The following is a 110179-nucleotide window of genomic DNA, read 5'->3' as shown; positions in this document are numbered from 1 at the left end:
GGTGCAGCACTTCGGCGAGCGCGCCCGAGGTGGTGACGGCGTCCGGCGCGCCGGCGTCGCAGATCGCCTTGGTCAGCGAGCGCTCGTAGTCGACGCCGTTGACGAAGCTGCCCGACGTGCAGAGGTAGGCGACGACCTCGGGCTCGACGTGCAGCACGTCCCGGGTGGCGCTGGCCAGGTGGTGGCTGTCGCTGACCAGGCGGGCCATCTCCATGCTGACCGGCACGGGCTCGTACGGCGTGCGGGCGAGGTGGAGGGACACCTCCATCGGCACCCAGCGCCAGAGCTCGCGCTCCAGCGCGAGGTCGAAGGGGGCGATGACACCGATGCCCCGCTGGGCCAGCGGGCCGTCGAACGCCAGGAAGTCGAAATCCAAGGCTCAGCCTCCGGAATACGTCTGTGCTTGACAGTCCGGTGCTCCGGGGGTCGTTCCTCGGATTGTTGACAATCATACGAGTGACTTTTACCGTGTCAACGTGATCGCCTCGGAACACCGGGAACGCCCCGTCCTGGCAGTGCTCTGCGGCGAGTCCCGCCCACCGGACATGCGTGCTGTCGAATCCGGGGCGGTCGTGCGTTACACGGACGCGGCGGGCCTCGCCGAAGCGCTGTCCGGAGCGGATGCCCTCTTCGTCTACGACTTCCTGTCGACGGCCGTGCCCCAAGCGTGGCACGCAGCCGACCGGCTGCGCTGGCTGCACATCGCCAGCGCGGGCGTCGACCCCGTGCTGTTCCCCGGGCTGCGCGAGAGCGACGTAGTCCTGACGAACTCGCGGGGTGTCTTCGACGACGCCATCGCGGAGTACGTGCTGGGCGTGGTCCTCGCCTTCGCGAAGGACTTCGCGCGCTCGCACGACCTGCAGCGCGAAGGCCGCTGGCAGCACCGCGAGACCGAGCGGATCGCCGGGCGTGAGGTGCTGGTCGTCGGCACCGGGCCGATCGGCCGGGCCATCGCGCGGCTGCTGCGCGCGGCCGGGATGCGGGTCAGCGGGACCGGCCGCCGGGAGCGCATCGGGGACCCGGACTTCGGCGTCGTGCACGAGTCCGCGCGGCTCACCGAGGTCCTGCCGCACGCGGACTACGTCGTCGCCGTCGCGCCGCTGACCGAGCACACGAAAGGCATGTTCGACGCGCGGGCGTTCGCCGCGATGAAGCCGTCGGCGCGGTTCGTCAACGTCGGCCGGGGCGAGCTCGTGGTGACCTCGGACCTGATAAAAGCGCTGGAAAGCAACGCCATCGCCGGCGCCGCGCTCGACGTCTTCGACACCGAGCCGCTGCCCGCCGAAAGCCCGCTGTGGACGCTGCCCGACGTGCTGATCTCGCCGCACATGTCCGGTGACTTCATCGGCTGGCGGGACACGCTGGTCGAGGTGTTCACCGAAAACTTCCGCCGCTGGCGCGCTGGGGAGCCGCTGCGCAATGTCGTCGACAAGACGCTCGGCTACGTGCCGTCGGGGAACCAGGGAGCCGGATGAACGACAGGATGCTGACCGCCAGCGAGCTCGTCGCCGCCTACGCGACCGGTGAGCTTTCGCCGGTCGAGGCGACGCAGAACGCGTTGCAGGCGATCGAAGCACGGGACGGCGAGTGCAACGCCTACTGCCTCGTCGACGCCGACCGCGCGCTGGAGCAGGCCAAGGCGTCCGAGGCCCGCTGGCGGGACGGCAACCCGATCGGCTGGCTCGACGGCGTGCCGTCGTCGATCAAGGACATGTTCCTCACCCAGGGCTGGCCGACCGTGCGGGGCTCGAAGAGCATCGACCCGGACCAGCCGTGGGAGGTCGACAGCCCGGTCGCCGCGCGGATGCGCGAGGCCGGCCTGGTGCTGCTGGGCAAGACGACCACGCCGGAGATCGGCTGGAAGGGCGTCACGGACAGCCCGCTGTGCGGCATCACGCGCAACCCGGCCGACCCGGCGAAGACGGCGGGTGGGTCGAGCGGTGGCAGCGCCGCGGCCGTCGCGGCCGGGATGGGTGAGCTGTCGGTCGGCACCGACGGCGGTGGCTCGGTGCGGATCCCGGCGTCGTTCTGCGGGATCGTCGGGCTGAAGCCGACCCACGGCCGGATCCCGCTGTACCCGGCGAGCCCGTTCGGGCCGCTCTCGCACGCCGGCCCGATGGCGCGCTCGGTGGACGACACCGCGCTGCTGCTGGACGTGCTTTCGCTGCCCGACCACCGCGACCCGGCCGCGCTGGCGCCGCCGGTGGCGTCGTTCCGCGAGGCCGTCCGGCGGGACGTGCGCGGCCTGATCGCCGCGTTCTCGCCGACGCTCGGCTACGTCGACGTCGACCCGGAGGTGGCCGCGATCGTCGCCGAAGCGGTCCGGGCGCTGGGGGACGCCGGCCTGCACGTCGAGCAGACCGACCCCGGGTTCGCCGATCCGAAGCCGGCGTTCGACGTCCTGTGGTCGTCGGGGGCGGCGAAGCTGCTGGACTCCTTCCCGCCGGGCTCGGAGCAGCGGACCGACCCCGGCCTGCGCCGGGTCTGGGAGCTCGGCAGGAAGTGGACGGCGGGCGACTACCTCGACGCGACGGCCGAGCGGGCCGCGCTGGGCATCCGGATGGGCGAGTTCCACACGCGCTACGACGTGCTGATCACGCCGACCCTGCCGATCGCCGCGTTCGAGGCAGGTCACGACGTGCCGCCGGGCAGCGGGCTGAGCGAGTGGCCGGAGTGGACGCCGTTCACCTACCCCTTCAACATGACCCAGCAGCCGGCGATCAGCGTGCCGGCCGGGCGGACGTCGGCGGGGCTGCCGGTCGGCCTGCAGATCGTCGGGCCGCGGCACTCGGACGACCTGGTGCTGGCCGTGGCGAAGCTGCTGGAGGAAGTGCGGCCCTGGGCGCCCGCCTGAGGCACACGTGAGGGTGAAACCCCGGCCCGTGGGGCGGAAGCTGTGCCACTGTCGGCCGGGTGAACGCTGAAGGCTGGCGGTACGAACGAGCCATCCCGACCGTCGACGTCACCGGGGCGCCGGCCCAGGTGGTCGTCGGCTTGGTCGAACAGGGCGGCAGGCTGGCCGCCGCGCTGCGGGTGGACGGCGGCCCGGCGGCGCTGGTCCCGCTGGAGACCGGCGGTGAGCTGCTCAAGGCCCTGCGCGAGACGCTGGAGAGCTGGTGGCGCCTCGACGGTCACCGCGACCTGACGCCGGAGCCCCGACCGTCAGCCGACGCCGAGCTCGCCTAGGCGGCGCCGCCCGGTTTCGGTGATGCGCAGCGCGCGGCCGCGTGGCCGTCGGCGGAGCCAGCCGGTGCCGAGGAGTGCCGTCAGCAGCGCGGTTCCCAGCGCTCCCGCGAGGTGGACGGTGCCGTGTGACCAGTCCAGGCACGCGCGAACCGCCGGCCCCGCGCCGGGCAGCTCGCCGATGCCCAGCGCCGCGAGCACCGGGTGGTCGAAGGTGCGCACCGCGCTCGTCTCGCCCGGGGCCAGGTCGCCGACGACGCCGTCCTCGCGCAACACCACGGCCAGGTCGACGCCGAGTTGCCCGGCCAGGTGGCCGTAGCAAACGCGGGCGCGCAGCAGCGGTCCCGCGGGCGGGTCGGGCTGGAACCGGTCCGGCAGGCGGGGTGGGGCGAGTGCCGCCAGCGCCTCCACGAGCTGGGCCACCGCCGGGCCGGCGAGCCGGTGCAGCCGCTGCCGGCCCGCGTCCGTCACCTCGATGAGGTCCGCTTCGCCCAGCCGGCGCAGGTGGGAACTCGCGGTGGAGGGCGCGATCCCGGCGACCGCCGCCAGCGCCCGTGCGGTGTGCTCGCCGCCGTCCATCAGCTGCAACAGCATCGCGGCCCGGGCCGGCTCGCCGATGGCTTGGGCGACCGTCGCGATGTCGGGCTCGCCGGGCATGGTGCGAGCGTAGCCGGGGAACAGTTCGCTCCGGATCGAACTGTTCCTGTGCCACCCTGCGGCCGTGATCGATCGCTACTTCGAGGACTACGTCCCCGGGGTCACCTACGACTGCGGAAGCGTCGAGGTGACCGACGCCGAAATCCTGGACTTCGCCCGGCGGTACGACCCGCAGGATTTCCACGTCGACGCGGCCGCGGCGGCGGACGGCCCGTTCGGCGGCCTGATCGCCAGCGGCTGGCACACCGCGAGCCTGATGATGCGGCTCTACGCCGAGCACTACCTGTCCGCGGCGTCCAGCCTGGGCAGTCCGGGCGTCGACGAGCTGCGCTGGCCGCGTCCGGTGCGGCCCGGCGCCGTGCTGCGGCTGCGAGCCACGGTGACCGAGGCGCGCCGCTCTCGCACGAAGCCCGACCGGGGTGTGGTGCGGACGCGGGTCGAGTTCGTCGACGGCGGTGACGACGTCGTGTTCAGCGCGAGCGTCCTGAACCTCATCCGGGTGCGCCCTGCCGGACCAGGCCGCGCACCTGCGGGTTGAGCAGCACGATCGCCGTGGCGCCGACGATCAGGGCCGCGCCGCCGAGGAGCGTGGCCGACCGGCCGGCGTGCTCGGCGAGCGGGCCCGCCGCGATCTGGCCGAGCGGCATCGCGACGAACGAGCCGAGCATGTCGTAGGAGTAGACGCGGGCGAGCCGGTCCGGCGGGATGTTCTCCTGCAGCGACACGTCCCAGGCGACGGCGAACTGCTCGATCGCGATCCCGGAAAGGAACATGGCGACCAGCAGCGGCAGCAGGTACGGCGTCTCGCCGAGCGCCAGCATCGGCAGGGCGTCGACCATGATGAAGGCGACGCCGATCGCGAGCATCCGCCGCGGCTGCCAACGGGCGGCGACGATGCCGCCGAGCAGCGCGCCGGCGGTCTGCACGGCCAGCGCGAGCCCCCAGCCGGTGCGGCCGAAGGTGTCGTCGGCGACCAGCGGGCCGACCACCAGCAGCGCGCCCGCGTTCACCGCGTTGACCACCATGAACTGCAACACCACGAGCCACACCCAGGACCGGGCGCGGAACTCCCGCCAGCCTTCGGCGAGCTCGGTGAACGGCCGGCGCCGGCCCGGCGCCCGTTCGCCCTGCGGCAGCCGGATCCGGCGGTAGGCCAGCGCGGCGGCGAGGAACAGCAGGGCGTTGCCGCCGAGCGCCCAGCCGGAGCCGGCGAAGGCGACGAGCACGCCGGCGAGCGCGGCCCCGGCGATGCGGCCGACGTTCGACAGCAGCCGGACCAGCGCGTTCGCCGGAGCGAGCAGCGCGGCGGGCACGGTCAACGGCGTGAGCGAGGCGGCCGCGGGCAGGGAGATGGCCGAGACGGCGCCGTTGATCAGGCTGAGCCCGGCCAGCAGCGGAACGGACGCGAAACCGCCGAGGACACTCGCGGCGATGACGGCCTGCGTGAGGGCGGCGGCGGTTTCGGTGCCCTGCAGGATGACCGACCGCGGCAGCCGGTCGGCCAGCATCCCGCCGAAGAGCACGAGCAGCACGTTGGCCAGCGACCGCGCCCCGACGACGAGCCCGAGGTCCACGGCTGACCCGGTCAGGTCGACAACGGCGAAGGCGAGCGCGAAGGGCGCGACGGCGTTCCCGAAGTCGGCGAGGGTCCGGCCGGTGACCAGGGCGCGGAACCGGGTTTCCCGCAGGGGTGCGGTGAGCGAGGTGGGCATGGGAGCGGCTCCGGTGGGGAATCGGGAGACGGGCGTGGCGGTTGGGTGCGGTCGCGGGGTGAGCCGGTCAGGTCCGGAGGCACTCACCCGTGCTCGTCCGCCGCCAGCTCGAACAGCGCCACGCTCGCGCTGACCCGCACCGTTCCCGGGGTCCGCGGCGGCCGGGCTGCCGCGTGCAGTTCCTCGCTCAACGCCGTCGCCTTCTTCAGCAAGCGCGCCCACAACTCCGGGTCCACCCACAGCTCCGCGTCCGTCAGCGACGCCGGGCGGCGGTCCGCTCGTGAATCCGCGCGGCGCAGGAGCTCGTTCGCGATCGCCTTCGTCAGGAGTTTCTCCTCGTCCGGCGCGCGGGTCGTCAGGCGCTGGCCCGACTCGGGCTGGTGGCGGTAGCGCTTGGCGCGGCCGCCGCGGATGTGGACCTCCTCCGCCACCTCCAGCAGGCCCGCGTCGTGCAGGCGGCGGATGTGGTAGCTGACGTTCGCCTGCGTTTCGCCGAGCTCTCGGGCCGCCTCCGCCGCGCTCAACGCCGTGCCGGTCAGCAACGACAGGATGCGCAGGCGCAGCGGGTGGGCCAGGACTCGGAGGTGGTCGTGGGGCATGGACCCAGTCAACCACAACTGTCAAAGAGTTATTTGGGGGTCAGAGCGAGAAGCGCGTGCCGTCCCCCGGGAGCGACGCGCCGGCGGCCAGCACGGCGGCGTGCTCGGGTGACGCCGGGTCGAGCACCGGGTTCGTGTTGTTCAGGTGCGTGTACGCCCAGCGCCGCCCCGCCACCCGGAGCAGGCTCGCCGTGATCGGCAGGTGGCCCATCGCGAGCTGGTCCGGTCCGCCGACGCCGGCCATCTCGTCCGGCGCGTGGAACGTCCCGTCCAGCAACACGAGCGAGGCGTCCGCCACGAACTCGTCGAACCCCGGCGGCCAGCTCCGCAGGCACGGCGCGTACACCAGCACCCCGCCCGTCGCCGGGTCCGAGATGCGGTAGGCGACCACCCAGGGCCCGCCGGAGCCGGAAGCGTACTTCGGCCGTTTGTCGCTCACCGGCAGCGCCTCGACCCGCAGCCCCGGGATGTCCACATCGGACGAATACGTCCAGCCGCCGTAGCCGTCCAGCACCGCGAGGAACGGCGTCAGCGCCGACAACACGGCCGGCGGCGCCCACACCGGGAGCCCGCCCGACTCGCGCAGCATCAGCAGGCCCAGCGAATGATCGAGCTCGGCGTCCGTCAGCAGCACCCCGCGCAGCGGGATCTCGCGCGGCCCCGGTCCGGCCCGCAGCTCCGGTGTGGCGAGGAGCTGGGCCCGGATGTCCGGCGAGCAGTTCAGCAGGTACCAGCCGTCGCCGTCCGCGCTGATCGCCACGCAGTCCTGCGTGCGCGGCGGCAGGTCCGCGGTGCACAGGCGGCACGCGCAGTTCCACTGTGGACACCCGCCGCCCGCCGCGGTGCCGAGCAGGATCACCTTCACCGGCGCATGACCAGGTCGGCGACCGGCGGGCGTGAAAGGACCAGGTCGACCACGCCACGCTCCGGCGACCGCGAGCACACCGGGTCCGTGGCCGCGGCGTCGCCGGTGAGCAGGAACGCCTGGCAGCGGCAGCCGCCGAAGTCGAGCCCGCGGCGGTCGCACGTGCGGCACGGCTCGCTCATCCACTCCTCGCCGCGGTAGGCGTTGAACGACGACGACCGGTACCAGATTTCGGCCAGTGGCGTGTCCCGGACCGAAGACAGCGAAAGCGTCGAGATCGCCGACGCCGCCGGGCAGGGCAGCACCGTCCCGTCCGGCGCCACGGTCAGCTGCCGCGCGCCCCAGCCGTACATGCACGGCTTCGGGTACGGCTCGTGGTAGTCCGCGACGACGTAGACGATCTCCATCGTCCCCCGCAGCCGTGCCACCGCCGCGCGCACCACCGGCTCGGCGGCCGCCAGCTGGCCTGCCGTCGGCATCAGCGCGTCCCGGTTGCGCAACGCCCAGCCGTAGTACTGCGTGTTCGCCAGCTCCAGCCGGTCCGCGCCCATCCGCTCGGCCAGCTCGATGATCCCGGCCAGCTGGTCGTGGTTCTGCCGGTGCAGCACGACGTTCAGCGACAGCGGCAGCCCGGCCTCCTTCACCAGGGAAGCCGCGGCGAGCTTCCGGTCGTGGGCCTTCGCCCCGGCCAGCAGGTCGGCCCGCTCCCGGGTCGCGCCCTGCGCCGACAGCTGGACGTGGGCCAGCCCCCGCGAAACGAGGTCGTCGAGCCGCGAAGCCGTCAGGCCGAGGCCCGAAGTGACCAGGTTGACGTAGCAGCCGAGCCGATGAGCGTGCTCGACCAGTGCGGGCAGGTCCGGCCGCAGCAACGGCTCGCCGCCGGACATGTGCACCTGCAGCACACCCAGTTCCCGCGCCTGCGACAGCACCGACAACCAGTCCTCTGTGGACAGCTCGGCGGCGCGGGCGGTCAGCTCCACCGGGTTCGAGCAGTACGGGCAGTGCAGCGGACAGCGGTGGGTCAGCTCGGCCAGCAGGCCGAGCGGCGGGCTCACGTCCATGCGACGACCCGCCGTTCGCCCAGCCGGGCCAGCACGGAAAGGACGTCTTCGGCGACCACACCGGAGTAGCGCCGGGAAAGCGCCGTCGTGATGTCGGTGACGGACCGGGCGCCGTCGCAGAGCTCCAGGACCGCGGCCGCGGTGGCGTTCGGCACCAGGACGCCCTCGGGGAACAGCAGCACGTGCGTCTCCCGGACGTGGTCGAAGGACAGCCGCACGCCGCGGCGCAGCTGCGGGACGGACTCGGCGGTGATCACGCGGCCGCCCGTTCGATCGCGTCCAGCATCGACCACAGCACGTCGCACTTGAACGCCAGCGCGGCGATCGCGCGGTCCTGCTGTTCACGCGTGACGCAGTGGCGGACCACGATGTCGAGGGTGTCCTTGCCCTCGCCGGAGACCTTGTCGATGCGGTTGGTGAAGTAGGCGAGGTCCGCCGGGGCGATCCACGAGTAGTGCGCGAGCATGTCCGCCACCCGCTGCTGCATCAGGTGCCCGGCGAACATCTCGGTCAGTCCCGACGCGACGGCCTCCCACCACGGTTTCGTCCGCGCGAAGCTCACGTAGGCGTCGACGGCGAACCGGACACCGGGAACGACGTGCCGCTCGTCGAGCACCTCGTCGCGGTCGAGGCCGACCGCCGTGCAGAGGCGCAGCCAGCGTTCGGTCCCGCCGGTGCCGGCGCTCTCGCCGTCGTGGTAGACGATCCGGTCGAGCCACTGGCGGCGGATCTCCGGCACCGGGCAGTTGCTGATGATCGCCGCGTCCTTCTGCGGCAGCACGCACTGGTAGTACCAGCGGTTCGCCGCCCAGATCCGCAGCGCGCGCTCGTCGAGCTCGCCCGCGTGCAGCCGGCGGTGGAACGGGTGCGTTCCCCAGTACCGGCCGGAAAGACCGCGCAGGGCCTCGATGAATGCGCTTTCCGGGAGTGGCTCGACCGGCATCCGTCAGTCCGCCATGCGGGCCGCGTAGGCGGTGACCTCCATCGGGGTTTCGTACTCGACGAAGTCCGGGGTCGTCCATTCCTCGGTCATGGCCTGCTCCTCTTCTCCGGGGCTGATCGTCGCCACCCTAGGAGCCGGAAGAGCCGCCTGACCAGGATTGTCGCCGCGCTTTCGGAAAGTTTCCTTCCGATGGGGGAGCATGCGTGCCGATGAGCGGGCTACCTTACCGCAGCTTCGAGTTCCACCAGTGCCGTGTCGAGGTGTGTCAGGATCCGCTGCAGGTGCGGGACGCTCCGGCGGCAGCCGGTGACGCCGAAGTCGAGGTTGTCGCCGTTGCTCGTCAGCGTGATGTTCACGGCTTGGCCGTCGAGCAGCACCGACGCCGGGTAGATGCCGTCGAGCTGGGCGCCGTTCCAGTACATCTGCTTGCGCGGGCCGGGGACGTTCGAGATCACCAGGTTGAACGGCGGCCGCGTGTTCTTGACGACGCCCGGGATCGGCGAGACGCCGAGCTGGGCGACGTTCACCGCCGAGAGCAGCAGCGTCTGCAACGGCGTCAGCTCCGAGAACAGCCGCTTGCCGTTGCGCATCGACTGGTGGATCGTGACGAGCCGCTTGCCCGCGTCCGGCAGGTCGGTGGCCAGGTTGCACAGCAGCGCGCCGATGTTGTTGCCCGCCGCCTCGCCGGGATCGTTCTGGCGGCGCAGCGAAACCGGCACCATCGCGATCAGCGGCGCGTCCGGCAGCGCGCGCTGCTCGATGAGGTAGTCCCGCAGCGCGCCCGAGCACATCGCGAGCACGACGTCGTTGCGCGACACACCGGCCGCGGTCGCCACCTGCCGGACGCGGTCCAGGGACCACGACTGCGCCGCGAACCGGCGCGCGCCGCCGATCGGCACGTTGAGCATCGTCTTCGGCGCCTGGCCCGGCAGGGTGATGGTGTGCTCGCCGAACGCCTCCCGCGCGACCTTCATCGCGGCCGGCGCCAGGCTCGCCAGCTGGTTGGCCGTCTTCCGGGCCGTCCCGAGTAGCGACCGCGGGCGCTTCTCGCGCTCTTCGCCGGGCTTGCGCCGGGTGCCCCACCACGGCGGGCAGTCCAGGTCGGCCGGGTCGTCCGACAGCGTGCCCTGCAGCTGGCGCAAGGCCGAGACGCCGTCCATCAGCGCGTGGTGGACCTTGGTGTAGACGGCGAACCGGCCGTCGGCCAGCCCTTCGATCAGGTGGGTTTCCCAGAGCGGGCGGTGCCGGTCGAGCAGGGTGCTGTGCCAGCGGCCGGTCAGCTCCAGCAGCTCGCGGATGCGCCCCGGCTGCGGCAGCGCCGAGTGCCGGAAGTGGTAGTCGAGCTCGAGGTCGGCGTCGGTCGACCAGGCGACGTGCCCGACGGTGTTGACCGGCCGGCCGGGGCGGCGCCGGAACACCGTGCGCATGTTGTCCGATTCGAGCAGGCTCTTCCGGACGTCACGGAGGTAGTCGTCGCCGGCACCGTCGGGTTTCTTGAACAGCTGCAGACCGCCCACGTGCATCGGATGCTCGCGCGTTTCGACGAGGAGGAACATCGAATCGGTCACGGGCATCATCGCCATGGGACATCACCTCTCGAGCTCGGCACGCCGACTCTACGCGCTCGGTGGCCGTCGGTGGATCACGTTCTACATTGGCGAGTATGACCGGCCGCGGCGCAGGGGAAACGTCATTGCCACCGATGGCCGAGTGCGTCGTGATCGGCGGTGGTGTCATCGGCGTCAGCTGCGCGTTCCGGCTGGCCGAGGCCGGCGTCGACGTCCTGCTGCTCGAGCGCGGCGGCCTCGGCGAAGGCTCGACGGCGAAGGCGGCGGGCGGCATCCGGTCGTCGTTCACCAGCCGCGTCAACGTCGAGCTCGGCTTGCGCGGGCTGGCCGGGTACAGCGCTTTCTCCCGCGACTTCGACACCGAGATCGACTTCCGCCGCGACGGCTACCTCTACCTCGTCACCGACCCGGCCGACGTGCCCGCCTTCGAACGCTGCGCCGAGCTCCAGCGGGAGCACGGCGTCCGCAGCCACCTGCTCGACCCGGCCGAAGTGAACAAGGTGCTCCCGCTGGTGGCGACCGACGGGGTCGTGGCCGCGCTCTGGTCGCCGGACGACGCCAAGGCGACGCCGGACGCGGTCGTCCAGGGCTACGCGAAAGCGGCCCGCGCGCTCGGCGCGAAGCTGCGCACCGGTGTCGAGGTCACCGGGATCGAGCGCGACGGCGACACGCTGACCGGCGTCGTGACGACGGCGGGGTTCGTCCGGACCGGCGCGGTCGTGTGCGCGGCGGGCGCGTGGTCGGGCCGGATCGGCGAGCTGGCCGGGCTGGACCTGCCGGTGCGCCCGTACCGGCGGCAGGTCGTGTTCACCGGGCCGGTGCCCGGGCTGCCGGAAGCGGTTCCGCTCACCATCGAGATGCCGTCGGCCTTCTACTTCCACCGCGAAGGGCCGGGCCTGGCGATGTCGTTCTCCGAAGACGAAGGCTTCCCGGGCTTCGACACGCGGTACGAGCCGGGCGAGTGGCTGCCGCGGCTGGCCGAGCTGGCGGGGCGCCGGCTCCCCGCCGTGCTCGACGCCGGTATCCGGACCGCGTGGGCCGGGCTGTACGAAATGACGCCGGACCGCAACCAGATCATCGGGGAAAGCGTCCTGCTGTCGCGGTTCATCTACGCGACCGGCTTCTCGGGCCACGGCTTCCAGATGGGCCCGGCCACCGGCGAGCTGGTCCGTGACCTCTACCTGGGTCGACGGCCGGCGGTGGACATCACCGAGCTCGACGTCCGGCGGTTCGCCGGAGGCGCCACGAGTGCGGAACACAACATCGTCTAGGGGCCGATTGCCAGATCGTTGAACGATCTGGCAGTATCCGGCCCGTGGCTGTGAGTGGTGCTCGGGAGCTGGTGGACGCGCTGGAAGCGCTCGGAACGGAGATCGTCTTCGGCCTCCCGGGGGTGCACAACCTGCCACTGTGGGAGGCACTCGGTGAAACCCGCATCAAGCTCGTCGGCGTCCGCCACGAACAGACCGCGGGGTACGCCGCCGACGGCTACGCCCGCGCCACCGGCAAGCTCGGCGTCGCGCTGGTCACCACCGGCCCGGGCGCGGCGAACACGCTCGGCGCGGTCGGCGAGGCCATGGCGTCCGCGGCCCCGGTGCTGGTCATCGCCACCGACATCCCCTCGACGCTGCGGCGGCCCGGCGTCGTCCGCGGCGTGCTGCACGAGACGTCCGACCAGCAGGCGATGTTCGCCCCGGTGACCAAGGGCGGCTTCACCGTGCGCGCGCCCGACCAGATCGGCACCACCGTGCACCGCGCCGCCCGGCTCGCGCAGCTGCCGCAGAGCGGCCCGGTCTACCTCGGCGTGCCCACCGACTACCTGCGCGAACAGGTGCCGCACCGGCGTCCGCCCGCGCCGCACCGCAAGCCCGACGTCGACGTCCCCGACCTCGCGCGCGCCGAGGCGATGCTGTCCGACGCGAACCACCCGCTGATCTGGGCCGGCGGCGGCGCGTTGCGCTCGGGCGCGGGTGACGCGATCGGGGCGCTCGCCGAGAAGCTCGCCGCGCCGGTGATCACCACGTTCGCCGCCCGCGGGCTGCTCCCGCTCGACCACCCGTGCCTGGCGCCGAACCCGGTGCACACCCCGGAGGTCGGCGAGCTGTGGGACGAGGCCGACGTCGTGCTGGCCATCGGCACCGACTTCGACGGCCTGATGACGCAGAACTGGCGGATGCCGAAGCCGCCGAAGCTGATCGCGGTCAACGTCGACGCCGACGACGCCGCCAAGAACTACCAGCCTGACCTGACGCTGGTCGGGGACGCGCGCTCGATCGTCGAGCGGCTGCTGCCGAAGCAGCGGGACGGGCTCGACGACATCACGCTGCGGCTGGCCGGCATCGGCCGCCGCGTGCGCCAGCGGATCCGCGACGAGGAACCGCAGGCCTACGACTTCCTGTCCACTTTGGACGAGGTGCTGCCGACGGACGCGGTGCTGGTCTCGGACATGTGCGTGGCCGGCTACTGGGTCGGCGGCTTCCACCGGGTGCGGGCGCCGCGCAAGCTCGCCTACCCGATGGGCTGGGGCACCCTCGGCTACGGCTTCCCGGCCTCGCTCGGCGCGGCCGCCGCCGGCACCGGGCGCGCCATCTGCATCACCGGTGACGGCGGGTTCCTCTACAACTGCGGCGACCTGGCCACGCTCGCCCAGGAGCAGCTGCCGGTCACCGTCGTCCTGGTCGACGACGGCGGCTACGGGATGCTCCGCTACGACCAGGACCGCGAGGGCCTGCCGCACCGCGGCGTCGACTGGGACAGCCCGGACTTCGTCGGACTGGCCCGGTCGTTCGGGGTGCACGCCGATCGCGTCTCCGGCTTCGGGCGGGCGTTCCGGCGGCTGCTCGGCGAGTTCGTCGAGTCCGACGAGCCGAACGTGCTGGTGGTGAAGGCCAAGCTGAAGCCGCCGCTGAACACCTCGCCGCGGTGGTACCGGACATGAGGATCGGCGTCGACATCGGCGGCACCTTCACCGATCTCTGCGCGGTGGACGAGACCGGGATCGTCGCCGTCGGCAAGGTCCTGACCACGCACGACGAGCCGGCCCGTGCGGTCGAGGAGGGCTTGGCGGCCCTGCTGCCGGACCTCTCGGCCGTCGAACAGGTCGTGCACGGGACGACGCTGGTCACGAACGCGCTCATCGAGCGGACGGGCTCGCGGACGGCGCTGCTGGCCACCGCGGGCTTCCGCGACGTCCTGGAGATGCGCCGCGAGCACCGGTACGAGCTCTACGACCTGCAGCTGGAGCTGCCCGCGCCGCTCGTCCCGCGGCACCTGCGGTTCGACGTCCCGGAGCGGATCCTCGCCGACGGGTCCGTCCACACCGGACTCGACGAGTCCTTCACCGCCCGGCTCGGCCGGGAGCTGGCGACGCGCGGGATCGAGGCCGTCGCGGTCTGCTTACTGCACGCCTTCACCAATCCCGCGCACGAGCGCCGGGTGGGCGAGATCCTCGCCGAGGTCGCGCCCTCGCTCCGGGTGGCGCTGTCCTCGGACGTGGTCCCCGAAATCCGCGAATTCGAGCGGACGTCGACGACGGTGGCCAACGTCTACGTCCAGGACCTCACCGAACGCTACCTGCGCGACCTCGAACAGCGGCTGCGCCGGCTGGGGATCACCCGCGCACCGCACATCATGCTGTCCAGCGGCGGTCTGGCCACAGTGGACACCGCCGCGCGCCACCCGATCCGGATCCTGGAATCCGGCCCGGCCGGTGGCGCGCTGGCGGCCGCGGAGCTGGGCCCGCCGGATCTGCTGGCCTTCGACATGGGCGGCACCACGGCGAAGCTGTGCCTGATCGCCGGCGGCGCACCGCTGGTGACGCACCAGTTCGAAGTGGACCGCAAGTACCGGCTGCTGCCGGGGTCCGGGCTGCCGGTGCAGGTGCCGGTCACGGACATGATCGAGATCGGCGTCGGCGGCGGTTCGATCGCCCGGATCGACGCGCTCGGCCTGCTGACCGTCGGACCCGACTCGGCCGGGTCCGAGCCCGGCCCGGTCTGTTACGCGCGCGGCGGCACCGAGCCCACGGTGACCGACGCCGACCTGGTGCTCGGCTACCTCGACCCGGGCTACTTCCTCGGCGGCGAGATGCGCCTGGACGCCGAGGCCGCGAAGGCGGCGATCGCCGGGAAGATCGCCGCGCCGCTGGGCGTGAGCGTCGAAGAAGCCGCGTGGGGCATCCACACGAGCGTCAACGAGGACATGGCCAACGCCGCCCGCGTGCACGCCGTCGAGCGCGGGCACGACCCGGCAAAGCTGCCGATGTACACCTTCGGCGGGGCGGGTCCGGTGCACGGCGTCGGCGTCGCGCGAGCACTCGGGGCGCCTTCGGTCGTCGCGCCGCCCGCCGCCGGGGTGCTGAGCGCGGCCGGGTTCCTCACCGCGCCGCTGGCGTTCGACTTCGTGCGCTCAGCTCGCTCGGCCGTGCACGACCTCACCTGGGAACAGGTCAACGCGCTGTTCGCCGAGCTGGAGGCCGAGGGCGAAGCGCTGCTGGCGAAGTCCGGAGTGGACGAGGTGACGCACCAGCGCATCGCCGAGATGCGCTACGCCGGGCAGGGCTACGAGATCCGTGTTCCGGTCCACGACGGACCCTGGCCGGGAACGTTGATCGACGAGTTCACCCGCACCTACCGCGCGCTCTATCAGCGCAGTGGGCCCGAGGTCGGTGTCGAGGTGCTGAACTGGCGGGTCGTCTCGAGCGGGCCGAAACCGGCGGTGACACTGCGGTTGACCTCGGCTTCTTCCGGGGAGCCGCGCAAGGGCACCCGTCGTGCCTGGTTCCCGTCGACTGGTGGATTTGTCGACACGGCCGTGTTCGACCGGTACCGGCTCGAACCCGGTGCGCGAGTCGACGGACCGGCCATCGTGGAGGAACGCGAGTCCACTGTGGTCGTCCCGCCGGGCGCGCACTGTGTCGTCCGGGATGACGGCGCGCTGGAGGTGACGGTGTGAGTGTCGACCCGATCCTGGCCGGGCTGTTCGGCAACCGCCTGCACTCCATCCTCGCCGAGCAGCAGAACGCGCTGGTCAACACGGCCTTCTCCGCGGTCGTGCGCGAGTCGCTCGACCTCGCCTGCGCGGTGTTCGATTCGCGCGGCGAGATGATCGGCCAGTCCGTCGGCGGCACGCCGGGGCACATCAACGCGATGGCGACCGGCATGCACCACTTCGTCGCGGCGTACCCGCCGGAGACGCTCGAACCCGGGGACGTGCTGCTCACCAACGACCCCTGGCAGACCGCGGGCCAGATCAACGACATCACGGTGGCGACCCCGGTGTTCCGCGGCGGCCGGCTGGTCGCGTGGTTCGCGTCCTGCTGCCACGCGCCGGACATCGGCGGGCGGCTGGTCTCCGCCGAAGCCCACGAGGTCTTCGAGGAGGGCCTGCGCCTGCCGATCCTGAAGTTCCTCCGCGCGGGCGAGGTCAACACCGACCTGGAGCGGCTGATCCGGGCGAACGTCCGGACGCCGGAAGAGACCATCGGCGACCTGTACGCGCAGGTCACCGGCAACGAGGTCGGCGCGGCGAGCCTGCTGCGGCTGCTGGACGAACTCGGCCTCGACAGCCTCGACGACGTCGCCGCCGAGATCATGGACCGCTCGGAGCGGGCGTTGCGCGACGCGCTGCGGGAGCTGCCCGACGGCACGTACACCAACGAGATCGCCACCGACGGCTTCGAGGACGAAGAGATCGTCCTGCGCGTTGCAGCCACTGTGGACGGTGACGAGATCCACCTCGACTTCGCGGGTTCCTCGCCGCAGAGCCGCCGGGGGATCAACGTCGTGCTGAACTACACAAGGGCGTACGCCTCGTTCGCGGTCAAGGCGGCGATCTCGCCGGAGGTGCCGCACAACGCCGGGTCTTTCCGGCCGGTGCACGTCACCGCGCCCGAGGGCTCGGTGCTGAACTGCCTGCCGCCGGCCCCGGTCGCCTCCCGGCACCTGATCGGCCACTTCCTGCCGTCACTGCTGATCGGCGCGCTGCCGGGCACGGCGATCGCGCCGAGCGCGGACGCGCTGTGGATGACCATCTGGCGCGGGCCCGGGTTCATGCTCAACGTCTTCCAGACCGGTGGCACCGGCGCGCGGCCCGGCAAGGACGGCCTGTCCACCACGGGGTTCCCGAGCGGCCTGCGCTCGACGCCGACCGAGGTCATCGAGACGATGGCGCCGCTGGTCCAGCACACGCGCGAGCTGCGCGTCGACTCCGGCGGCGCGGGCCGGTTCCGCGGCGGACTCGGACAGGTGACCACGATGGGCGCACCCGGCGTGCCTTCGTGGAGCGTCAACGGCAATGTCGACCGGGTGCGCGCCGCCGCGTCCGGCGTGGACGGTGGCAGGCCCGGCGCGCCGGGCCGGTTCGGCCTCCACGACGGGCCGGACCTGCCCGCCAAGAGTCGGGTGACGCCGCCCGCGGAGTCCGTCGTGGACGTCACGCTGCCGGGCGGCGGCGGGTACGGGCCGCCGCACGAGCGGCCGGTGGCGGCGGTGTTCACCGACGTCGTCGAGGGCTACGTCTCGGTGGCGGCGGCACGCGAGGTGTACGGCGTCGAAGTGCGGTACCTCGGGGACGCGGACGCGCTCGTCCGGCTCCCCGAGGACTACGCGGTGGACGAAGAGCAGACAGCACGACTGAGAGCAGGGCAGTGAGCATGGGTCGGTTGGCCGGCAAGGTTGCGGTGGTCTTCGGCGGCGCGCGGGGCATCGGCCTCGCCACCGTGAAGGAGTTCCTCGCCGAGGGTGCGACGGTCTTCGCTTCCGACATCCGCGAGCCCGCGGATGCGGTCGACGGCTACCGCCACTCCATAGTGGACGCCACCGACGAGGCCGCGGTGGCCGCGTTCGTCGACGGTGTCGTCGCCGAGGCCGGCCGGATCGACGTGCTGTTCAACAACGTCGGCATCCACCTCGGGAAGTCCCTCGTGGACACCACGCTGGCGGAGTTCGACCACATCTTCGCGCTCAACGTGCGGGCCGCCTTCCTCGGCACCCGCGCGGTGCTGCCGCACATGATCGCGCAGAAGGCGGGCAGCATCGTCACGACGTCGTCCAACGGCGGCGTGATGGGCCGCCCCGGCGACCCGGTGTACAACGCCACCAAGCACGCGCTGGTCGGGCTGACGAAGTCGATCGCCGTCGCGCACGCGCACCAGGGCATCCGGGCCAACACGGTCAACCCGGGCGCGATCGACACCGACATGCTGCGCAGCACGCTCAACTCGCCGGAGGAGTTCGAGACCAAGCAGCACCAGCTGGTCGCGAGCACGCCCGCCGCGCGCGTCGGCGAGGCGTGGGAGGTCGCGAAGGCCGTGGTCTTCCTGGCCAGTGACGAGTCGAGGTTCGTCAACGGCGTCGTGCTGCCGATCGACGGCGCGAAGGCCGCGGGGGCGATGCCGGGCAACCGGTACAGCCTCGATTTCGAGCTCGGCGTCAGGTAGCGCCGTGACCGTCGATGCCTCGGGGCTGGAGAGCGCGCGGCACCTGCTCGAGCGCAGCGGCACGGCCGAGCGGGTCGCCGCGATCCTGCGCCAGTACATCACCGACGGCGTCTTCGCCCCCGGCGAACGGCTGTCCGAACCGGCGATCAGCGCGGCGCTCGGCGTCTCGCGCAACACGCTGCGCGAATCGTTCCAGCTGCTGGCCCACGAGCGGCTGGCCGTGCACGAGCTGAACCGCGGCGTGTTCGTGCGCGAGCTGACCACAGAGGACATCGAGGACCTCTACGTCGTCCGCCGCGCCACCGAGTGCGGTGCCCTGCGGCGCGCGGCCGAGCTGTCCACTGTGGATCTTTCGCCGGTGGAGCGGGCGCTGGCGGACGGCCGGCAGGCGGCCGAAGCCGAGGACTGGCCGTCGGTCGGCACCGCCAGCATCCACTTCCACCAGGCGCTCGCCGACCTGGCGGGCAGCGAGCGCCTCTCCGCGACGATGCGCCAGGTGCTCGCCGAGACGCGGCTGTTCTTCGTGCTCAACGAGAACACGCGCGCGTTCTACGAGCCGTTCCTCGACTGTCACGAGCAGATCCTGCGCGACCTGCGCCGCGGCCGGTTCGACGCGGCGGAGGCCGCGCTGGACCGCTACCTGCGTGACGCCGAGGTCCGGCTGCTCGAACTCAGTGCACCGGGAACACGACGGTCAGGCGGTACGGCCGGCGGATCGTGACGGGGTGGTAGCGCCCGGCGGCGTCGGCGACCCAGCTCTGGTGGGCGATGGTGCCGAAGAGGGAACACGTGCGGTAGCCGGCGGCGGCCGGACCATCGGCGCGCGCCGGGGTGGCCGGTACCGAGGCGAGCAGCACGGCGGCCACGGCGGCGGTGGTCGTCGCACGTCGGAAGCTCACCACCCCACTCAACCCCGCGGGAACCGCCGACCGGAAAGGATTCGAATCGGTTCAAATCGACCGTTCCGCCTGCTACCTTCGCTTGGGTGTTCAAGCTGCGGGTCGATGCCGAGACGGTGGCCAGGACACGGTTTTCCCCGTCACTGGCGGCGGAGTCCCTCGCCTGGCTGAAGCTCGCCGCCGACGCGGGCAGGCACCCGGTGTTCGGCGATCCCGGCCCGCTCGCCCGCGGTGCGCTCGCCCACCCCGACGTCGCCCTGCTCCTGGACCTGCTGCCGCGCCCCGGCGAGGTCTACACGCCGGACCTGCTCACCCCGCAGCCGGGCACGGCCACCCGGCCGCGTGAGCTGCTCGACGAGCAGATCGCGCGGATCGAGGCGACCACGCAGGACGAGGTCGAGGCCCAGGTGCTCGCCCACACGCAGGTCCACTGGACCAGGCCCGTGCCGGTGACCGCCCGCCGCAGCGTCGAGTCGGGGTCGATGCCCCGGCGGCTGGCCAACGGCCTCGCCCGGTTCTGGCGCGACGCGCTCGCCGAGGACTGGGCCGGCCTGCAGACGGTCCTCGACCGGGACATCACCCACCGCGCGCAGTACATCGCCCGCCACGGCGTCGGCGGGGTGCTCGACAGCCTGCACCCGTCCATCGGCTGGGCCGGTGACGCGATCACGGTCGTCAAGCCGTTCGACGGCGAGGCCGATGTCTCCGGCCGGGAGCTGGTCCTGGCCCCCGGCGTGCTCAGCTGGCCGGTCATCAGCATCCAGATCGACATCCCCGGCCAGGTCGTCCTCTGCTACCCGGCCCAGGGCGTCGGCACCGGCACCGGCCACCGGCCGGGCCGGATCGCACCGGTCGTCGGCGCGGCCCGGGCGGCGCTGCTGGCCGACCTCGAGTCCGCGCGGTCGACCTCGGAGCTGGCCGCCCGGACCGGGTACAGCGCGGGGACGGTGTCGTACCACCTGAGCGCGTTGCACCGGGCGGGCCTGGTCAGCAAGGTCAGGGACGGCCGGTACGTGCTCTACCGGCGGACCGCCCAGGCCGTCGTGCTCCTCGAGTCCGGGTAGAAAGGGGACCGAACCGCCTGACGAGGAGCCGCCGATGCCCCCTGCTGTCCGCCCGCTCGACGGGATCAAGGTCGTCGACCTCTCGCGCATCCTCGCCGGGCCGTACTGCACCCAGTACCTCGGCGAGATGGGTGCGGACGTGGTCAAGGTCGAGCCGCCGGGCCACGGCGACGACACCCGCGGCTGGGGGCCGCCGTTCGTCGGCGACGAGGCCGTCTACTACCTCGCGGCGAACCGGAACAAGCGCGGGATCGTGCTCGACCTCAAGAGCGACCGCGGCCGTGATGCCCTCCGGCGGCTGGTCGCCGGGGCCGACGTGCTCGTCGAGAACTTCCGCCCGGGGACGCTGGAGAAGTGGGGCATCGGCTACGAGGAGCTGTCCGCGCTGAACCCGCGGCTGATCCACGTGTCGATCACCGGGTTCGGGCAGACCGGCCCGTACCGCGACCGCGCCGGGTACGACCTGGTGGCGCAGGCCATGGGCGGCGTGATGTCGCTGACCGGCGAGCCGGACGGCGCGCCGGCGAAGGTCGGGCTGCCGGTGGCCGACCTGAACGCGGGGACGTGGGCGATCATCGGCGTGCTGATGGCGTTGCAGGCCCGGCACACGACCGGCCGCGGCCAGTACCTCGACGTGTCCCTTTTGGACAGTCAGCTGGCCTGGCACGTGTACGCCGCGGGCGCGGTGTTCCACGACGCGCCCCGCCCGCGCCGGATGGGCTCGGCGCACCCGAGCATCGTCCCGTACCAGGGCTACCACGTCGCCGACGGCTGGCTGGTCATCGCGGTCGGCAGCGAGAAGCTGTGGCAGGCGTTCTGCGGGGTGCTGGGCCTGGACATCGCGGCCGACCCGCGGTTCTCCTCGAACGCCCTGCGCGCTGCGCACCGGGACGAGCTGAACGCGCTGCTGGAACCGGTGCTCCTGACCCGCTCGGCGGCGGAGTGGATGAAGGCGTTCGACGCGGCGGGCATCCCGGCGGCGCCGGTCAACGAGGTCGACGACGTCTACGCGGACCCGTGGGTCCAGGCGCGCGAGCAGGTGGTCCGGCTGCCGCACCCGACGCTGGGGACGTACGTGGGCACGGGCTTCCCGGTGAAGGCGTCGGACACCCCGGCGCGGCCGACGTCCGCCCCGCCGACCCTGGGCCAGCACACCGCGGAGGTGCTCGCCGAGCTGGGTTACTCGCCGGCGGAGATCGCGGAGTACCTGGACTGACCGGCCGGTTTCCCGAGGCGAACTGTGCACGATGGAGTGGTCGCTTTCGGCGCTTCGCCCTGGTAGGGATGGGGGCAGGAGCGAGGAGGACCGATGTCAGCACAGCACGCCCTGTGGCACCCGTTCGCCGACATGGGCGCGGTCGACAGCGACCGGATGGTCATCACCCGAGGCGAGGGCTCGTACGTCTGGGACGAAGCGGGCCGCAGGTACTTCGACGCGACGGCGTCGCTCTGGTACGCGAACTTCGGCCACGGCCGTCCGGAGATCACCGAAGCCGTCTCCCGCCAGCTGGGGGCGCTCGACTCGTGGAACCTGTTCGGCTACAACGCGAACCGCCCGGCGATCGAGCTGGCGGACCGCGTGGCGGCCCTGGCACCGGAGCCGGGGTCGAAGGTGTTCTTCGGTTCCGGCGGCGGCGACGTCATCGACACGGCGGTGAAGCTGGCCCGGGCGTACTTCGTGCAGACGGGCCGTCCGGAGAAGGTCCACGTGATCGGCCGCGCGCAGGGATACCACGGAACGCACGGCTTCGGCACGGCGGTCGGCGGCATCCCGGCGAACGCGGCGGGCGTCGGCCCGCAGCCGCCGGAGTTCTCGCACGTCCCGTACGACGACGCGGCCGCGCTGGAGGCGGAGATCCAGCGGGTGGGCGCCGCCCGCGTCGCGGCGTTCTTCTGCGAACCGGTGATCGGAGCGGGCGGCGTGCTGCTGCCGCCGGAGGGCTACCTCGAGGAGGTGGCGGCGATCTGCCGCCGGCACGAGGTGCTGTTCGTGGCGGACTGCGTGATCGCGGCCTGGGGCCGGCTGGGGACGTGGTTCGGGATCGACCGGTGGCCGGTCAAGCCGGACCTGATCACGACGGCGAAGGGCATCACGGGCGGAACGATCCCGCTGGGAGCGCTGGTGGTGGCACCGGAGGTGGCGGCGCCGTTCTTCACGGGCAAGCCGGGAGCCCCGATCTTCCGCCACGGACCGACGTACGCGGGCCACCCGGTGGCCTGCGCGGCGGGGCTGGCAACGTTGGACATCTACGAGCGCGAAGGCTTGATCCCGCGGGGCCGCGAGCTGGAGAAACCCCTGGCGGACGCGGTATCGGGGGTCAGCGGGCACGAGTTGGTGGCGGAGGTCCGTGCGGGCGTGGGCTTCTTGGCGGCGGTGGAGCTGAAGGCGGAGGTGGTGGACGCGGACCCGGGAGCCCCGGTGAAGCTGCAGCGGGCGTGCCGCGACGAGGGCGTGATCGTCCGGAACCTGGGCCGGGGCGTGGCGGTTTCGCCGCCATTGGTGGCGGCGGAACCGGAGCTGGACCTCCTGGCGGCGGCCCTGCCGAAGGCTTTGGACCGCTTGGCGGCGCAGGTCTGAGCTCGCGCCGGTGGCGCTGGCGTGATTGCGCCCGGGACTCGTGATCGAGCCCGGATCTCGCGTGATCGAAGCCGGAATTCGCGTGACCGGGCCCCGATCTCACCTGCCGGGCCGGCGGCGGCCCCCAGTCCGCCGCCGGCCCGGCAGGCTCGGCTCAAGAAACGCAGAACTCGTTCCCCTCCGGGTCGGCCATCGTCACCCAGCTGTGCGGCCCCTGCCGCCCCCGCCACAGGAACTCCGCCCCGCGCGCCTTCAGCTTCTCGACTGTTGTCTCGACGTTGTCCGCGCCCACCCACACATCCACGTGGACGCGGTTCTTCACCGTCTTCGCCTCCGGTACTTCCTGGAAGAGGATCCGCCGCGGTGGCCCGTCCGGTGGCGAGTCCGGGTGGCGGATCCCCGCCCCGGTGCGCCACACCAGCGACCCCCGGTAGGTGCGGGTCTCCTCCTCCTTGGCATACCCCTTCGCGATCATCTCGCGGACGAAGCCCTCGTCCGTCGGCTCCACGGACCAGCCGAGCGTCTCGGCCCACCAGTCGGCGAGCACGTGCGGGTCGGCCGCATCCACCACTACCTGGAAGTCATACGCCATACCGGCACATTAACGACCGAGTCCGACATTTTCCGGAGCATCGGGTCCTCGGGCACGACCGTGAAGCGCCACTTGTCCACGCCGCCGCCCATGATCTCGGCGTACCGGCGGGCGCCGTCGGCGTTGGCGAAGCGGACCTGCTGGCCGTTCGTCAGGTGGGTGATCTTGACCGCCACTACTACCTCCCGAAGTTGGTGGGCCGGCCCTCGGAGCTTCCCCCTCCGGGACCGGCAGGCACAGTAGAACACATGTTCGACCGACCGCGCCAGTCTCTCCCCCAACTAGGGGACCGAAGAAAGAAACCGCAGGTCAGAGCGGTCGGATCATGGCGACACGCGGCCAGGTGTCGAGACCACGGGCGGCTTCGGCGCGGCGGATCGAGCGCAATCCGGCGCCGATTTCCGCGTCCGGGATCACCCGGAACCGCAGCCGCTCGTAGTACGGCGCGTTCCACGGCACGGATTCGAACGTCGTCAGCGTCAACGCCGGCAGCCCGCGCCCGGCCGCCCACTCCGCCAGGGTCTCGATCAGCGCGCGGCCGATGCCTCGCCGCGCGTGGGACGGCCGGACCGAGACCTGCTCGATGTGCGCGCACCCGTCGACGACGTCCGCGACGAGGTAGCCCACCGGCCGGTCTTCGGCGTCGACGCTCACCCACGCGCGCCCGGCCGACTGGTACGCCGCCAGTTCCGCCACCGATCCCGGGTCGTCGTCGGCGATCGCGGCCATGCCGACCTCGCGGAACAGCGCGCCGGCCTCGACTTCGACGTCGACGAGCGCGGGCAGGTCCTCGGGGTGCGCGAGCCGGATCACCCAGGCAGTTCTACGCGCCCGCGCGGGTTTCTCACAGCGAATAAGACGAGATCGCCCGCTGGATGCGGACCGCGTACTCCTGCAGCGCGGTGATGGCCGCCTGCCGGGCCTCTTCGGTGATCCGGGCGGCCGGGCCGGCCAGGCTCAGCACCGTGGGCCGCCTGCCGATCGTCTGCACCGGCACCGAACACGCCCAGACGCCTTCGTCGAGCTCGCCGGAGCTGACCGCGTACCGGTTCTCCAGCGCCCACTTCAGCTCGTCGCGCACCGCGGCGCCGCGCTCTTCGACGATCGCCGCCCAGCGCCGTTCCCGCTCGATCTCCGGCAGCAGCGCGAGCAGCATCTTGCCGGACGCGCCCACCCCGAGCGGCAGCGAATGCCCCGGCTCGAACGTGAACCGCATGGCGCGGTCGCACTCGACGCGGTCCGCGCACACCGCGGCGTCGCCGAACCGCTGGAACAGCATCACCGTCTCGCCGAGCTCCCGCGCGGCTTCCTCCATCGACGGCCGCGCCAGCCGGACCATGTCGTTCGCCAGCTGCGCGGCCCGCGCCAGCGGCATCACCTGGCTGGTCAGGTGGTAGTGGCCGGCGCGGCCCTCCTCGAGCAGCTGCAGCTCCTTGAGGAGGGCCACGTACCGGTACGTCGTCGCCACCGGGGTGCCGATCGTCGCGGCCAGCTCGGCGACGCTCGCCTCCCACCGGCGCTCCGAAAAGGCCAGCAGCAGCTGGAGAACCTTGCGGGAACTGCTGGCTCCCGGGGTGCGGCGCGGTGAAGTGGTGGCGGAACCGTCGGCGGTGCTGACGGCAGGCGTCATCGTAGCCCTCTCGGTGAGACAAAAACTACCTTCGCTATCACACGGGGTGAATAAATTAGCACGTAGTGTGAAAGGAAGGCCAGCAATAGGCCCGGAAAAAGGCCATCACCGCCGCACCGAGGTCACATCGTGAGAAACTCGCCCGGTTTCGTCACCACCGGTGACTCGACGTAGAGCCCGCGGTACTCGTCCTGGATCCCGGAGTTGTGCACCTGCAGCGCGAGCGGGCCGACGCGCCCCGCGGTCTTGTCGGTGAACCGCAGCACTTCGACGCCCTTGCAGGTGATCGCCGTGCCGGTGAGCGGGCAGCAGGCCATCCGCGCGACCCCGGTGGCGGCGTCGCCGATCAGCTCGCACTGGGCCCACTTCTTGATGTCGATCGTGGTGTGCGGCAGCTGCTGGAACAGTTTCCCGCCGCCGTTGTTGTGCCCCGGCCGGTAGTCCCAGTGCCCGCCGTTCGGCGGCTGGAACTGGATCGCGCTCAGCGCGTCGCGGATCGGATCGGTGGTGCCCCAGATCAGCACGGTCGGTTTGTGGTTGCCCTTGACCTGCCGCACGCTGAATATCCACCGAAACGTGCCGACCTGCTGTTTGTTGTAGTACAACCAGCCGCGCGCGGTGCCATTGCCGTGGATGACGCCGTTCTTCGCCGACCAGAGCCCGTCTTTCGACGAGGTCCACCCGCCGAGGCCGGTGCCGTCGAACATCGGCACCAGATTCGGGTCACCGTAGGGGTTGTCCGCGGCCGACGCGGTGGGGGCCATGGCCGAGGCCACGACGATCCCCGCGGCCAGCACAGCGAAGAGCTTCCGGAACATCCTGCCGTCCTCTCGTGAACGCGAACTGCGGTCGAGGGTTTCGGACGGCGAACTGCACGCTACGAGCGTTGCCGGTGAGCCGTCAACCGCGGTCCCGGTCACCGGTGAGGAACGGGGCCAGCAAGCCGGGGACGGCCCGGTCGGCGAGCGCCAGCCCGTCGGCCTCGCCGACGTCGGGCACCGCGTACTTCCCCTTGCCCGCGGCCACCGGCGCGATCAGCGTGACCAGCCCGGCCCGGCGCTGGAAGTACGAGCGCTCCACGACGATCCCGGTCATCCCGTCGCAGCGGACCGCCGCCGTGCCGCGGTCCAGCGACCCCGACCGCGTCACGAGGTAGCGGCCGGTGAGCGCGTGACCGAGGCCGCGGTAGCGGTCCCAGCCGACGAGCGCGGCGAACGGCACCAGCAGGAGCGCGACCTGCCACGGCCAGTCCGGCAGCGCGCCGAGCCACGCCAGGCCGTAGAGCGCCGCGGCGAACAGCAGCACGCTGAAGACGGCCCGGGACAGCCGCCGGTACAGCGCCCGGCGCGGGTGGCGCACCAGCGGCGTCGCCACCGGGTCCTCGCCCAGCACGTCGGCGACGACTTCGTGCGCACGTGCCAGCGGCGCCGGCGGCAGCAGCAGGCTGCCGCCCTTGTCGGCGCTCTTGCCCTCCCGCAGGCCGGCGGCGATGGCGACGCAGCGGGCGCCGCCGGCCAGCCGCAGCGGCAGCGGCTCGCGGATTTCGGCGCCGCGCAGGCGGTCCTCCTCGATCGACACCGACCGGGTGGTGATCAGCCCGCGCCGGATGTGCAGCGTCCCGGCGGGCTCGCGGGTGAGCCGGAAGTTCCAGAACGACAGCACGTACCCGCCGACCGACAGCAGCGCGACGAGCACCAGCAGCCCGACGGCCGCGAGCACCAGGCTCACCCACACCGGGGTGTCGGCGAAGTGCCCGACGACCGCCTGGACCAGCGAGAACTGGATCGGGTCGAAGTGCAGCTCGTGCGCGAAGTGGTAGACCGTGCCGACGGCGGCACCGACCACGGCCAGCCCGGACAGCGTGAACGGCGCGTACCGCAGCCACCGCTTGTCGACCGCGGCGATCAGCTGCTCCTGAGGCGCGGCGGTGGCTTCCTCAGGGGCGGCGGCCTCGGCCTTGCGGTGCAGCAGCAGCGTCCGCAGCCGCTGGGCCTCGGCGATGGTGACGGCGTCCAGGACGAGTTCGTCCTTGCCCGGCCCCTTCCCATGCGAGTGGCGTCCGGTGCCGATCCGCGCGGCGGCCAGCGAGAAGAGCCGGTGCTTCGGCTCGGAGGTGACGTCCACCGTGCGGATCCGGTCGCGCGGAACGGCCCGGTGCTTCCGCGAAAGCAGCCCCGTGCGCCACTCGACCTGCGACTCGGTGATCCGGTAGCGCGAGGTGAGCACGTGCGAGACACCGGTGAACACGGCGATCGCGGTGAACACGAGGCCGACCCACTGCCACGGTTCGCCGTGGCCGAACAGCAGCGCGCCGGCCAGCACCGGCAGCGACTTCACCAGGTCCAGCACGGGCCGGATGAGCAGCATCCGCCGGTCGAGGTGGTGCCACGGCGCGTCCTGCGTGCCCTCGGCGGGCGGCGTGACGGCGGGTTCGGTGCTCTCCGCGGCTTCGGTGGGGGTCACGTCGCGTCCCCGCGGACGGCCTGGGTCGTCTTCGTGAGCTCGTCGGCCAGTACGAGCGCGCGGTCGTGCGCCAGGCCCGAGATGCGCAGCGGGCCGGCCGCGGACGCCGTCGTGACGGTGATCTTCGCCAGCCCGAACAGCTGCTCGAACGGGTCGCGCTCGATGTCGACGGTCTGGATCCGCGAAACCGGCGCGATCCGCCACTCCTGCTTCAGCCAGCCGGACTGCGTGTAGACGGCCTCCTCGGTGACCTCCCAGCGGTGCACGCGGTAGCGCCACTGGGGCATCACGATCAGGTGCAGCGGGCCGAGCACGCAGGAGAGCACCAGCGTCACGGTCAGGAACTCCGGCGCGTCGTCGCTGGTCACCACGATGAGCGTCTGGACGCCGATCAGGATGATCCACAGGATCGAGGCGGTCACCGTCCAGTAGCCGATGGCCCGGCGGCTGACCCGGTGCGCCGGCGGCCGCAGCCGCAGCGCCGTGTTCGTGGTGTGTTCGCTCACCGCTCAAGCGTGCCCGATCAGGGCCTTGCGTGCCCACGACACTTGTCGCGAAGGCGATCCGAACCGGCCTCGAACGCGTGGCGTTACGATCGGCGACACCGTCGGCGGAATGGAATCCCACCCGGGGTGTGTTGTGCTTGACGGATTGGTGTAGCGGAGACCAGGAGGACCCGGTGGGATTCGATCCCGACGACCTGTACGAGGTGGACTCGGACGTCCCCGACCTGACCGGAGCGGTGCTGCTGCACCACTTCGAGGGGTTCATGGACGCGGGCTCGGCGGGCCGTCTGCTGGCCGAGCACCTGCTGGGCGGCGAGCACCGGGTGATCGCCCGCTTCGACGTCGACCGGCTCATCGACTACCGCTCGCGGCGGCCGACGATGACCTACGCGGTCGACCACTGGGAGGACTACGACGCGCCCGAACTGGTCGTGCACCTGCTGCACGACACCGACGGCACGCCGTTCCTGCTGCTGTCCGGCCCGGAGCCGGACCACGACTGGGAGCGGTTCTCCGCGGCGGTCCGCAACCTCGTCGAGCGCTGGGGCGTCCGGCTGACCGCGGGCTTCCACGGCATCCCGATGGGCGCGCCGCACACCCGCCCGCTCGGCGTCACCGCGCACGCGACCCGCAAGGACCTGGTCGGCGACAACCAGCCGCTGCCGAACCGGCTGCAGGTCCCGGGCAGCCTGGCCGCGCTGCTGGAGTACCGCTTCGGCGAGTGGGGCCACGACGCGATGGGCTTCGCGGCGCACGTGCCGCACTACCTCGCGCAGTCGACGTACCCGGCGGCTTCGCTGATCGTGCTCGACGCGCTGAGCCGCGCGACCGGGCTGAGCCTGCCGGAGGGCGAGCTGCGCACGGCCGCCGACCTGGCCGACGCCGAGATCAACCGCCAGGTCGCCGAGTCCGACGAGATCGCCGACGTCGTCCGCGCCCTGGAGCGGCAGTACGACACGTTCATCGAGGCCTCCGACCGCGGCAGCCTGCTGGCGGAGTCGGTCGAGCACATGCCGACGGCGGAGGAACTCGGTTCCCAGTTCGAGCGGTTCCTGGCCGAGCAGAACGGCGGCGACGGCACCGAGCGCTGATGACGCGCTACGACGAGATCGGCATCGGCTACGCGGCGGGGCGGCGGACCGACCCGCGCTGGCTGGCGCCCGTGCTCGCCGCGCTGGGGCCGGCGGCTTCGGTGCTGGACGTCGGCTCGGGGACGGGGTCGTACGAGCCGCCGTCGCGGCGGGTGGTCGCGGTCGAGCCGTCGGTGGCGATGATCCGGCAACGCCCGCCCGGGGCCGCGCCGGTCGTGCGGGCGGTCGCCGAGGCGCTGCCGTTCGCCTCGGGCGCGTTCGACGCCGCGCTGGCGGTGTTGACCGTGCACCACTGGCCCGACTGGCGCGCCGGCCTCGACGAGCTGCGCCGCGTGGCGGGCCGCCGGGTGGTGCTGGCGTACGACACGGCCCGGCACAGCGACTTCTGGTTCGTGCGGGAGTACGTGCCGGAGGTGGCGTCCCTCGAGCGGTCGAGGCCTTCGGCGCCGGAGATCGCGGAGCACCTGGGTGCGGTGTCGGTGGTGCCGCTGCCGGTGCCGTGGGACTTCACGGACGGCGTGTTCCCGGCGTACTGGCGCCGCCCGGAGGCGTACCTCGACCCGGCGGTCCGGCGATCGTGTTCGGCACTGGCGCAGACGTCGCCGGAGGCGGTTACGCGGGGGATCGCGCGGCTGCGGGCGGACTTGGAGTCGGGACGCTGGCAGGCGGACCACGCGGAGCTGCTGGACCTGCCGGAGTGGGACGCGGGGTTCCGGCTGATCGTGGCGTAGGGCTCACCACTCGCTGCGCGCGAGCTTCCCGACGCCTTCCGCCGTGTCGCGGAACCCGGCCTCGCCCAGGACCGCCCGCAGCCGCGCGTTGAACTCCTCGATCGCCGGGCCGACCCGGACCAAAGCCTCTTCGCCGGCCGCCGTCAGCCGCAGCGCCACCGCCCGGTGTTCGTGCGGGCCGGTATGTGCGGGCCGACCAGGCACAGCTGACCCCAGCCAGCTCCCCACCCTCCCTGGGGGGCGTGCCCAAGTCCAGTCTATCGGTGCCCACCGACGGAAAGCCCGGAACATCCGCGAGCCGGCGGAGCTGTTCACAGCGAGTCCGGCATGTGGAGGAATCGCCGCAGCGGAAGAACCGCCCCGGCGGCTCGAGCACCGCGGCCGCCGGAAGCCGGCGGCGGCAACAGTCGCGAACCGGCTGCAACGACGGCCGTGCGACTCACCCGTCGCCGCCTTCACTGGACCTCTTCATGAGCTGGTACAGCGGCATCGCAGCAGCGCACACAGGTCTGGTGGGTCAGACTCCTCGGCGCCCGCCTGACCGAGTTCGGCGACGGCGCGGCCACCCTCGAACTGGACATCCGCGAAGAACTCCACCAGCAGAACGGTTACGTCCACGGCGGCGTGCTCGCCTACGCCGCGGACAACGCGCTGACCTTCGCCGCCGGCATCGTCCTCGGCCCGGCGCTGCTCACCGCCGGCTTCACGATCGACTACCTCCGGCCCGCGGTCGGCGAGGTCCTGCGCGCCCGCGCCGTCGTCGTGCAGGCCGGGCGGTCGCGGGCCACCTGCCGCTGCGAGCTGTACACAGTGGACGGAGAGACCGAGCCGGTCCTGTGCGCCGCCGCGCAGGGGAGTGCGCGGCGGAAAGGCTGAAAGCTTCTGGACCGGTAGGCGTGGTCGGCCGTTTCGGGTGCGCGGGCGATGGTCGAGGGGATCATCCACCGGTATCGGGGCGGGTCGGCGGGCTGCTGGTTGCCCACCACCCCGAAGCCTGATTGTGACTACGGCCGGTGGTACCGCGTCAAGGCGGGAAAGATGCCTTGACCCGGCACCACCGGCCGTGTTCTGGCTTCGGATCGGGGTGGGGGGAGGTCTGGGTGGGGTGCGGGTTCGGCTGTCAGCTTCCCGTTCGGGTCGGTGACGCAACCGAATCCGAAACCGGAACTCTAACCGTGGCAGCCTTCTTCGTTCAGCGGCCCGAACGACGGCAGCACCAGCCCGCAGAGGTAGCCGTCGATCCACCGGCCGTTCCCCGCCAGGTTCGTCCCCAGCCGGACGAACGGGGCGAACGCGCGGAGCCCCGCGGCCAGCGCGTCCTGGTTGCGCTGCAGCATCGACGTCAGCTGGTCGAGCTCGGTGAGCAGCGGGCCGACCCGGGACTCGCCGATCAGCCCGGACACCTCCGACGACAACCGCCGTGAGCCGTCGAGCAACGTGGTGATCGCCGCCTCGCGGCTGCTTATCGAGGCGAGCAGCTCGTTGCCGTCTTCGATGAGGCGGCGCACCGCCGCGTCGCGGTCCACCAGCGTCTGCGAAACCACCCGCGTGTTGCCCAGCAACGACCTCAGCTGCCGGTCGCGGGAGGCGAGGGAGTCCGACAGCCGCGAGAGCCCGGTCAACGCGGCGCGGACGCTCTGCGGCGTGTCCGCCAGCGTCGCCGACAGCGTGTCGAAGCTCTTCGCCAGCCGCGCGGTGTCGATTCGGTCCACTGTGGACGAGAGGTCACCGAACGCCGCGAGGATGTCGTAGGGCACCGTGGTGCGGGAGCGCGGGATGGGCGATCCCGGGTCGAGCGTGCCCTCGCCCTGCGGGTCGAGGGCGAGGTACTTCTGGCCCAGCACGGTCTTCAGCCGGATCGCCGCGGTCGTCGCGTCGCCCAGCCAGGCTCCCTTGGCCCGGAACGAAACCAGCACGTGGTCGCCGCGCAGCCGCACGTCCGACACCCGGCCGACCTCGACGCCGGCGATGCGGACGTCGTTGCCCACCGCCAGCCCGGCCGCTTCGGCGAACTCGGCCGCGTAGGTCGTCCCGTCGCCGATCACCGGCAGGGACCGCGCGTTCAGCGCCGTCACCACGCCAAGGGCCAGCACGGCCAGCCCGGCGAGCGCCGTCCGGACCGGGGCGTCGGCAGCCCGAAGTGCTGACATGGCGTCAAGAGTGACCCACCTCACGTCGAGTCGCCAGTCGAGCCCCCCGATGAGAGGAATCGGGATATTCACGGTATTCGAGCGCGTTGGCCGCCCGGTCGGTCATCCAGGTGAAGATCCCGCCGAACAGCCGGGTGCTCAGCATCCGGTAGGCGCGGTTGCGGCTGCGGATCTTCGCGGCCGTGTGCGGCGCGAGGAAGTTGCCGGAGCCCTTGCCGTTCTTCTGCCCCACCGTGGCCGGCTTGCGCAGCCGCTGCTCGTACTTCGCGAACGCCGTCACGTGGTCGCCGCCGGCCGCCGCGAGTTCGCCGGCCAGCACCTGGGCGCCCATCATCGCGAGCCCGGTGCCGGACCCGCCGGGCCCGGCGCACCACGCGGCGTCGCCGAGCAGCACGACCCGGCCCTTCGACCAGCGGTCGAGGTGGATCTGGCTGATCGAGTCGACGTACAGGTCGTCGGCCGCGGGCAGCGCTTCGAGCAGCTTCGGCGTCTCCCAGCCGGTGTCCGCGAACAGCTGCGCGATCAGGGCCCGCTGCTCTTCCGGCGTCCGCCGGTGGAATTCGACGCCGTCGGCGGCGAAGACCAGGCTGACGTGCAACCGGTCCGGCAGCCGGTGGCTGCCCGCGGTGAGGCCGCGGCCGGGCTCGTTGTACATGACGCTGGCGTGGTCGAGCCCGAGGTGGTTGGGCGCGGTGTAGCCGGCGATGCCGAAGCCGAGGTCGCTCCGGAAGTCCCGCTCCGGCCCGAAGGCGGCGGCCCGCACCCCGGAGTGCACGCCGTCGGCCCCGACGACGAGGTCGAACTTCCGCGGCGCACCGCGGCGGAAGGTGACTTCGACGCCGTCCGCGGTTTCGGTGAGGCTCGTGACGCGGTCGCCGAAGACGTATTCGGTGTGGTCCGCGGTGTGCTCGTGGAGGATCCGCGCCAGGTCGCCGCGCAGGATCTCGACCTCGCCGCTCCACGCGGCGCCGGGCACGGTCAGCACCGGACGGCCGTCGAGGCCGAGTACGGTCTGGTCGCCCATCGCCGTCTCGTAGCGGCGGATTTCGTCGAGCACCCCCATCGCGGACAGCAGTTTCACCTGTTCACCGCGGAAGTCGACGGCTTGGCCGCCGGGTCGCAGCGCGGGCGCGGACTCGACGACGGTCACCCGGTAGCCGGCGCGGTGCAGCCAGTGGGCGGCGGACGGGCCGGCGATGCCCGCCCCGGAAACGAGCACGGTCTTGGTGGTCATCGGAAGGGTTCCTCTCGGTTCGGTCGGTGCCGACGCCGAGAGTGCGGGTGCCCGCTTACCGTCCTCGCACGGTCCGCTGACGGTTCGGTCAGTGCGCCGCGGTTGCACTCGCTAACATGACCCGGGTGGACCGCGCCGCCGACGGCCGGATCCAGGAGGACGGCGACGAAGTCGTCGAGGCACGCATCCTGGATGCCGCTGCACACCTGATCGCCGAAGAGGGCTTCGGCCGGTTGAAGATCGGCGGCGTCTGCGCCCGCTCGGGCTACGCGCGGTCGGTCGTCTTCCAGCACTTCGGCGACAAGGACGGGCTCGGGGAACGGCTCGTCGAGCACGCCGTGGCGGCGTTCACCGACGCCTACAGCGAGGCCGTCGCGGCCCGCACCGGCTCGGCGAACGCGACGCCGATGGACATGCTGCGGGCGCTGCTGGACATCATCTTCGAGCTGATCCGCACGATGCCGACGCTCAACCAGGCCTTCCTGGCCCTCTGGGGCGACGCGGCGGCGGAGTACTCGGCGTTGCGCGGCGCGCTGACCGAGGCCGACCGCCGGTTCCGGTTCGCCATCGCGCAGACCGTGGCCAGCGGGGTCGCGGACGGCTCCATCACCGGTGTCCGCGACCCCGATTCGTACGCCTCGGCGTTGCTGGCCCAGCTGCGCGGGATCTCGATGCAGGCGTTGATCGACCCCGACGGCGTCGACCTGCGCGGCCTGCGCGCCGAACTCGAGCGCAGCGTCGATCGGCTGTCCGCCGGGTTCCGCGGCACGCTTTAAAGCGCGTACACGATGCTTCGCAGCACGATCACGCCGATGAAGACGAGCGTGAAGGCGAGGTCGAGCGAAATCCCGCCGATCCGCACCGGCCGCACGACCCGCCGCACCGGCCCGATCACCGGCTCGGTCGCGGCGTAGGCCAGGCCGCGGGCGCGCCGCGCCCACGGCGGGGTGTTGCCGACCACCGCGACCCAGTCCAGCACCATCCGCGCGACCAGCACCAGCAGGTACAGGCTCAGCGCGAACCCGAGCAGCGTCCCTAGCGCACCCATGGCCCCTCCGTTCTTCCTGCTCCGACAACGCACGGGACGGCCGTGGAGTGCCAGTTCTGTCCGGTTCACAGGATTTCGACAGGATCGGGTGACGGCGTTCACGGGCGGTAGCGATCAGCCGAAGGTGGCCACGAGCCGCCCGTCGGAGGCGAAGGACCACTTCACCGTGCCGGTGTAGGACGCGCACCGCGACCCGTTCTCGCCCGTCCAGAACTGGTCCGAGCTGTCAACGCTGCCGACGGTCTTGTCGTTCGACCCGCCACCGGCGAAGCGGCACGAGGTGTCGTTGCGGAACACCGAAGTCCCGGTGTCGAAGGAGAAGTTGCGTTCGGCGTTGTCGATGCCGACGTCGTCCGAGACGGACATGGAGCCGGGATTGCTGTTGTGGGTGAACCCGTGGTGGCCGTTGCGGTCGCCGTTCTTGTTGACCGTGCCGTCGCCGAGGGTGCCGTTGGCGTAGGCGAGGGAGTCCTCGATGGTCACCGGGCTGACGGGACCGTGTCGGTCTTGGTGTAGAGGTCCCAGCCGTCGTCGATGTTGTGGTGCGAGAGGGCGAGGCCGCGGTTGGCGGGTCGTCGGTGCTGAAAACGCTTTCAGGCCCATCGGCCCGGCGTGCGGACGAGGCCGTCAGTCCTCGTCCGGGGTGACCAGTGCGGTCAGCAGCCGGGGCAGCACCTGGTTGACGTAACGGTTGTCCGCCCGGTCGGGCAGTTCGTCGAGGATTGCTCGTTCGAGCATCGTCTCGTACAGCCGGACGATCGTGATGACGGCGCTCTCGGGTTCGACCGCCAGGCGCAGGCCCAGCCGGCCGACCAGGTCGAGCAGGATTCCGGCGAGGGCGGCGTGGAACCGGCGCTCGGCGGCGGCCGTCGGTGCGCGCAGTTCGGGCTGGCGCAGGGCCTGGGCGCGGAATTCGGCGTTGAGCAGGTACCACGTCTCGTCCGCGGTCAGCGACTCCATGAACAGCGCGGCCGCCTCCTGCAGCACGCGCGTGGCCGCGTCCGCGGACGTCGGGTCCACCGTCGCGGTGGCTTCGGCGACCGCGGCGCGCAGCCGCTGGATGCGCTCCTGCATCTGCACCTCGTAGACCGCGAGGAACAACTCCTCCTTGCTGGCGAAGTTGGAGTAGAAGGCGCCGCGGGTGAACCCCGCGCGGTCGCAGATCAGCTCGACCGGCGCGTCGCGGATCCCCAGTTCCGAGAAGACGTCGTGCGCCGCCTCGATGACCCGCCGCCGGGTCTCCGCGCGTCGCCGGGTCATCCCTCTCGGGCTCGCCTCGCCGGTCGTCATGCCGCCACCTTACGTTTCCCGGTCCACCCGGAGGAGTGACGCGATGCACTCTGCATCGGATACATCCTGCATTACGATACACGACGTATCCAACGTGGTCAGGAGGCCTCGTGTCGTCGTTCCTCTACCGGCTGGGCCGCACCGCCGCCCGCGCCCGAGTGCTCGTGCTGGCCCTGTGGGTGGTGGTCCTGGCCGCGGCCGGCGGGGCGGCCCTGCTGTTCAACCAGGGCACCGACGACGCCTTCGCGATCCCCGGGTCGGAGTCCCAGGACGCGCTGGACCACCTCGGCCGGGTCTTCCCCGAAGTCAGCGGCACGTCGGCCCAGCTGGTCCTGGTGGTGCCGGACGGCGCGAAGGCCGACACCCCGGGCAACCGTGCCGCGGTGGCGCAGGCGGTGACCCGCATCGGGAAGCTGGACCAGGTCGCCACCGTCGTGAACCCGTTCGACGAGAACGTCAGCGGCGCGGTATCGGACGACGACCGGGCCGCGCTGATCGCCGTACCGCTGAAGGTCCAGCTCGCCGCCGTCGACCCGGGTACCAAGGCCGGGCTCGCCACGATCGCCGACGACCTCGGGCGCCAGACCGGCGCGAAGGTGTACACCGGCGGCGACGCGTTCTCCGACCGGGTGCCGAAGCTCAGCCCCACCGAGGGCATCGGCCTGCTCATCGCGCTACTGGTCCTGGTGCTGATGTTCCGGTCCCTGATCGCCGCGGTCATGCCGCTGCTCACCGCGGTCCTCGGGGTCGGCGTCGCGATCGGGCTGATCTTCCTCGCCACCCCGGTCACGCCCATTTCCTCGACCGCGCCGATGCTGGCGGTGATGATCGGGCTCGCGGTCGGCATCGACTACGCCCTGTTCCTGCTGTCCCGGCACCGCGACCAGCTCGCGGAAGGCCTCGACGTCGAGGAGTCGATCGCCAGGGCCACCGCCACCGCCGGCTCGGCGGTGATCTTCGCCGGCCTCACCGTCGTCATCGCCCTGCTCGGCCTGGCCGTCGCGGGGATCCCGTTCCTGACCACCATGGGCGTCGCCGCCGCGGTGGCCGTGGCACTGGCGGTCGGGATCGCCGTCACGCTGGTGCCGGCGCTGATGTCCTTCGCGGGCAAGCGGTTGCGGCCGCGCGCCCCGAAACCGAAGCGGACCCGGCGCCGCCGGAAGCCGCGGATCGCGCGCTGGTGGGTCCGCGCCGCGACGAAGGCGCCCCTGGTCACCGTGCTGGTCGTGGTCGGCGGGCTCGCGGTGTGCGCGATTCCCGCGACGAGCCTGCGGCTGGCGTTGCCGGACAACGGAACCGAGGAGCACGGCAGCCCGGCCCGCGACACCTACGAAGTCGTCAGCGAACACTTCGGCCCCGGCTACAACGGCCCGCTGATCGTCACCGCCGACATCATCACCAGCACCGACCCGATCGGCCTGGTGAACAAGATCGCCGACGAGATCCGGCACGTCCCCGGCGTCGCTTCGGTCCCGCTGGCCACCCCGAACCCCAAGGGCGACACCGGGATCATCCAGGTCGTCCCCACCACCGCGCCGGACTCCGCGCAGACCGACGACCTGGTGGCCCGGCTGCGCGGGCTGGAGCCGCACTTCCGTGAGGTCTACGGCACGCAGACCGCGGTCACCGGCATCACCGCGGTCGGCATCGACGTCTCCGCCCAGCTCGGCAGCGCCCTGCTCCCGTTCGGCATCCTGGTCGTCGGGCTCTCGCTGATCCTGCTGGCCATGGTGTTCCGCTCGATCTGGGTGCCGATCAAGGCCACCGCCGGCTACCTGCTCTCGGTCGCGGCGGCCTTCGGGGCGACGTCGTTCGTGTTCGTGCAAGGACACCTCGCGGACGTCCTGAACGTGACGCACACCGGCAGCGTGATCAGCTTCCTGCCGATCATCCTCATGGGTGTCCTCTTCGGACTCGCCATGGACTACGAGGTCTTCCTCGTCTCCCGGATCCGCGAAGACTACGTCCACTCGCGCGATCCGCACCACGCGATCGAGTCCGGGTTCATCTCCGCCTCGCGCGTGGTGGTCGCGGCCGCGGTGATCATGTTCGCGGTGTTCGCCGCGTTCGTGCCCGAAGGCAGCGCCACCATCAAACCCATCGCGTTCAGCCTTGCCGTCGGGGTCTTCATCGACGCCTTCATCGTCCGGATGACCCTGGTGCCCGCCGTGCTGGCGTTGCTCGGCCGCCGGGCCTGGGGGCTGCCGCCGAAGCTGGACCGCGCGCTGCCGGTGTTCGACGCCGAGGGCGACGCGCTCGTGCACGAACTGCGGCTCGCGGACTGGCCCGGCACGGACGAGGCGATCAGCGCCCGCGGCCTGCGCATGGAGGACGACCGCGGGCGTCCGGTGTACCGGGACGTCGACCTGCGCGTTCCCCGCGGCGGCGTGCTGGTGCTGCACGGCACGGGGGCCTGCGGCAAGACCGCGCTGGCGTACACGCTGGCCGGCCGGGTCACCAAGTTCACCGGCGACCTCAAGGTGCTCGGCCGGGTGCTGCCCCAGCACACGCACGCCCTGCGCCGCGACGTCGCCGTCATCCCGTGCCGCGGCACAGCGGACCCGGCCCGGCAGATCGCCCGCGACGGCGACGCCGGGCTCGTCGTGGTCGACGACGTCGACCTCGTGCTGCGCGCCGACGTCCGCGACCACGTCCGCAGGCTCGTCGCCGAGCGGGGTGCCACGACTTTCGTGCTGACCTGCCAGGACCCCGAACGCATCGCGGACCTGCTGCCCGCGGGCGCACACCTGCACACCCTCACCGCCGTCCAGCCCGCCGAGGTCCGCTGATGCTCAAGCCGTTCGCCGATTCCGCCCGTGCCCTCGCCACCGGGCCGCTGACCTGGCGCACCTGGGCCGGCCTGATCGCCGTGCCGCTCATCGTCATGGGCCTGCTCACGTGGGCGTTCTGGACACCGGACGCCAACCACGGCACGGCCAAGGCCGCCGTGGTCAACCACGACGAACCCGTCCAGGTCAACGGCCAGACCATCCCTCTCGGCCGTCAGCTGGCGGGTTACCTGACCCACAGCGAAGATTCGGCCTACGACTGGGTCCTCACCGACGCCGACGACGCCGCCGCCGGTCTCGCCGACGGCAGCTACGCGGCCACGGTGACGATTCCGAAGGACTTCTCCGCCCGCGCCACCTCGAGTGCCACCGCCAAACCGCTCGAGGCTCGCCAAGCGCAGCTGCAGGTGCAGACCTCCGACGCGGCCGGCGTCAGCGACCCCGGCCTGGCCGACCACATCGCCCAGGCCACCCAACGGACGTTGAACCAGCAGGTCGTGCAGACCTATTTGGACAACGTCTACATCGGATTCACCACCCTGCACCAGAAGGTCGGCCAAGCCGCGGACGGCGCGGCCCAGCTGGCCGACGGGACGCGTCAGCTGGACGATGCCGCCGGGCAGCTGCGCACCGGCGCCGGCCAGCTCGCCAACGGAACCGCCCAGCTCGCCACCGGCTCCGGCAAGCTGGCGTCCGGGCTCACCCAGGCCGAGCGCGACACCGCGCAGCTGCCCGCGCTGACCCGGCAGCTGGCCGACGGCGCCGACCAGGTCGCCGACGGCAACGAACAGCTCGCCGGCGTCGTCGTCCCGCTGGCCAACCGGATCATCGCCGCGCTCGACGCCGTCCCGTCGGCGAGCAGCGCGGCCCAGCAGTTCCGGCAGCTCGCGGACGAGTGCACCGGCTCCCCTGCGTTCTGCGACCGGCTCCGGGCGACCGCGGACCGGTTCACCACCGACGCGGGCAAGATCGACGGCGTCAAGGCCGCCGTCCGCGCCAACGCCGTCAAGGCCCGCGACGCCGTTCAGGCCCTGGCCACCGGCGCCCGCAAGGTCGCCGTCGGCAACGCGCAGCTCGCCGCGAAGTCGAAGGAGCTGGCCGCCGGCATCGCGTCCGCCGCCAGTGGCGCGAGGCAGCTCGACACCGGCGTCCGGCAGGCGAACTCCGGCGCGCAGAAGCTCGCCTCCGGAGCCGGGCAGCTGAAGGACGGGACCAAGAAGGCCGACGACGGCGCCCGGGAACTCGCCACCCAGCTGGACCAGGGCCGCGATCAGGTGCCCAGTTACACCGACGCCGAACGCGCGCACCTCAAGACCGTCGCGGCCGACCCGAGCACCGCCACGACCGACGGCACCCCGATCGGCACCCTGGCCCTGACGTTGTTCGCCGCGCTCGCCCTGTGGGCGCTGGCGCTGGCCACCTACATCGTCACCCGGGCCGTGCCGGACGGCGTCCTGACCGCGCGCGAACCGACGTGGCGGATCATCGTCCGCGCCGCCATCCCCGGCGCCACCGCGGCGGCCCTGGCCGCGGTCGCCATCACCGCGATCGCCGTCCCGGTGCTCGAACTCGGGTTCGTCGGCACCCTCGGCTTCCTGCTGATCGCGCTGCTGGCCGCCTCGGCGTTCGTCGCGCTGAACCAGGCCGCCACGGCGATCTTCGGCCGCGCCGGCCGGATAGCGTCTCTCGCGGTGCTGGTCCTGGCGGGCGCGACCGGCGTCGTCTCGACGCTGCCGGGGCCGCTGTACGCCATCGCGGACTACCTCCCGACCCACGGCGCCGTCCTGGCGCTGCGGGCCGCGGCCACCGACGGCACCGGCCTCACGACCGGGGTCGCCCAGCTCGCCGCGTGGCTGGTGGTCGGGACGCAGGTCTCGATCCTGGTCACCGACCGGCGCCGCTACCTGTCCGCCAAGAGCATCCGGCTGCGCCACGCCCACCCGCTGGCGACCGTCTGACCGCGAGAGCCGATCTCACCGTTCAGCGCCGGTCAGGCCGTTGAGCACGAGGTTCGTGACGGTGTCGGCGGTGGCGCCGTCCGCGCTGGGCAGGGCGTGGTTGAGGCCGACGAGCATCGCGCCCACCGCGATGGCCAGCAGCTCGGGATCCCCGGGCAGTGGCTGGCCGCGGTCACGCAGGTCCTCCAGGTGCCGCCTCAGCGGGGTGGTCCAGTGGGCCAGCTCGTCCCGCAGCCGCCCGGACGCCGGGGAAGCCGCGATCGCCGACTGCAGCAGGGCGACGGCGGTCGGGCGGTGGGTGCGCAAAGCCGTCCAGCAGGCCGTGATGTGCTCGCGGATCGTGTCCGTGGTGGGACGCGGGGCCGCGGCCAGTTCGCCGCGCAGGGCCGCGAGGATCTGCTCCTTGCCGGTGAAGTGGGTGTAGAAGGAGCCCGCCGCACGGCCGGCCGCGGCGGCGATGTCGGTGATCTTGGTGTCGAGGTAGCCGCGTTCGGCGAACAGCCGCTTCGCCGCGGCCAGCAGGTCCGTCCGGGTACGGCTCGCGAGTTCGGCTCGGCTGGCCATCAGCTCGCGAGGAGGTGCTCGGCGGATTCGTGGAGCGGGGATCGCACCCTGCCGGGGTCGACGTCGACGAGGGCGTGGTCGCGTTTGCGCCGGCGGACGGCGACCATGACCGCTTCGAGCCGGCCGACGCGATCGGCGAGGCCCAGCGCTCGGGCGCCTTCGGTCGTCGCCCAGGCCAGGGCCTGCTTGGCGGTGATCGTCGCGGTGAGGGCGAAAGAACCGGTGTCCTGCCGGTGCCGCTCGTGGTCGTGGCCCCGCTGGGCGGCGAGGGCGATGCGGGCGGCGGAGAGCACGTCGGCGCGTTCGGCGTCGGGCCGGTGCGGCGCCATGGTGATCACGCGCGCGCCGCGCAGCAGGACACGGCTCACCGCGGCACATCCGGCGTCATGGTGCGGACGGCGGTGCGGGTCGAGGCGAGGAAGTCGTGGGTGGCGATGTGCCCGAGGTAGCCGTCGGGCCGGACGAGCAGCAGCGTGTCGCCTTCGATCCCGTAGCCGGTGCGGAAGCTGCCCGGTCCGTCGACGGTGAGGCGGCGCAGCGGTGCTCCCGTGGCGGGCCAGTCGAGTTCGGCGCTCGCCGCGGCGGCCTGCGTGCCGTGGGCGAGGAGGGTGAAGTGCGGCCCTCGGAAGGTGCCGAACAGCCGTGAGCCGCCGAGGTCGGCGTCCGGGGCCCGGTCGCCGATCTGCAACGTCGCCGTGCGGTCGGCTTCGGCCGGGGCGAGCGGGCCGCCGTGGTAGGTGATGGACAGCTGCTGTTCGTCCTTGCCGCGGCGCAGGCTCGACGGGTCGAATTCGGCGAGGCCTTCGTACTTCTTCGTGGACAACCCGAGCACGCCCGCGGCGATGGGGAGGCGTTCGGCTTCGTAGGTGTCGAGCAGCCGCGGGTCGGCTCCGGCGAGGACCTGGGCGAGTTTCCAGCCGAGGTTGTAGGCGTCCTGGATGCCGGTGTTGAGGCCTTGGGCCCCGGCGGGGGTGTGCACGTGGGCGGCATCGCCGGCGAGGAAGACCCGGCCGCGGCGGTAGGCCTCGACCAGGCGGATGTTGGGCCGGAACACCGACCGCCACTGGATGTCGCGCACGGCGATGTGCCGGTTGCGGGTGTGCGCCCGGATCCGCCGGGTGATCGCCTCCTCGCCCTCGGGCGGTTCTTCGCCGGGAGCCAGGCGGATCATCCACTGGAACAGGTCGGTGTGCGGCAGCGGGCAGGCGCCGGTGAACCGGCCTTTCACGCCGGGCCAGACGTGCCAGCGGTCGCGGGACAGGCCGGTGGTGACGGCGTCGACGATCAGCATCCGGTCCTGCTCGTCGGTCTCGCCGAGGAAGCCGAGGTCGAGGTGCTTGCGGACGGCACTGGACCCGCCGTCGGCGCCGACGAGGTAGCGGGTGGTGATCCGTTCGGGGCCGTGGTCGCCGGTCACGGTGGCGGTGACCGACGTGTCGTCCTGGTCGAAGCCGGTGAGTTCGCGGCCGTATTCGACCTTGCCGCCGAGCTGCTCGAGCCGGTCGTGCAGCACGGCGTCGGTGCGGGACTGGGGCATCAGCCGGGTGTTCGGGTAGGGGACATCGGCGGTGGCTCCGCGGTTGCGGAACATCCGCCACGGCACGGCGACCGGACCCAGGTGAATACCCAGCCGGGGGTAGTCGCTGCTGCCGGCGAGGACGTCGTCGAGCGCGCCGAGGTCGTCGAACACCTCGAGCGTGCGGGGCTGGAGGCCTTTGGCGCGGGAGCCGTCGAAGGAGTGCGGGGCCTTGTCGATGATCCGGACGGCCAGGCCGCGGCGGGCCAGGTCGATGGCGAGGGTGGTGCCGGCCGGGCCGGCCCCGGCGATCAGGACATCAAGGGTGTCGTTCATGGTTCGAGCCGTTCCGGGTGGGGAACGGTGAACGACGCGAGCAGGTCGCCGACGTCGTCCGGCCGTTCGTAGGGGGCCATGTGGCCGCATTCGGTGATCACGTGCGTCTGCCGCGGACGCAGCAGTTCGTGCACGGTGTCCAGGTGGGTGATCGGGGTGACGCGGTCGTCGTCGCCCCACACCAGCAGGACCGGCAGTCCCAGGTTGCCCGTGCTGCGGAACAGGTCCTGCCGCTCGTGGAGCGGGAAGTCCTGCAGGGTCTGGAAGAACGCGTAGAGGGAGCCTTCGTAGCGGTAGGCGTCCTGCACCATGGCGACCAGCCGGGCGGACAGGCTGGGGTCGCGGACGTTGTGCCCGAGGTGGCCTTCCAGGAGCTTGCGGCCGAAGCGCCGGGCGACGAACCCGGCCACGGTGTCGTTGCGCAGCAACCGCTGCGGCAGCGGCCGCGCGCCCAGCCCGGCCGGGCCCACGATCGTGAGCGTGGCCACGGTCTCGGGAAAGAGGTTCGCGTAGGCCATCGCGACCAGGGCACCCATCGACGTGCCGACGACGTGGTGCGGACCGCTCAGGCTCAGCGCGGCGGTGAGCTCGGCCAGCTGCCGCACGAACAACGCTTCGTCGTAGCGGCCCCGGACCCGGTCGGAACAGCCGCGCCCGTAGGCACTGTAGGCCAGGGTGCGCCGCCCGCGGGCGTGCAGCCGCGCGGCGAGGGAGTCCCAATAGGACAAGGGGATCGTGATGCCGGGAACCAGCACGGCGAGTTCGCCGTCGTCGGGGCCGGTCAGCTCGTAGTGCGTCACCCCGTCGGACAGGGTGACGAAGGCACCGCGCAGGGCCGGCCGCGTGGCCGCATCCAGCCGGCGATCCTCATCGGAGGCGACGAAGTACTTCATTGCAGGAACTCCCTGATCGCCTTCGCCACCCAGGCCGGGTCTTCTTCCGGCAGCAGGTGGCCACCGTCGGCGTGGACGCGCTCGGTGGCGCTGGGAATGTCGCGGGCGAAGTGCTGCCCGTCGATCTCCGCGCTGCGCAGGACCAGCGTCGGGACCGCGATCTTCGGGATGTCGGCGCTGCGGTCGGGCTGGTCGGTGGTGGCGAAGTCGACGAACGCCGACCGGTTCCCCGGACGGCTGGTCAGCGCGTGCACCCGGTCGACCATCGCGTCGTCCACGATCGCCGAGTTCGCGCCGACGGCCTCGCGCAGACCGCGTTCGGTCGCGCTCCGCGGCAGCCAGCGTCGCAACAGCGGGCGCAGCACCGGGTTCCGGGCCAGCCGCAACCCGGCGGGCAGCGTCTTCTCCGGGTAGCCCGTGGCGTTGACCAGCACCAGCCGATCCACCCGCTCGGGCGCGTCCAGAGCGAGGTTCCACGCGATGTTGCCGCCGAGCGAGTTCCCCACCAGCGCGAAGTGCGGCACCTCGAGGGCGGTCAGGAAACGAGCGATCGTGCCCGCGTAGGTCCGGACGCGGTAGTCGCGATCGGGCCGCGGTCCCGTCCGCCCGAAGCCGGGCAGGTCCGGGCGGATCACGTCGAAGGACGACGACAACAGCTCCGCCACCCGTCCGAAGCCCTCCAGCGAGGACCCGCTGCCGTGCAGCAGCACCACGGCGGGCCCCCGGCCTGCGCGGACGTAGTGGATGCGCTGGCCGTCGATGGCCACTGACTGCGTGCTCTCCATAATGGCAACAGTGTTGCCACTATTGCGGCGGGTGTCAACCGCGGCCATACTGAACGGGTGACCAGTCCGTCCCCGGCCGCTCGGCGGTCACGAGGCCGTCCCGCCGTCCCGCTGGACCGGATCCTCGCCGCGGCCCTGCAGCTCGTCGACGAGGAAGGCGCCGAGGCCCTGTCGATGCGGAGCCTCGCCCAGCGGCTCGAATCCGGCACGGCCACGCTCTACCGCCACTTCGGCAACCGGGCGACGTTGGTCAACCACGTCGTCGACCGGGTGTTCGGCGAGGTCGACCTCGATCCACGGGCACTGGCGGAGCTGAGCTGGGACCAGGCCTGCCAGGTCGTCGCCCAGGCGATGTTCGACGCGCTGGGCCGGCACCGGAGGGTCGCGCCCCTGCTGATCGAGCAGACCCCGACCGGGCCGAACGCGATGGTGCTGCGGGAACGCTGCCTGGCCGTCCTGCTCGACGGCGGGCTGCCGCCGAGTGTCGCGGCGCGCGTCTACGCGACTCTCTCGCGCTACGTCCTCGGGTTCGCCATCCAGCTCGCCGGCACCGAGGACGGCGCCGAACGGGAGCGGGCGTCAGCGCACTTCCACGACCTGCCGCCCGCCGGCTTCCCGGCCACGCGCGCGGCCGCGGACTCGTTGCCGGTGCCGCTGGAGGACGAGTTCGCCTTCGGCCTGGAGCTGATCGTCACCGGCCTGCGCCGGCTGCACGCTACGGCAGGACGAGCAGGGTGATGGAGTTCGCCGGGTAGGTCGTGGTGACGCGGCCGCGGTTCACCGGCAGGTCGCCGCCTCGCACGATCGAGGAAAGATCGGCGGCGCCGTAGGTGAACCGCTGCGCCTTGCCCTTGCCGGCGGCGCCGGTGATCGACAGCGGGGCGGAGAGCTCGGTGGCCGTCTTGTTGACCACCATGAGCGTGAGCGCCCCGTCGCAGCGGCGTTGCGCGCCGTAGATCGCGAGCTGCCCCTGGTCGGTGCTGGCCGCCGAGACGCTGACGTCGCCGAACTTGCCGCCGGCACCGTCGTAGTTGCGGTACATCCGGAACGCGTAGGCGGCCGGGTCCGTGGGCTTGGGCTCGCCCCAGATGGTGGCCAGGTCGAGGCCCTCGCGGCCGAAGATGCCGAGGACGTCGGCCTCGGCCAGCGCGCCGTTGATGTCGTCGAGGGCGCCCCAGTTGTATTCGGTGATGGCGGTCCGGGTGCCGGGGTAGTACCGGTCGACCCACTGCTTCATCGTGCGGATGAACTGCAGTGGTGGCGCGTTGACCCCGCTCGGGCCGATCCAGGATTCCTCGACGTAGGACGGGTCCCACAGGGAGCGCGTCGACCGCAGCCGCCACGCGTTGGCTTCGGGCGTCTTGTCGCCGCTGATCTGGGGGTAGTAGTGCTGGTCGAAGTAGTCGAGCAGCCGCTTGCCGGCGGTGTTGCTCGCGTCCTTCATGTTCTTCAGGAACCACTGGGACAGGTTGAGCCCGCCGTGGGCGGCGGCGTCGGTGCCCGGGGCGCAACCGTCCACACCGGACGCGACCCATTCGCAGTAGCCCCAGCCCGAAGGGCCGAGGACCGCCGCGCGCGGGTCGGCGGCCTTGACGGCGGCGGCGGTCGCCGTGCTCTTGCTGCCCAGCTCGTCGTCGCTCACCGGCTGCGGGTGCACGTCCCGGTGCGTGGAGCTCCACAGCACCGGTTCGTTGTCGAGTTCGTAGATGGGGACGCCGCCGCGCGCCGCCGGGCCGAACCGGCTCACCAGGTGCGAGACCATTTCGCCGGCGAAGGCCGCGTCCGCCGGGACGGAGGTGTCCGTCGGCTCGGCCCCGGTCAGGTCGGTGTTGTCGAGCCGGCCGTTGCCGCAGTTGGCGTCCCACTGGTCGAACGAGTCCTGGCTGGGGAAGCGGGTGGCGGGGAAACCACAGGCGTGCGGCCACTCCGGCCCGTCCTTCGCCACCCAGCCGGACATCGGCAGGGTGACGACCTGCTTGCTCCCGCGGTCGCGGTTGCGCTGGACGTAGGCCTCGAGGGTGTTGTCCGGCCCGGCCACGATGTTCTCGAAGTACCAGTCACTGCCGGTGTTGTAGGTGTGGTTCTTGAAATTGTAGCGGCTGCTCGCGTTGCCGCCCCAGCGCGAGACCGGCGTGCCGAGCTCGGCGACGAGCGCGGGGTCGCCGCCGTTCATCCCGTAGATGTCCGGGCTGATCGCGTGCCGGGCCGCGCGGAGGTCCACTGACAGGCTGAGCCCGGCGGCGGAAGCCGGTGGTGCCGCGGTGGTCAGGAGCGCAGCCACCAGGCAACCGCCTGCCGCGAGGGGCTTGCCGGACCGTGGGCGATTCCACCGCTGAGCAGCCACCGGGAACTCCTGACGTCGTCGTGTGGGAGCGCTCCCACACGATACCGGCGGTGGGCCGGGCGTCAATCGGCCGAGTGGAAGCGGTGCCGGTCTCGTCTGTGCACCAGGGCATTCGCCCCCGTCGGCGGTGGTAACTTTCCGCGAAGCCGGGACGCTGTGCTCAGGCGGCGGTGTCCGGCGTCGCGGCGGCGTCGAGGTCGGGCAGTGGCCTGCTGCAGATGTCGTGGGCTTCGGCCGCGGTGAGGCCGAGCATGCGCAGCAGGTCCTCGGTCACCTCGTCGGTCGCCGCGGCGTCGTCTCGCTCGGGCCGGCAGTGCAGCAGGTGGCCGAGTCCGAGCGCGGTGCCGGCGACCGTGACCATGGCGAGTTCGGGGTCGGTGACGGTGAAGCGGCCGGCTCGCACGGCGGCCTCGATGTCGCGGCGGGCCCGGGGAGCCAGCCCGCTTTCCGCGGTGGCGAGTTCGAGCCCGTGGTGCAGGAGGACCTTGCTGAGCTCGGGGTGCTTCCGGTGCAGGCGCCCGGTCAGCCGGAAGCTCTGCGCGAAGACCTGGGCCGGGTCGTCGAGGCCGGTGGTCAGCTCGTCCAGCAGGGCGCCGTGGGTGTCGAGGGCGTCCTCGACCGCCGCCCGGTAGAGCTGCTCCTTCGTCTCGAAGTGGTTGTAGAACGACCCCATCCCGACGTCGGCGGCCTGGGTGATCTCCAGGATCGGCACCGCCGTCTTCCCCTCGGCGATCAGTGCCTGGGCCGCTCGGACCAGGGCGGCGCGGGTGCGCGCCTTGCGCCGTTCCAGTCGGCTCGGAGCGTGCTCCGGCATCCGTGCTCCCGTCTTCGCAGGTCGTCGCCGCATCGTAGCTCACGACGTCACTGATGAGGAAATCGTCAGAAACTCTTGACTGAGGACACGCTCGTAACTGACGATGTCGTCATCATCGTGGATGGGAGGGAGCAGCCGTGGGAGATCCGCACAGCGGGCTGCACAGCGAGCACGGCGCAGTCGCGGGTGAGCACCCCGGCCGGGCGGCGAACCCGGTGATCAAGGTGCACGACCTCGCGTGGCTGGAATTCGAGAAACCGGACCTGGAGCGGGCGGAGGTGTTCGCCCGTGCCTTCGGGTTCACCACCGTGCTCAGCACCGGGCGCGAGCTGCACCTGCGGGGCACCGACGCCGGCGCGCCGTGCGTGCTCATCCGCAAGGGCCCCCGGTCGAAGTTCCTCGGACCGGCGTTCCTGGCCGCGGCGCCGGGCGACGTCCTGCGGCTGGCCGAAGCCACCGGCCGGGCGGTCGCCAGGCTGCCGGAGACGCTGGGCGGCGTCGTCGTGGACGTGCCCGACCCGAGCGGCCTGCGCGTCCGGGTCGTCGCGGACACCCACGAGCTGCCCGCGCTGGCGCCGCAGGAGCCACAGCTGCTCAACCTCGGGCACGAGGTCCGGCGGGTCAACGCCGCGCAACGCCCGCCACGGGCCCCGGCGCTGGCGCAGCGGCTCGGGCACGTGGTGCTGCAGACGACCCGCTACCGCGAGGTCCTGGACTGGTACCTGGACCACCTGGGCCTGATCGTCAGCGACTTCCTGTACTACCCGGGGCAGCGCGAGCGCGGGCCGGTGATGAGCTTCATCCGGTGCGACCGCGGGGCCACCCCGGCCGACCACCACACGCTGGCCATGGTGCTCGGCCCGGCCGACCGCTACGTGCACTCGGCCTACCAGGTCGCCGACCTCGACGCGCTGGCCGCCGGTGGCGAGTACCTGCGCGAGCACGGCTACCACCACTCGTGGGGCATCGGCAGGCACGTCGAGGGCAGCCAGCTCTTCGACTACTGGCGTGACCCGGACGGGTTCATGGTCGAGCACTTCAGCGACGGCGACCTGTTCGACAACACTCTCGAGCCCGGCTGGGCCCCGATGACCGCCTCCGGGCTGGCCCAGTGGGGGCCACCCGCCACCGCCGACTTCCTCGGCGTCAAGCCCGGCCGGGAAGCACTGCGCGAACTGCGTGCGGTGTTCTCCGCGCTCCGCGAAGACAACGAATTCGACGCCCAGCGCTTGCTGGGCCTGCTGAAGGTGGCCCGTTCATGAGCGTGACCATCCTGCGCACCGCCGACGCCTGGTACGTCGCCACCCCGTCGGGCGCGGCGAAGATCCCGACGGCCGCGACGACCACCGCCGAACTGCTCGGCGACCGGGCGGCGATCGCCGCCGCGGCCACGGACACCGTGCCGGTGGCCTCGCTCGACCTGGTTTCCCCGGTCACCGCGCCCTGCCGCGTGGTCGCCCAGATGACCAACTTCGCCTCGCACGTCACCGACGCCGGGATGGACCCGGAAACCGTGCCGCTGACGTTCTTCCGCAAGGCGTCCGGGTCGATCAGCGGCCCCTTCGACGACGTCGTCAAGCCGCCGCACGTGACGCTGCTCGACTACGAGGTGGAGATCGGGCTGGTCATCGGCCGGGAAATCCCGGTCGGCAGCGAGATCGCCGAGGAGTGCGTCGCGGGCCTGGTGGTGACCAACGACGTCTCCGCCCGGGACATCCAGCTGCCGCAGACCCAGTTCTACGAGGCCAAGTCGTACCCGACGTTCACCCCGGCCGGGCCGGTCCTCGTCCTCTTGGAGGCCAACGAGCTGAAGCGGTTCGCCGACCTGCGGCTGCGGTTGTCGGTCAACGGCACGGTCCGCCAGAACGCGGTCGTCGGCGAGGACATGATCCACCGCCCGCTCGAGGCCCTGCAGGCGTTGACCCGGTTCCAGCGGCTGGATCCCGGCGATCTGGTGCTGACGGGGACTCCGGTCGGCACGGCGTTGTCCGCGCCGCCGAAAGTGGTGGAGAAGATCGCCGCGCTGCTGCCGCCGGCCCTGAAGTGGAAGCTGTTCTTCAAAGGCCAGGCGAAGAACCCGAAGTACCTGGCCGACGGCGACGTCGTCGAGGCTTCGGTCGCCACCGACGACGGTGCCCTCGACCTCGGCACCCAGCGCACGGTCGTGAGGTACCGGCGATGACGGGCGCTTCCCTGTGGCCGCGTTACGCCGAGCCCGCCGACCTGGCCGAGATCGAAGCCGTCCCGCTCGCCGACCGCGGCCTGCCGGAGTCGACCTACGCCCTGCTCCTGCGGGCCGCCGGATGGTGGCCGGAGCACCCGGCGACGACCGTCCTGCCCGAGGCCGCGCGGTGGCGGGAACCGGTCCGGCGCACGTTCGCCGAGCTGCTCGCCGACGTCCACCGCTACGCGAACCTGCTGCTCGACCTCGGGGTCCGGCGGGGCGACGCGGTGGCGTTGCTGGCCCCGAACTGCGCGGACCTGATCCCGGCGACGCTGGCCGCGCAGCTGGCCGGGGTCGCGGCCCCGCTGAACGGCGGCCTGGCCCGCGACCACCTCGGCGAGCTGCTCCGCCGGTCCGGCGCGCGCGTGCTGATCACCGCCGGTCCGGAACTCGCGCCGGAAGCCTGGGACACCGCCCGGACGCTGGCCGCCGAGCTGGACGCCGTCCTCGTGCTGCGCCCGACCGGCGCGGCAGGCGAACCGCCCGCGTTGCCCGCCGTCGACGGGGTGCGCGTCGGCTACCTCGCCGAGCTCGCCTCCACAATGGACTCGTCCGAGTTCGCCGGTGCGCTCCCGGTGGCGTCGGACCTGGCCGCGTTGTTCCACACCGGCGGCACCACCGGGGCGCCGAAGCTGGCCGCGCACACGCACGCCAACGAGGTCGCCGACGCGTGGATGATCGCGGCGAACTCCCTGCTCGACGTCGGCTCGGTCGTCTTCGCGGCGCTGCCGCTGTTCCACGTCAACGCACTGGTGGTCACCCTGCTCGCGCCGCTGTTCCGAGGGCAGCACGCGGTGTGGGCCGGCCCGCTCGGCTACCGGGAACCCGCGCTGTACGGGGAGTTCTGGAAGCTCGTCGAGCACCACCGGATCGCCGCGATGAGCGCCGTGCCGACGGTGTACGCGGTGCTCGCGCAGTGCCCGGTGAACGCCGACATTTCGAGCCTGCGCTACGCCATGGTCGGCGCTTCACCCCTGCCCGCGGCGGTGCGCGAGGGCTTCCAGGCGCACACCGGCGTCGCCCTGGTCGAGGGCTACGGGCTGACCGAAGCCACCTGCGCCAGCGCCCGCAGCTTCCCCGGCGACCCGCGCCCCGGCGCCGTCGGCCAGCGCCTGCCGTACCAGCGGATGAAGGTTGTGCACCCGGAAACGGGGGAGGAGCTGCCCAGCGGCGAGACCGGGGTGCTGGCCATCAGCGGCCCGGCCGTGTTCCCCGGCTACGTCGTCGGGCGTGCCGGAACCGGGTACGTCCTGGACGGCCTCGGCAAACTTCGCGACGGCTGGCTGACCACCGGTGACCTGGCCCGGTTGGACGCCGACGGGTTCGTGCACCTGGCCGGCCGGGCCAAGGACCTCATCATCCGCGGCGGGCACAACATCGACCCGGCCCTGGTCGAGGACGCCCTGCTTACCCACCCCGAGGTGACCGCGGCCGGCGCGGTCGGCCGTCCGGACGAGCATTCCGGGGAGGTGCCCGTCGCGTACGTGACCCTCGCTCCCGGTGCCACCGTCACCGAGGACGAACTGCGGACGTGGGCCGCCGGCCGCGTGCCCGAGCGGGCTGCTGCGCCGAAGGCGGTCACGGTGCTCGACGCGCTGCCGGTGACCGACGTCGGCAAGCCTTACAAGCTCGCCCTGCGTGCCGACGCCACCCGCCGCGCGATCGCCGAGGCACTGGCGGCGTTCGACGGGGTGAGCGTCGACGCGGTGATCGAGGACGGGACCGTGGTCGCCGCCGTCACCCTTCCGTCCGAAGTGGACGAACCGGAGGTGGCCGCGACCCTCGCCCGCTACACCGTGCCCACCCGGCTGGCCTTCGGAGGAAAACCGTGTTGATCGCCCTGTCCGTCCTCGCGGCGGTCATCTTCCTCCTCTCCGGCGCGGCCAGCCTGCTCGCGCTCGCGCCCATGCGGGAACGCGCCGCGCACACCGGCTTTTCCGTCACCGCCTACCGCGGTATCGGGGCGTTGCAGATCGCCGGAGCCGCCGGGCTCCTGCTCGGCTTGACCGTGCCGGTCCTCGGCGCGCTGGCCGGCGCTGGCCTACTCCTCCTGCTCGCCGGCGCCGTCATCACGCACGTGCGCGTCCACGACCGCGGCCGCGACCTCGCGCCGGCGCTGGTCTGCGCGGTGCTCGTCGCCGGCTACCTGGTGGCGCTCGGGGTGTCGCCGTGAGGGTGCCGGTCGTCATCGTCGGCGCGGGCCCGACCGGGCTGACGGCCGCGGCCCTGCTCGGCCGGTACGGCGTCGAATGCCTGGTGCTGGAGCGCTGGGAATCGGTCTACCCGCAGCCGCGCGCGGTGCACCTGGACGACGAGGTGCACCGCATCCTCGGCCGGCTCGGGCTGGCCGCGGAGTTCGCGGCCATCTCCCGGCCCTGCCACGGGCTGCGGTTGCTCGACCCGGGCCTGCGGGTGCTGGCCGAGTTCCGCCGTTCCCCGGGAGGCGGCCGCCACGGCTACCCCGAGGCGAACATGTTCGACCAGCCCGACCTCGAGCACCTGCTCCGCGCCCACCTGGCGACGGTCGGCGCGGTCACCCTGCGCGGCAACACCGAGGTGACCGGGATCCGGCAGGACGGCACCGGCGTGCGGGTCGAGGTGACCGACCGCGGCACCGGCGCGCGCGAGACGATCGACGCGGACTACGTCCTGGGCTGCGACGGCGCCAACAGCGTCGTGCGGACGGCGATCGGCGCGACGATGGCGGACCTGAAGTTCGACCAGCGCTGGCTCGTGGTGGACATCGCCACCACCGCCGACCTCGGCCAGTGGGAGGGCGTGCACCAGGTCTGCGACCCGGTCCGCGCGGCGACCTACATGCGCATCGGGAAAACCCGCTACCGCTGGGAATTCCGGCTGCTGCCGGGAGAGACCGCCGACGGCTTCCACACGCTGGACCGGCTGCACCCGCTGATCGCGCCGTGGACCGGGCACGTCCCGGCCGCGGAGCTGGAGATCGTCCGCGTCGCGGAGTACACCTTCCGCGCGCGGGTCGCGGACCGGTGGCGCGACCGCCGCGTGTTCCTGCTCGGCGACGCCGCCCACCTCACCCCGCCGTTCATCGGCCAGGGGATGGGCGCCGGCCTGCGTGACGCCGTTAACCTGGCCTGGAAGGTCGCCGGTGTGCTGGACGGGACCCTGCCCGAGCGCGTGTTCGCCAGTTACGAGGCCGAACGCAAGCCGCACGCGCGCGCGATGATCCGGCGGGCCGTGCTGATCGGCAGGGCCATGACCGAAGGCGGGCGGTTCGGCGACCTGATCCGCCGGGTGGTCGCGCCGCGCCTGAGCGGCCGCGTCCTCGACAGCGCGACGCCGGGACTGCACCGCTCGGACCTGGTCGTGCGGCCCCGCTTCGGGCGGTCCCTGGCGGGACGGCTGTGCCCCAACGCCCTCCTCGACGACGGAACCCGCTTCGACGACGTCGCCGGCGGCCGCTTCGCCGTCGTCACCACGAAAACGCCGTCGGAGACCGAGTGGGCCGCCATCCGCGAGTCCGGCGCGGTCCTCGTCCCCACCCGGCTCTCCGGCGAGCTGCGGCGCTGGCTGCGTACCGGCGCGGCCGTCGTCCGTCCGGACGGGACGGTGCTGAGCGCCGGTCGCCGCCTCTCCCGGTGCCGGTACCCCTGACAAGGAGCGACGATGCCCCGACGTGCCGGTCTACCGGCCGGACGACTATGCCCCGCAGGCGATCCTGGACCCGTACCCGCACTACGCGAACCTGCGTGACCTCGGTCCGGTCGGGTGGCTGCCCGAGCAGAAGGTCCACGCCGGGGCACGACGCTCGGCAGCGACGGCGAAGACCACGCCCTGTTCGCGCACCGGCTGACACCACGAGCCGCCCAGCCTCTTCTTGACTTCCAATCAAGAAGAGCTCTAGCCTTCCCGTCGGCCTGCTCTTGATTGCAAGTCAAGAGCTGAACGAAGGTGGGCGATGGGAATTGCGGCGGAGAAGGACAGCCACACGGCGTCGGTGCGACGGGACGTGTGGTTCGAGTCCGGAGGCGTGCGGTGCGCGGCGTGGCTGTACCTGCCGGCCGCGGGTGGCGGGCCTCGGCCGTTGGTGGTCATGGCGCACGGGCTGGGAGCGGTGCGGGAGTGGCGGTTGGACGCGTTCGCCGAACGGTTCGCCGCGCAGGGCTGGGCGGTGCTGGTGTTCGACTACCGCTACCTGGGGGCCAGCGAGGGCTCTCCCCGGCAACTGCTCGACATCGGCGACCAGCTCGACGACTGGCGGGCGGCACTGGCCTACGGCCGGTCCCTGCCGGAGGTCGACCCGGACCGGATCGCGGTGTGGGGGACCTCGTTCGGCGGCGGGCACGTGCTGCGCATCGCGAGCGAGGACCACGAGCTGGCCGCGGTGGTGGCCCAGTGCCCGTTCACCGACGGTCCGGCGTCCTTGCTCTCGCGGTTCCGGTCCAGTCCGGTGAGCATGGCCGGGCTCGTCATCGCCGCCGTGCTCGACGTCGTCGGGTCGGTGTTCCGGGCGAAGCCGGTGCTGGCTCCGGTGGTCGGGGTGTGGTGGATGCCCGCTTTCCTGGTGTCGCCGACCGCGATCGCCGCGGCGTCGAAGCTGATCCCGGCGGGGTCCCGGCTTTCGCCGCGCACCGCCGGGGTCCTGGCCCGGATCCCCGCCGTGGGCCACGGGTTGTCCGCGACCGTCGAGACGGGCGGGCAGCCGTTCCACCCCGGTGACACCGCGGTCGGCCGCGACACGATCTGGGGCGTCATGAAGGGTTCGGAAGGTGGTGGTGACAGCGCCAACGCGGTCGCGGCCCGGCTCGCGTTGCGGTTGCCGCTGTACCGGCCGGGCAAGCGCCTGCGCAAGATCACCGCGGCGACCCTGTTGTGCGTGTGCGACGACGACCGCGCCGCCCCGGCGCGCACCACGGCCCGCCTCGCGGCCGGGCAGGACCACGTCCAGGTCAACCACTACGACGGTGACCACTTCGACATCTACGTCGGTGACCTGTTCGAGCGTGCCGTCGCCGACCAGATCCGGTTCCTCGCGGCGCGGTTCAGCCGGTAGCCGACCGGCCGTCGGGGGAACCCGCCACGGCGGCGATGCCGCGGGCACTGCGCACCAACGCCTCGACGACGCCGCGATCGCCCGCGGCGTCGTTCGCGTGGGTCAGCATCCCTTCGACGACGAACACCCCGATCCGCGTCATCGCGTCCTGCTCGGTCTCCGGCACGCCCAGCGCGGCCAGGTGCCACCGCAGGATCGCCTCCACCTGCGCGTGGAAGCCGTCGTGCCACACCCGCAGTGACTCCGAGGCGGCAACCCTGGCGTGCACCGTCGTGATCAGCCGGTCGACCCGCCGCAACTCGGCGACCGCCCACAGCAGCTGCTCGACCGGCGGTTCGGCCGAGCGTTCCGCCACGCCGGCGAGGAACTGCGCGAACAGCGCGTCCAGCACGGCGACCAGTACTTCGTCCTTGTCCTTGAAGTACCAGTAGACGGTGTTGGAGGTGACCCCGGCCTCGCGCCCGATCCGCGCCACCGTCGTGAGTTCGTAGCCCTCGTCCACGAACAACCGCGTGGCCGCGGCGACGATCTCGCCGCGCTTCTCTTCCCGGTCCTGCGGGCGTCGGTTACGCGGCATCCCTCACCTGGCCCGATCGGTCACCAACCGTGAAAACAAGAAAAGGGAGGATGTCAGGTGCGACATCTCTCCCGTTCCCATCCCTGTGGTGCCCTCGGCAGGATTCGAACCTGCGACACCTGCCTCCGGAGGGCAGTGCTCTATCCCCTGAGCTACGAGGGCCCATCGCTGGGCGACTCCGAAAGCTTAGCGCATGCTCCCCACCCCTTTTCCCGCAGGTGGTCCCACCAGCGAATCCGCTGGTCAGCGCGATGAAGTTGATCCTCTTGCCGGGTCGTCGATAGCGTAGGAGCCCCACCTGAAGGAGCCGAGATGGCCGAGCCGTTCCAGGTACCTCTCGACGAGGGCGACGTCGCCGATCTGCGGGAGCGGTTGCGGCGGACCCGGTGGCCCGAGGCCGAGACCGTCGACGACTGGTCGCAGGGCGTTCCGCTCGCCTACGTCCGCGAGCTCTGCCGGGACTGGGGTGAGGAGTACGACTTCGGCTTCGCCCGGCGGCTGAACGCCTTTCCGCAGTTCCGGGCCACCGTCGACGGCGTCGGCCTGCACTTCCTGCACGTCCGGTCGCCGGAGGCGGACGCACTTCCGCTCGTGCTCACCCACGGGTGGCCCGGGTCCGTCGTCGAGTTCCTCGACGTCCTCGGGCCGCTCACCGATCCCGCGAAGCACGGGGGTGATCCCGCCGACGCCTTCCACGTCGTCGCGCCGTCGCTGCCCGGGTTCGGGTGGAGTGACAAGCCCGCTCTCAAGATCCCGCGGGTGGCCGAACTGTGGGACGGGCTCATGACGTCGCTCGGCTACGAGCGCTACGGCGCCCAGGGTGGCGACTGGGGTGCCGCCGTCACCAACGCGCTGGCGCGGTCCGGGCACGTCGCCGGGGTGCACGTCAACTTCGCGCCCGTGCGGATGGACACCCCCGATCCGACGCCCGCGGAGAGCCGGGCGCTGGCCGACCTCGAGGAGTTCCGGCGGACCGGCAGCGGCTACTCCGCCCAGCAGGGCACCCGCCCGCAGACGCTCGGCTACGGCCTCACCGACTCGCCCGCCGGCCAGGCCGCCTGGATCGCCGAGAAGTTCTGGGCCTGGACCGACCACAAGGGGAACCCGGAGGACGCCGTCGACCGGCAGCGGGTCCTGGACGCCATCTCCGTCTACTGGTTCACCGCGACGGCGGCCTCGTCCGCGCGGATGTACTGGGAGAACAACGACCGCGACCTGTCCACTGTGGACGTCCCGGCCGGGGTTTCGGTGTTCCCGAAGGAGATCGTCCGGCCGTCACGGCGGCAGGCCGAGCAGCGCTACACCGACCTGCGCTGGTTCGAGGAGCTGCCCGTCGGCGGGCACTTCGCCGCGCTGGAGCAGCCCGCGCTGTTCGTCGAGCAGGTCCGGGGGTTCTTCCGGCTGGTGCGCTAGGGCCCGTTTGATGTGCTGACCAGCGGAGCTTCTGGCCGGCGTTGTGGGTGCGGCGTGTCTTGGGTGAAACAGGCGAGGTCTCCGGTAGAACGATCAACGACCAAGCTGATCAAGAAAACCGGCGACCTCGTGCCCAGCCTGGCGGCGACGGGGCGAGCCGATCTGATCGACGCGCAGTGGGCGATCCTGGAATCGCCGCTGCCTGTCGGCAAGAAACCCCGCCGCCCACCCCTGTGGAGTAAACGCCAACTCCTGGAAGGCATCCGCTGGCGGGCTGCCGGGCTGATCACCTGGGAGGTGAGCGTGGATTCCACGATCAACCGGGCCCGCCAGCACGCCGCAGGCGCCTGCATTGAGAGCGACCTACAGAAAGGACCGCCCGGCGGTATCGGCGAGCCCGGACCGGCCAACCACACACGCTAGGCCGGCCGCGGGGAGGCTGGACGACCAAGCTGCCTGGCCACCGAGCAAGGCCAAGGCCTACAGTTCCGCGCCAACCGGGCCTACCTGCGGCGACGCGGGATCGCGTGCACGATTTCCCAGCCCGCTGATCAGGTCCGGCAACGCCGCAACCGCGGCCGAGCCGGTGGCCGGCCACCAGCATTCGACCCAGAAATCTACAAGCAACGACACGGTCTAGTGCGGCATCAACCGGCTCAACCGCAACCGAGGTGTCGCCACACGGTTCGACAAACTCGCAGTTCCCTACGAGGCAACCGTGCACAACGCGGCGATCAACGAGTGACTACGCCATTGAAACAGGCTCTAGGCGAGCCAGCCGCCGGTCAGGCGCTGTACGGCCGAGCCGTCGAGGTCGGCGAACTTGGTCGAGGCGAACTCCTCGGCCCACTTCGACGTCTGGATGCGGAACGCGGGAGCCTCGGCCGTCATCGCGGCCAGGATCACTTCGGCGACCTCGTCGGCCGTCTGCGCGCTCTGGAACGACTTCGTGACGTTCGCGATGTAGGAGTTCAGGGACTCGGCGTACGGCCCGGCCTCGGCGAAGAGCCGTTCGTCGACGCCGACGTTGTTGACGAACTCGGTCGCGACCGCGCCCGGCTCGACGACGCACACCTTGACGCCCTGGGCCGCGGCCACCGGGGCCAGCGATTCCATCAGGCCCTCGACGGCGAACTTCGCCGCGCAGTAGGCCTCGTTGAACGGCTGGCCGATCACGCCGCCGACGCTGGTCACCGTGATCAGGCGGCCGCCGCTCGCGCGCAGGGCGGGCAGCGCGGCCTTGGTCGCCTCGGCGACGCCGAAGAAGTTGACCTCCATCGTGTCGCGCAGCGCCGAGAGCGGTTCCTTTTCGAGCGTGCCGAGGTGGCCGGCGCCGGCGTTGTTGACCAGGACGTCGAGCCGGCCGTAGTCGGCGAGGACGCCTTCGAACGCCGCGCTCACGGAACCCGCGTCGGTGACGTCGAGCGGGCGGATGTCCAGCTCGACACCGGCTTCGGCGGCGGCCTTGCGCAGGCGGTCGGCGCGGCCGGTGTCGCGCAGCGTGGCGACCGTGCGGAAGCCGCGCCGGGCCGCCAACACGGCCGTGGCCAGGCCGATCCCGGTGGACGTGCCGGTGATCAGGGCGACGCGCTCGTTGCTCATCAAGGGAACCTCGATCTGTTCAGGAGGATGATGGTTTATGTAGTGAACTAAAATGACTATAGGCATGGATGGTTCATGCAGTCAACCAACGGCATACACTCGGCTGATGATGAGCGCTGACCCGATCACCGAAGACGTCGTCGCCCTGCTCGGACGGATCTTCGACCGGTACGTCGCGTCGTACGAGGGCGCGGCGGCGGCGCAGGGCCTGACGCCGGTGCAGGCCAAGGTGCTCGCCGCGCTCGACGAGCCGCTGCCGATGCACCGGATCGCCGAGAAGCTGAAGTCCGAGCGGTCCAACGTGACCGGGATCATCGACCGGCTCGAAGCCCGCGGCCTGGTGGAGCGCCGCCCGGGCGAGCGTGACCGGCGGATCAAGAACATCGTGGCCACGCCGGAGGGCGCCGGGCTGGCGCGCAACTTCCGGCAGGCGCTGGGTTTCGCGGCCGAACCGCTGGCCGGGCTCACGCCGGAGGAGCGCCTCCGGCTGCGGGAACTGCTCACCCGGATGGTCGACGCCGAAGCGTGACGAGTCCGCCTGGCGGGACACCCCGCCTGGTGGATTGGGCGGCTCCGCCGGGCGGGGTAACTTGCGGGTGGGTGAACTTAGGCTGCCCTCTGTTGCATATATGCGCATCCGACTATATGTTTGGCCCGACGGCGAACCGGGAACGGAGGCGGCATGGGTCAGGGACACGGCCACGGGCACGCGATCGCGCCGGAGAGCGCGTCGGGCCGGCACGTGCGGAGACTGGCCATCGCCCTGGGCATCGGCGCCGGGTTCATGGTGCTCGAGTTCGTCGTCAGCCTGACGACCGGCTCGCTGGCCCTGATGTCGGACGCGGCGCACATGTTCACCGACGTCCTCGGCGTCGGCATGGCACTGGCCGCGATCATGCTGGCGCGGCGCAGCGGACCCACGGTCGGCCGCACGTTCGGTCTCTACCGCGCGGAGGTGCTGGCCGCGCTGGCCAACGCACTGCTGCTGTTCGGCGTCGCGGCGTACGTCCTGATCGAGGCGATCGGCCGCATCGGCGACCCGCCGTCGGTCCCGGGCCTGCCGGTCCTGCTGGCCGCGGCGGCCGGCCTGGTGGCCAACCTGGTGTCGTTCGCGGTGCTGCGCGCGGGCGCGAAGGAGAGCCTCAACGTCCGCGGCGCGTACCTCGAGGTCCTGGCCGACCTGATCGGCTCGGTCGGCGTGCTGGTCAGCGGCGCGGTGACGCTGCTGACGGGCTGGCGCTACGCCGACCCGATCATCGGCGTCGCGATCGGGCTGTGGGTCCTGCCCCGCACCTGGACGCTGGCCCGGCGCGCGCTGCGCATCCTGTTCCAGCACGCGCCCCAAGGCGTCGACGTCGGCGCGATCAACGCGGAGCTGTCCGCGCTGCCCGGGGTCGCGGACGTGCACGACCTGCACGTCTGGACGCTGACGTCGGGCATGGAGGTGGCCTCGGCGCACCTGACGCTGGCGCCGCCGGCCCGGCAGTCGGACGTGCTGACCGAAGCGCAGAACCTGCTGTCTTCGCGGTACGCGATCGAGCACGCGACCCTGCAGGTGGAGGCGCCGCAGTGCGCGCGCCGCTGCCAGGAGCTGTCCTGGTAGCCGGCTAAGCGGGCAGCGGCTGAGCGCCCCGGGCCGAGAGCATCACCTTCATCTGGTCCATCTCCGCCCCCTGCGACGTCATGATGCTGTTCACCAGCGCCTTCAACGCCCCCAGGTTGGAATGCGTCCCCGCGTACTGGGCCATCGACGTCCCACCCTGGTGGTGCCGCAGCATCAGCTGCAGGAAATACACGTCCAGCTGCTTCCCCGACAGCGACCGCATCTTCGCCAGCTCGGCGTCCGTGGCCATACCGGGCATCAGCGGCCCGCCCGCCGGGTTCAGCGAAGACGGGGGCATCTGCATGCCGTCGTGGCCCTGCATCGGCTCCGTCATCCACTGCATCGGGGCGCCGATCGGCTGTTCCGGCTGGTCCCACAGCATCAGCCAGCCCTTCATGCGGCCGACCTGCTCCAGCTGGGTGCGCTCGATGTCGAACGCCAGCTGGCGGACCTCCGGGTCCGTCGAGTGGTCGCGGGCCCAGCCGGCCATCGTCACGGCCTGGAGGTGGTGGGTCGACATGTCCTGGGCGAACCCGACCTCGACCGACCCGGCCGCCGGGGTGGCGGCGGCCGGGTCGTCGTCGAAGGCGCGGGTGAGGAACATGCCCGCCGTCGCGCCGAGGAGCAGGACAGCGAGGAGGGTCCCGCCGATGATCACCCAGCGGGACCAGATCGGCTGCTCGGCCGGCTCCTCGGAGGACGTCACTTGGTCGGCGTCCCCGAGGGAGCGGACGGCTGGTTCATGCCACCCTGCTCCTGCTGCGCGCCCGCCGTGCCCTTGTAGTCCATCGGCTTGGCGTCGGGACCCGGCTTCGACGGGTCGAACGGCGGCGGGTTGTCCGGGTCGAACTGGCCGGGGCCGAGAGCGTCACAGGACGCGCCGACCTCGGGGTAGACCCCGTTCGGGTTGGTGCGCAGGGCCACGATGAACTGGTCGATCCGCGGGTCGCTGACGTCGTCCAGCTTCAGCTGGTGGCCCCACGACTGCAGCGAGATCGGCTTGTCGAGGCCCGGGTACGGCGACATCATCGTGTACGGCTTGCCCTTGACGCGGACGCTGAGCATGTTCAGCGCGTCGCCCGAGACCTGCTGCGGGTTGTAGGCGATCCAGACGGCGCCGTGCTCGAGCGCGTGCACCATGTTCTCGGTCCGTACCGCGTTCGGGTAGACGACGCCGGTGCACGCCGCCCAGTAACCGTCGTGCGGGCCGCCGAACGGCGGGGTCTTGTCGTAGGCGACGCGCTCGGTCGGGAGGACGTGCACGCTGCCGGTGTAGGTCGCGGTCACCACGCCGGGGATGCGCTTCGAGGGGTCGGGGTCCTGCGCGCTCGGCGTGAACGACGCGGCGGCGGCCTCGCGGTCGGCCTGCTCACGCTTCGGCGCGGACTGCACCATGTAGTAGATGATCACCGAGGCGGCCAGCGCCACGACGGCGACGACGGCGATGATCGTGCCCCACGGCGTCCCCTTCTTGCTCACCACGGAACCACGGGCCGCCTTCACCGCCGACCCCTTTTTCCGAGTTGTCCCGTTCGCCATGGCTTCCGCGTTCTCCCTCTGGTGGCTGCGGACGGATTCCCGCCCGGGCCAGTGTAGAGACCACGCGTCTGATCACCGTTAACGCCTCACACACCCACGGATCGTGATGTGGCCGAGACCGATGAAAGCCCCCGACCAGGGCACACCTAGAATTCGGCAAGTGACTCCCGCCGCTCTCGCCGACCTGGTCCGCAGCTCCGCCGTGCAGGTGCTCGCCGCACGCGGCATCGACGACGCCGTGCTGCCGGAGCAGGTGACCATCGAACGCCCGCGCAACCCCGACCACGGCGACTACGCGACGAACCTCGCCCTCCAGGTGGCCAAGAAGGCCGGCCTCAAGCCCCGTGACTTCGCCGAGGCGCTCGCCGAGGCGGTCTCGGCGGACGACGGCGTGGCCTCGGCCGAGGTCGCCGGCCCCGGCTTCCTCAACTTCCGGCTCGCCGCCGCCGCGCAGGGCGACATCGTGCGCCAGGTGCTCGACGCCGGCGCCGCCTACGGCCGCGGTGACGCGCTGGCCGGCACCCGGATCAACCTCGAGTTCGTCTCGGCGAACCCGACCGGCCCGATCCACCTCGGCGGCACCCGCTGGGCCGCGGTCGGCGACGCGCTGGGCCGCGTGCTGGCCGCGCAGGGCGGCGACGTCACGCGCGAGTACTACTTCAACGACGCCGGTGCCCAGATCGACCGGTTCGTCCGGTCCCTGATCGCCGCCGCGAAGGGTGAGCCCGCGCCGGAGGACGGCTACGCGGGCGGCTACATCAACGACATCGCCGCCAACGTCCTCAAGCAGGAGCCGAGCGCGCTGTCGCTGCCGGAGGCCGAGCGGCACGAGACGTTCCGCCGGATCGGCATCAACCTGATGTTCGGCGAGATCAAGCAGAGCCTGCACGAGTTCGGCACCGACTTCGACGTCTACTTCCACGAGAACTCGCTGCACGAGTCCGGCGCGGTCGACGCCGCCGTCCAGCAGCTGAAGGACTCCGGGAACCTGTACTTCAACGAAGGCGCCTGGTGGCTGAAGTCGTCGGAGTACGGCGACGACAAGGACCGCGTCGTCATCAAGCAGGACGGCAACCCGGCCTACATCGCCGGCGACCTGGCCTACTTCAAGGACAAGCGCAACCGCGGCTTCGACCTGTGCATCTACATGCTCGGCGCGGACCACCACGGCTACATCGCCCGCCTCAAGGCCGCGGCCGCCGCGTTCGGCGACGACCCCGCCACGGTCGAGGTGCTGATCGGCCAGATGGTCAACCTGGTCAGCGACGGCAAGCCGGTCCGGATGTCCAAGCGCGCCGGCACCGTGATCACCATGGAGGACCTGGTCGAGGCGGTCGGCGTCGACCCGGCCCGGTACGAGCTGATCCGCTACTCGGTGGACTCCACTTTGGACGTCGACCTGGACCTGCTGCGCAAGCACTCCAACGACAACCCGGTCTACTACGTCCAGTACGCCCACGCGCGGCTGGCGTCCCTGCAGCGCAACGCCGCCGATCTCGGCCTGAAGTCGCAGTCCACTTCGGACGTCGATTTCGGACTCCTGACGCTGCCCGCCGAGGGCGACCTGATCCGCACCATCGGCGAATTCCCGGAAACCGTGCGCCGCGCCGCCGAAATGCGGGAGCCGCACCGGATCGCGCGCTACCTCGAAGAACTCGCGGGCGCCTACCACAAGTTCTACACCGTGGGCCGCGTGCTGCCCATGGGCGACGAAGAGGCGACCCCTCTGACGTTCGCCCGGCTCGCGCTGTGCGAAGCCGCCCGCCAGGTGCTGGCGAACGGCCTCGCCCTCCTCGGTGTCTCCGCTCCGGAACGGATGTAAGAAATGGCGCACCCCGCCGGCCCACGGCACGCCGACGTCTACCCCCACGCCGACACCTCCGGGCTGCAGCCGTCCGGGGCCGAGGAACTCGACAAGCTGCCCGCGAAGGTCTGGCCCCGCAACACCTTCCGCGCCGCCGACGGCGTCGTCCGGATCGCCGGCGTCGACGTCCGCGAACTCGCCGAGCAGCACGGCACGCCGCTGTTCGTGGTCGACGAAGCCGACTTCAAGTCGCGCTGCGCGGACTACGCCGAGGCCTTCGACGACCCGTCCCTCGTGCACTACGCGTCCAAGGCGTTCCTCTCCATCGAGATCGCCCGCTGGGTGGCCGAGCAGGGCCTGAGCCTGGACGTCTGCAGCGGCGGCGAGCTCGCCGTGGCCCAGCGCGCGAGCTTCCCCGCCGAGCGGATCACCTTCCACGGCAACAACAAGTCGACCGCCGAGCTGGAAGCGGCGGTCGTCGCCGGGGTCGGCACGGTCGTGCTCGACAGCTACTTCGAGATCGCCCGGCTGGCCGACATCGCCGCCCGCCACGACGTCGTGCAGCCGGTGCTGATCCGGGTCACCGTCGGCGTCGAGGCGCACACCCACGAGTTCATCGCGACCGCCCACGAGGACCAGAAGTTCGGGTTCTCACTGGCCGGCGGCGACGCCGCCGAGGCGGTCCGCCGGGTGCTCAACGCGCGCTCGCTCAAGCTCGTCGGCCTGCACAGCCACATCGGCTCGCAGATCTTCGACGCCGACGGCTTCGAGGTCGCCGCCCGCCGCGTCGTCGGGCTGCTCGCCGACCTGGCCAAGGAGCACGGCCCCGACCTGCTCGACCAGCTGAGCCTGGTCGACCTCGGCGGCGGGTTCGGCATCGCCTACACCGAGAAGGACAACCCGCCGCCGCCCGCGCAGATGATCACGCAGATCCGCGAGATCGTCCGCAAGGAGTGCGCGTACGCGGGCCTGCCGGTGCCGCGGATCGCCGGCGAACCGGGCCGCGCGATCGCCGGTCCCGGCACGATCACGCTGTACGAGGTCGGCACCATCAAGGACGTCTCGCTCGGCGACGAGTCCGCGCGCCGGTACGTCAGCGTCGACGGCGGGATGAGCGACAACATCCGCACCGCGCTCTACGACGCGGTCTACGACGTCCGGGTCGTTTCCCGCTCCGCGGGCGACAACGACCAGCCGGTGCAGGCCGTGTTGTCCCGGGTCGTGGGAAAACACTGTGAGTCCGGCGACATCGTCGTACGAGACTGCTGGCTGCCCGACACGCTGGCTCCCGGCGACCTGCTGGCGGTCGCGGCGACCGGCGCGTACTGCTACTCGATGGCGAGCACGTACAACCGGATGCCCCGCCCGGCCGTGGTCGCCGTGCGCAACGGCAGCTCGCGGCTGCTGCTGCGGCGGGAGACGACCGACGACATGCTGCGCCTGGAGGTCTGAACACAGTGGCTGCCCCAGAGGAACGCCCGGCCATCCGCGTCGCGCTGCTCGGCTGCGGGACGGTCGGCGGTGAGGTCGCCCGGCTGCTCACCGAGCAGGCGGGGGAGCTGGCCGCGCGGGCGGGTGCGCCGGTCGAGCTGGCCGGCATCGCCGTCCGCCGTCCCGACAAGCACCCCGAGCTGCCGCCGGAGCTGCTGACCGCCGACGCCGAGAAGCTGGTGACCAGCGACGACGTCGACGTCGTCGTCGAGCTGGTCGGCGGGATCGAGCCGGTCCGCGGCTGGCTGCTCGCCGCGCTGAAGGCCGGGAAGTCGGTCGTCACGGCGAACAAGGCGCTGCTGGCCGAGCACTCCGCGGACCTGTTCGAGGCGGCCGACGCCGCGGGCGCCGACCTGTACTTCGAGGCCGCGGTGGCCGGGGCCATCCCGCTGCTGCGCCCGCTGCGCGAGTCGCTGGCCGGTGACCGGATCACCCGCGTGATGGGGATCGTCAACGGCACCACGAACTACATCCTGTCCGCGATGGACTCGACCGGCGCCGGCTACGCCGAGACGCTCGACGAGGCCAGCAGGCTCGGGTACGCCGAGGCCGACCCGACCGCCGACGTCGACGGCTACGACGCCGCGTCGAAGGCGGCGATCCTCGCCTCCCTCGCCTTCCACACCCGCGTCACGGCCTCGGACGTGCACCGCGAAGGCATCGCCGACGTCACCGCGGCGGACCTCGCCGCGGCCCGGATGCTCGGCCGCACGGTGAAGCTGCTGGCCATCTGCGAGCGCGTCACCGACGACGACGGCGTCGAGTCGGTGTCCGCGCGCGTGCACCCGGTGATGATCCCGCGCCGCCACCAGCTGGCCGGCGTCGGCGGCGCGTTCAACGCCGTCTACGTCGAGGCCGACGCCGCGGGCGAGCTGATGTTCTACGGCCAGGGCGCGGGTGGCGCGCCCACGGCCAGCGCGGTGCTCGGCGACCTCGTCGCGGTGGCCCGCAACCGGGTCGTCGGCGGTCGCGGCCCGCGCGAATCCGCGCACGCGGCCCTGCCCGTGCGGCCGATGGGCCAGACGCCGACCCGGTACCACGTAAGCCTTTCCGTGGCCGACCGCGCCGGGGTGCTCGCCCAGGTGGCGCAGGCGTTCGCCGACCACGGCGTGAGCATCGCGGCCGTGCGGCAGAGCGACGTCGGCGACCGCGCGAGCCTGGTCGTGGTGACGCACCAGGCGCCGGACGCCGCCCTGAAGTCCACTGTGGACCAGATCGGGCGGCTCGACGTCGTCCACGAAGTTGTCAGCGTGATGCGCGTGGAAGGCGAAGACCAGTGAGCGACGCTTGCGAGCGAACCATAGACACCATGCGCCAAAAAAAATCAAACACTGTCTCGCGGAGCGAGGCGATCGCATGATCAGGCACCCCTGGCCCGGGCTCATCGAGGCGTACCGGGACCGCGTCCCGGTCCCGGAGGGCGCCCGCGTCGTCACGCTCGGGGAGGGCAACACGCCGCTGCTGCCCGCCCTCCACCTGTCCGAGCTGACCGGCTGCGAGGTGTACCTCAAGGTCGAGGGGGCCAACCCGACCGGCTCGTTCAAGGACCGCGGGATGACCGTGGCCATCACGCACGCGCTGGCCAGCGGCCTCAAGGCGGTGATCTGCGCGTCGACCGGCAACACCTCGGCCTCGGCCGCCGCCTACGCCGCCCGCGCCGGGCTCACCTGCGCGGTGCTGGTGCCGCAGGGCAAGATCGCCATGGGCAAGCTCGCCCAGGCCGTGCTGCACGGCGCCCGGATCCTGCAGGTCGACGGCAACTTCGACGACTGCCTGGAGCTGGCCCGCAAGACCGCGGCCGACTACCCGGTCACGCTCGTCAACTCGGTCAACCCGGTGCGCATCGCCGGCCAGAAGACCGCCGCGTTCGAGATCTGCGACGTGCTCGGCACCGCGCCGGACATCCACTGCCTCCCGGTCGGCAACGCCGGCAACATCACCGCCTACTGGGCGGGGTACGCGGAGTACGCGGCCGACGGTGTGGTGAAGAACACCCCGCGGATGTTCGGCTTCCAGGCGGCAGGCGCGGCGCCGCTGGTGCACGGCGAGCCGGTGGCGGACCCGGAGACGGTCGCGACCGCCATCCGGATCGGCAGCCCGGCGTCGTGGACCGCCGCGGTGAAGGCGAAGGACGAGTCGGACGGGCTCTTCGAGGCCGTGACGGACGAGAAGATCCTCGAGGCGTACCGGCTGCTGGCCGGCCGCGAAGGCGTGTTCGTCGAGCCGGCGTCGGCCACCAGCGTGGCGGGCCTGCTGGCCACCGCCGCCGACGGACGGCTGCCGCGCGGCTCGAAGGTGGTCTGCACGGTCACCGGGCACGGCCTGAAGGACCCGCAGACGGCCCTGGCGGGCAACGTCGAGGTCGAACCCCTCGCCGTGGACCCCTCGGCCGTCGCGGCGGCGCTGGACCTGCGGTGAGCGGGGCGTTCCGGGTCACCGTCCCGGCGTCGACCGCGAACCTCGGGCCGGGCTTCGACGCCTTCGGCATGGCGCTGAGCCTGTACGACGTCGTCGAGGTGCGGGTCACCGACACCGGGCTCAAAGTCGAGGTGATCGACGCCGGCGCCGGTGGCGTGGAGGACGTCCCGACCGACGAATCCCACCTGGTGGTGCGGGCGATCCGCGCGACCTGCGCGCACCTCGGCGTCGAGCCGCCCGGGCTGCACCTGCGCTGCTTCAACGCGATCCCGCACGCCCGCGGCCTCGGCTCGTCCGCGGCCGCGGTGGTCTCCGGCGTCGCCGCCGGGTACGCGCTGGCGGGCCGGGAGATCGACGCGTTCGGCGCGCTGCAGCTCGCGGCCGGCTTCGAAGGCCACGCCGACAACGCCGCCGCCAGCCTGTTCGGCGGCCTGGTACTGGCCTGGTGCGACGGCGGGGAGTTCCACGCCGAACGGCTCACCCCGCACGCGTCGATCCGGCCGGTCGTGGCCGTGCCGTCGGTCCGCTCGGCCACCGCGACCACACGCGGCCTGCTGCCCGCGACCGTGCCGCACGCCGACGCCGCCCACAGCGCCGGGCGGGCCGCGCTCGCCGTCCACGCGCTCACGGCGAAGCCGGAGCTGCTGCTCGCGGCCACCGACGACCGGCTGCACCAGCACTACCGCGCCCCCGCGTACCCGGCCAGCGCGGAGCTGGTGGCGACGCTTCGTGCACGGGGAGTAGCCGCCGCCGTTTCCGGCGCGGGTCCGACGGTGCTCGCGCTGACCACCGGGGGAATACTTCCGCCTGACGTGCGCGTTGAGGCCTTCGACGTCCTCGAACTGCCCGTGGATCTCACGGGCGTGCAGGTTGCGGCTCAGTAAAGGCTGGGTCACGTGGCCGACGGGGGAGCCGCCACGCGGGGGGTGGTTGTTGCACCAGGCACCGCTGCGGTCTACCCTCGGGGGCGTTCGATCACCGTGCGTTTCCGCACCCGATGCCGGTCCCGGGGAATCCCCGGATCCGCATCCGTCGTCGATCCGCCGAATCCGCACCGCCTGGCAAGCGGGGTAACGCGGAACGACTTGGGCGGGTTTCCGGTTTCGGCGGTGCCGAATTCCGTGTCCTCCGTTTGGAGGACGCAAACCCCTGTGGTGGAGGCGCTCCAGCTGTGTTCCGCACGGCCGAAGAGCTCATCTCGCGTATCGGGGGGCAACTACGCCGGTTCGCGATCAGAAGCGAGCGGCAGTCCGCTGATCCACCTGGAGGCGTGGATCGGTCAGGAAGGACATGTGTGAGCAACACCGATCTTTTGAGCGACGTGAGCGGCACGGCCGAGACGAACGGCACCGCCCCCGCTCCCAAGCGGACGGTCGGCGGGCTGACCGGTAAGACCGTCGCCGAACTGCGTTCGCTGGCTGGGGAGCTCGGCGTCGGCGAGACGACGGGCATGCGCAAGGGCGACCTGATCGCCGCGATCCGCGAGCGCCAGGGCAAGTCCCGCAAGCCGCGTGCGGCGGCCGAGACGCTGCCGCTCGAGGGCGTCGGCGAGCCGGTGAAGGCGGCGGCCCCCAAGGCCGAGCCGAAGGCCGAGGCGCCCGCCGCGCCGTCGGAGACCAAGCCGGAGCCGAAGGCCGAGGCGCCCGCCTCCACGCCGTCGGACGACCGGCCGCAGGCCGAGCGCCCGCAGCAGGACCGGCCGGACGCCCAGCAGGGCCAGGACGGCCAGGCCGAGGAGGGCGGCCGCAGCCGCCGTCGCCGCGGCTCCAACCGCGCCGCCGGGTCCCCGGACGGCCAGCAGGGCGGTGACCGCCAGCAGGGCGACCGCCAGCAGGGCGACCGCCAGCAGGGCGGCGACCGCAACCGCGACCAGCAGCGCCAGGGCGGTGGCAACCGCGGTGACAACCGGGGTGACAACCGCCAGGACGGCAACCGCGGTGACCGCCAGCGCAACCAGCAGGACGGCAACCGCGGCGACGGCAACCGCGGTGACAACCGCAACCAGCAGCCGGACGACGACGAGGAAGGCGGCCGTCGCGGCCGTCGCTTCCGCGACCGCCGTCGCCGGGGCAGCGGTGGCGGCCGGGCCGAAGGCGGCTCGCCGGACACCGAGATCCGCGAGGACGACGTCCTGCTGCCTGTCGCGGGCATCCTGGACGTGCTGGACAACTACGCGTTCGTGCGGACCTCCGGCTACCTCGCCGGCCCGAACGACGTGTACGTCTCGCTGTCACTGGTCCGCAAGTACGGCCTGCGCCGCGGTGACGCCATCACCGGTGTGGTGCGCCAGCCGCGCGAGGGCGAGCAGCAGCGGCAGAAGTTCAACCCGCTGGTGCGCGTCGACTCGATCAACGGCCTGGAGCCGGACGAGGCCAAGCGGCGTCCCGACTTCACCAAGCTGACCCCGCTGTACCCGAACGAGCGGCTGCGCCTCGAGACCGAGTCGCACAAGCTCACCACCCGCGTGATCGACCTGATCATGCCGGTCGGCAAGGGGCAGCGCGCCCTGATCGTGTCGCCGCCGAAGGCCGGTAAGACCACGATCATGCAGGACATCGCCAACGCGATCTCCACGAACAACCCCGAGTGCCACCTGATGGTCGTCCTGGTCGACGAGCGTCCGGAAGAGGTCACCGACATGCAGCGCTCGGTGAAGGGCGAGGTCATCGCCTCGACCTTCGACCGGCCGCCGTCCGACCACACGTCGGTCGCGGAGCTGTCGATCGAGCGGGCCAAGCGCCTGGTCGAGATGGGCCACGACGTCGTCGTGCTGCTCGACTCGATCACCCGCCTCGGCCGCGCGTACAACCTGGCGGCCCCGGCGTCCGGCCGGATCCTGTCCGGTGGTGTCGACTCGACCGCGCTGTACCCGCCGAAGCGGTTCCTCGGTGCGGCCCGCAACATCGAGAACGGCGGCTCGCTGACCATCTTCGCCACGGCGATGGTCGAGACCGGCTCGACGATGGACACGGTCATCTTCGAGGAGTTCAAGGGCACCGGTAACGCGGAGCTCAAGCTCGACCGGAAGATCGCCGAGCGCCGCGTGTTCCCGGCGGTCGACGTCAACCCGTCCGGTACCCGCAAGGACGAGCTGCTGCTCTCGCCGGACGAGCTCGCGGTCACGGTGAAGCTGAGCCGGGTGCTGCACGCGCTCGACTCGCAGCAGGCCATCGACCTGCTGATCTCGCGCCTGCGGAAGACGAAGACCAACGTCGAGTTCCTGATGCAGGTCTCGAAGACCGCCCTCGGCGGCGGCGAAGACGACTGAGTCCCGTCTTGCGAGGGGGCCTTCCCGGTGCGCCGGGGAGGCCCCCTTCGCGGTGGGAATAGCTGGTCAGCGGGGTGCGTTCCAGTACACGTCTGCCCGTCTGGCAGAATTACCCGCTGAAGTCCGGCGCCGGTTCACCCCGTGACGACTGGGGACCCGGAGCCAACGAGAGAGGACACCATGAAGAGCGGTATTCACCCCGAGTACGTGGTCACCGAAGTGAACTGCGACTGCGGCAACAGCTTCACCACGCGCAGCACCAAGACCAGCGGTAACATCCACGTCGAGATCTGCTCGAACTGCCACCCGTTCTACACGGGCAAGCAGAAGATCATGGACACCGGTGGCCGGGTCGCGCGCTTCGAGGCTCGCTACGGCAAGCGCCAGAAGAAGGCCGACGCCAAGTAGCTTTTTCCACGGCGCCCATCCGGTACTCCCGGGTGGGCGCCGTTCTTTATGGTTGTTTCCCGGGCTGAGAGGTGGCTGAAGGTGGATTCGAGCTCGCTCAAGGGGCTGCTCGCCGAGCACGCGGAGCTGGAGCGGCAGCTGGCGGACCCGGCGGTGCACGCCGACCAGGCGCGCGCCCGCAAGCTCGGCCGCCGCTACGCCGAGCTGACGCCGGTGGTCCGTGCGGTCCACGAGCTCGACACGGCCCGTGACGACCTCTCGGCCGCGCGGGAGATGGCCTCGGAGGACGCGGAGTTCGCCGCGGAGGCCGAGCAGCTGGCCGCGAAGATCCCCGAGCTGGAGTCGAAGCTCACCGAGCTCCTGCTGCCGCGCGACCCGTACGACGGATCCGACGTCGTGATGGAGATCAAGTCCGGCGAGGGCGGCGAGGAGTCGGCCCTGTTCGCCGGCGACCTGCTGCGGATGTACCTGCGCTACGCCGAGCGCCACGGCTGGAAGGCGGAAGTCCTCGACTCGGTGGACTCCGACCTGGGCGGCTTCAAGGACGTCACGCTGTCGATCAAGACGAAGGCGGCCGACGTCGACGGGGTGTGGTCCCGCTTGAAGTTCGAGGGCGGCGTGCACCGCGTCCAGCGCGTCCCGGCGACGGAGTCACAGGGCCGCATCCACACGTCGGCGTCCGGGGTGCTGATCTACCCGGAGCCGGAGGAGGTCGAGGTCGAGATCGACCCGAACGACCTGCGCATCGACGTGTTCCGGTCATCGGGCCCGGGCGGCCAGAGCGTCAACACGACGGACTCGGCGGTCCGGATCACCCACCTGCCGACCGGCATCGTGGTGTCCTGCCAGAACGAGAAGTCCCAGATCCAGAACCGCGCCCGCGCCCTGCAGGTGCTGCAGGCCCGCCTCCAGGCCATCGCGGAGGAGGAGGCGGCGGCGAAGGCGTCGGACGCGCGCAAGTCCCAGGTCCGCACGGTCGACCGCTCGGAGCGGATCCGGACGTACAACTTCCCGGAGAACCGCATTTCGGACCACCGGGTGAACTACAAGGCGTACAACCTGGACCAGGTCCTGGACGGCGACCTGGACGGCGTGCTGGACGCGTTGGCGACCGCGGACCGCGAGGAGCGCCTGGCAGCCCAGTCGGGCTGAGGCCGTGTCGACCTCCTGATCACGCGTGCCGACCCTTCACGCACGAGCCGGGTCTTCCGGTCCGTGATCGGAGGGTCGACACGCGTGATCAGAGGGTCGACACGCGTGTTTGGCGGGTCGACACGGCCTCAGCCGGGCTGAGTGGCCGGCTGACGGGCGACCAGCCAGCACAGGCAGAACGGGTGACCGGCCGGGTCGGAGTACACCTGGAAGTCGTCGCCCGAGGTGCTGCCCGCCGCCGGCTTCAGGACTTGTGCGCCGAGGGCCATCACCTGCTCGTGCGCTTCCGCGAAGTCCTCGACCCACAGGTCGAGGTGGATCTGCTGCTTGACCGGGCCGTCCGGCCACTCCGGCGCCACGTGGTCCGGCGCGAACTGCACCCCGATCCGCGGTGCCCCGTCCACCAGCACCATGTGCCAGTCGCCGTCTTCGTCGACCTCGCCACCGAGCACGCCCGCCCAGAAGCGGCTCTCGGCGGCGAGGTCGGCCGCGTCGAACGTGACGACCTGGTGCATTATCCGCATCAGCCGGACCAGAAGCCCGTGATGAAGCGCAGGTAGATCGTCCCGCAGACCAGCGCGTTCGCGTACAGCACGACGTGCACCGCGCCGCGCAGCTGCGGACGGCGCTCGCCGAACAGCACCAGCGCCACGTACATCACCAGGCACGGCAGCAGGTAGCGGTGCACCGACACCACGTTGTTGTTCATCGTCAGCATCACGATCGACGCGAACCCGAACAGCGCCAGCGGGACACCCTTCGACCGCAGTGCCACCAGCACGTACACCGAGCTCACGAACAGCAGCGCCAGCCCGATCATCGGCAGCACGTGGCTCATCAGCGTCCACGCGTCCATCTTCGTGTCGCCGAGCAGCGCGTGGCCGGTGATCTTGGCTTCGCGCCACAGCGTCTCGAGGATGTTCGGGTTGAACTTGTGGTACGACCACTCCCGCACGCCCTTGAGCGCGTTGAAGCTGCCGAAGAAGTCCCCGGTCTGGATCTTCATCGCGACCATCACGGCGGCCAGGCCGGCGAACGCCGCCGGGAACCACAGCAGGTTCCACGACAGCAGGCCGCGCAGCTTCCAGTCCTTCGACCGCCAGAACTCCAGGAAGCACAGGCCGACGAAGACCGCCGCCGTGATGCGGGAGGCCGTCAGCGGGATGAGCGTCAGGCCCATCCAGAGCCACTGGCGGCGCAGCGCGAACAGGTAGGCCCAGAAGCCGAGCGCGCAGAACACCGCCTCGCTGTAGAACGAGTGCAGGAAGAACGCGGCGGGCGCGGTCAGGAACGCCGCGACGACCAGCCACGGCGCCCGCTCGCCCGCGAAGAAGTGGCGGCCGATCTTCAGCAGCGCGACCGCGGCCAGCCAGGTGGCCACCAGGTTGACCAGGAACCCGGCGACCAGCAGGCCGATCGTGCCGAAGCTGACCGTCTGCACCAGCCAGACCAGCAGCGGGAACACCGGGTAGAACGCCCGCGTCGGGGCGTAGCTGCCGGTGTAGGCGTGCATCGCGATCTCGCCGTAGTTGCCGGCGTCCCACCGGTAGGTGTGCGCCAGCAGGCTCATCGTCGAGCCGATGCCGGTCTTCGGGATGCCCTCGTCGGTGGGGCTGGACGGCGCGAACAGGTACGCCAGCGCGATCAGCACCACGTTCCAGGCCAGCACCACGGCGAAGACGCGGGCGTAGTCGCCGTTCAGCCAGGCCCAGCGGCTCGCGCGGGCCTGCTCCGGGGCTTCCGGAGCGGGCTGGTCGGCGACCCGGGACGGGACGGCGGTGCTAGTCATGCGTAACCTCCGCGACCGGCGCCTCGGCCGCCGCCGCGGGCCGGTGCCGGAAGACGACCTTGTGGTAGAGCACGTAGTTCCAGACCAGGCCGACCACGATCCCGGCGAACTTCGGGATCAGCACGTTCACCCCGGGAAACGCGCTGGTGACCCCGAAGATGATCGCCGCCTGCACCACCCACAGCCCGAACGCGGTGACGGCGAAGAACAGCAGCGCCTGGCGGCGGACGTCACCGTCCTTGGCGCGGAAGGTGAAGTTCCGGTTCAGCGTGAAGCTGAGCAGCATGCCCGTGGTCGTGGAGATGAAGTTCGCCACGAACAGGGGGACGCCCAGCGTCACCAGCAGCGCGTAGCCGAGGGCGTCGACGAGGGTGTTCGCCACGCCGACCAGCCCGAAGCGCAGCTGGGTCGCCGAGATCAGCTTCACCGGGCGCCTCGTCCCGCGTCGGCGCCCTCGCGGGCCTCGACCGCCACCCCGGTGCGCACCGACGCGACGCCGTACAGCGGCCGGTTCTGCACCTGGGAGTACGTGCGGCCGATGTAGCTGCCGAGCACGCCGAGCATGATGATCTGGATCCCGCCGAGGAAGAACATCGCGATCCCGAGGAACGCCCAGCCGGGCACCGCGGTCTCCGGGGCGAACAGCTTGACGCCGCCGACGTACAGGATCCCGACGAAGCTCAGGAACGAGATCAGGTAGCCCATGCGCGTGATCATCCGCAGCGGCGTCACCGAGAAGCCGAGGATGCCGTCGGCGGCGAAGCGCAGCATCTTGCGCAGCGGGTAGCCCGTGACGCCGGCGTGCCGCTTGTCGCGGTCGAACAGCACGGCGGTTTGCTTGAAGCCGATGTAGCTGACCAGCCCGCGCAGGAAGCGGTCGCGCTCGCGGTACTTGCGCAGCTCGTCGACCACCTTGCGGTCGATCAGCCGGAAGTCGCCGGTGTTCTTCGGGATGTCGACCGCGGCCATCTTCCGCAGGAACCAGTAGAACCCGCCGGCGGTGATCTTCTTGAACGGCGAGTCCTGGCGGGAGCGGCGCTGCGCGTAGACGACGTCGAAGCCCTCTTCCCACTTCTCGATCAGCTCGAGGGCGACCCGCGGCGGGTCCTGCATGTCGCTGTCCATGATGACGACGGCGTCCGCGTCGACCAGGTCCAGCCCGGCGGTGACGGCCATCTGGTGCCCGAAGTTGCGGCTCAGCTCGACCACGGTGACGCGCTCGTCGCGGGTGCTGAGCTCGGTGAGCTTGGCCAGCGAACCGTCCCGGCTGCCGTCGTCGACGTACAGGAAGCTGAAGTCGTACTTGCCGGCGAGCGGGCGGGTCACCTCGTCCACCGTCCGGTGCAGCAGGTCGATGTTCTCTTCCTCGTTGTAGATCGGGAAGATGAACGCCACCCGGCGGGTGATCGGCTCTGTGGGCACTGCGGGGCTCCCCGGAGGTTCGGTGCGGAACGGTTCGGGCGGTGCCGTGGAGCAGGCGAATCCCCGACCCGGTGACCTGCATCCTAGAAGATCGGGCCGATCAGGGTCCCGGCACCCGGACTTGTCGCCTGCGCGCCGGGGGTGCCTCGATACGCTGGACGGCGTGGGACCGGCGCGTGTCCTCACGGGGGAGTTCCGCCTGGTGTGCCAGGCTCGACGAGGTGAAGGACGACGAGTGAACCGGCAGCCGCTGCGCCTGGCCATCATCGAGGCCACCCGCATCCTCGAGCGCGCGGGCGTCGCCTCGCCGAGGTTCGACGCCGAGGTGATCGCCGCGCACGTGCTCGGGGTCGAACGCGGCAGGCTGCCGATGGTGCCACTGGTCGACCCGCCGGTCATCGAGGCCATCGGCCAGCTCGTCCAGCAGCGCGCCAAGCGCATCCCGCTGCAGTACCTGACCGGCTGGGCCGCGCTCGGTGACATCACGGTGGCGGTCGGTGCCGGTGTGTTCGTCCCGCGGCCGGAGACGGAGCTGCTGCTCGAGTGGGGGGTCAAGTTCCTGCAGGGCCGCGAGTTCCCGGTGGTGGTGGACCTGTGCACGGGTTCCGGCGCGCTGGCGCTGGCGGTGGCCCACGCCCGCCCGGACGCGGTGGTGTACGCGGTGGACATCGACCCGCAGGCCCTGGCCTGGGCCAGGCACAACGCGGACGTCCACGCCGAAGCGGGCAACACCCCGATCCGGCTCTATTCGGGCGACATCGGCGACCCGACGATGTTCGCCGAGCTCGACGGCCTGGTCGACCTGGTGCTGTGCAACCCGCCGTACGTCCCGGAGGGGACCCCGGTACCGCCGGAGGTGGCCGAGCACGACCCCCCGCGAGCGGTGTTCGCCGAGGAGAGCGGGCTGGCGGTGATCCGCCACGCGATCGCAGCCGGCGCGCGCCTGCTGCGTCCGGGAGGAGGACTGGCGATCGAGCACGACGACACGCACGGCTCGGCGGTGCCGGCGCTGGTGCGGGCGCGGCGGGTGCTCACCGGGGTCGAGGACCATGCCGATCTGACGGGCCGGGCGCGATTCGTGACCGCGCGGCGGCTGGGCTGAGCAGCACCCCGGCCAGCACCCCCGCCAGCCCGTCGAGCTCCGACAACAGCACCGGGCTCCGCCAGGAACTGCCCGCGGACCTGCCGTTTCGTCGCCCCCAGAGCCCGGCGCAGCCTTCCGCAGCCTCCGGACATTCCCCACCGCTCCCTGGGGGGCGTCCCAGGTCTATCGTATCGGGAGCCTCCGACGAAAAGCCGGAAAAGCCGGGGTTGCCGCTGAGCTGTACACAGCCGGGCCGAGTTGTGGACAAGCCCGCTCCGGCTCGGTGCGGAGGCATCGGGGGATTGCCGGACTCGAGTCGGCGGCCATGGTCGAGCAGGCCGGGCGCTCGTCGCCGAGCCGACGCGAGCGACTGGTTCCGCCGGCCCGGGTTGCGGCGCGTTCGAGTCTTGCCAGACAGCCGCGGCGGACATTGCCGCAAGCGCGCTGCCCAGAGGCTGGGCGTTCGTTGCCGCCCTGAGCAGCCCCCGATTCCACGCTACCGGCGGCCACCGACGAAAAGCCGGGAAAGCCGCCGGCGAGCGGCCTTGTTGTCCACAACCCGGCCGAGCTGTGGACAACAAGGCCCTCACCGCTAGAAGCCGAACGCCGTGCAGCTCGCCGTCGCGGTCTTCGACGGGTCGCTCACCGAGGTGGCCGTCAGCTTCACCCGGGCCGCCAGATCGCCGCCCTGGCTTCGCTTGGCGTACGCCGGCACCTTCACGTGGCCGCCGAACTTGGCCGTGGCCAGCTCGTTCGGCAGCTTCACCTGCCAGCCGCGGGCGTCCGTCGACACGGTCAGCCGGTACGTGTCCGTGTCGTACGGGGCCTGCGCCCCGCGGGCCGCGCCCGTGTTCAGCAGGCCGAAGTCGCACGTGGCCAAGCCGCCTCGGGCGATGGCCGGCAGGGCCGGGGTCAGGGCCGCGCCGCGGGACTGGCTGCCCGTGCCGTCCAGGGACGCCACCGTCACCGTGTACGACAGGATGCCGCGGCGGTCGCGGGCCACGTCCGTGATCAGGAAGCGCAGGCGGTTGGCCTGGTCCGTGTACTCGTACGGGCTCGCCGCCTCCGTGCCCGCCTTGAACAGGGCGTCGTTGAGCTGGCGGTAGTCACCGATGGTGATCTTCACCGGCGTGCCGTCGGGCTTCGTGTAATCCGTGATGCCGATGTCCTGCGGGTTCGCGTCGATCACCCAGTCGAAGGGGGCGTTGTCCTTGTTCTTCGTCTTGGTGATCAGCACGCCGGAGTCGGGCGTGAAGGAGTCCGAGCCCATCCGGTCGACGACCTCGACGGTGTAGTTGTCGTAGCCGCCGCCGTCGCAGAACGGGTCCGTCGCCCGGTCGCACTTCGGGGCCTTGTCACCGCCGGTGAGCTTGATGTTCAGGCCGGTGAACGCACCGGGCTGCGCTTCGGCCTCCCGCGCGGTGAGCCGGGCCGAGACCGGGCCGGTCTTCGCCAGCTCGTTGCGGTCGAGCTGCAGCACGTCCGCCGGGTCGACGATGCCGAGCTTCAGCTTGTTGCGCAGCTGGTGCTGTGCTCCCATCGAGCTGCCCTGCGTCGCCGGGATCTGCCAGCGGGTGTGCGGGCCGCCGGGGCCGTTGAACGTCCCGCGCGAAAGCATGTCCCACGGTCCGCTGTAGCTGCGCGAGGGCGGCGTGCCGAACGGGTTGTTGTAGTTGTCGCCGATGCCGAGGATGTGGCTGAACTCGTGGGCGTAGGTCGACTGGCCCGAGCTTTCGGCCTGCACCGAGCTGCCGTCCTGGGCGTTCGGCCAGATGCTGGCGGCCGACGCCCACGACGTCCACGGCACGTACCGGGTGGGGGCGTAGTTGGGCAGGTCGTGGTTGGGCGGGCCGAAGGCGTCCGGCACGTTTTCCTTCGTCCCGAACTTCATCTCGCCGAACTCCTGCCAGGTCGAGCTCTCGTCCTGGCCGGCGGAGAGGTAGAAGACGAAGTCGAACTGCTTCGCGGTGTCGCCGACGTCGGCGCGCCAGGCGTCCCCGGCGTCCTTGCGGAGGTCACGGCTGCAGTCCGCGCCGGGCGGGCAGGCGCTCGGCTGGAACTCCATGCCGTATTCGTAGGACTTCCCGGGCATCCGGTACGGCCCGAACGCGGTCAGCTGCACGCCGAACCGGCCGCCGGAGTCCTCCATCCAGTACTCGTTGATGGTGTGGCCGTTGTTGAGGGCTTCGGGCTTGTTGAGGAAGTCCTGGTAGTACTGCGCGACCTTCGCCCGCGGAACGTTCGCGGCGGCGGGCCCGGGGTTGCCGAAGATGGTCGAGTTCGCGGGTTTCGTGACGACGAAGTCCTGGTCCGGGTAGTCGGCGAGGACGACAGCGCCCTTGAAGGTGCGCTGGGTGGGCTTGAGGGTCGGGTCGGCCCAGTTCGTGCCGGGCACCTTCCGGTAGTCGGACCAGGTCATGTGGTCCTGGTTCTCCCAGTGCGCGGCATCGATCGGCGCGGGCCAGCCACGGGTGAGCGGTTCGGCGGCGGCGGTCCCGGCACCGAGCCCGGAGAGAACGGCGACGGCGGCGAGCAGGGCGAGCGCTTTCGGGGTTCTGGGGCGCATCTGCGGCTCCTTCACTGGGAACCCACGGGGGTGGTGGTTCCCGAAGATCGACCGTATTGAGCCGGGCTGTCGCGGTTCTGCCTCAGGGCGAGGTTTACCCGCTTGCCCCACGACGAAAGTCTGGCCGGTTGTCAGCCGTGCGCTCGGGCGTTGTGGACAACCCCGGGCGTGCGCGCCGGAAGGGGCCGAAACTGTCGGTGCCGGCCGGTAGCGTGGAAAACGGGGGCGCCCCCGGGGCCTGCGCCGGTTTGATGCGGGGAGCGATGTGGACAACTCCGGCCGCACGCGCCGAGAGCGCCAGGAACTGTCGGTGCTCGCCGGTAGCGTGGAAGACGGGGGGCGCCCCCGCGGGGCCTGCACACAGGATGCGCGCGGCGGTCCCGACCGCAATTCCGGCGCCGCTGGTACCTCATCCACCGCCCGCTCGGAGCGAGATCGATGGCAATGATCAGACCCGGTGCGGTTGTCGATCCGGGTGGCCAGGTCGTTGCCGGAACCGACCGGCACTCGACTTCGGGCTTCGCCACCGGCCTCGACCTGCCGAAGTGGCGTCCCAGGTGACGAGCGATGTGGACAACTCCGGCCGCACGCGCCGAGAGCGCCGGAAACTGTCGGTGCCCGCCGGTAGCGTGGAAGACGGGGGGCGCCCCCAAGCGGCGCTGCGCAGCCGGCACCGCCTCCGGACCCGAGCCCGCCGAACCGCACCCCGCCGCCCTGTGACGCGGCGAACGTCCCCCCGGCCCGCCGGACTACGCTGCCCACCATGAGCGTGGTCTACGACTGCAGCAGGCGCGAGACCCGGGCCGACGGGCTGGCCGCCGCGGCCGGGGCGGTTCGGTCCAGCAGGCTGGTCGTCCTGCCCACCGATACCGTCTACGGGATCGGGGCCGACGCCTTCGACGCCGGTGCCGTGCAGGCGCTGCTGCGGGCCAAGAACCGCGGCCCGGACATGCCCGTCGGTGTGCTCGTCGGCTCGTGGTCCACTGTGGACGGGCTGGTGCTGGGCGTGCCGCCGCAGGCCAGGGCGCTCATCGAAGCCTTCTGGCCCGGTGACCTTTCCATCGTGCTGCCGCACGCGCCGAGCCTGCAGTGGAACCTCGGCGAAGCCCGCGGCACCGTCATGCTGCGGATGCCGCTGCACCCCGTCGCCCTCGAACTGCTGCGGGACGTCGGGCCGATGGCCGTCTCCAGTGCGAACGTCTCCGGGCGGCCGCCGGCCCGTACCGCGCAGGAGGCGCAGGAACAGCTCGGGGACTCGGTCGCGGTGTACCTCGACGGCGGTTCGAGCGGCGAGTCCGTCGCTTCGAGCGTCGTGGACCTCACCGGTACCGAACCGGTCGTGCTGCGCGAGGGCGCGGTGAGCAAGTCGGCCATCGCGGAGGTGCTCGGTGTGCCCGCGGAATCCTTGGCCTGAAGCCGGATCACGACGAGATCCGCGACACGATAGCGTGTCGCGGGTGACCCCGACCCCGCGAGCGTGACGTCCCCGTGCCGCCCACTTCCGGTCTGCTCCCCATCCGGGAATACATCCTCGTCGCGCTGACCGCGACGGCCGTGACCTACCTGCTCACCGGCGTCGTGCGCCGGGTTGCGATCCGCGTCGGCGCGATCGCCAACCCGCGCGCGCGGGACGTGCACGTCGCCCCGATCCCGCGGATGGGCGGGGTCGGCATCTACCTCGGCGTCGCCGGCGCGATGGGCCTCGCCCACCAGCTGCCCGCGCTGTCGCACGGCTTCGACGCCTCCTTCGACTCGGTCGGCGTGCTGCTGGCCGCCGGCGTGATCTCGCTGATCGGCGCGCTCGACGACCGGTTCGAACTGGACGCCTGGACGAAGCTGGCCGGCCAGGTCATGTGCGCCGGCATCCTGGTCATCTTCGGCGTGCAGTGGGTGTCGTTCTGGGTGCCGTGGGGCGGCACCGGCGGCTCGTTCGGCTCGGTGCTGGTGCTCGACAAGAACCAGGGCGCCCTGCTCACCGTCGTGATGGTCGTGGTCATGGTCAACGCGATGAACTTCGTCGACGGCCTCGACGGGCTGGCCGGCGGCCTCGGCTTCATCGCCGCCGCGGCCACCTGCTCGTTCTCCCTCGGCCTGCTCGACAGCTCGGGCGGTGACGTCGGCACCTACCCGCCCGCGCTGATCGCCGCCACCCTCGCCGGCGCCTGTCTGGGCTTCCTGCCGTACAACTTCCAGCCCGCGAAGATCTTCATGGGCGACTCCGGCTCGATGATGATCGGCCTGATGCTCGCCGGCGCGACGACGTCGGCGTCCGGGCGCGTGCCGTACACGCAGTTCAGCGCCAAGGACGCGATCGCGCTGCTGTCCCCGCTGGTGGTCGTGGCGGCCGTGCTGTTCGTGCCGATGCTGGACCTGATCATGGCGGTCGTCCGGCGCACCCGGCGCGGCGAAAGCCCGTTCGCCGCCGACAAGATGCACCTGCACCACCGGCTGCTGGAGATCGGCCACTCCCAGCGCCGCGCGGTGCTGCTGATCTACCTGTGGGCCGGGTTGCTGGCCTTCGGCGCGGTGTCGGTGACGCTGTTCGACGACGTCGCGGCGCTGTGGATCATCGGGATCGGCCTGGTCTTGGCGGCGGTGGTCTCGATCGTCCCGCGGCTGCGCTCGCGCAACCAGCCCGGCACCTGATCCGCCGGGGTCTCTACACTCGGGTGGGAACCGAGCAGGGAGCCAGAGTGAGCGAAACCGAAACGCACGAGCAGGAGAACCCGCACGCCAAGGTGGTGCTGCAGGCGGCCCGCGCGATGACGAGGGCCTCGCTGCTGGTCACCCCGCCCGCGGTGATCGTGTGCATCGCGCTGTTCAGCATCCTCAACGGCCTGCCCGGCTTCCTCGGCTCGCTCGTCGGCGGGGTGCTCGCGATGCTGGCGTCCCTGTCGACGCTCGGCATGATGAAATTCAGCGCGGGCCAGGACCCGATGTTCGTCATGGTCATCGCGCTCGGCGGGTACGTCGTGAAGGTCGTCCTGCTCTTCGGGGCGCTGACGCTGCTGAAGGGCGTCACCGCGCTGCACCCGATGTCGCTCGGCATCACGATGATCGTGGCCATCCTGCTCGCCGCCGCGGCCGAGTTCGCCGCCTTCCGCAAGACCAAGATCCCGACGATCATCCCGTCCTGACGCGGTCCGTTTCGTCGTAACCTTCCGTTACTCTTCGTGCACCCACCTGCGGCCGCTTGAGTGTGACCGGCACCACACGAGTGCGCTTGCGTGCGGACTGCGGACGGTGACCGGGACCCGCCGCCTGCGGTGATCCGGATCGGGTCCCGGTGCGCACCGGACCTGGGTCCCGGGACCACCCGGGACCTAAGTCCTGGGCTGATCGGTTGGTTAGGAGTACGCCTGTCCGGCACGGATTGACCTGCTGGTATGGTCCGCGTCAAGGGTGGCGGCCTCGGCCGCGCGCTTCCCGAGACGAACCGCGATCAGCAGTGTGGCGACCGTGTAGTTCCGCCGTCCGGCCGCTGGTCCGAAGTAGACCGCAGGGCAGTGTTCAAGCGAGACAACCCCGTGTGCAGAACGTGAAGGTGTGTTCTGCGGACGGTGGGGTAGCCGCCTCCGACGTCCCGATACGTATCGGGTACGTTAAGTCCAGATCGTGACGATTCCCCCGGCGGAGTGAACGCCGGCCGGGAGAACCGGAAGGAGCCCAGTGGGCGCGCTGGTTTTGGCCGAGGGTGCGGTATTCGCGCCGCCCGGCGCCGAAAGCTTCGAGTTGCCGCCGTTGTTCGGCTCGGTCACCAAGCCGATGCTGCTCGTCGTGGCGTCGGTCGTCATCATCGCGACGTACTTCCTGCTGGCGACCCGCAAGCTTCAGGTCGTCCCGAGCAAGGGGCAGTTCGTGGCGGAGTCGATCTACGACTTCAGCCGCAACAACATCGCGCGCGAGCAGATCGGCTCGAAGGACTTCAAGCCGTTCGTACCCCTCGTTTTCGCATTGTTCACCTTCGTACTGGTGAACAACCTCTACGGGATCATCCCCGTCCTGCAGTTCCCGACCATGGCGCGCTTCGGTTTCCCGGTCGCCCTCTCGGTCCTCGTCGTCTACCCGGTCTACCACTTCGTCGGGTTCAAGCGGCACGGTTTCGCCGGTTACTTCAAGAAGGAACTCGCCCCGCCGGGCGTGCCCAAGGCGGTGCTGCCGCTCTTCTCGCTGATCGAGTTCGCGGAGAAGTTCTTCCTCAACCCGCTGACGCTCGCCATCCGTGTTTTCGCCGCCATGTTCGCGGGTCACCTGATCCTGGCGGTGTTCACCCTCGGCGGCACCTTCCTGCTGACCGAGACCTCGAGCTGGGCCCTGAAGCCGGTCTCGCTGGTGGCGTGGATCTTCGCCATCGGGATGACGTTCCTCGAGGCCTTCATCCAGGTGCTGCAGGCCTACATCTTCGCCCTGCTGTCGGCTGGGTACATCGGCGCCGCGCTGGCGTCGGAGCACTGAGAACACAAGCCCCCGATCCACGCGAGCGCGTGGACCGAAGTGAAGGGAAATGCACGTGAGCAACATCGTTCTGGCCCAGGCCGCGGAGCAGGCTGTCAACCTCAACCCCGGTCTCGCCGCCATCGGTTACGGCCTGGGCGCGATCGGCCCGGGCATCGGTGTGGGTCTGATCTTCGCCGCCGTCATCAACGGCACCGCCCGCCAGCCGGAGGCGCAGGGCAAGCTGCAGGGCATCGGCTTCTCGACCTTCGTTCTGACCGAGGTGCTCGCCCTGATCGGCATCGTCATCTACTTCATCGCCTCCGCCGCCTGAGTCCTCGGCTCATCGCTTTAAGGAGACGCCGTGCTGAACAGTGCCTTGGTCCTCGCCGCAGAGGGCGAAACGCACAACCCGATCATCCCCGACATCTCGGAGCTGATCCTCGGCATCGTCGCCTTCCTGATCCTGCTGTTCATCCTCAAGAAGTACGTCGTCCCTCGCTTCGAGGCCGCGTACGAAGAGCGTGCGCAGAAGATCGAGGGAGGCATCGAGAAGGCCGAGCGGGCCCAGGCCGAGGCCGAAGAGGCGCTGGCCAAGTACAAGGCCCAGCTGCAGGAAGCCCGCACCGAAGCCGCGAAGATCCGCGACGACGCCCGGCTCGAAGCCGAGCAGATCAAGGCGGAGCTGCGGGCCGAGGCGGAGGCCGAGTCCCAGCGCATCGTCGCACAGGGCCAGGCCCAGCTGCAGGCCCAGAAGGCGCAGATCATCGCGGAGCTGCGGGCCGACATGGGCCGCAACGCCGTCGAGCTGGCCAGCCGCATCGTCGGCGAGTCGCTCGAGGACGAGGCGCGCCGCCGCGGCACCGTCGACCGGTTCCTGGCGGAGCTGGAAACCACCGGTGCGTCCAACGGAGCGGGGAAGTAGCCAGAGATGACGCTGCATGCTGCGAGCCGTGAAGCGCTCGGCCTCGCCGAGGAACGCCTCGGCGAGGTTCTGGCCGACGCGGGAGCCGACGCTGCCACGGTCGGCGACGAGCTGCTCTCGGTCGTCGACCTGCTGGACCGGGAGATCGGCCTGCGCCGGGCGGTGAGCGACGCCTCCGCGACGGCGGAGTCGCGCACCGGGCTGGTGCGCCGGCTGTTCGACGGCAAGTTGTCCGAACCGGCCCTGAAGGTGCTCGACACCGTGGCGGGCAGCCGCTGGTCCAGCCCCCGTGAGCTGACCGACGGGCTCGAGTCGCTCGGGCGCTCGGCCCTGCTCACCTCGGCGGAGAAGACCGGGAACGTCGACACCGTCGAATCCCAGCTCTTCCAGGTCGCGCGCGTGGTGGCCAACCACCCCGAGCTCGAGGCCGCGCTGTCGGACCTGACCGGGCCCGCCGACGCCAAGCGCACGCTGGTGCGCGGGCTGTTCGCCGACAAGGTGGACGTGGTCACCGAGACCCTCGTCGAGCAGGTCGTGCGCCGGGCCAAGGGCCGCGGCGTCGGCGTCGGGCTCGACAAGCTGGTCAAGCTGGCCGCGGAGCGGCGCCAGCGCTCGGTGGCCTACGTGACCAGCGCGAACGCCCTGACCGACGAGCAGGTCGCCCAGCTGGGCGCGAAGCTCGACGCCATCTACGGGCGGCCGATCGCGCTGCACGTCGAGGTCGACCCCCGGCTCGGCGGCGGTCTCGTCGTCCGCGTCGGCGACGAGGTCATCGACGGGAGCGCGGCGGGGCAGCTCGCGGCGTTGCGCAGGCGGCTGGCCCGGGCATAGGCCCAGGTCACACAAGACTTTGCATACTGGCAAGAACGAAGCGAGAGCGGGAAAGACATGGCCGAGCTGACGATCTCCTCGGATGAGATCCGTAGCGCGATCGAGAACTACGTCTCGAGTTACGCCCCGGACGTGAGCCGGGAAGAAGTTGGCACCGTGGTGGACGCCGGCGACGGCATCGCCCACGTCGAGGGCCTGCCCTCGGCCATGGCCAACGAGCTGCTCGAGTTCCCCGGCGGCGTCCTGGGCGTCGCACTGAACCTGGACGCGCGCTCCATCGGTGCCGCGATCCTCGGTGACTTCGAAAGCATCGAAGAGGGCCAGCAGGTCAAGCGCACCGGCCAGGTCCTGTCGGTGCCGGTCGGCGACGGCTACCTCGGCCGCGTCGTCAACCCGCTGGGCCAGGCGATCGACGGCCTCGGCGACATCGAGACCACCGAGCGCCGCGCGCTGGAGCTCAAGGCCGCCTCGGTGGTCGAGCGCCAGCCGGTGTCGGAGCCGCTGCAGACCGGCATCACCGCCATCGACGCGATGACGCCGATCGGCCGCGGCCAGCGCCAGCTGATCATCGGTGACCGCAAGACGGGCAAGACCGCCGTCGCCGTGGACACGATCATCAACCAGAAGGCCAACTGGGAGACCGGCGACCCGAAGAAGCAGGTTCGCTGCATCTACGTCGCGGTCGGCCAGAAGGGCTCCACGATCGCCGCCGTGAAGAAGTCCCTCGAGGACGCCGGCGCGCTGGAGTACACCACGATCGTCGCGGCCCCCGCGTCCGACTCGGCCGGCTTCAAGTGGATCGCGCCGTACACCGGCTCGGCCATCGGCCAGCACTGGATGTACGAGGGCAAGCACGTCCTCATCGTGTTCGACGACCTGACCAAGCAGGCCGACGCCTACCGCGCGATCTCGCTGCTGCTGCGCCGCCCGCCGGGCCGCGAGGCGTTCCCCGGCGACGTCTTCTACTTGCACTCCCGCCTGCTGGAGCGCTGCGCGAAGCTGTCGGACGAGCTGGGCGCCGGCTCGCTGACCGGTCTCCCGATCATCGAGACCAAGGCGAACGACGTGTCGGCCTACATCCCGACGAACGTCATCTCGATCACCGACGGCCAGTGCTTCTTCCAGTCGGACCTGTTCAACGCCGGTCAGCGCCCGGCCATCGACGTGGGCATCTCGGTGTCCCGCGTGGGTGGTGCCGCGCAGGTCAAGGCGATGAAGTCGGTCTCGGGCTCGCTCCGCATCGACCTGTCGCAGTACCGCGAGCTGGAGGCCTTCGCGGCCTTCGCCTCCGACCTCGACGACGCGTCGAAGGCGCAGCTCGAGCGCGGTGCCCGCCTGTACGAGGTGCTCAAGCAGCCGCAGTACTCGCCGATCCCGGTCGAGGAGCAGGTCTGCACGGTGTGGCTGGGCACGAACGGCCACTACGACTCGGTCCCGACCGAGGACGTGCGCCGCTTCAACCTCGAGTTCCTCGACTCGGCCCGCCGCAAGCACCCGGAGATCCTGGCCGCGATCCGCGACTCCGGGAAGTTCGAGGACGAGACCGCCGACAAGCTGGTCGCCGCGGTGAACGAGTTCAAGAAGGAGTTCACCACGTCCGAGGGCAAGCCGCTCGAGGACAACGCGGACGCCATGGAAGCCGACAAGGTCGGGCAGGAGACCGTCAAGGTCAACAAGCCCGCGCCGAAGAAGTGAGCTGGTAGCTCATGGCCGCACAACTCCGGGAACTCCGGTCGCGCATCAAGGCGACCAAGTCGATCGGCAAGATCACGAAGGCGATGGAGCTCATCGCCACCGCGCGCATCACGAAGGCGCGGGCGCGGGTCGCCGCTTCCCGGCCGTACGCGGACGAGATCACCAAGGTGCTCTCGGCGCTGGCCGGCGCGGCCACCACGCTCGACCACCCCATGCTGGTCGAGCGCCCGAACCCCAAGCGGGCCGCTGTCCTGGTCGTGACCAGCGACAAGGGCCAGTGCGGCGGGTACAACTCCAACGTGCTGCGGGCGACCGAAGAGCTGCTGGCCCTCCTCCGCTCGGAGGGCAAGGAGCCGCAGCTCTACGTCACCGGCAACAAGGGGCTGAACTACTACCGGTTCCGGGGCCGCGAGGTCGTGGACGGCTGGACGGGCTTCTCCGACCAGCCGGGCTACGCCAACGCGGTCGCGGCCGGTGACGCCCTGGTGGAGTCGTTCATGCGCGGCGCCGACGACGCGGACGGGAACGCCGACGGCATCAACGGTGTCGACGAGATCCACATCGTCTACACCGAGTTCGTGTCGATGCTGACCCAGCGGCCGACCGCCAAGCGCGTCGCCCCGCTCGAGGTCGAGTACTCCGAGGGTGAAGAGGAGAAGCCCGCCGGGCTGCTCCCCAGCTACGAGTTCGAGCCCAGTGCCGACACGCTGCTGGACGCGATCCTGCCGAAGTACATCAACACGCGGCTCTACGCGGCGTTCCTCGAGTCCGCGGCGTCCGAGCTGGCCGCCCGCCGGACCGCGATGAAGGCGGCGTCGGACAACGCGAACGAGCTGGTCGGCACCCTGACGCGGGAGATGAACCAGGCCCGCCAGGCGCAGATCACCCAGGAGATCTCCGAAATCGTCGGTGGCGCGAACGCGCTCACCGCAGCAGGAAGTGATGATTGATGACCAGTACTGAAGCCCCGCGCGCCAAGGGGCGCATCGTGTCGGTGACCGGTCCGGTCGTCGACGTCGAGTTCCCGCGCGGTTCCGTGCCCGACCAGTTCAACGCGCTCAAGGTCGAGATCGAGTTCGAGCAGCTGCGCAAGACGGTGACCCTCGAGGTCGCCAGCCACCTGGGCGACAACCTCGTCCGCACCATCTCCCTGCAGCCGCAGGACGGCCTGGTGCGCGGCGCGGAGGTCACCGACACCGGCGGCCCGATCACCGTCCCGGTGGGCGACAAGGTCAAGGGCCACGTCTACAACGCCCTCGGCGAGTGCCTCGACGAGCCCGGCTACGGCGAGGACCTCGAGCGCTGGGGCATCCACCGCAGCGCCCCGTCCTTCGACCAGCTCGAAGGCAAGACCGAGATGCTGGAGACCGGCCTCAAGGTCGTCGACCTGCTCACCCCGTACGTCCAGGGTGGCAAGATCGGCCTGTTCGGTGGTGCCGGCGTCGGCAAGACGGTGCTCATCAAGGAGATGATCACCCGCGTCGCCCGGAACTTCGGTGGTACCTCGGTGTTCGCCGGCGTCGGCGAGCGCACCCGTGAGGGCAACGACCTCTTCCTGGAGATGTCCGAGGACGGCGTCATCAACGACACCGCCCTCATCTTCGGCCAGATGGACGAGCCGCCGGGCACCCGCATGCGGGTCGCGCTGTCCGCGCTGACCATGGCGGAGTACTTCCGCGACGTCCAGAACCAGGACGTGCTGCTGTTCATCGACAACATCTTCCGGTTCACCCAGGCCGGCTCGGAGGTGTCGACCCTGCTGGGCCGCATGCCGTCGGCCGTGGGTTACCAGCCGACGCTGGCCGACGAGATGGGGCAGCTGCAGGAGCGGATCACCTCGACCCGTGGCCGTTCGATCACCTCGATGCAGGCGATCTACGTCCCCGCGGACGACTACACCGACCCGGCCCCGGCCGCGACGTTCGCCCACCTGGACGCCACCACCGAGCTCTCCCGGTCGGTGTTCCAGAAGGGCATCTTCCCGGCGGTGGACCCGCTGGCGTCGACGTCGACGATCCTCGACCCGGCCATCGTCGGTGAGGACCACTACCGGGTGGCCTCCGAGGTCATCCGGATCCTGCAGAAGTACAAGGAGCTGCAGGACATCATCGCGATCCTCGGTATGGACGAGCTCTCGGAAGAGGACAAGCTGACCGTTCAGCGCGCGCGCCGCATCGAGCGGTTCCTGTCGCAGAACATGCTGGTCGCCGAGGCGTTCACACAGATCCCGGGCTCGACGGTGCCGCTGTCGGAGACGATCGAGTCGTTCGACCGCATCGCCAAGGGCGACTTCGACCACTACCCGGAGCAGGCGTTCCTGGGTATCGGTGGCCTCGAAGACCTCGAGAAGAAGTACAAGGAAATCACCAAGAAGTGAGCTCGTGAGCACGGCGGGGGCAGTGTCCTATGTGGACCCGCGCCCCCGCCGTTCTCGTAGCTTGAGTCAGACCTATTACACTCGGTGGCAACACCCCGAGTTAAGGAGTGCTACGTGGCCGAGATGTCCGTGGAGCTGGTGGCCGTCGAGCGCCGTCTCTGGTCGGGTACTGCCACTTTCGTGGTGGCTCAGACCACCGAGGGTGAGATCGGCATCATGGCCGGTCACGAACCCGTGCTCGGGCAGCTGGTCGAGGGTGGCGTGGTCAAGGTGACGACCACCGACGGCGAGACGGTCTGCGCGGCCGTGCACGGCGGTTTCCTCTCCGTGACCGGCACCGGGGTGAGCATCCTCGCCGAGAGCGCCGAGCTTTCCGACGAGATCGACGTCGAGGCGGCCAAGGCGGCCCTGACCGGGGACGACGAGACCGAGCGGGCGAGGGCTTCGGCCCAGCTCCGCGCAGCGGGCCAGACGGCCTGAGCGCGAGACGGGCAGGAGCCGGACCGTGAAGATCACCGTGGTCGTAGCCGGGCTCCTGATCGTGCTCGCGGTGCTGGCCGCCTGGTACGGCCAGCGCTGGATCCGGATGCGCCGCGGTGGCGGCGTGAGCGTCGCGCTGCGGTGGCGTCCGGACAACCCGCGGTCCAGCTGGCACCTGGGGCTGGGCCGCTACGAGGGCGACGAGTTCGTCTGGTATCGGGTCTGGAGCCTGCGGACCGGCGCCGACCGCGTCTTCCAGCGGGAAAGCATGCAGATCGCCGACCGGCGTGACCCGTCCGGCACCGAGGCCTACGCCGTGCCCGAGGGCTCGACGGTGCTGCGCTGCGAGTCCGAGACCCAGGAGGCGATCGAGATCGCCATGGGGCCGGGCGCGCTCACCGGGTTCCTCTCGTGGCTCGAATCCGCCCCGCCCGGGCGACGCCTGCCGCGCGCTTCCTGAGGCTGTCTCATTCCGAGACAGCCGCGGCCGCCGCTTTCGCCTACGGTTGAGCCCATGATTTTCATCGTGGTCAAGTTCCCGGTCAAACCGGAGCACGCGGAAGACTGGCCGGAGATCGTCGCGGACTACACCGCGAACACCCGGGCCGAGGACGGCAACCGGTTCTTCGAGTGGTCACGCAGCCTCGAGGACAAGAACACGTACGTGCTGGTCGAGGGCTTCGACGGCCAGGACGCGGCCGTCGCCCACGTCGGCTCGGACCACTTCAAGTGGGCGGTCGCCAACCTGGGCGCGTACATCAGCGACAACCCGCAGATCATCAACGTCCAGGACGCCTCCGACTGGGGCCCGATGGCGGAGATCCAGCCCCACTAAACTGGGGCTCGTGACCCTCGTCGAGATCCCCGGCTCCAAGTCCGTCACCGCTCGCGGCCTGTTCCTGGCCGCCGCCGCGCACGGCACCACGACCCTCGGCCGTCCGCTGCACTCGGACGACACCGAGGGCTTCGCCGAGGGCCTGGTCAAGCTCGGCTACCGGGTCGACCGGCAGCCGGAGGCGTGGACCATCGAGGGCCGCCCCGCGGGGCCCGGGGTGGCTTCGGCGGAGGTCTTCTGCCGCGACGGCGCCACGACGGCCCGGTTCCTCCCCGCGCTGGCCGCGACCGGCACCGGGACGTTCGCCTTCGACGCCTCCGGCCAGATGCGCCGCCGCCCGCTGGGCCCGCTGACCGACGCCCTGCAGGAGCTGGGCGTCGACCTTGAGTTCGGCGGCGAGCCGGGCCACCACCCGCTGACCGTCCGCGCGAACGGCATCAAGGGCGGTGAGCTGACCCTCGACGCGGGCCTGTCCTCGCAGTTCCTGACGGCGTTGCTGCTGGTCGGGCCGCTGACCGCGGAGGGGCTGCGGATCACGGTGACCGACCTCGTGTCGGTGCCGTACGTCGAGATCACGCTGGAGATGATGCGCCGTTTCGGTGTCGAGGTCCGCCGTGAGGGGCAGACGTTCGTGGTCCCGGCGCAGCCGTACCAGGCGTGCGAGTACCCGGTGGAGCCGGACGCCTCGACGGCGAGCTACTTCCTGGCCGCGGCGGCGGTCACCGGCCGCACGGTGACCATCCCGGGCCTGGGCTCCGACGCCCTCCAGGGGGACGTGAAGTTCGCCGACGTGCTGCGCGAGATGGGCGCGCACGTGGAGCTCACGCCGGACTCGGTGACGGTCGCGGGCCCGTCGGACGGCCTGCGCGGCGTCACGGTGAACATGCGCGACATCTCCGACACGGTCCCGACCCTGGCGGCGATCGCGCCGTTCGCGTCCGGCCCGGTCCGCATCGAGGACGTCTACAACACGCGCATCAAGGAGTGCGACCGCCTCGACGCGTGCGAGGAGAACCTGCGCGCGATGGGCATCGAGGTCGAGACGGGCCGCGACTGGATCGAGATCCAGCCGGGCGAGCCGACGGGCACGGAGGTGGCCTGCCGCCGCGACCACCGGATCGCGATGGCGTTCAGCATCACGGGCCTGCTGGTCGACGGCATCACGCTGGACGACCCGGACTGCGTGAAGAAGACCTTCCCGGGCTTCCACCAGGCCCTGGGGGCGCTGCGGGAGAGCTGGGGGATCTAGGAGGGCTGCCCACCCGGCTGCCACAGCACGTCACCCTCAGGGTTCGCCAGCCGGGCGAGGATGAACAGCAGGTCCGACAGGCGGTTCAGGTACTTCACCGCGATCGGGTTCGTCGCCTCGGGCTCGGCCTCGTGCAGGGCCCAGGCCGACCGCTCCGCCCGGCGCGCCACCGTCCGCGCCTGGTGCAGGAACGCCGCCCCCGGTGTGCCGCCCGGGAGGATGAACGACGTCAGCTTCGGCAGGCGCTCGTTGAACTCGTCGCACCAGCCTTCGAGCCGCTCGACGTACTTCTCGGTGATCCGCAGCGGCGGGTACGGCGGGTCGTCGGAGATCGGCAGGCAGAGGTCCGCGCCGACGTCGAAGAGATCGTTCTGCACCGTGCGCAGCACGTCCGTCACCTCGGCAGGCAGCGCGCCGACCGCGATCGCCAATCCGAGCACCGAGTTCGTCTCGTCCGTGTCCGCGTACGCGCCCAGCCGCGGGGACGTCTTCGGCACGCGCGACCCGTCGCCGAGCGCGGTCGTGCCGTTGTCGCCGACCTTGGTGTACACGCGGTTGATGCGAACGACCATGGACCCACCATAGCGGCCCCCGCCCGGGCCGAATCCGGGCGAGAGGGCATGATTGGCGGCCATGAGCGAGCACTTCGACGTGCATGGCGGAGCGCGGCTGGTCGGCGAGGTCGACGTGGTCGGCGCCAAGAACAGCGTGCTGAAGCTGATGGCCGCCGCCCTCCTCGCGGAGGGGACCACGACCATCACGAACTGCCCGCAGATCCTCGACGTCCCGCTGATGGGCGACGTGCTGCGGAGCGTCGGCTGCGAGGTCGTCATCGAGGGCGACACCGCCACCATCACCACGCCGGCCGAGCTGTCGCACCGCGCCGACTCGGCGGCGATGGGCAAGCTGCGCGCGTCCGTCTGCGTGCTGGGCCCCCTGGTCGGCCGGCTGAAGCAGGCCGTCGTGGCGCTGCCGGGCGGTGACGCGATCGGCTCACGCCCACTGGACATGCACCAGAACGGCCTGCGCAAGCTGGGCGCGACGAGCACGATCGAGCACGGCTGCGTCGTGGCGAAGGCCGAGACGCTGGTCGGCGCGCAGATCTGGCTGGACTTCCCGAGCGTCGGCGCGACCGAGAACATCCTGATGGCGGCCGTGCTGGCCGAGGGCACCACGGTGATCGACAACTGCGCGCGCGAGCCGGAGATCGTCGACATCTGCACGATGCTGACCGAGATGGGCGCCAAGATCGAAGGCGCCGGGACCTCGACGCTGACCGTGCACGGCGTGGAGCAGCTGCACCCGACCACGCACAGCGTGATCGGCGACCGGATCGTGGGCGCGACCTGGGCGTTCGCCGCCTCGATGACCCGCGGCGACATCACTGTGCGCGGGGTCAACCCGCACCACCTCGACCTGGTGCTGAACAAGCTGCAGCTGGCCGGCGCGGACGTCGAAACGTTCGGCGACAAGGGTTTCCGCGTGGCCCAGCCGGAGCGCCCGAAGGCGGTCGACTGGGTGACGCTGCCGTACCCCGGCTTCGCGACCGACCTGCAGCCGTTCGCGGTGGCGCTGTCCGCGGTGTCCGAAGGCACGTCGATGATCACGGAGAACGTCTACGAGGCGCGCTTCCGGTTCATCGAGGAGATGATCCGGTTGTCGGGCGACGCCCGCACCGACGGCCACCACGCGGTGGTCCGCGGCGTCGAGAAGCTCTCGAGCGCGCCGGTCTGGGCGTCGGACATCCGCGCCGGCGCCGGGCTGGTGCTCGCGGGCCTGTGCGCGGACGGCGTCACCGAGGTCTGGGACGTCTTCCACATCGACCGCGGCTACCCGCACTTCGTCGAGAACCTCAACCGCCTGGGCGCGAACATCAAGCGCGTCGCCGGCGAACCCGACCGGAAGTGACTCACCCGCCCTGCGCGCCCAGTGCGCGCAGGGCGTACGCCACCAGGCGGTCCACGTAGTCGGGCTCGGCGGGAGCCTGCCGGACCACCAGTCGCCAGTAGATCGGGGCGGCCAGCACGTCCAGCGCCATCTCCATGTCCAGGTCCTCGGGCAGCTCGCCGCGCGCGATGGCCCGGCGCAGCATCGCCGCGCCGACCTCGCGTCGCAGCCCGCCGATGTTCTCGCGCGCGTTGCGGCTTCGCTCCGGGTTCCGCGCGTCCTCCGCGACGAGGTCCGGCAGGATCCGCGAGAACAGCGGGTGGGTCAGCCAGTCGATCAGGGCCTGCATCGTTTCGCGGAGGTCGCCGCGCAGTGAGCCGGTGTCCGCTTCCGCCGCCCGCGTCACGCTGAACTCGGTGACGACCGCGGCGATCATCTCGTCCTTCGACCGCCAGCGCCGGTAGAGCGCGCTCTTGCCGACCCCGGCGCGTTTGGCCACGGCCTCCATCGACAGCCGGCCGTAGCCCTGGTCGGCCAGTTCCTGCAGGACCGCGTCGGTGATCGCCTGCGTGACCTCGGGCTGGAGGACCGCGGCGCCGGTCGGGGTGCGTGCCATGAAGCGCAGTCTAGCGGGTGGACGGGACGGTATCGTCCCGTCTATGGTGGATGGCGTCGGGACGGTACCGTATCGTCCGAACGTCGAAGGAGGCTGCGATGCGCGACTTCGTCGAGCACGCGCTCGATCTGCTGCTCGAGCACGACATGGCCGGGTTCGCCGGGCTCTGGGCCGAGGACGGCGTCCTCGAGTTCCCGTTCGCCGGTCCGGGCTACCCGAAGCGCGTCGAGGGGCGCGACGCGATTCGCGAATACCTGCGTGACTACCCGAACCTGCTGGACATCCGTGAAATCGCGGCGAAGACCGTGCACGAGACCGCCGACCCGGCCGTGGTGGTGGTCGAGTTGACTGTCGCGGGGATCGTGGTGGCGTCGCAGAAGCCGTACGAGCTGTCCTACGTCGCGGTGATCACCGTCGAGGACGGGGAGATCCGCACCTACCGCGACTACTGGAGCCCGCTCGCCGCCGCGGAGATCCTCGGCGGCGTCGACGAGCTGACGGCGGCCTTCGGTGGCTGACGTCCTGGTCCTCGGCGGCACCGGCACGACCGGCCGCCGGGTCGTCGCCGGCCTGCGCGCGAACGGCGTCACCGCGCGGGCGGCCACGCGCAAGCCCGGCGAAGCCGGTCAGGTCCGGTTCGACTGGACCGATCGCGCAACGCACGCCGACGCGCTGCGTGGTGCTTCGGCGGTGTACCTGCTGGCCCCGATCGGCGAGACCGAGCCCGCGCCGCTGGTCGAGCCGTTCCTGGCCGACGCGCTGGACGCGGGCGTCCGGCGGGTCGTCCTGCTGAGCTCGTCGGCGGTCACTTCCGACACCCCGGGCCTGGGCGACCTGCAGCGGCTGGTGCGCACGATGCCGGAGTGGGCGGTGCTGAAGCCGTCCTGGTTCATGCAGAACTTCACCGGCGAGCACCTGGTGGCCCAGGGGGTGCGGGACGGCGAGATCGTCACGGCCACCGGAGACGCCCGGGTCGCCTTCGTCGACGCCGCCGACATCGCCGCGGTCGCCGTCCGCGCGCTGATCGACCCGGTGCCGCACAACACCGACCACGTCCTGACCGGCCCGGCCGCGCTGAGCTACGCCGAAGCGGCCGCGATCGTGGCCGCACGGCTCGGCCGTCCGGTCCGGCACCGGCCGGTCAGCACGGCCGAGTTCGCCGCGCGGCTGGCCGCTTCGGGGCTCCCCGACGGGTTCGCCCGGGTGCTCGCCGCCCTCGACGAGGACATCCGCCGCGGCACCGAGGACCGCGTCACCCCGGTCGTCGAGCAGGTCACCGGGCGGCCGGCCCGGTCGTTCGAAACCTTTGCACGGGAGGAAATCCGATGAAGCAGCTTTTGTTCGAAGAGGACCCGCAGTTCTGGTTCGAAACCCTGCGCCTGTTCGGCCACGCGGCCTACGGCGGCGCGGACTTCGGCGAGGTCCTCGCGGCGGCCTCGACCGTGACGCCGGGCGACTACGACGGCTGGCACGACGCCTACCGCGCGCTGGCCGACCGGCTGTACGCCGAAGCGGCCGAAGCCGGGCCGGTCACCGCGCGCGACCTGCTGCTGCGTGCGTCGACCTACTACTTCTCGGCGGAGTTCTTCCTGCACGGCGACCCGGCGGACCCGCGCATCGCCGGGGCGTACGACCGCAGCGTGGAGTGCTTCCGGCGCGCGGAGGTGGCCGAACCGGTCGAGATCCCGTACGAGGGAACGGTGCTGCACGGCTACTTCCACCGAGCGCCGGGTGCCGGGCCGAAGCCGTTGCTGATCATGCACAACGGCTTCGACGGCAGCGCCGAGGAATGCCACTTCATGGGCGCGGCGGCCGGCGCCGCGCACGGCTACCACGTCCTGACGTTCGACGGCCCCGGCCAGCCGAGCGCGATCCGGCGGAACAAGCTCGTGTTCCGCCCGGACTGGGAGCACGTCGTCACGCCGGTGGTGGACTTCGCGCTGGAGATCGACGGCGTGGACCCGGCGCGCGTCGCGCTGCTCGGGGTGAGCTTGGGCGGCATGCTGGCCCCGCGCGCGGCGGCGTTCGAGCACCGGCTGGCGGCGGTGGTCGCGGTGGACGGCGTGTACGACGCGGGTGCCGCGGTGACGTCGGTGCTGCCCTGGCCGCGTGCGGAGATCGTGCGCCGGGCCCGGGCCCCGCACGACGAGGAGTTCGACGCGCTGCTGGCGGCGGGCCGCGAGCAGAGTTCGACGCTGCGCTGGGCGTGCGACCACGGCCGGTACGTCCTGGGCGCGGCAACGGACCGCGAGTTCATCGCGAAGTACCTCGAGTACACGCTCGAAGACGGCATCGCGGAGAAGGTCGAGTGCCCGGTCCTGGTCTGCGAAGCGGCGGACGACCTGTTCTTCGGCGGCGAGAAAGAGACCGAGCCCCGGCGGCTGTACGAGCACTTGAAGGCCCCGAAGACGTTGCTGACGTTCACGGCCGAGGAGGGCGCGGACGCGCACTGCCACGTCGGCGCCCAGCGGCTCGCGGCGGGCCGGATCTACGACTGGCTGGACCGGACGCTCTAGCCTTCGAGGGCGAGCGCCGCGCCGAATCCCACGAGTGCGGTGCCCGTCGCGCCGTCCAGTACCCGCCGCACCTTCCGTTGCCGCAACCAGTCGCGGACCCGGTGCACGAACAACAGCAGCAGCACCTGCCACACCACTCCCAGGCCCGCGACCGTGTACGCGAGCAGCAGCGAGTCCCCGAGCGTCGACGACGGCGTCAGGAACTGCGGCAGCACCGACAGGTACAGCACGATGACCTTCGGGTTGGTGATGTTGGACAGGAAGCCTTCGCGGAACCGCCGTCCGCGGGAGGTGCGGGCCCTGCGGACGTCGTCGAGGGCCTCGTAGTTGCCGCGCCAGGCGCCGCGGAGGGCCTGGATGCCGAGGAAGACCAGGTACGCGGCGCCGAGCCACTTCACCGTCTCGAACACCGGCTGGTAGCGGGTGATCACCGCACCCAGGCCGAGGGCGGCCGCGGTGCCCTGCAGGAAGTTCGCGACGGTGATGCCGGCGCACGCCCAGCCGCCGCCGCGGGCGCCGCCGGTGAGGGCGTTCTTCAGCACGACCATGGTGTCCGGGCCCGGCATCATCGCCAGGAAGGCCATCATCCCGGCGAACCCGGCGTAGGTGCTCCAGCTCATCAGGACTCCAGCGCGAGGGCGGCGCCGAAGCCGAGCAGCGCGGTACCGGTGACGCCGTCCAGCGCACGCCGCACCCGGCGGCGCTCCAGCCAGGCCCGCACCCGGTGCACGAACACCAGCAGCACCAGCAACCACAACACACCCAGCACGGCGACGGTGTAGGCGAGGGCGAGCGCGTCCCACGTCGTCGTGCGCGCCGGGTCGAGGAACTGCGGCAGCACGGACAGGTAGAGGACGAGCACCTTCGGGTTGGTGATGTTGGAGAGGAAACCCTCGCGGAACCGCCGGAAACCCCCGCCCCGGCGCCGCTGGGCCTGCTCGACGGCGTGGTAGTCGCCGCGGAAGGCGCCGCGCAGGGCCTGGAAGCCGAGGAAGACCAGGTAGGCGGCCCCGGCCCACTTGAGCGCGAGGAACACCGGCTGCGACCGCGCGATGAGGACACCGAGCCCGAGCGCGGCGGCACTGCCCTGAACGGCGTTCCCCGCGAAGATGCCGAGCGAGGCGAGGAGGCCGCCCCGGAACCCGCCGGAGAGGGCGTTCTTGAGCATCACCATCGTGTCCGGTCCCGGAGCGAGGACGATCAGGACCACGATGACCAGGTAACTCCCGTACGAACTCCACGTCACGGCTGTCCACGCTAATCGACCGGGTGGGCTCCGGTCTCGCGGATTTCCTCACCGGGTTCGTTGCGCGTTCGGCCACGCACGGAGGGTGCGGGCGGGTACCGGGTCGCGGGTGAGGCTCGGCGGGAGGGCCTCCGTCGGAGTAGTGTTCGGCCATGTCAGCAGGGGAAATCGAGCTGTTGCCCGGTGAGCGCGTGCTCTGGGCCGGCGAGCCGGTCCACCGTCCGCTCTACGTGGCCGCGGACGGGGTGATCGCCCCCGCCGGGCTCGTCCTCGCAGCCGCCGCGCTTTGGTACCTGCTCACGCAGCAGCCGAACGGACTCGTTCCGGCCGCCGCGGTCGTCGCTCTGGTGCTCGGCCTCTACGGTGCCGTCGGGCGGTCGGTCCTGCGGTACCTCGCGCTCGGGCGCACCACCTACGCGGTCACCGACAGCCGGATCATCGCGCGGTCCGGGCTGTTCCGGCAGAAGGAACGCTCCAGCGAGCTGGCCGGCCTGCCCGCGCCGTCGCTCAAGGCGGGCCCGTCCCGCACCGGGACCCTCTCCTTCGGCGGCCCGGGAACGGTGACGCTGATCGGCGTCGGCGAGCCCAAGCGCGTCCGCGACCTGCTCACCAAGGCGATCGACGAGGCCAAGGCCCGCCAGGCCCCGCCGGAAGCCGGCAGTTCGGCCGCCTGAGCCGGGCAACTCGCACGACCTCGCGGTGCGTCTGCCCGGCAAAGGAGGTCGCCGTGGACGAACCGCTGATCGCCCTGGAACCGGGGGAGCGGCTGTTGTGGTCGGGACGGCCGCGGCGGGTCGCCCCGACGGGGCTCGAGTGGTACCGCGTCGGTTTCGGCTCGGTCATGGTGTCGGGGTTCGCCGCCGCCATCGGGCTGCCGGCCCCGGCGCCGGCCGTGACCCTGGGGAGCCTCGGGCTGGCCGTCGTCTGGGGGCCGGTGCTCTGGCGGCTCCGCACGACGCGCCGCGAGGTGTACGCGGTGACCGACCAGCGGGTCGTGGTGGCCGACCGCGTCTCGGGCCGCACCCGCGCGTACGAGTACCTGAGTGCGCTGGAGCCGCCGGTCGTCCGGCGCGACCAGGACGGCAGCGGCAGGCTCACGCTCGCGAGGCGGGACGCGTCGGTGAACCTGCTCGGCTACACGGTGCCGAAGCGGCGTCAACCGGCCCCGATCGAGCTGTTCGACGTGCCGGACGTCGACGGGGTGCGCGACCTGATCGTGCAGGAGCAGGCTGCGGACTGACGTCACCCGGACGTGTTCGATTCCACTGCCACCATAAGTTACCGGTCGGTACACTCGACAAAACGTCCACCGCCGGAGGTGCCCAGTGCCGTACCCAACGGACCGCGAGCGAGACCGACCGTGGGTGATGCGGACCTACGCGGGGCACTCCTCCGCGGCCGCGTCCAACGAGCTCTACCGGCGCAACCTGGCGAAGGGGCAGACCGGCCTCTCGGTGGCCTTCGACCTGCCCACCCAGACCGGCTACGACCCGGACCACCAGCTTTCCCGCGGCGAAGTCGGCAAGGTCGGCGTCCCGGTGTCGCACATCGGCGACATGCGCCGGCTCTTCGACGGCATCCCGCTCGCCGAGGCCAACACGTCGATGACCATCAACGCGCCGGCCATGTGGCTGCTCGCGCTGTACGTCTCCGTGGCGCGCGAGCAGGCCGAGGCCGAGGGCCGTGACGTTGACGAGGTGCTCGCCAAGCTCACCGGCACCACGCAGAACGACATCATCAAGGAGTACCTGTCCCGCGGGACCTACATCTTCCCGCCGGGGCCGAGCCTGCGGCTGATCACCGACGTGATCGCCTGGACCGTGCACCACGTCCCCAAGTGGAACCCGATCAACATCTGCAGCTACCACCTGCAGGAAGCCGGCGCGACGCCGACGCAGGAAGTCGCCTACGCGCTGTGCACCGCGATCGCCGTGCTCGACGCGGTCCGCGACTCGGGGCAGGTCGACGAGGCCGACATGGCGAAGGTCGTCGCGCGGATCTCCTTCTTCGTCAACGCCGGCGTGCGGTTCGTCGAGGAGATGGCCAAGATGCGCGCCTTCACCGCGCTCTGGGACGAGCTCACGCGCGACCGTTACGGCGTAACGGATCCCAAGGCCCGCCGGCTGCGCTACGGCGTGCAGGTCAACTCGCTCGGGCTGACCGAAGCCCAGCCGGAGAACAACGTCCAGCGGATCGTGCTGGAGATGCTCGCGGTGTCGCTGTCCCGCGGCGCCCGGGCCCGCGCGATCCAGCTGCCCGCGTGGAACGAGGCCCTCGGCCTGCCGCGGCCGTGGGACCAGCAGTGGGCGCTGCGGATGCAGCAGGTGCTCGCCTTCGAGACGGACCTCCTGGAGTACGAGGACATCTTCGACGGCTCGCACGTCATCCAGGCCAAGGTCGACGAGATCATGGCCGGGGCCCGTGAAGAGATCGCCCGCGTGCAGGACCTCGGCGGCGCGGTCGCCGCGGTCGAGAGCGGGTACATGAAGTCGCAGCTGGTCGCCTCGCTGGCCGAGTACCGCCGCGAGATGGAGAACGGCGAGCGGGTCCTGGTCGGGGTCAACAAGTTCGAGACGACCGAGCCGTCGCCGCTGCAGGCCGAGGGGGCGAAGGCGATCGAGACGATCGACCCCGCCGTCGAGAAGGCCGCCGTCACGGCGATCGAGGAATGGCGTACCCAGCGCGACAACGACGCCGTCGAGCGGTCGCTGGCCACGCTGAAGGAACGCGCGCAGACCGCGGAGAACCTCTTCGAGGCCACTGTGGACTGCGCGCGGGCCGGCGTGACCACCGGCGAGTGGGCCGGCGCGCTGCGCGAGGTGTTCGGCGAATACCGGGCGCCCACCGGCGTTTCCGCGGCGGCCGCGGGCGGGGGCGACCCGGCGCTCGAGCGCGTGCGCGAGCGGGTCCGCGAAACCGAGGCGGAGCTGGGCGAGCGGCTGCGGATCCTGGTCGGCAAGCCCGGCCTCGACGGGCACTCCAACGGCGCCGAGCAGGTCGCCGTCCGGGCGCGCGACGCCGGCTTCGAGGTCGTCTACCAGGGCATCCGGCTGACGCCCGAGCAGATCGTCGCGGCCGCGGTCCAGGAAGGCGTGCACGTCGTCGGGCTGTCGGTGCTCTCCGGCTCGCACCTCGAGGTCGTGCCGCACGTCGTCGACGGCCTGCGTGCGGCCGGCGCCGGGGACGTTCCGGTGATCGTCGGCGGGATCATCCCGCCGGACGACGCCGTGCTGCTGACCGAACGCGGCATCGCCCGGGTGTTCACGCCCAAGGACTACGAGCTGACCGGGATCATGGACGGCATCGTCAGCCTGATCCGCGAGCGGCACGGCCTCAGCTGAGCTCGCCGAGGATGTCCTTTGTGGACTTCACGGTGGCGAACTGGTTCGCCAGGTTCGCCGCCGTGACCCGGTAGAGCTCGTCCGCGGTCACGCCCGGCAGGTCGAAGGTGAACGTGGCGTCGAGGGCGAACGTGACGTCGTAGCCGAGGTTCCCGCCCATCCGCGCGGTGGTTTCGCAGCAGAAGTTCGTCTGGATGCCGGCCACCACGAACCCGGTGATGCCGCGCTTGCGCAGCCACGCGTCGAGGTCGACGTCGCCGATGAAGGCCGAGTTGACCTTCTTGCCGAACACCAGGTCCGGCCGCGCGCCGTCGAGTTCGGGCTTGAAGTCGTTGCCCGGCTGGCCCGGCCGCAGCGGCGAGCCGGGCTTGGGCGAGTCGTGGTGCACGAGCACCACCGGGAGGCGTCGTTCCTGCCACGCGTCGAGCAGGGCCTTCATGTTCGCTTCGGCGCCCGGGTTGTTGCGCGGGCCCCAGAACTCCGGGTCGTCGAAACCGCGCTGGACGTCGATCAGGATGAGTGCCGTTTCGGTCATGCCGTCGAGTTTCGCGGGCTCCCGGTGCGCCAGGGGAGTGGCAGAAGACGCGCGATGCGGTACTTTTCTGCCATGCGCACCATCGGCGTCGTCCTGCTGTCCGGCACCCGGATGTTCGACCTCGCGGTGATCGGCGAGGTCTGGGGCCAGGACCGCACCGACAGCGGCATCGGCCCCTTCGCGGTCCGCCTGTGCAGCCCCGGGCGGGTGCGGACGGCCGTGTCGCCCTTCGGTGACGTCGCGGCCACGCACGGTCTCGCCGGCCTCGACGACTGCGACCTCGTGCTGGCGCCGGGCCGCGACGACCCCCTTGCCACGGTGCCCTCGGCGGCGGTGAGTGCGCTGCGCCGGGCCCACCGGGACGGGCGGACGGTCGCGGGGCTGTGCTCCGGCGCGTTCACCCTCGCCGCCGCCGGGCTCCTCGACGGCCGCCCGGCCACCACGCACTGGCGCGACCTCGACGCGTTGGCCCGCATCGCACCGCGGGCCGACCTCCGGCGCGATGTGCTCTACACCGACGACGGCGGCGTCCTGACGTCCGCAGGGGTCGTCGGCGGCCTCGACCTGTGCCTGTACCTGGTCCGCCGCGATCACGGCGCCGAGGTCGCCGCCCGCCTCGCGCGCCGGCTGGTGATGCCGCCGGCGCGGGAAGGCGGGCAGCGGCAGTACATCGACAGCCCGGTGCCGTCCGCAACGCAGCCCGGCTTGTCGTCCACAATGGACTGGGCGCTGGCGCGCCTGGGTTCCGGGATCGGCGTCGAGGACCTGGTCGGGCACGCGCGGATGAGCGAACGGACGTTCCACCGCGAGTTCGCCGCGGCCACCGGGGTGACGCCGGGACGCTGGCTGCGCGTGCAACGCGTCCGGCTCGCGCAACAGCTCCTGGAGACGACGTCGTTGCCGGTCGACCGCGTGGCGGAGCGGTCCGGGCTGGGGACCGCGGCGAACCTGCGCCGCCGGATGCACGCCGAGGTCGGCGTCGGCCCGGACAGCTATCGGCGCACCTTCCGAAGAGTTACGGTCGAGGCATGACCGAGTACGAGCACATCCTGGTCAAGCGCGACGGCGACACCGTCACGATCACGATGAACCGGGCGGCCCGGCGCAATTCGCTCTCCGCCGAGCACCTCGCCGAGCTGCTCGCCGCGTTCCACGAGGCGGGGACGTCGGACGCGACGGGCATCGTGCTGGCCGGCGCCGGTCCGGTGTTCTCCGCCGGTCACGACTTCGGCGACGTCGCCGCGCGCGACCTGATGGGCGTGCGCGAACTGCTCAGGCTGTGCACGGACCTGATGCAGACCATGCAGTCGGTGCCGCAGGTCGTCATCGCGCGGGTGCACGGCCTGGCGACGGCGGCGGGCTGCCAGCTGGTGGCGTCGTGCGACTTGGCCGTTGCCGCCGAGTCGGCCGGCTTCGCGCTGCCGGGCGGCAAGGGTGGCTGGTTCTGCCACACGCCGGCGGTCCCGGTGGCCCGCTCGATCGGCCGGAAGCGGCTGATGGAGCTGGCGCTGACCGGCGACGTCATCGACGCGCCCACCGCGCTCGACTGGGGCCTGGTCAACCGGGTCGTGCCCGACGAGCAGCTCGACGACGCCGTCGCGGAGCTGCTGGGCCGGGCGACGCGCGGCAGCCGCGCCAGCAAGACGATGGGCAAGGTGACCCTGTACGCCCAGCTCGACCGGCCCGAGGCGGACGCCTACGCGATCGCTCTGGAGGTCATGGCGTCGGCGTCGCAGCTGCCCGGCGCCCGCGAAGGCATGGCGGCGTTCCTGGAGAAGCGCACGCCCTCCTGGCCCGACTGACGTCCCCGGCTCCGGCCGCGGTTCCATGGTGGCCGCGGACCGTACCATACGGTATGGTATGGCCATGGCGAGCAGGCGTGACTGGCTGGACGCGGGGCTGGTGCTGCTGGCCGAGCAGGGCGCGCCGGCGGTGACGATCGAGCGGCTGACCGAGCGGCTCGGCCTGTCGAAGGGCTCCTTCTACCACCACTTCAAGGGCACGGGCGGGTTCCGCACGGCCCTGCTGGAGCACTTCGAGACCGAGCGCACGACCCGGTTCGTGGAGCAGGCGGAGGCGGCGCCGGACGACAGGCTGGGCGCGCTGCTGAAGCTCGTCCTCGCGCCGGGGCCGGGCCTCGGGCTGGAGATCGCCGTGCGGGCCTGGGCCCTGCAGGACGCCGAAGCGCGGGCGGTCCAGGAGCGCGTCGACCGGACCCGGGTGGCCTACCTGACCGAGGTCAGCGGCGACGCCGGCCTGGCGCAGGCGCTGTACCTGATCGTCGTCGGCGCCGGGCAGGTCGTGCCGCCGCTGTCCGGGCGGCAGCTCAAGGACGCGCTGGAACTGGTACTGGGGAGAGCGAAATGACCGAACCGTTCGCCGAGGGCGCGGACTACGTCGAGTTCAAGGAGATCGAGAGCGAGAACAGCCTGCGCGAGTTCGTCGCCGGCGTGTTCGGCTGGTCGCCGGCCTGGGTGAAGGCCCTCTTCGGCGTCCGGTACCTGCTCGCGAAGGCGCTGCGGCTGGAGACCGCGTCCGTGCCGCGATCCGGTCGGCTGCGGCCCGAGGACGTCGGGTTCGCGCCCGGCGACCGGGTGGCGTTCTTCACGGTCCGGGCCGGCGATCCCGAGCGCTACCTCGTCGCGGGTGTCGACGACAGTCACCTGACCGGGTACCTGACGGTCGAGGCGATCCCCCGCGGCTTCCGGCTCGGCACGCTCGTGCACTTCCACAACCGCGTCGGCCCGGCCTACTTCGCGCTCATCAAGCCGTTCCACCACCTGGTGATCCGCGGGATGCTCAAGGCCGGTGCCGCTCGAACAGCGTGAGCTGCGCCCACGCCGCGATCGACTGCGCGTCGGTGATCTCGCCGGCGAGGATCATCTTCTCGACGTCGGCGCGGGCGAACCACGCGCTGCGCATGTCCTGTTCCTCGTGCTCGCGTTCCGGCTCGCCCTCGGTGATGTCCGTGGCGAGGAACACCCAGCCGCGCTGGCTGCTCATGCCGGCGGCGACGTCGAGCTTGCCGAGCGGGACCATCGAGCCGGCCCGCAGCCCGGTCTCTTCGCGCAGTTCCCGCACGGCGAGCTCGGCAGGCGGCACGTCCGCCAGGTCCGGCGCGGTGCCCTGCGGGAACTCCCAGCGCCGCTCGCCGAGCGGGTAGCGGAACTGCTCGACCAGCCGGAACCGGTCGCCGTCCTGGGCGATGACCAGTGCGTACGACGGCTTGTCGATCACGCCGTAGATGCCCGGCGAGCCGTCGGAGCGGCGGATCTCGTCCTCCCGCACGGTCATCCAGTTGTTCCGGTACACCTCGCGGGACGCGACACGCTGAATGGGGTCCACGCGCCCAGTATCACCGACCCTGTCCTACCCTCCTCGGGTGCGTCTCGTGATCGCGCGGTGCCAGGTCGACTACGCCGGCCGGCTGACCGCCCACCTGCCGATGGCCACCCGCCTGCTGCTCGTCAAGTCCGACGGCTCGGTGTCGGTGCACTCCGACGACCGTGCGTACAAGCCGTTGAACTGGATGAGCCCGCCCTGCTGGCTGATCGAGGACGGCAAGCTCTGGATCGTGGAGAACAAGCAGGGCGAGAAGCTGGTGATCTCGATCGAAGAGGTCTTCCACGACTACTCACAGGCCCTGGGCGCGGAACCGGGCCTGCAGAAGGACGGCGTGGAAGCGCACCTGCAGGAACTCCTGGCCGAGCACATCAAAACGCTGGGCGACGGCTACACACTGGTCCGCCGCGAATTCCCGACGGCGATCGGCCCGGTCGACATCATGGCCCGCGACGCCGAAGGCCGTTCGGTGGCGGTCGAGATCAAGCGCCGCGGCGAAATCGACGGTGTCGAGCAGCTGACGCGGTACCTGGAGCTGCTCAACCGCGACCCGCTCCTGGCGCCGGTGCAGGGCGTGTTCGCGGCCCAGATCATCAAGCCACAGGCCCGCACGCTGGCCGAGGACCGCGGAATCCGCTGCCTGACCCTGGACTACGACGAGCTGCGCGGCATCGAGTCCGACGAGTTCCGGCTGTTCTGACGGTGGAGCCGGGGCGTTACGTCCACTACAAGGGCGGCGAGTACGAGGTGGTGGGCGTCGCCCGGCACAGCGAGACCGAAGAGGAACTCGTGGTGTACCGCGCGCTCTACGGCGAGCGCGGGCTGTGGGTGCGGCCGAAGGCGATGTTCGCCGGGACGGTGGAGACGCCCGCCGGGCGCGTGCCGCGCTTCCGGCGGGCTGCGGGCTGACCGCTGTCGTTGAAAAATCGACCCCACGGCTGCCCGAACGGGCGGTATCCGGGGCGATACCGAATCGATGCCGAAATCGATGTATCTGATTCGGTCGTTATTACTCCGCCAGGAAATCTTTGACCCGATAGCCGCCCGTGTGGTCAGCGGAAACTTTTTCACCGCGATTCGTGCGCTGTTCGGGTGAGATCGGGATCTTATTCGACCGTGCTGTGCCACACTTGATTCGAGGGGTTCCGCCGGGGTTCCGGCGTGGCCGGAGGGTGGTGCGCTCGGCCGTCTTTCTTCGTCGTGCCAACGTTTCAGTCCGCCTTCGAGCTCGGGGTGCGCATGCCATCCGGCCGGCGTGTGCGCATTTTTGCCTGCACGCAAGGAGGAAGACATGCGTTATCGCCCACTCGGTTCCGATCCGGCCGACCCGCGGCTGGGCCGGTTCATTCCGGACGACTGGCGGCACGTCGAAAGGTATCCGCTCGGCGCGCTGGCCGAGGAGGACCGGCCCACCCGGTCGCCGGTCGTGATCGGGGTCAACTGGTACTCCGCCTTCGACTCGCCGGAGCAGGACGAGACCTCCGGTGAGTTCTTCATCGCGAAGGCCGGCGTCAAGAAACTCGGCCACATCCGCGGCGGCCACTGCGTGTGCCTCGAGCCGGGTGGCACGCCGGACACCGATGCCTGGTACGCGTTCTACGACCAGGGTCACGAAGGCGCCTGCGTCGGCTTTGGCTGGTCGCGGTGCATGTCGATCTTCAACGGCAGCGAGTACACGGCCCGCTGGCTCTGGGACCAGGCCAAGCTGCGCGACGAGTGGCCCGAGACGAACCCCGGTGACGAGAACGGCACGTCGGTGCGGGCCGCGGCCGAGGTGCTCAAGGAGGCCGGGCACGTCCTGTGGGACGACTCGTACGCGAACGACGACTGGCAGGCCCGCGAGAAGTACACCCCCGAGGCCAAGCAGGGCATCAAGGCGTTCCGCTGGGCGAAGTCGGTCGACGACGTGCACTCCGTGCTCGGCAACCCGCGGGCCGACGCGCTCGGCGCCGTGCCGATCCTCAACTCGTGGGGCCCGGGCTTCCCGCACCGGACCTACCTGCCCGACGAAGTGCTGGCCCACCTGATCTCCGAGGACGGCGAGATCGCCGTGCCGACCGACCGCTGATCCCGCTCCGCTCCCGCGGCGCGCCGAACGAGGGCGCGTCCTCCCTGGTCAACGCCGGGAGGACGCGCCCTCTGACCATTTTGGACACGTCGGCGTGCCGACCCTGAATCCATGCAGTACTGTCCGGATCCGACGGGATGCTGGTGATTCCTGTCGGTTCTTGTCCTGTTTCAAAGAGGAACTGCCGGAGGTGGGTCGGGTGCTCGTCCTAGCCGATGCGAACCTGCGACTCGACGCGAGCGCGATCGACTACATCGAATTGGCGTTCTACTTCGTTCTCGTGCTGGGCATCGGGTACCTGGCGCGGCGGCAGGTGTCGAGCAGCCTCGACTTCTTCCTGTCCGGCCGGTCGCTGCCCGCCTGGGTCACCGGCCTGGCGTTCATCTCGGCGAACCTCGGCGCGGTCGAGGTGATGGGCATGTCGGCCAACGGCGCCCAGTACGGCCTGCCGACCGTGCACTACTTCTGGATCGGCGCCATCCCGGCGATGCTCTTCCTCGGCATCGTGATGATGCCCTTCTACTACGGCTCCAAGGTCCGCAGCGTCCCGGAGTTCATGCGGCGGCGCTTCGGCAAGCCGGCCCACCTGGTCAACGGCGTCAGCTTCGCCGCGGCCCAGATCCTCATCGCGGGCGCGAACCTGTTCCTGCTGGCCAGCGTGGTGAACCTGCTGCTGGGCTGGCCGCTGTGGGTGTCGATCATCGTCGCCGCCGCGATCGTGCTCTCCTACACCGCGCTCGGCGGCCTCTCCGCCGCCATCTACAACGAGGTCCTGCAATTCTTCGTCATCGTCATCGCGCTGGTGCCGCTGACGATCATCGGCCTGGTCAAGGTCGGCGGCTGGCAGGGCCTGGTCGACAAGGTGACCAACAGCCCGGGCGGCACCGCGCAGCTGCACTCGTGGCCCGGTGACAACCTGACCGGCTTCGGCAACAGCCTCCTTTCGGTGCTGGGCATCGTCTTCGGCCTCGGCTTCGTGCTCTCCTTCGGCTACTGGACGACGAACTTCGTCGAGGTCCAGCGCGCGATGGCGTCCAAGAGCATGTCGGCCGCGCGGCGCACGCCGATCATCGGCGCGTTCCCGAAGATGCTGGTGCCGTTCATCGTGATCATCCCCGGCATGATCGCCGCGGTCACTGTGTCCGAGTACGTCAAGGACAAGCAGGTGCTGCTCGACGGCGGCAAGGCCGAAAGCGGCGTCACCTTCAACAACGCGCTGCTGCTGCTGATGCGCGACCTGCTGCCCAACGGCATGCTCGGCATCGCCATCGCCGGTCTGCTGGCCTCGTTCATGGCCGGTATGGCGGCGAACCTGAGCTCGTTCAACACGGTCTTCACGTACGACATCTGGCAGACGTACGTGAAGAAGGACAAGCCGGACCACTACTACCTGAACCTGGGCCGCGTGGTGACGTCGGCAGGCACGATCCTGGCGATCGGCACCGCGTTCATCGCTTCGAACTCCGGCAACATCCTGAACTACCTGCAGGACCTGTTCTCCTTCTTCAACGCGCCGCTGTTCGCGACGTTCATCCTGGGCATGTTCTGGAAGCGGATGACCCCGCACGCCGGCTGGAGCGGCCTGGTGCTCGGCACCGCGTCCGCGATCACGATCTGGGGCCTGTCGCAGGCCGGGGTGATCGGCCTGGAAGGCCAGGGCACCAGCTTCGTCGCCGCCGGTGTCGCCTTCGTGGTCGACATCGTGGTGAGCGTCGTCGTCTCGCTGGCGACCAAGCCGAAGCCGGACGAGGAGCTGGTCGGCCTGGTCTACTCGCTCACGCCGAAGGAGACCCGCCAGCACGACTCGACCGGCGAGAACGCGGGCTGGTACCGCAAGCCGGGCCTGCTCGCGGGCATCGTGCTCGTCCTGACCATCGCCCTGAACGTCATCTTCTAGGAGGTCGGAATGGCTACCGAGTCGCAGCCGCGCGCACACAAGGCAGGCGCCTTCGACATCCGGCTGATAATCGCCCTGCTGATCGGCGTCTACGGCGTCATCCTCACCGTGATGGGCATCGGCTTCACCTCCGACGAGGAGATCGCGAAGGCGGCAGGCGTCAACATCAACCTGTGGGCCGGGATCGGCATGCTGGTGGTCTCGGCGCTGTTCGTCACCTGGGCGCTGGTCCGCCCGCTCGTCGTGCCGGCCGAGCCGGCGGCCGAGACGGGCGACACACCGGCGGCGGCGGGCGAATAGCCGGGTTGTCCGGACAGCGGCGCGAAGGTGCCGCTACCGTGCACCGCGTGTTCCTCGACGTTCGGCGCCGCCGTTTCCCGAAGCTGTTCCTGCTGGTCACCGCGCTCGCGCTGCCGCTGACGGCGTGCGGGCCGGACCTCGGCAAGTCCAACTTCGCCCGGACGACGGTGCCCGCCGCGGCCGGCTCCGGCCAGGTCGCCGACGGCCCGATCACCGACCCCGCCGTGGCGGCCGGCGTGCTCCGCACGATCCAGCCGTGCCAGTTCCTGACCAAGGACGCCCTCGGCGGGCTGGGCCTCGGCACGGCCGGGGACGACCCGTCGCCGTCGTCCATCGCCTTCGACACCTGCAGCAACAAGGTGAAGGACCCCGGCGGCAAGGAGATCCGGCTCGAGCTCGAGATCGGCAGCACCGTGGCGCCGCGGGCGGACAAGACGACCGGGGCGGCCGGCGGCCTGCCGCTGCGGGTGAACAAGACCGGCGACACCGACTGCACGGTCGCCGCGATGACGGCGCTCAACCCGGACCTGGCGCTCGAGGTGTCGGTCACCTACGCCGGTGACCCCTGCCGCCCCGGGCAGGCGCTCGTCGAGGCCGTCGTCCAGAAGCTGCACAACTCGCCGGAGAAGTACTCGACGCCCGCGGGCACCGTGCTGACCGCCGACCCGTGCGCGATGGCCGACGCGGCGGCGGTGACCGCCGTCGTGCCGTCCGCGAAGCCCGCGCCCTCGGGCCTGCACTCGTGCGAGTGGAAGGACCGGGGCCCCTCGGTGACGGTCGGGTTCCGGCCGGGCCTGCCGCCGCTGGCCGGCGACGGTTACTCCAAGGTGGACCTCGGCGGCGGCGTGACCGCCTTCCAGAAGCAGCAGACCGGGGGTTCGGCCCGGTGCAAGGTGGAGTGGCAGCACCGGCCGTGGC

Annotated in this window: 116 protein-coding genes, 1 tRNA gene and 1 pseudogene (2 of these 118 only partly in view); 71 read left to right on the top strand and 47 right to left on the bottom strand. The window is 71.3% G+C overall.

Annotation, left to right across the window (positions count from 1 at the left end):
- Positions 1–376, bottom strand: the 5' portion of a protein-coding gene (locus ABZX11_RS22185; protein ID WP_354915725.1) for an Asp/Glu/hydantoin racemase. The gene continues 365 nt to the left of window position 1, outside the view; the window shows 376 of its 741 coding nt (coding positions 1–376); it begins with the start codon at positions 374–376; the stop codon falls past the left edge of the window.
- A 100-nt stretch (positions 377–476) separates the two neighbouring features.
- Between ABZX11_RS22185 and ABZX11_RS22180 the strand changes: the two genes are divergently transcribed.
- The 3 genes from ABZX11_RS22180 to ABZX11_RS22170 are packed head-to-tail and all read left to right on the top strand — an operon-like array spanning position 477 to position 3186.
- On the top strand, positions 477–1475 hold the full coding sequence (locus tag ABZX11_RS22180; protein WP_354915722.1) for a D-2-hydroxyacid dehydrogenase: 999 nt from the start codon (positions 477–479) through the stop codon (positions 1473–1475).
- On the top strand, positions 1472–2854 hold the full coding sequence (locus tag ABZX11_RS22175; RefSeq protein WP_354915719.1) for an amidase: 1383 nt from the start codon (positions 1472–1474) through the stop codon (positions 2852–2854). The genes ABZX11_RS22180 and ABZX11_RS22175 overlap by 4 nt, the downstream gene beginning before the upstream one ends.
- A gap of 59 nt (positions 2855–2913) precedes the next feature.
- A complete protein-coding gene (locus tag ABZX11_RS22170; protein WP_354915716.1) occupies positions 2914–3186 on the top strand; it encodes a hypothetical protein in 273 nt (90 codons plus the stop codon).
- On the opposite strand, the gene ABZX11_RS22165 is transcribed toward ABZX11_RS22170, so the two are convergent.
- Positions 3163–3840, bottom strand: coding sequence for a helix-turn-helix transcriptional regulator (locus ABZX11_RS22165; protein WP_354915713.1), 678 nt, complete (start codon positions 3838–3840; stop codon positions 3163–3165). The genes ABZX11_RS22170 and ABZX11_RS22165 overlap by 24 nt on opposite strands.
- Before the next feature lie 64 nt (positions 3841–3904).
- Between ABZX11_RS22165 and ABZX11_RS22160 the strand changes: the two genes are divergently transcribed.
- Positions 3905–4378 (top strand): MaoC family dehydratase, encoded by a 474-nt coding sequence (locus ABZX11_RS22160; RefSeq protein ID WP_354915710.1) that lies wholly within the window; start codon positions 3905–3907, stop codon positions 4376–4378.
- On the opposite strand, the gene ABZX11_RS22155 is transcribed toward ABZX11_RS22160, so the two are convergent.
- The 8 genes from ABZX11_RS22155 to ABZX11_RS22120 form a co-directional block, all read right to left on the bottom strand.
- Positions 4332–5552 carry an MFS transporter gene (locus ABZX11_RS22155; protein ID WP_354915707.1) on the bottom strand — a complete coding sequence of 407 codons (1221 nt, stop codon included), beginning with the start codon at positions 5550–5552 and terminating at the stop codon, positions 4332–4334. The two genes, ABZX11_RS22160 and ABZX11_RS22155, sit on opposite strands and share 47 nt — an antisense overlap.
- An 83-nt stretch (positions 5553–5635) precedes the next feature.
- Positions 5636–6151 carry a helix-turn-helix domain-containing protein gene (locus ABZX11_RS22150; protein WP_354915704.1) on the bottom strand — a complete coding sequence of 172 codons (516 nt, stop codon included), beginning with the start codon at positions 6149–6151 and terminating at the stop codon, positions 5636–5638.
- A 40-nt stretch (positions 6152–6191) separates the two neighbouring features.
- Positions 6192–7016 carry a pyrroloquinoline quinone biosynthesis protein PqqB gene (pqqB, locus tag ABZX11_RS22145; protein ID WP_354915701.1) on the bottom strand — a complete coding sequence of 275 codons (825 nt, stop codon included), beginning with the start codon at positions 7014–7016 and terminating at the stop codon, positions 6192–6194.
- Complete coding sequence (pqqE, locus tag ABZX11_RS22140) at positions 7013–8077, bottom strand: pyrroloquinoline quinone biosynthesis protein PqqE (protein WP_176175137.1); 1065 nt, start codon at positions 8075–8077, stop codon at positions 7013–7015. Before pqqE ends, pqqB begins: the two co-directional genes overlap by 4 nt.
- On the bottom strand, positions 8068–8334 hold the full coding sequence (gene pqqD, locus ABZX11_RS22135; RefSeq protein WP_176175138.1) for a pyrroloquinoline quinone biosynthesis peptide chaperone PqqD: 267 nt from the start codon (positions 8332–8334) through the stop codon (positions 8068–8070). Before pqqD ends, pqqE begins: the two co-directional genes overlap by 10 nt.
- Positions 8331–9020, bottom strand: a complete 690-nt coding sequence (gene pqqC, locus ABZX11_RS22130; protein WP_354915698.1) for a pyrroloquinoline-quinone synthase PqqC — start codon at positions 9018–9020, stop codon at positions 8331–8333. The genes pqqD and pqqC overlap by 4 nt, the downstream gene beginning before the upstream one ends.
- 3 nt (positions 9021–9023) lie before the next feature.
- Entirely contained in the window at positions 9024–9110 is an 87-nt protein-coding gene (gene pqqA, locus ABZX11_RS22125; RefSeq protein WP_043776987.1) for a pyrroloquinoline quinone precursor peptide PqqA, read from the bottom strand.
- A gap of 128 nt (positions 9111–9238) precedes the next feature.
- Entirely contained in the window at positions 9239–10603 is a 1365-nt protein-coding gene (locus ABZX11_RS22120; protein ID WP_176175140.1) for a wax ester/triacylglycerol synthase family O-acyltransferase, read from the bottom strand.
- A 119-nt stretch (positions 10604–10722) separates the two neighbouring features.
- Here ABZX11_RS22120 and ABZX11_RS22115 point away from each other — a divergent pair, with 119 nt between their 5' ends.
- The 6 genes from ABZX11_RS22115 to ABZX11_RS22090 are packed head-to-tail and all read left to right on the top strand — an operon-like array spanning position 10723 to position 18747.
- The gene (locus ABZX11_RS22115) at positions 10723–11859 is read left to right on the top strand and encodes an FAD-binding oxidoreductase (protein ID WP_354915695.1); all 1137 of its coding nucleotides are present in this window, start codon (positions 10723–10725) and stop codon (positions 11857–11859) included.
- A 44-nt stretch (positions 11860–11903) separates the two neighbouring features.
- Positions 11904–13526: a thiamine pyrophosphate-binding protein gene (locus ABZX11_RS22110; protein WP_354915692.1), complete on the top strand. Its 1623-nt coding sequence runs from the start codon at positions 11904–11906 to the stop codon at positions 13524–13526.
- On the top strand, positions 13523–15541 hold the full coding sequence (locus ABZX11_RS22105; protein WP_354915689.1) for a hydantoinase/oxoprolinase family protein: 2019 nt from the start codon (positions 13523–13525) through the stop codon (positions 15539–15541). Before ABZX11_RS22110 ends, ABZX11_RS22105 begins: the two co-directional genes overlap by 4 nt.
- Positions 15538–17238: a hydantoinase B/oxoprolinase family protein gene (locus ABZX11_RS22100; RefSeq protein WP_354915686.1), complete on the top strand. Its 1701-nt coding sequence runs from the start codon at positions 15538–15540 to the stop codon at positions 17236–17238. Before ABZX11_RS22105 ends, ABZX11_RS22100 begins: the two co-directional genes overlap by 4 nt.
- Before the next feature lie 2 nt (positions 17239–17240).
- Entirely contained in the window at positions 17241–18026 is a 786-nt protein-coding gene (locus ABZX11_RS22095; protein ID WP_354915683.1) for an SDR family oxidoreductase, read from the top strand.
- 4 nt (positions 18027–18030) lie between these two features.
- Complete coding sequence (locus tag ABZX11_RS22090; protein ID WP_354915680.1) at positions 18031–18747, top strand: GntR family transcriptional regulator; 717 nt, start codon at positions 18031–18033, stop codon at positions 18745–18747.
- Here the strand turns inward: ABZX11_RS22090 and ABZX11_RS22085 are convergent.
- Positions 18698–18925 carry a hypothetical protein gene (locus tag ABZX11_RS22085; RefSeq protein WP_354915677.1) on the bottom strand — a complete coding sequence of 76 codons (228 nt, stop codon included), beginning with the start codon at positions 18923–18925 and terminating at the stop codon, positions 18698–18700. The two genes, ABZX11_RS22090 and ABZX11_RS22085, sit on opposite strands and share 50 nt — an antisense overlap.
- Positions 18926–19011: 86 nt before the next feature.
- Between ABZX11_RS22085 and ABZX11_RS22080 the strand changes: the two genes are divergently transcribed.
- The 3 genes from ABZX11_RS22080 (at position 19012) to ABZX11_RS22070 (ending at position 22567) form a co-directional block, all read left to right on the top strand.
- Positions 19012–19989, top strand: a complete 978-nt coding sequence (locus ABZX11_RS22080) for a DUF5937 family protein (RefSeq protein WP_354915674.1) — start codon at positions 19012–19014, stop codon at positions 19987–19989.
- A gap of 34 nt (positions 19990–20023) precedes the next feature.
- A complete protein-coding gene (locus tag ABZX11_RS22075; protein WP_354915671.1) occupies positions 20024–21205 on the top strand; it encodes a CoA transferase in 1182 nt (393 codons plus the stop codon).
- 93 nt (positions 21206–21298) lie between these two features.
- Positions 21299–22567, top strand: coding sequence for an aminotransferase class III-fold pyridoxal phosphate-dependent enzyme (locus ABZX11_RS22070; protein ID WP_354915668.1), 1269 nt, complete (start codon positions 21299–21301; stop codon positions 22565–22567).
- A 154-nt stretch (positions 22568–22721) separates the two neighbouring features.
- Here the strand turns inward: ABZX11_RS22070 and ABZX11_RS22065 are convergent, their stop codons facing one another.
- From ABZX11_RS22065 to ABZX11_RS22035, 7 genes are all read right to left on the bottom strand, one after another.
- Entirely contained in the window at positions 22722–23138 is a 417-nt protein-coding gene (locus ABZX11_RS22065) for a VOC family protein (RefSeq protein ID WP_354915803.1), read from the bottom strand.
- A complete protein-coding gene (locus tag ABZX11_RS22060; RefSeq protein ID WP_004561810.1) occupies positions 23138–23335 on the bottom strand; it encodes a hypothetical protein in 198 nt (65 codons plus the stop codon). The genes ABZX11_RS22065 and ABZX11_RS22060 overlap by 1 nt, the downstream gene beginning before the upstream one ends.
- A gap of 133 nt (positions 23336–23468) precedes the next feature.
- Positions 23469–23972 carry a GNAT family N-acetyltransferase gene (locus tag ABZX11_RS22055; protein ID WP_354915665.1) on the bottom strand — a complete coding sequence of 168 codons (504 nt, stop codon included), beginning with the start codon at positions 23970–23972 and terminating at the stop codon, positions 23469–23471.
- A gap of 31 nt (positions 23973–24003) precedes the next feature.
- Entirely contained in the window at positions 24004–24789 is a 786-nt protein-coding gene (locus ABZX11_RS22050) for an IclR family transcriptional regulator (protein WP_176175149.1), read from the bottom strand.
- A gap of 122 nt (positions 24790–24911) precedes the next feature.
- Entirely contained in the window at positions 24912–25607 is a 696-nt protein-coding gene (locus ABZX11_RS22045) for a family 16 glycoside hydrolase (RefSeq protein WP_354915662.1), read from the bottom strand.
- Positions 25608–25689: 82 nt separating this feature from the next.
- Positions 25690–27252 (bottom strand): PH domain-containing protein, encoded by a 1563-nt coding sequence (locus ABZX11_RS22040; RefSeq protein ID WP_354915659.1) that lies wholly within the window; start codon positions 27250–27252, stop codon positions 25690–25692.
- Positions 27249–27758 (bottom strand): PH domain-containing protein, encoded by a 510-nt coding sequence (locus ABZX11_RS22035; protein WP_354915656.1) that lies wholly within the window; start codon positions 27756–27758, stop codon positions 27249–27251. Before ABZX11_RS22035 ends, ABZX11_RS22040 begins: the two co-directional genes overlap by 4 nt.
- 173 nt (positions 27759–27931) lie before the next feature.
- Here ABZX11_RS22035 and ABZX11_RS22030 point away from each other — a divergent pair, with 173 nt between their 5' ends.
- On the top strand, positions 27932–28849 hold the full coding sequence (locus ABZX11_RS22030; protein WP_176175153.1) for a PAC2 family protein: 918 nt from the start codon (positions 27932–27934) through the stop codon (positions 28847–28849).
- Entirely contained in the window at positions 28849–29580 is a 732-nt protein-coding gene (locus ABZX11_RS22025; RefSeq protein ID WP_354915652.1) for a class I SAM-dependent methyltransferase, read from the top strand. The genes ABZX11_RS22030 and ABZX11_RS22025 overlap by 1 nt, the downstream gene beginning before the upstream one ends.
- A gap of 3 nt (positions 29581–29583) precedes the next feature.
- Here the strand turns inward: ABZX11_RS22025 and ABZX11_RS22020 are convergent, their stop codons facing one another.
- Positions 29584–29739 carry a hypothetical protein gene (locus tag ABZX11_RS22020; protein ID WP_354915649.1) on the bottom strand — a complete coding sequence of 52 codons (156 nt, stop codon included), beginning with the start codon at positions 29737–29739 and terminating at the stop codon, positions 29584–29586.
- A gap of 369 nt (positions 29740–30108) precedes the next feature.
- Here ABZX11_RS22020 and ABZX11_RS22015 point away from each other — a divergent pair.
- Positions 30109–30456, top strand: a pseudogene (locus tag ABZX11_RS22015) (PaaI family thioesterase); the annotation flags it as partial.
- Positions 30457–30749: 293 nt separating this feature from the next.
- Here ABZX11_RS22015 and ABZX11_RS22010 read toward each other — a convergent pair.
- Together ABZX11_RS22010 and ABZX11_RS22005 are read right to left on the bottom strand one after the other, a co-directional pair.
- Positions 30750–31730 carry an MCE family protein gene (locus ABZX11_RS22010; RefSeq protein WP_354915646.1) on the bottom strand — a complete coding sequence of 327 codons (981 nt, stop codon included), beginning with the start codon at positions 31728–31730 and terminating at the stop codon, positions 30750–30752.
- 4 nt (positions 31731–31734) lie between these two features.
- On the bottom strand, positions 31735–32964 hold the full coding sequence (locus ABZX11_RS22005; protein WP_354915643.1) for an FAD-dependent monooxygenase: 1230 nt from the start codon (positions 32962–32964) through the stop codon (positions 31735–31737).
- Positions 32965–33080: 116 nt separating this feature from the next.
- On the opposite strand from ABZX11_RS22005, the gene ABZX11_RS22000 reads away from it, so the two are divergent.
- On the top strand, positions 33081–33740 hold the full coding sequence (locus ABZX11_RS22000) for a TetR/AcrR family transcriptional regulator (RefSeq protein WP_176175159.1): 660 nt from the start codon (positions 33081–33083) through the stop codon (positions 33738–33740).
- Here ABZX11_RS22000 and ABZX11_RS21995 read toward each other — a convergent pair.
- From ABZX11_RS21995 to ABZX11_RS21985, 3 genes are all read right to left on the bottom strand, one after another.
- Positions 33737–34012: a YggT family protein gene (locus ABZX11_RS21995; protein WP_176175160.1), complete on the bottom strand. Its 276-nt coding sequence runs from the start codon at positions 34010–34012 to the stop codon at positions 33737–33739. The two genes, ABZX11_RS22000 and ABZX11_RS21995, sit on opposite strands and share 4 nt — an antisense overlap.
- A 114-nt stretch (positions 34013–34126) precedes the next feature.
- Positions 34127–34495: a hypothetical protein gene (locus ABZX11_RS21990; protein WP_354915639.1), complete on the bottom strand. Its 369-nt coding sequence runs from the start codon at positions 34493–34495 to the stop codon at positions 34127–34129.
- A 144-nt stretch (positions 34496–34639) separates the two neighbouring features.
- A complete protein-coding gene (locus ABZX11_RS21985) occupies positions 34640–35302 on the bottom strand; it encodes a helix-turn-helix domain-containing protein (RefSeq protein ID WP_354915636.1) in 663 nt (220 codons plus the stop codon).
- Between the two features lie 110 nt (positions 35303–35412).
- Here ABZX11_RS21985 and ABZX11_RS21980 point away from each other — a divergent pair, with 110 nt between their 5' ends.
- Positions 35413–38091, top strand: a complete 2679-nt coding sequence (locus tag ABZX11_RS21980; RefSeq protein WP_354915633.1) for an MMPL family transporter — start codon at positions 35413–35415, stop codon at positions 38089–38091.
- Entirely contained in the window at positions 38091–40049 is a 1959-nt protein-coding gene (locus ABZX11_RS21975; protein WP_354915630.1) for a YhgE/Pip family protein, read from the top strand. The genes ABZX11_RS21980 and ABZX11_RS21975 overlap by 1 nt, the downstream gene beginning before the upstream one ends.
- 15 nt (positions 40050–40064) lie before the next feature.
- Here the strand turns inward: ABZX11_RS21975 and ABZX11_RS21970 are convergent, their stop codons facing one another.
- The 5 genes from ABZX11_RS21970 to ABZX11_RS21950 are packed head-to-tail and all read right to left on the bottom strand — an operon-like array spanning position 40065 to position 44143.
- The gene (locus ABZX11_RS21970; RefSeq protein ID WP_354915627.1) at positions 40065–40613 is read right to left on the bottom strand and encodes a TetR family transcriptional regulator; all 549 of its coding nucleotides are present in this window, start codon (positions 40611–40613) and stop codon (positions 40065–40067) included.
- A complete protein-coding gene (locus ABZX11_RS21965) occupies positions 40613–40981 on the bottom strand; it encodes an amidohydrolase family protein (protein ID WP_354915624.1) in 369 nt (122 codons plus the stop codon). The genes ABZX11_RS21970 and ABZX11_RS21965 overlap by 1 nt, the downstream gene beginning before the upstream one ends.
- Complete coding sequence (locus ABZX11_RS21960) at positions 40978–42465, bottom strand: FAD-dependent oxidoreductase (RefSeq protein WP_354915621.1); 1488 nt, start codon at positions 42463–42465, stop codon at positions 40978–40980. The genes ABZX11_RS21965 and ABZX11_RS21960 overlap by 4 nt, the downstream gene beginning before the upstream one ends.
- A complete protein-coding gene (locus tag ABZX11_RS21955; RefSeq protein WP_354915618.1) occupies positions 42462–43358 on the bottom strand; it encodes an alpha/beta fold hydrolase in 897 nt (298 codons plus the stop codon). The genes ABZX11_RS21960 and ABZX11_RS21955 overlap by 4 nt, the downstream gene beginning before the upstream one ends.
- Entirely contained in the window at positions 43355–44143 is a 789-nt protein-coding gene (locus tag ABZX11_RS21950; RefSeq protein ID WP_354915615.1) for an alpha/beta hydrolase, read from the bottom strand. Before ABZX11_RS21950 ends, ABZX11_RS21955 begins: the two co-directional genes overlap by 4 nt.
- Positions 44144–44200: 57 nt before the next feature.
- Here ABZX11_RS21950 and ABZX11_RS21945 point away from each other — a divergent pair, with 57 nt between their 5' ends.
- Positions 44201–44881 (top strand): TetR/AcrR family transcriptional regulator, encoded by a 681-nt coding sequence (locus tag ABZX11_RS21945; RefSeq protein WP_354915612.1) that lies wholly within the window; start codon positions 44201–44203, stop codon positions 44879–44881.
- Here ABZX11_RS21945 and ABZX11_RS21940 read toward each other — a convergent pair.
- A complete protein-coding gene (locus ABZX11_RS21940; RefSeq protein ID WP_354915609.1) occupies positions 44859–46424 on the bottom strand; it encodes a glycoside hydrolase family 44 protein in 1566 nt (521 codons plus the stop codon). The two genes, ABZX11_RS21945 and ABZX11_RS21940, sit on opposite strands and share 23 nt — an antisense overlap.
- A 223-nt stretch (positions 46425–46647) precedes the next feature.
- The gene (locus ABZX11_RS21935) at positions 46648–47301 is read right to left on the bottom strand and encodes a TetR/AcrR family transcriptional regulator (protein ID WP_176175168.1); all 654 of its coding nucleotides are present in this window, start codon (positions 47299–47301) and stop codon (positions 46648–46650) included.
- A 137-nt stretch (positions 47302–47438) separates the two neighbouring features.
- Here ABZX11_RS21935 and ABZX11_RS21930 point away from each other — a divergent pair, with 137 nt between their 5' ends.
- The 7 genes from ABZX11_RS21930 to ABZX11_RS21900 all read left to right on the top strand — a co-directional run bounded on the left by ABZX11_RS21930 (position 47439) and on the right by ABZX11_RS21900 (position 54551).
- On the top strand, positions 47439–48563 hold the full coding sequence (locus ABZX11_RS21930) for a VOC family protein (RefSeq protein WP_354915606.1): 1125 nt from the start codon (positions 47439–47441) through the stop codon (positions 48561–48563).
- On the top strand, positions 48560–49483 hold the full coding sequence (locus ABZX11_RS21925; RefSeq protein ID WP_354915603.1) for a fumarylacetoacetate hydrolase family protein: 924 nt from the start codon (positions 48560–48562) through the stop codon (positions 49481–49483). Before ABZX11_RS21930 ends, ABZX11_RS21925 begins: the two co-directional genes overlap by 4 nt.
- Positions 49480–51360 carry an acyl-CoA synthetase gene (locus tag ABZX11_RS21920; RefSeq protein ID WP_354915600.1) on the top strand — a complete coding sequence of 627 codons (1881 nt, stop codon included), beginning with the start codon at positions 49480–49482 and terminating at the stop codon, positions 51358–51360. Before ABZX11_RS21925 ends, ABZX11_RS21920 begins: the two co-directional genes overlap by 4 nt.
- The gene (locus ABZX11_RS21915; protein ID WP_354915597.1) at positions 51354–51698 is read left to right on the top strand and encodes a DoxX family protein; all 345 of its coding nucleotides are present in this window, start codon (positions 51354–51356) and stop codon (positions 51696–51698) included. The genes ABZX11_RS21920 and ABZX11_RS21915 overlap by 7 nt, the downstream gene beginning before the upstream one ends.
- Entirely contained in the window at positions 51695–53152 is a 1458-nt protein-coding gene (locus tag ABZX11_RS21910; RefSeq protein ID WP_354915594.1) for a bifunctional 3-(3-hydroxy-phenyl)propionate/3-hydroxycinnamic acid hydroxylase, read from the top strand. The genes ABZX11_RS21915 and ABZX11_RS21910 overlap by 4 nt, the downstream gene beginning before the upstream one ends.
- A 22-nt stretch (positions 53153–53174) precedes the next feature.
- Positions 53175–53351 (top strand): hypothetical protein, encoded by a 177-nt coding sequence (locus ABZX11_RS21905; protein WP_354915591.1) that lies wholly within the window; start codon positions 53175–53177, stop codon positions 53349–53351.
- 105 nt (positions 53352–53456) lie between these two features.
- The gene (locus ABZX11_RS21900; protein WP_354915588.1) at positions 53457–54551 is read left to right on the top strand and encodes an alpha/beta fold hydrolase; all 1095 of its coding nucleotides are present in this window, start codon (positions 53457–53459) and stop codon (positions 54549–54551) included.
- Here ABZX11_RS21900 and ABZX11_RS21895 read toward each other — a convergent pair.
- Both ABZX11_RS21895 and ABZX11_RS21890 read right to left on the bottom strand, forming a co-directional pair.
- Positions 54541–55128, bottom strand: coding sequence for a helix-turn-helix domain-containing protein (locus ABZX11_RS21895; RefSeq protein WP_354915585.1), 588 nt, complete (start codon positions 55126–55128; stop codon positions 54541–54543). The genes ABZX11_RS21900 and ABZX11_RS21895 overlap by 11 nt on opposite strands.
- Before the next feature lie 86 nt (positions 55129–55214).
- Positions 55215–55290, bottom strand: a tRNA-Arg gene (locus tag ABZX11_RS21890).
- 150 nt (positions 55291–55440) lie between these two features.
- On the opposite strand from ABZX11_RS21890, the gene ABZX11_RS21885 reads away from it, so the two are divergent.
- Together ABZX11_RS21885 and ABZX11_RS21880 are read left to right on the top strand one after the other, a co-directional pair.
- Positions 55441–56541, top strand: a complete 1101-nt coding sequence (locus ABZX11_RS21885; RefSeq protein ID WP_354915582.1) for an epoxide hydrolase family protein — start codon at positions 55441–55443, stop codon at positions 56539–56541.
- Between the two features lie 63 nt (positions 56542–56604).
- On the top strand, positions 56605–56964 hold the full coding sequence (locus ABZX11_RS21880; protein WP_354915579.1) for a hypothetical protein: 360 nt from the start codon (positions 56605–56607) through the stop codon (positions 56962–56964).
- A 342-nt stretch (positions 56965–57306) separates the two neighbouring features.
- Here ABZX11_RS21880 and ABZX11_RS21875 read toward each other — a convergent pair whose 3' ends face one another.
- The gene (locus ABZX11_RS21875; RefSeq protein ID WP_354915577.1) at positions 57307–58143 is read right to left on the bottom strand and encodes an SDR family oxidoreductase; all 837 of its coding nucleotides are present in this window, start codon (positions 58141–58143) and stop codon (positions 57307–57309) included.
- 106 nt (positions 58144–58249) lie between these two features.
- On the opposite strand from ABZX11_RS21875, the gene ABZX11_RS21870 reads away from it, so the two are divergent.
- Both ABZX11_RS21870 and ABZX11_RS21865 read left to right on the top strand, forming a co-directional pair.
- Positions 58250–58672 carry a MarR family transcriptional regulator gene (locus ABZX11_RS21870; protein WP_354915574.1) on the top strand — a complete coding sequence of 141 codons (423 nt, stop codon included), beginning with the start codon at positions 58250–58252 and terminating at the stop codon, positions 58670–58672.
- 153 nt (positions 58673–58825) lie between these two features.
- A complete protein-coding gene (locus ABZX11_RS21865; RefSeq protein ID WP_354915571.1) occupies positions 58826–59746 on the top strand; it encodes a cation diffusion facilitator family transporter in 921 nt (306 codons plus the stop codon).
- Positions 59747–59750: 4 nt separating this feature from the next.
- Here the strand turns inward: ABZX11_RS21865 and ABZX11_RS21860 are convergent, their stop codons facing one another.
- Positions 59751–60452, bottom strand: coding sequence for a DUF305 domain-containing protein (locus ABZX11_RS21860; RefSeq protein WP_354915568.1), 702 nt, complete (start codon positions 60450–60452; stop codon positions 59751–59753).
- Positions 60449–61249, bottom strand: coding sequence for a DUF3105 domain-containing protein (locus ABZX11_RS21855; RefSeq protein WP_354915565.1), 801 nt, complete (start codon positions 61247–61249; stop codon positions 60449–60451). The genes ABZX11_RS21860 and ABZX11_RS21855 overlap by 4 nt, the downstream gene beginning before the upstream one ends.
- Before the next feature lie 196 nt (positions 61250–61445).
- Here ABZX11_RS21855 and argS point away from each other — a divergent pair, with 196 nt between their 5' ends.
- From argS to prfA, 8 genes are all read left to right on the top strand, one after another.
- Positions 61446–63107 carry an arginine--tRNA ligase gene (gene argS / locus ABZX11_RS21850; protein WP_354915562.1) on the top strand — a complete coding sequence of 554 codons (1662 nt, stop codon included), beginning with the start codon at positions 61446–61448 and terminating at the stop codon, positions 63105–63107.
- 3 nt (positions 63108–63110) lie between these two features.
- The gene (lysA, locus tag ABZX11_RS21845) at positions 63111–64541 is read left to right on the top strand and encodes a diaminopimelate decarboxylase (protein ID WP_354915559.1); all 1431 of its coding nucleotides are present in this window, start codon (positions 63111–63113) and stop codon (positions 64539–64541) included.
- Positions 64542–64546: 5 nt separating this feature from the next.
- Positions 64547–65860 (top strand): homoserine dehydrogenase, encoded by a 1314-nt coding sequence (locus ABZX11_RS21840; protein WP_176175183.1) that lies wholly within the window; start codon positions 64547–64549, stop codon positions 65858–65860.
- Between the two features lie 76 nt (positions 65861–65936).
- A complete protein-coding gene (gene thrC, locus ABZX11_RS21835) occupies positions 65937–66998 on the top strand; it encodes a threonine synthase (RefSeq protein WP_176175184.1) in 1062 nt (353 codons plus the stop codon).
- Positions 66995–67882, top strand: a complete 888-nt coding sequence (gene thrB, locus ABZX11_RS21830; protein ID WP_354915555.1) for a homoserine kinase — start codon at positions 66995–66997, stop codon at positions 67880–67882. The genes thrC and thrB overlap by 4 nt, the downstream gene beginning before the upstream one ends.
- A gap of 410 nt (positions 67883–68292) precedes the next feature.
- Positions 68293–70266, top strand: a complete 1974-nt coding sequence (gene rho, locus ABZX11_RS21825) for a transcription termination factor Rho (protein ID WP_354915552.1) — start codon at positions 68293–68295, stop codon at positions 70264–70266.
- Positions 70267–70446: 180 nt separating this feature from the next.
- Positions 70447–70674: a 50S ribosomal protein L31 gene (gene rpmE, locus ABZX11_RS21820; protein WP_176175187.1), complete on the top strand. Its 228-nt coding sequence runs from the start codon at positions 70447–70449 to the stop codon at positions 70672–70674.
- 81 nt (positions 70675–70755) lie between these two features.
- A complete protein-coding gene (gene prfA, locus ABZX11_RS21815) occupies positions 70756–71826 on the top strand; it encodes a peptide chain release factor 1 (protein WP_354915549.1) in 1071 nt (356 codons plus the stop codon).
- 128 nt (positions 71827–71954) lie between these two features.
- Here the strand turns inward: prfA and ABZX11_RS21810 are convergent, their stop codons facing one another.
- From ABZX11_RS21810 to ABZX11_RS21795, 4 genes are read right to left on the bottom strand one after another with little or no spacing between them, the layout of a single operon-like run.
- Positions 71955–72350 carry a VOC family protein gene (locus ABZX11_RS21810; RefSeq protein ID WP_354915546.1) on the bottom strand — a complete coding sequence of 132 codons (396 nt, stop codon included), beginning with the start codon at positions 72348–72350 and terminating at the stop codon, positions 71955–71957.
- Positions 72350–73615: a mannosyltransferase family protein gene (locus ABZX11_RS21805; protein ID WP_354915543.1), complete on the bottom strand. Its 1266-nt coding sequence runs from the start codon at positions 73613–73615 to the stop codon at positions 72350–72352. Before ABZX11_RS21805 ends, ABZX11_RS21810 begins: the two co-directional genes overlap by 1 nt.
- Positions 73608–74042: a GtrA family protein gene (locus ABZX11_RS21800; RefSeq protein ID WP_176175191.1), complete on the bottom strand. Its 435-nt coding sequence runs from the start codon at positions 74040–74042 to the stop codon at positions 73608–73610. The genes ABZX11_RS21805 and ABZX11_RS21800 overlap by 8 nt, the downstream gene beginning before the upstream one ends.
- On the bottom strand, positions 74039–75037 hold the full coding sequence (locus ABZX11_RS21795) for a glycosyltransferase family 2 protein (RefSeq protein ID WP_176175192.1): 999 nt from the start codon (positions 75035–75037) through the stop codon (positions 74039–74041). Before ABZX11_RS21795 ends, ABZX11_RS21800 begins: the two co-directional genes overlap by 4 nt.
- Positions 75038–75272: 235 nt before the next feature.
- Between ABZX11_RS21795 and prmC the strand changes: the two genes are divergently transcribed.
- Positions 75273–76139, top strand: a complete 867-nt coding sequence (gene prmC / locus ABZX11_RS21790; protein ID WP_176175193.1) for a peptide chain release factor N(5)-glutamine methyltransferase — start codon at positions 75273–75275, stop codon at positions 76137–76139.
- A gap of 574 nt (positions 76140–76713) precedes the next feature.
- On the opposite strand, the gene ABZX11_RS21785 is transcribed toward prmC, so the two are convergent.
- Positions 76714–78687: a M6 family metalloprotease domain-containing protein gene (locus ABZX11_RS21785; protein WP_354915538.1), complete on the bottom strand. Its 1974-nt coding sequence runs from the start codon at positions 78685–78687 to the stop codon at positions 76714–76716.
- A 763-nt stretch (positions 78688–79450) separates the two neighbouring features.
- Between ABZX11_RS21785 and ABZX11_RS21780 the strand changes: the two genes are divergently transcribed.
- The 14 genes from ABZX11_RS21780 to aroA all read left to right on the top strand — a co-directional run bounded on the left by ABZX11_RS21780 (position 79451) and on the right by aroA (position 91513).
- Complete coding sequence (locus ABZX11_RS21780; RefSeq protein ID WP_176175195.1) at positions 79451–80101, top strand: L-threonylcarbamoyladenylate synthase; 651 nt, start codon at positions 79451–79453, stop codon at positions 80099–80101.
- Positions 80102–80175: 74 nt separating this feature from the next.
- Positions 80176–81333, top strand: a complete 1158-nt coding sequence (locus tag ABZX11_RS21775) for an MraY family glycosyltransferase (RefSeq protein WP_176175196.1) — start codon at positions 80176–80178, stop codon at positions 81331–81333.
- A gap of 47 nt (positions 81334–81380) precedes the next feature.
- Complete coding sequence (locus ABZX11_RS21770) at positions 81381–81824, top strand: hypothetical protein (protein WP_176175197.1); 444 nt, start codon at positions 81381–81383, stop codon at positions 81822–81824.
- A gap of 532 nt (positions 81825–82356) precedes the next feature.
- The gene (gene atpB / locus ABZX11_RS21765) at positions 82357–83142 is read left to right on the top strand and encodes a F0F1 ATP synthase subunit A (protein WP_176175198.1); all 786 of its coding nucleotides are present in this window, start codon (positions 82357–82359) and stop codon (positions 83140–83142) included.
- A 55-nt stretch (positions 83143–83197) separates the two neighbouring features.
- Positions 83198–83455, top strand: a complete 258-nt coding sequence (locus ABZX11_RS21760; RefSeq protein WP_176178191.1) for an ATP F0F1 synthase subunit C — start codon at positions 83198–83200, stop codon at positions 83453–83455.
- Between the two features lie 30 nt (positions 83456–83485).
- Positions 83486–84046, top strand: a complete 561-nt coding sequence (locus ABZX11_RS21755) for a F0F1 ATP synthase subunit B (protein WP_176175199.1) — start codon at positions 83486–83488, stop codon at positions 84044–84046.
- Between the two features lie 6 nt (positions 84047–84052).
- On the top strand, positions 84053–84877 hold the full coding sequence (locus tag ABZX11_RS21750) for a F0F1 ATP synthase subunit delta (protein ID WP_176175200.1): 825 nt from the start codon (positions 84053–84055) through the stop codon (positions 84875–84877).
- A 57-nt stretch (positions 84878–84934) separates the two neighbouring features.
- The gene (gene atpA / locus ABZX11_RS21745; RefSeq protein WP_176175201.1) at positions 84935–86572 is read left to right on the top strand and encodes a F0F1 ATP synthase subunit alpha; all 1638 of its coding nucleotides are present in this window, start codon (positions 84935–84937) and stop codon (positions 86570–86572) included.
- 11 nt (positions 86573–86583) lie between these two features.
- Positions 86584–87522 (top strand): F0F1 ATP synthase subunit gamma, encoded by a 939-nt coding sequence (locus ABZX11_RS21740; protein ID WP_176175202.1) that lies wholly within the window; start codon positions 86584–86586, stop codon positions 87520–87522.
- Positions 87522–88949: a F0F1 ATP synthase subunit beta gene (atpD, locus tag ABZX11_RS21735; protein ID WP_003102661.1), complete on the top strand. Its 1428-nt coding sequence runs from the start codon at positions 87522–87524 to the stop codon at positions 88947–88949. The genes ABZX11_RS21740 and atpD overlap by 1 nt, the downstream gene beginning before the upstream one ends.
- A gap of 114 nt (positions 88950–89063) precedes the next feature.
- The gene (locus tag ABZX11_RS21730; protein WP_013229521.1) at positions 89064–89429 is read left to right on the top strand and encodes a F0F1 ATP synthase subunit epsilon; all 366 of its coding nucleotides are present in this window, start codon (positions 89064–89066) and stop codon (positions 89427–89429) included.
- 25 nt (positions 89430–89454) lie between these two features.
- On the top strand, positions 89455–89889 hold the full coding sequence (locus ABZX11_RS21725) for a DUF2550 domain-containing protein (RefSeq protein ID WP_013229520.1): 435 nt from the start codon (positions 89455–89457) through the stop codon (positions 89887–89889).
- 54 nt (positions 89890–89943) lie between these two features.
- The gene (locus ABZX11_RS21720) at positions 89944–90264 is read left to right on the top strand and encodes a putative quinol monooxygenase (RefSeq protein ID WP_176175203.1); all 321 of its coding nucleotides are present in this window, start codon (positions 89944–89946) and stop codon (positions 90262–90264) included.
- 10 nt (positions 90265–90274) lie between these two features.
- Positions 90275–91513, top strand: a complete 1239-nt coding sequence (aroA, locus tag ABZX11_RS21715) for a 3-phosphoshikimate 1-carboxyvinyltransferase (protein WP_354915531.1) — start codon at positions 90275–90277, stop codon at positions 91511–91513.
- Here the strand turns inward: aroA and ABZX11_RS21710 are convergent.
- Positions 91510–92085, bottom strand: a complete 576-nt coding sequence (locus ABZX11_RS21710; RefSeq protein WP_176175205.1) for a cob(I)yrinic acid a,c-diamide adenosyltransferase — start codon at positions 92083–92085, stop codon at positions 91510–91512. The genes aroA and ABZX11_RS21710 overlap by 4 nt on opposite strands.
- 61 nt (positions 92086–92146) lie before the next feature.
- Here ABZX11_RS21710 and murA point away from each other — a divergent pair, with 61 nt between their 5' ends.
- Positions 92147–93421, top strand: a complete 1275-nt coding sequence (murA, locus tag ABZX11_RS21705; RefSeq protein WP_176175206.1) for a UDP-N-acetylglucosamine 1-carboxyvinyltransferase — start codon at positions 92147–92149, stop codon at positions 93419–93421.
- Position 93422: 1 nt separating this feature from the next.
- On the opposite strand, the gene ABZX11_RS21700 is transcribed toward murA, so the two are convergent.
- Complete coding sequence (locus ABZX11_RS21700) at positions 93423–94016, bottom strand: TetR/AcrR family transcriptional regulator (protein WP_354915528.1); 594 nt, start codon at positions 94014–94016, stop codon at positions 93423–93425.
- A gap of 50 nt (positions 94017–94066) precedes the next feature.
- Here ABZX11_RS21700 and ABZX11_RS21695 point away from each other — a divergent pair, with 50 nt between their 5' ends.
- Genes ABZX11_RS21695 through ABZX11_RS21685 form a run of 3 tightly spaced genes read left to right on the top strand, consistent with a single transcriptional unit; the run spans position 94067 to position 96532 of the window.
- Positions 94067–94534, top strand: a complete 468-nt coding sequence (locus ABZX11_RS21695; protein WP_354915525.1) for a nuclear transport factor 2 family protein — start codon at positions 94067–94069, stop codon at positions 94532–94534.
- Entirely contained in the window at positions 94527–95345 is an 819-nt protein-coding gene (locus ABZX11_RS21690) for an NAD(P)H-binding protein (RefSeq protein WP_354915522.1), read from the top strand. The genes ABZX11_RS21695 and ABZX11_RS21690 overlap by 8 nt, the downstream gene beginning before the upstream one ends.
- Positions 95342–96532, top strand: coding sequence for an alpha/beta fold hydrolase (locus tag ABZX11_RS21685; protein WP_354915519.1), 1191 nt, complete (start codon positions 95342–95344; stop codon positions 96530–96532). Before ABZX11_RS21690 ends, ABZX11_RS21685 begins: the two co-directional genes overlap by 4 nt.
- Here the strand turns inward: ABZX11_RS21685 and ABZX11_RS21680 are convergent.
- Together ABZX11_RS21680 and ABZX11_RS21675 are read right to left on the bottom strand one after the other, a co-directional pair.
- Entirely contained in the window at positions 96529–97152 is a 624-nt protein-coding gene (locus tag ABZX11_RS21680) for a LysE family translocator (protein WP_354915516.1), read from the bottom strand. The genes ABZX11_RS21685 and ABZX11_RS21680 overlap by 4 nt on opposite strands.
- Positions 97152–97778, bottom strand: a complete 627-nt coding sequence (locus ABZX11_RS21675; RefSeq protein ID WP_354915513.1) for a LysE family translocator — start codon at positions 97776–97778, stop codon at positions 97152–97154. Before ABZX11_RS21675 ends, ABZX11_RS21680 begins: the two co-directional genes overlap by 1 nt.
- 152 nt (positions 97779–97930) lie before the next feature.
- On the opposite strand from ABZX11_RS21675, the gene ABZX11_RS21670 reads away from it, so the two are divergent.
- The 3 genes from ABZX11_RS21670 to ABZX11_RS21660 all read left to right on the top strand — a co-directional run bounded on the left by ABZX11_RS21670 (position 97931) and on the right by ABZX11_RS21660 (position 101119).
- On the top strand, positions 97931–98452 hold the full coding sequence (locus ABZX11_RS21670) for a PH domain-containing protein (protein WP_354915510.1): 522 nt from the start codon (positions 97931–97933) through the stop codon (positions 98450–98452).
- 53 nt (positions 98453–98505) lie between these two features.
- Positions 98506–99018: a hypothetical protein gene (locus ABZX11_RS21665; protein WP_354915507.1), complete on the top strand. Its 513-nt coding sequence runs from the start codon at positions 98506–98508 to the stop codon at positions 99016–99018.
- Between the two features lie 85 nt (positions 99019–99103).
- Positions 99104–101119: a protein meaA gene (locus tag ABZX11_RS21660; protein WP_354915504.1), complete on the top strand. Its 2016-nt coding sequence runs from the start codon at positions 99104–99106 to the stop codon at positions 101117–101119.
- On the opposite strand, the gene ABZX11_RS21655 is transcribed toward ABZX11_RS21660, so the two are convergent.
- Complete coding sequence (locus ABZX11_RS21655) at positions 101112–101654, bottom strand: cysteine hydrolase family protein (protein WP_354915501.1); 543 nt, start codon at positions 101652–101654, stop codon at positions 101112–101114. The two genes, ABZX11_RS21660 and ABZX11_RS21655, sit on opposite strands and share 8 nt — an antisense overlap.
- 72 nt (positions 101655–101726) lie before the next feature.
- Here ABZX11_RS21655 and ABZX11_RS21650 point away from each other — a divergent pair, with 72 nt between their 5' ends.
- The 4 genes from ABZX11_RS21650 (at position 101727) to ABZX11_RS21635 (ending at position 104482) form a co-directional block, all read left to right on the top strand.
- Positions 101727–102686, top strand: a complete 960-nt coding sequence (locus ABZX11_RS21650) for a helix-turn-helix domain-containing protein (RefSeq protein ID WP_354915498.1) — start codon at positions 101727–101729, stop codon at positions 102684–102686.
- Positions 102683–103456, top strand: a complete 774-nt coding sequence (locus ABZX11_RS21645) for an enoyl-CoA hydratase-related protein (protein WP_354915495.1) — start codon at positions 102683–102685, stop codon at positions 103454–103456. The genes ABZX11_RS21650 and ABZX11_RS21645 overlap by 4 nt, the downstream gene beginning before the upstream one ends.
- Positions 103457–103520: 64 nt before the next feature.
- The gene (locus tag ABZX11_RS21640; protein ID WP_354915492.1) at positions 103521–104021 is read left to right on the top strand and encodes a TetR/AcrR family transcriptional regulator; all 501 of its coding nucleotides are present in this window, start codon (positions 103521–103523) and stop codon (positions 104019–104021) included.
- On the top strand, positions 104018–104482 hold the full coding sequence (locus ABZX11_RS21635) for a DUF2867 domain-containing protein (RefSeq protein ID WP_176175221.1): 465 nt from the start codon (positions 104018–104020) through the stop codon (positions 104480–104482). Before ABZX11_RS21640 ends, ABZX11_RS21635 begins: the two co-directional genes overlap by 4 nt.
- Here ABZX11_RS21635 and ABZX11_RS21630 read toward each other — a convergent pair.
- Positions 104454–104999: an NUDIX hydrolase gene (locus ABZX11_RS21630; RefSeq protein ID WP_354915489.1), complete on the bottom strand. Its 546-nt coding sequence runs from the start codon at positions 104997–104999 to the stop codon at positions 104454–104456. The two genes, ABZX11_RS21635 and ABZX11_RS21630, sit on opposite strands and share 29 nt — an antisense overlap.
- A 37-nt stretch (positions 105000–105036) precedes the next feature.
- Here ABZX11_RS21630 and nucS point away from each other — a divergent pair, with 37 nt between their 5' ends.
- The 6 genes from nucS to ABZX11_RS21600 form a co-directional block, all read left to right on the top strand.
- Complete coding sequence (nucS, locus tag ABZX11_RS21625) at positions 105037–105696, top strand: endonuclease NucS (protein ID WP_167384890.1); 660 nt, start codon at positions 105037–105039, stop codon at positions 105694–105696.
- 2 nt (positions 105697–105698) lie between these two features.
- Positions 105699–105905: a DUF1653 domain-containing protein gene (locus ABZX11_RS21620; RefSeq protein ID WP_354915486.1), complete on the top strand. Its 207-nt coding sequence runs from the start codon at positions 105699–105701 to the stop codon at positions 105903–105905.
- A 382-nt stretch (positions 105906–106287) separates the two neighbouring features.
- Positions 106288–107064 carry a hypothetical protein gene (locus tag ABZX11_RS21615; RefSeq protein WP_354915483.1) on the top strand — a complete coding sequence of 259 codons (777 nt, stop codon included), beginning with the start codon at positions 106288–106290 and terminating at the stop codon, positions 107062–107064.
- A 199-nt stretch (positions 107065–107263) separates the two neighbouring features.
- The gene (locus ABZX11_RS21610) at positions 107264–108961 is read left to right on the top strand and encodes a sodium:solute symporter family protein (protein WP_176175225.1); all 1698 of its coding nucleotides are present in this window, start codon (positions 107264–107266) and stop codon (positions 108959–108961) included.
- Positions 108962–108970: 9 nt separating this feature from the next.
- Positions 108971–109261: a hypothetical protein gene (locus tag ABZX11_RS21605; RefSeq protein WP_354915479.1), complete on the top strand. Its 291-nt coding sequence runs from the start codon at positions 108971–108973 to the stop codon at positions 109259–109261.
- A gap of 47 nt (positions 109262–109308) precedes the next feature.
- Positions 109309–110179, top strand: partial view of a DUF3558 domain-containing protein gene (locus ABZX11_RS21600; protein WP_254897169.1) — the 5' portion only. The gene runs 122 nt beyond the window's last position; 871 of the gene's 993 nt are visible here — the first part of the coding sequence; it begins with the start codon at positions 109309–109311; the stop codon falls past the right edge of the window.

The sequence above is a fragment of the Amycolatopsis sp. NPDC004169 genome, assembly GCF_040610315.1.
In the GTDB taxonomy this organism is placed as follows: Bacteria; Actinomycetota; Actinomycetes; order Mycobacteriales; family Pseudonocardiaceae; genus Amycolatopsis.
Note: the sequence above shows the minus strand (reverse complement) of the source record. Positions and strands in the feature narration are given on the sequence as shown.

Excerpts from the sequence above, each read along its gene's own strand:
- atpA (WP_176175201.1), top strand. The coding sequence starts at position 84,935 with ATGGCCGAGCTGACGATCTCCTCGGATGAGATCCGTAGCGCGATCGAG.
- ABZX11_RS21695 (WP_354915525.1), top strand. The coding sequence starts at position 94,067 with ATGGCGTCGGGACGGTACCGTATCGTCCGAACGTCGAAGGAGGCTGCG.
- ABZX11_RS21875 (WP_354915577.1), bottom strand. The coding sequence starts at position 58,143 with ATGAGCAACGAGCGCGTCGCCCTGATCACCGGCACGTCCACCGGGATC.
- pqqC (WP_354915698.1), bottom strand. The coding sequence starts at position 9,020 with ATGCCGGTCGAGCCACTCCCGGAAAGCGCATTCATCGAGGCCCTGCGC.
- ABZX11_RS21805 (WP_354915543.1), bottom strand. The coding sequence starts at position 73,615 with ATGACTAGCACCGCCGTCCCGTCCCGGGTCGCCGACCAGCCCGCTCCG.
- thrC (WP_176175184.1), top strand. The coding sequence starts at position 65,937 with ATGATCAGGCACCCCTGGCCCGGGCTCATCGAGGCGTACCGGGACCGC.
- ABZX11_RS21670 (WP_354915510.1), top strand. The coding sequence starts at position 97,931 with ATGTCAGCAGGGGAAATCGAGCTGTTGCCCGGTGAGCGCGTGCTCTGG.
- ABZX11_RS21680 (WP_354915516.1), bottom strand. The coding sequence starts at position 97,152 with ATGAGCTGGAGCACCTACGCCGGGTTCGCCGGGATGATGGCCTTCCTG.
- ABZX11_RS22070 (WP_354915668.1), top strand. The coding sequence starts at position 21,299 with ATGTCAGCACAGCACGCCCTGTGGCACCCGTTCGCCGACATGGGCGCG.
- ABZX11_RS21685 (WP_354915519.1), top strand. The coding sequence starts at position 95,342 with ATGAAGCAGCTTTTGTTCGAAGAGGACCCGCAGTTCTGGTTCGAAACC.
- ABZX11_RS22000 (WP_176175159.1), top strand. The coding sequence starts at position 33,081 with ATGACCCGGGTGGACCGCGCCGCCGACGGCCGGATCCAGGAGGACGGC.
- ABZX11_RS21960 (WP_354915621.1), bottom strand. The coding sequence starts at position 42,465 with ATGAACGACACCCTTGATGTCCTGATCGCCGGGGCCGGCCCGGCCGGC.
- ABZX11_RS21885 (WP_354915582.1), top strand. The coding sequence starts at position 55,441 with ATGGCCGAGCCGTTCCAGGTACCTCTCGACGAGGGCGACGTCGCCGAT.
- ABZX11_RS21985 (WP_354915636.1), bottom strand. The coding sequence starts at position 35,302 with ATGACGACCGGCGAGGCGAGCCCGAGAGGGATGACCCGGCGACGCGCG.
- ABZX11_RS21995 (WP_176175160.1), bottom strand. The coding sequence starts at position 34,012 with ATGGGTGCGCTAGGGACGCTGCTCGGGTTCGCGCTGAGCCTGTACCTG.
- ABZX11_RS21970 (WP_354915627.1), bottom strand. The coding sequence starts at position 40,613 with ATGGCCAGCCGAGCCGAACTCGCGAGCCGTACCCGGACGGACCTGCTG.
- ABZX11_RS21785 (WP_354915538.1), bottom strand. The coding sequence starts at position 78,687 with ATGCGCCCCAGAACCCCGAAAGCGCTCGCCCTGCTCGCCGCCGTCGCC.
- ABZX11_RS21925 (WP_354915603.1), top strand. The coding sequence starts at position 48,560 with ATGAGCGTGACCATCCTGCGCACCGCCGACGCCTGGTACGTCGCCACC.
- ABZX11_RS21750 (WP_176175200.1), top strand. The coding sequence starts at position 84,053 with ATGACGCTGCATGCTGCGAGCCGTGAAGCGCTCGGCCTCGCCGAGGAA.
- ABZX11_RS21920 (WP_354915600.1), top strand. The coding sequence starts at position 49,480 with ATGACGGGCGCTTCCCTGTGGCCGCGTTACGCCGAGCCCGCCGACCTG.
- ABZX11_RS21720 (WP_176175203.1), top strand. The coding sequence starts at position 89,944 with ATGATTTTCATCGTGGTCAAGTTCCCGGTCAAACCGGAGCACGCGGAA.
- pqqA (WP_043776987.1), bottom strand. The coding sequence starts at position 9,110 with ATGACCGAGGAATGGACGACCCCGGACTTCGTCGAGTACGAAACCCCG.
- ABZX11_RS22045 (WP_354915662.1), bottom strand. The coding sequence starts at position 25,607 with ATGTTCCGGAAGCTCTTCGCTGTGCTGGCCGCGGGGATCGTCGTGGCC.
- ABZX11_RS21865 (WP_354915571.1), top strand. The coding sequence starts at position 58,826 with ATGGGTCAGGGACACGGCCACGGGCACGCGATCGCGCCGGAGAGCGCG.
- ABZX11_RS21895 (WP_354915585.1), bottom strand. The coding sequence starts at position 55,128 with ATGCCGCGTAACCGACGCCCGCAGGACCGGGAAGAGAAGCGCGGCGAG.
- ABZX11_RS22155 (WP_354915707.1), bottom strand. The coding sequence starts at position 5,552 with ATGCCCACCTCGCTCACCGCACCCCTGCGGGAAACCCGGTTCCGCGCC.
- ABZX11_RS21975 (WP_354915630.1), top strand. The coding sequence starts at position 38,091 with ATGCTCAAGCCGTTCGCCGATTCCGCCCGTGCCCTCGCCACCGGGCCG.
- ABZX11_RS22050 (WP_176175149.1), bottom strand. The coding sequence starts at position 24,789 with ATGACGCCTGCCGTCAGCACCGCCGACGGTTCCGCCACCACTTCACCG.
- ABZX11_RS21955 (WP_354915618.1), bottom strand. The coding sequence starts at position 43,358 with ATGAAGTACTTCGTCGCCTCCGATGAGGATCGCCGGCTGGATGCGGCC.
- rpmE (WP_176175187.1), top strand. The coding sequence starts at position 70,447 with ATGAAGAGCGGTATTCACCCCGAGTACGTGGTCACCGAAGTGAACTGC.
- murA (WP_176175206.1), top strand. The coding sequence starts at position 92,147 with ATGAGCGAGCACTTCGACGTGCATGGCGGAGCGCGGCTGGTCGGCGAG.
- ABZX11_RS21640 (WP_354915492.1), top strand. The coding sequence starts at position 103,521 with ATGGCGAGCAGGCGTGACTGGCTGGACGCGGGGCTGGTGCTGCTGGCC.
- ABZX11_RS21950 (WP_354915615.1), bottom strand. The coding sequence starts at position 44,143 with ATGGAGAGCACGCAGTCAGTGGCCATCGACGGCCAGCGCATCCACTAC.
- ABZX11_RS21615 (WP_354915483.1), top strand. The coding sequence starts at position 106,288 with ATGCGTTATCGCCCACTCGGTTCCGATCCGGCCGACCCGCGGCTGGGC.
- ABZX11_RS22150 (WP_354915704.1), bottom strand. The coding sequence starts at position 6,151 with ATGCCCCACGACCACCTCCGAGTCCTGGCCCACCCGCTGCGCCTGCGC.
- ABZX11_RS21780 (WP_176175195.1), top strand. The coding sequence starts at position 79,451 with ATGAGCGTGGTCTACGACTGCAGCAGGCGCGAGACCCGGGCCGACGGG.
- ABZX11_RS22165 (WP_354915713.1), bottom strand. The coding sequence starts at position 3,840 with ATGCCCGGCGAGCCCGACATCGCGACGGTCGCCCAAGCCATCGGCGAG.
- ABZX11_RS21740 (WP_176175202.1), top strand. The coding sequence starts at position 86,584 with ATGGCCGCACAACTCCGGGAACTCCGGTCGCGCATCAAGGCGACCAAG.
- ABZX11_RS22025 (WP_354915652.1), top strand. The coding sequence starts at position 28,849 with ATGACGCGCTACGACGAGATCGGCATCGGCTACGCGGCGGGGCGGCGG.
- ABZX11_RS22010 (WP_354915646.1), bottom strand. The coding sequence starts at position 31,730 with ATGTCAGCACTTCGGGCTGCCGACGCCCCGGTCCGGACGGCGCTCGCC.
- ABZX11_RS22005 (WP_354915643.1), bottom strand. The coding sequence starts at position 32,964 with ATGACCACCAAGACCGTGCTCGTTTCCGGGGCGGGCATCGCCGGCCCG.
- ABZX11_RS21655 (WP_354915501.1), bottom strand. The coding sequence starts at position 101,654 with ATGACCGAAACGGCACTCATCCTGATCGACGTCCAGCGCGGTTTCGAC.
- ABZX11_RS21650 (WP_354915498.1), top strand. The coding sequence starts at position 101,727 with ATGCGCACCATCGGCGTCGTCCTGCTGTCCGGCACCCGGATGTTCGAC.
- ABZX11_RS22095 (WP_354915683.1), top strand. The coding sequence starts at position 17,241 with ATGGGTCGGTTGGCCGGCAAGGTTGCGGTGGTCTTCGGCGGCGCGCGG.
- ABZX11_RS22120 (WP_176175140.1), bottom strand. The coding sequence starts at position 10,603 with ATGGCGATGATGCCCGTGACCGATTCGATGTTCCTCCTCGTCGAAACG.
- ABZX11_RS22175 (WP_354915719.1), top strand. The coding sequence starts at position 1,472 with ATGAACGACAGGATGCTGACCGCCAGCGAGCTCGTCGCCGCCTACGCG.
- ABZX11_RS22075 (WP_354915671.1), top strand. The coding sequence starts at position 20,024 with ATGCCCCCTGCTGTCCGCCCGCTCGACGGGATCAAGGTCGTCGACCTC.
- ABZX11_RS22115 (WP_354915695.1), top strand. The coding sequence starts at position 10,723 with ATGGCCGAGTGCGTCGTGATCGGCGGTGGTGTCATCGGCGTCAGCTGC.
- atpD (WP_003102661.1), top strand. The coding sequence starts at position 87,522 with ATGACCAGTACTGAAGCCCCGCGCGCCAAGGGGCGCATCGTGTCGGTG.
- ABZX11_RS21935 (WP_176175168.1), bottom strand. The coding sequence starts at position 47,301 with ATGCCGGAGCACGCTCCGAGCCGACTGGAACGGCGCAAGGCGCGCACC.
- ABZX11_RS21605 (WP_354915479.1), top strand. The coding sequence starts at position 108,971 with ATGGCTACCGAGTCGCAGCCGCGCGCACACAAGGCAGGCGCCTTCGAC.
- ABZX11_RS22105 (WP_354915689.1), top strand. The coding sequence starts at position 13,523 with ATGAGGATCGGCGTCGACATCGGCGGCACCTTCACCGATCTCTGCGCG.
- lysA (WP_354915559.1), top strand. The coding sequence starts at position 63,111 with ATGGCGCACCCCGCCGGCCCACGGCACGCCGACGTCTACCCCCACGCC.
- ABZX11_RS21700 (WP_354915528.1), bottom strand. The coding sequence starts at position 94,016 with ATGGCACGCACCCCGACCGGCGCCGCGGTCCTCCAGCCCGAGGTCACG.
- ABZX11_RS21645 (WP_354915495.1), top strand. The coding sequence starts at position 102,683 with ATGACCGAGTACGAGCACATCCTGGTCAAGCGCGACGGCGACACCGTC.
- ABZX11_RS21635 (WP_176175221.1), top strand. The coding sequence starts at position 104,018 with ATGACCGAACCGTTCGCCGAGGGCGCGGACTACGTCGAGTTCAAGGAG.
- ABZX11_RS21810 (WP_354915546.1), bottom strand. The coding sequence starts at position 72,350 with ATGCGGATAATGCACCAGGTCGTCACGTTCGACGCGGCCGACCTCGCC.
- pqqE (WP_176175137.1), bottom strand. The coding sequence starts at position 8,077 with ATGGACGTGAGCCCGCCGCTCGGCCTGCTGGCCGAGCTGACCCACCGC.
- ABZX11_RS21710 (WP_176175205.1), bottom strand. The coding sequence starts at position 92,085 with ATGGTCGTTCGCATCAACCGCGTGTACACCAAGGTCGGCGACAACGGC.
- ABZX11_RS21870 (WP_354915574.1), top strand. The coding sequence starts at position 58,250 with ATGATGAGCGCTGACCCGATCACCGAAGACGTCGTCGCCCTGCTCGGA.
- ABZX11_RS21900 (WP_354915588.1), top strand. The coding sequence starts at position 53,457 with ATGGGAATTGCGGCGGAGAAGGACAGCCACACGGCGTCGGTGCGACGG.